This is a genomic window from Acinetobacter sp. IK23 (genome assembly GCF_035615275.1).
GTDB lineage: Bacteria > Pseudomonadota > Gammaproteobacteria > Pseudomonadales > Moraxellaceae > Acinetobacter > Acinetobacter seifertii.
In genome coordinates this window covers 1-81,387 of record NZ_JANBNX010000015.1, presented here as the reverse complement: position 1 = coordinate 81,387, position 81,387 = coordinate 1, and the positions used below count along the sequence as shown (strand labels likewise).

The following is an 81,387-nucleotide window of genomic DNA, read 5'->3' as shown; positions in this document are numbered from 1 at the left end:
TCATTTTGCACCTTATTTAAAGACAAGGTGCCAATTCTGGCTCATCAATTACTGACTTAAATTTCGCTCAAATAAACTTCGAGTAATTTAAACCAATCAATCAATGAAAATTATTTCGATTAATCAACCAGTAAAAATCCACACAAGTTGTTCTTCAATTCTCTTAATGATCCTCTTCCTGGTTCGTCACCAGCAAGCTAGGTCGGCTATATTACTCTTAATCTCTTAAAAGTCAACAGGTAATTTCGATATTTTTTAAAACTTATTTTTCAAACCACCTTATCATCAAATTCATCACTTAAAGCAACCAACTTAATCACAAGTAACTGTTTTTCAACAAGTTTCTATCTGCATCACCGCCGATGGATGTGCATTATAGACCATTAAATTCCCTTTGCAATACCTTTCTCATATTTTATTATTCAAGCGGTCACTTTTTAGTCTTTTTCGCCATATTTCTATATTATTTGACCAATTTTACATTGATAATAGGTTATCGCTTCTGTATTAAAATATATCTCTATCCAACTGCATATTATAGATAGCCTGGCTAGCGGTTAAGGAATTATATGAATTATTCTAATTTACTATTATCGAGCTTATTAACTGTTGGTATTTATACATCAGCACACGCTCAAGAAAATCTTACTGAAGGATCTACCGCGAGTTCGGAAGATGTTGCTTCGACAGAGGCTCAGCAGAGTCGCCCCCGCTCACAAATTATTAAAGACTTAAAAGGTCTAAAAGCTAAAGATTTAAAAATCAATGCAAACGCTGCTCAACCTGACACAGTAAAAGATCCATTACAGTCATTAAACCGCCCTATTTATTCTTTTAATGACATGCTAGATCGCAACTTTTTGCGTCCCGTTGCAGTTCAATATAATGAAAAAACACCAGAAGATGTTCGCGGTTCCTATCGCCAGTTCCGCAAAAACCTGGGTGAGCCATGGAATGCTGTTAACCAACTCATTCAAGGTCGTCCTGTTCGCGCAGTAAAAACACTTGGCCGATTTACTGTGAACACCTTAACGACTTTAGGTTTAGCTGACCCCGCTAGTCGCTTAGGGCTTCCACCTGAAGATGAAAGTTTTGGCGTAACTCTCGGTTACTATGGTGTTCCTTCTGGACCATTCCTAATGCTACCTTTCTTTGGCCCAAGTACTTTACGTGATGGTTTAGGCTTAGCTGTAGACTCTCAAGCTCGTCCACAAAAGTATATTATGGATAACCAAGATGGTTTGTATTGGTCAACTAACGTCTTACAAGCTGTTGATACACGTGCCCAGTATTTAGATTTGGATCAAACGATACAAGGCGATCAATATGCGATGATTCGCGATTTGTATCTTCAACGTAAGGCGTTCCAAATTGCCGAGAAAAAAGGTAATTCAGCAGACGTATCTTTCATTGATGATGACGAATCTGAAGATGTTCCAGATGATAGCCAACCTAAAAGCAAGAAATAATTAAAGAGGAAACCAAGGTATTGTATCTACTATATAGAAAGGCAATACCTTGATTTTGATTATACATCCTCTATGATGGATAAAATGATCTTGAAAAAGGACAATCATATCTTCTATGTATTTCATTAAACCGACACGCTCTATCCCTTTCTTAGAGCAAGCTCTGGATTCACTTCCAGACTTACAAGTCATTCACATAGATGATCTCGATTTATACGATCCAACAATTATCGCAATTGCTGATGTACAAGATTTCCTGACTTATAAATGGCGTTTACCTACCATTGTGATTGCTTTCGAACATGAAGGTAGTGCATTAGCTCAGGCATGGGAGGCAGGTGCTCTTGCTGGATGGGTATGGAATCAGTTACCTCAAGATCTGAATAAAGCATTAACAAGAATTGATGCTCAATATAAACGCAATCAAGATAGTCGCGACTTACCTTCGGCGGCAGAATTACAAAAACGTTTACTACCGAATCCTATTGATTTACCAAATTATGAAGTTGAAACTTTTTTCCAACCTTCCGCATATCTATCAGGTGACTGGTATGACTATTGGAAATTAAACGATAAAGAAGTTTTATTTTATCTTGCAGATGTATCAGGACACGGTGTAACAAGCAGTTTATTAACTTCTTGGATGGCTGCTTTTCATGGCAGATCAAAAACTCCAAGACAGTTGATTAAAAAATTAAATGGAATGCTCGTTCAAGAAAATATTGAAAAACATATTACGATTGTGGTCGGTATTTTAAATCTGGAAACGCATAGTCTTCGCTGGTCTAGTGCAGGCCACTACCCTCCTCCAATTATTTTTGAACCAAATCAACCTCCAAAAATTTTAACGACTAGTAGTTTCCCTTTGGGTTTAACAGATGAATTGGAAGTTGAAGAACATGTTTGTACATTAAATCGTCATGCACGTTTTATTGTTTGCTCAGATGGAGCACTAGAACCATTTGATGGCGGATTGAATGATCAGTTTCAACAATTGGTCCAACATTTGCAAAATCAATCATTCCAAGCCCCTGATCATGTTGCTGATGACATCGCAATTTTTAGTCTTTGTCGAATGAATTAATTTAAAAATCAATCAATTAAAAAATATACGACTTAAGGACTCTTGAGTCTGAGATGGCACTATGTGATAATTTTTCTATCCTTCTCTGAAAATGGCATTTATATGTCAACAGGTCATGTTGAATATGCAAGCTTAAATGGAACGCATATTTTCAAACTTATTGGTGAAGTGCGAGCCCATTCTTGTATAAGTCTAGACAAACTTTTAAACAGAATTGAACAGCAAGAGAATGTTGTTGGTGCAATCGTTGATTTAACCCAAACAACATTTATTGATAGTACTGTATTAGGCATCTTAGCTAAGCTAGGCTTAAAACTGAAACAGACTCATCATATTCAAGCTGTGATGCTATCTACCAATCCAGATATCACAACCTTAGCCAATAGCATGGGGCTAGGGCAGGTTTTTGTCATTTTGAATTATTGTGGCGATCCTAACGTTTGTACTTTGACGCTAACGGATGAACACATTACTCATAATGCAATGCTAAGAACCGTGCTGGATGCACACAAGACATTGATGAAACTTAATGCAAACAATCAGAATATGTTTGAGCCACTTGTTAAGCAATTGCAGAAAGAACAAGACACGCTTGAACAAGTATCTGATAAGCAAAATGCCTAAATTTTATTGCTAATCTGGATTTGTATATGACTCTTGTTTCAGTTGTTCAAATGAATTCTCAAGATGACATTGAAAGCAACTTTCAAATAATCGAGTCATTGATTCAGCAAAGCAAAGCTCAAAATGCCAGCTTAATTGTTTTTCCAGAAAACTTTGTATGTTTCGCTGCTGGTAAACAGCGTGAAACAGCTGAGCAATTTGAATCAATTCAGCAAAGACTTGAGAAACTCGCGCATCAATATCAAATTTGGATTGTTGCTGGCACTTTACCGTGCCCATTTCGTCAAGATGGTTCTATCATACAAGATGGCCGTGTGCGCACAGTAAGCTTATGTATTAGTCCAGAAAGGACAGAAGCACGTTACGACAAAATACATTTATTTGATGTTCAAGTTGGCGATGCTGTCGGTGGATATCAAGAATCCCGCTTCTTTGAACCTGGAACAGACGTTGTAGTCACATCTACCCCTTTTGGCAATATCGGGCTAATGGTATGTTATGACTTGCGTTTTCCTGAGTTAGCTTTAACCTTGAGACAACAAGGTGCTCATCTATTGACTGCACCAGCAGCATTTACCTATACAACAGGGCAAATGCACTGGCAGCTTTTATTACAAGCACGTGCAATGGATAGTCAATGTTATGTTTTAGGGGCAGCACAGCAAGGTTGGCATGGAGAAAAACGTCAAACTTGGGGACATGCAGGAGCAACTGATAGCCGTGGACAAGTTTTAAGTATGATTGAGCATGAAGGTAGTGGTTTAATTACTGTACCTTTTGATTTAGCTGCTCAAGAGCTTGTTCGTACATCAATGCCTTTAATGACGCATCGTAAATTAATTCACTATTAAAAGCTTAATTATTCATGTGGAAATATTTAATTAGCATTTTTTGCTTAGGGGCAAATATTCACTGTTATGCAGCTGAATTTGGTGCAACAAATCATTTTGTTTCCCCAAACTTACAACTTAAACAAGATGTCCTTCCACCTACTCCTAAAAATATCCCTCTCCCTGCTTTTGGACAACGGATTATTGGTTGGGGAACCGGTGCAGAAGGTGCGAGACAACGTTTAGAGAATATTCAACCTGCTGATGTTTCTATGATTAAAAAACAAGGAACAACTTTAGAAATGATTACAGCTTGGCAAGATTTCTACGAACAAGAGCAACAACGTAATGAAAATAATCCAACTGCTAAATACCGTGCTCGTTTAATGAAAAAAATTGCCGATCTCTGGTAACTGTTCCAAATTCATATTTTCAAGTCATAGGGTAATTTTTCGATTACTCTTTTTTTTGCGTTATCTTATTTTTATCAATAACTCAAAATTATGAGCATTTAAGAAGTTAAACATAAAGCGATATACTACAAAAGCATCTATTAGTTTTCTGAGAAATATATGGACCAAGACTGTCAAAATTTAAAGCTTGAGAATCAGTTATGTTTCCTCATTTATTCAACAAATTTAGCTCTTAATCAGCTTTATAGAAAACTTTTGACTCCATTAGGCATTACTTATCCTCAATATTTGGTAATGTTGGTTCTATGGGAAAAAGATGAGATTACCGTTTCAGAGATTGGCAACAAACTATTTTTAGAATCATCGACCTTAACCCCTATTTTAAAAAAGTTAGAAGCAATTCAACTCGTAAATCGCACTCGTTCAAAAGAAGATGAACGTCAAGTAATTATTACACTAAGTGAAAAAGGTATAGAACTTAAGGAACAAGCCGTGAATATTCCAGCTCATATTTTGGAAGCAAGTTCTTGTGACATGACCACTCTACTTGGTTTGAAAGATCAACTGACACAACTTCGTACAAATATAGCCAAATAATCATCATTTTTTTTACAAATTTGGCTTGTCAAAATAATTAAGTCGTGTACGATATATTTGTATTCAATTTAAATTAGGAATAATAAGATGTCTTTAGAAAAAGTTGTGTATCTTGCAAAAGCTAAAGCAACTGGTGGCCGTGATGGTCGTGCAACTTCATCAGACGGCGTATTAGACGTACAACTCGGTGTACCTAAAGAAATGGGCGGCGCTGGTGGTGCTGTAACTAACCCAGAACAATTATTTGCAGCTGGTTACTCAGCGTGCTTTTTGGGTGCTTTAAAATTCGTTGCAAACCGCGATAAATTTAATATTAGCAAAGATGCTTATGTTGAAGGTGAAGTTGGTATTGGTCCAATTCCTACAGGTTTTAGTATTGAAGTAACGTTAAATGTTTACTTAATCGGCATGGACCGTGAAGAAGCTGAAAAATTAGTGGCAGCAGCTCATATTGTTTGTCCATATTCAAATGCGACTCGCAATAATATTGATGTGACTTTTAATATTGTGACTGAATAAGTTTTGATATTTCAAAAATGCCCGAATCAAATCGGGCATTTTTTATATCTTCCAAATTATGCTTCACTTGCCTCATTGGTTACTCGAAGCACTTCTTCAAGTGTAGTTTTACCCGAAAGCACTTTACGCAAACCATCATCACGAATTGAACCTGAATACTGACGAGCATGGTTTTCTAGTTCATATTCAGCGGCATTGCCATGAATAAGGCGACGCATAGGTTCATCAACAGGTACAATTTCATAAATCGCTGTACGACCATTAAATCCTAAATGTGAGCAATGATCACACCCTTTGGCTTCAGGTAACTTTAAAGCTGGCTCATCCGAGATATGCTGAAAAACCAGCTTTTCAAAAGTATCGGCTTCACGCAATGTCATACAATGTGGACATAAGGTACGAACCAAACGTTGAGCAACCACCCCAATTAAAGAGCTTGATAATAAGAAGGGTTCAATCCCCATATCTTTAAGACGAGTAACCGCTCCAATAGCAGTGTTGGTATGTAGTGTAGATAAAACTAAATGGCCTGTTAACGAGGCTTGTACTGCAATTTCAGCAGTTTCTAAGTCACGAATTTCGCCCACCATCACTACATCAGGATCTTGACGTAACATTGCTTTTAAAGCACGAGCAAATGTCATATCTACTTTGGTATTCACTTGGGTTTGACCAATACCTTCGAGTTGATATTCGATAGGATCTTCGGCAGTTAAGATATTTCGGGTATTGTCATTTAGATCAGATAGAGCTGCATATAAAGTTGTTGTTTTACCCGAACCCGTAGGCCCTGTGACTAAAATAATGCCGTGTGGACGATGTACCAATTGCGTTAAACGTTCATAGTCATTTGCCATTAAACCCAAGTGAGTCATATTGAGTCGACCCGCTTGTTTATCGAGTAAACGCATAACAACCCTTTCACCATGTGACGATGGCAAAGTTGAAACACGGACATCAACTTCACGGCCAGCAAGACGTAAAGAAATACGTCCATCTTGCGGTACACGCTTTTCGGCAATATCGAGTTTCGCCATAACTTTAATACGTGAAACAAGTAACGGAGCTAGTTCACGGCGTGGCTGTACAATTTCACGCAATTGACCATCTACCCGTAAACGAACAGATAGTTTTTTTTCGAAAGCTTCAATATGAATATCTGAAGCCCCTACCCGAATTGCCTCTGAAAGTAATGCATTAATAAGACGAACAATAGGTGCATCATCTTCTTGGTCCATTAAGTCTTCTGTTTCAGGAACTTGATCGGCAAGACTCAATAAATCTGGATGATCTTCTAAACCAGCCGCAACTTGTTGCGACTCCCCAGTGTCGCCTGCGTAACTCGTACTTAATAGGCTATTAAACTCTTGTTCAGTACATAACTGATAATGTGCAGGCTTCCCCAAAATTCGTCTTGCTTCCTGCAATGCAATTTTTTCTGTATTTTGACGTCTAACAATAAAAACTTGATCACCGTCATAACGAAATAAAACACCATGACGCTTGGCAAAACTATATGGAACTTGTATTTGTTTCAATATTTGCATCACAATTTATAATGATGAGTAAGATGATTTTGAGTGTACTCTAAGCAGATTACAGCGTGAAGTCTGTTTAACAACTCGGTAGAGGAATTTTACGTCTTGTTTGAAAATAATGAATATCAGCCTCGCCCCCAAAATTCTTTAAAATGGTGGGGTGAACAGCACTTTGAAATTAACCAATCCAAAGCATGGCAATTTGGTTCAATGCTCTTTCGTTTAACGCGTGGCATAAAAGAATGGCGTATCGAATATTATCGTCCTTCTCTTCAAGATGATAATGAGCAAGATTGGCATCCAGTTGCCGACCCACATTTTGCTTTTCCACATAATGTTCAAGTCGAACGTTATATGTTTCGAAAGACCAATTCAGAATTTTTACTTATGCCACGTCTGGCAGATCGTTCTGTGGTTATTAAACCTGTTGATCCGATTTATATTCCAGCAGGTCAGCGAGGAACACTTTATATTAGTACGCCTCTCTGGATTGCTGGTTTAGTTGAAAGTCAGCATGAGCCTTTATTTGAAATTCCTGTAATTCAGCCTAAAGATACATGGTTTGGGCCTAATGCGCAGCAAGGTGAAATTTGCTATGCAACCTCTGTTGATGGACGTACTGATTTAAACTTGTTAACACCACGTGCGTTTCGTGCAGTTACACCCATTGATTTTCACAATACCAGTAACCATCAATTACGCTTTGATCGTATGAATGTACCAGTAACTGCACTACCTCTTTTTTATAGTGAAAGTACTGGTCGTTTATGGACTTCTCAAATTAAAGTTTATTATGAGGGCTCTGACCGTCCTGCCCGTATTCGTATTGAAAACCGTACACCACCTCTTGCTGGTGAAGTGACTTATGTTCATCCCCCGCGGTCACCTGGTGGTGCACTATTTAATATGTTTGATTCATTCTTTTAAGGGGGTTATATGGCTGATACAAGTATTCCGAAAGAAATCGCTTATAGTCTCAAAAGTATATTTACCAATATTAATACCGAACGTATTAGTGAAATTTTAGTCGGTGTTGTGCTTTGTTTTATTGGTTTTGTTCTTGCACGCATTATTTCAAATACATTTATTAGAACTATTGGCTCACGCTTTAATGCTCATCAACGTTTAGTGTGGCGTCGTGGTATTTTTTATTTTATTTTCTTACTCTTCATTATGACGAGTTTGAAAGAGGCGGGATTTAAACTTAGTGTATTTCTTGGAGCGGCAGGGATTTTAACAGTAGCACTTGGTTTTGCTTCTCAAACATCAGCCAGTAACTTAATTAGTGGTCTATTTTTGATTGGGGAAGGTTCATTTGAAGTCGGTGATACCATTCAAATTACCCTCATTCGTGGCAATACCATCGAAGGTGAAGTCATTTCAATTGACCTACTCTCGGTTAAGCTACTCACCCTCGACAATGTTTATATTCGTTTGCCGAATGAACAACTTATTCGTGCGCCTGTACACAACTTATCTAAATATCCGATACGGCGTATTCCAATTACACTCGCCATTAACTTTCACGAAGACATTATTAAAGTTCGCGAAGTGTTGCTAAATGTGGCAGCAAATTATCCACTCGTATTAGATGACCCAAAACCTGCGGTAACTGTAACTGCATTTAGAGAGTCATCGATTGAGCTTTTATTTGCAATGTGGTGCCGCCAAGAAAATTCTTTAAAAGTTCGAGATGAAATGCAAGAACGTATCCGAAATGGTTTTTTAGATAACCAAATTGAAATTCCTGTTCCTAAAATGGGATTAATTGATCGTCCATCTACTGTTTTTGCTGAAGATGATATCGATCAATACAGCAACCAGAAAGAGTTAAAACGAGAGCCTAAAGCTTAGGCTCTTGATTCTTCTGCACAGAGGATGATGGTGGTAATGGTGCAAGATAAGCAATTATCAACATTACCCCACCTGCTCCAATAAATGAAATAACTCGAGTTAATGTTGCACTTTGCGATAGATCAAGCAAAATCAGCTTTAATACAACAATCCCTAAAAGTGCAGCACCTACAAACCAGAGTTGACGAATCATTTTCCGACTAGAGTATGTGGTCAATACAAATGCCAAAATAACCCAAAGTAGTGTCAGGCTTAATTGGACTATTCCATTTGTCCAAATTGCCACGCTCCATAGTGGTGTCGCCCAGTAGTGGTGCAAGCCCCGAACGACCACACTACTGAAAACCAACAATCCCACTAAAATTGTTGTAATTTTAAAAGTCCACTCCAGTGACCTATCCTGATCAAAATCATGTTGATAAATAATAAAGAGTAGACCTGCAAATCCCACAATTGAAAGTAAGTCAGTTAAGTTAAATAAGGGAACAAAATATAGGTACTCGGCAGAATGAATATCAACACTCACCGCAAGCAACCACAATAAGCTTAAACACCACACCGGAATTTGATGCAACAACGTCGTTTTATGAGCTTTATATGCCCAAAGTGAATACCCCCCTGAAACAAAAGCCAAAGCCACAATTGGCATTTGCGGAAAAATAGCCACACCCACTATCGCTAATGCTAACCAGCATAAACCAGCCCAGACTTTTAAGTAGCTAGACTCACCCGACTGCGGTTGAGCGATAATAAATAAACCACTAAGAAGAATAGTACTAACAAGGAAAGTAATTTGCTGTAATGAATCTCCCCATTTAAACAACGTAAAAACTTGACTTGTAAAGGCTTCACCCAAAATTAGTAACAGTAACAGACTAATTAAAAGTAACTGTAAACTTTCCCATTGGACACGAAGCTTATAATGAATAACTGCACTAAATACTGCTATTAAGGCTATGGCAAACATCAAATATGGGCTTAAGGCATGATGATGCCATGCCATTATTTCTACACCTGCTACAGCACCCGCATACATACCTAGACATAAGAAAATGCCACTAAACATGCTTGCACTGAAATAACGTTGTTCTTTACTGTTGTATTGCAGTAAATAAAAAGCTGAAATGAATTGAGCAATTGCATAAATGCTAGTGCTTAGCGTTGGGAACTCTTCATTTGCCCAAACCTGATAAAACAGTGCAAGTGAGCTAAGTAAAACTAAAATCACCCCAATATATCGGCTTAAACGGTAGCGTTCAGTTACTCCCCATACAATGAGGGCCGTACCTTGAGCAACCCAACCAATAGCAGTCCAATGTGCCCCTTTCGCGAGTGGAAAAATTAAGGCAAAAAAAGCAACGGAAAGAATGAAAAAGCTTTTGGCAAGAACTGAAAGTTCTGGATGGGATTTTTTAATCCAATAAGTTAATACCGCATAAGTACCCGCCAAGACAGCAGCACCAATCGTCAACGCTTGCGTAGATTCATGAACTAAATAGGCATGAAGCGTAAAGCCTAATACAGGAACACTAAAAATAAGACCAACATCTAACAGTGGAGGTAAGCGAATACCCACTTGTTTATCATGTTCTGAAACCCGCGATATATTTTGGCTATAACGAACACTTAACCAAATAAACAAAGCAATATGACACCATAAGATCCAGTCTAATGTGTCAAATTTTGCTGGCTCAGCATAAAATGCGATTGCACTACCACCAATAAACATTGTGGCAAAGAAAGCAATCTGATTTAGGATTTTCCAAGGCTGAATAAAATTAACAGCAGCCACTGCAAGATTAATGACGAAGTAATAACTAAATAGGAAAATCACATCTGGGCGATATTGCGGAATAACTAAAGGTGCCGCATAAGCCATACCGAGTGCTAATATTGCTAAATAAATTGCTTGTTGTTTTAAGCTCAGGAATACCGTAATTGCTAATAAAATAGCAAATAAAATACTCGCTGTAGTGATATTGGCAATTACACCAAAATGATGTGAGAACACAAGCGTCAGGAATACAACCGCAAGTCCTACACCCTGCAATGCCACAGCAAAAAGCTGGTTTTTCTTTTGCAAGGTATACCCAAATGCTGTTAACACACCTCCAGCAAGAGCAATAAAACCAAGTTTTACACCTAAGCTTAACTGCCAGTGCTCGCTTGCAAAACGTAATAACAACACTACTCCAACCATCAGTACAGCGACAGCAACTCTTAAAATTGGATTGCCATGGACCATCCAGTCGACTGCTGCTTGCCACCATGCGCTTTGTACATGAGCTATTTGTTGTTCTTGATTTAAAGCTATTGTTTCAGGTAGAGCTGGCTTGACTGGCTCAACGATATTTTTTGGATCAACTTGCTCTATCGCTGGAGTTATAGCTTCTGTTTGTAGAGTATCGTTTACACGAACAGTTTGTTTTGCTGACTCAAGGAACAATAGACGAGTATGAAATGCACTAATGATTTGAATCAAACATAATAATAAAACCAGTAATACCCCACCAGCAATCCACATCCAATGATTAATATAAGCAACTAATGCAACCAAGGCGGCTGCATAAATTACTGTTCTTTGTATGTGTATAGAATAAAGTGGCGTTTTCTGCTGAGAAAACTGTTGTTCTAAATGAATTAAACGCTGATGCAAATTTGATAAAAATTGAACTAATATGACAGTGAGCGCAATAGATAAAGCAACAACGGCGCTTTGAAATTTAAAACCAATTGAAATGGCTAAAAACAAAGTCAAAGCGATCAAAACGACGATCATTCCCTGTTTGTCTTTTTTATACATGGGCTTAGCAATATAACAGCTTCATTACATGTCATATTACTTCAAGCCAATACAAGCGTATATTTATTCATACAAAATACTGCAAAAATCATAATCCTGCATTCATAGCCATTTTCACGTAAAATACCCCTAATTCAAATTAAGGAATTGTTCAATGCCACCATTTGTCTTGGTTGATGGGTCCTATTTTTTATTTCGTGCATATCATGCATTACCACCATTGACGACCTCTACAGGGTTACATACCAATGCAATACGTGGGGCAATTTCTGCCATTCAAAAATTAATGCGCCGTATGCAGCCAACACATATGGCTGTCATTTTTGATACGCCTGAGCCAACTTTCCGTCATAAGCTTTCACCTATTTATAAAGGTGATCGCCCAACCATGCCTGAAGAGTTATCTCAACAGATTCCATATTTGCATGCATTGATTAAAGCTCAAGGGATTCCTTTATATAGCCTTCCGGGTGCTGAAGCTGATGACATTATCGGTACACTTGCTAAACGTGCCGTACTCGAGGGCCATCATGTCCTTATCTCAACCGGAGATAAAGACATGGCTCAGCTCGTCAATGACCATGTAAAATTAGAAGATAGCTTTAAAGACCGTGTAATGGACACCAACGGCGTATTTGAGAAGTTTGGTGTTTGGCCAAATCAGATTATCGACTACTTGACTCTAATGGGTGATGCATCTGACGGTATTATGGGCGTGCCTGGCGTGGGTGCAAAAACAGCAGCCAAGTTACTGACCGAATACGGCACTTTAGACAATATCATTGCTAATGTAGACCAGCTTAAAGGCAAACTGAGCCAAAATATTAAAGACAATTTAGACAATATTAAGCTTGATCACCAATTAGCTAGTATTGTGTGTGATCTTCCTTTAGAACTTGATTGGCATGAATTAAAGCTTATCGATCCAAACGTAGAAGCTTTACGTAATCTTTATACTGAGCTTGAGTTTAGAAACCAATTACAGTCGCTTGATCATCCAAACAACCCAAATAGTTCAAGCTACAAACAGCAAGCTTCACAGACAGTAGTTCAAAATGAAGTTAAACCTGCTGAAACGATAGAAACCGAAGATCAAGCCAGCTTAACTAGTCAAGATGATCAGCTTGGGACTGCAAATTATCATACTGTTTTAACTCAAGAAGCTTGGGATCAACTCTGGCAACGCATGCAAAATGCCGATCATTTTGCTATTGATACAGAGACCACAAGTCTTGATTACCGTATTGCAGAAATGGTCGGTTTTTCAATCGCCTTTGATGCACAAGATGCCTACTATGTGCCTTTAGCACATAATTATGAAAATGCACCACAACAACTGAACCGTGAACAAATTCTAGCTCAAATTAAGCCTGTGCTAGAAAATGAAGCAGTTAAAAAAATCGGTCATCATCTTAAATATGACGCCCATATTTTTGCAAACCACGGTATAGAGCTTAAAGGCTGGTATTTCGATAGCATGCTGGCATCTTATGTATTAAATGCAGCTGCTACTCGTCATGGTATGGATGATGTTGCTCGTGTCTACTTAAGCCACTTAACCACCACTTTTGAACAAATTGCTGGTAAGGGTGCTAAACAAAAGACTTTTAATCAAATTGAGATTGAAGTTGCTGCTCATTATGCAGCCGAAGATGCACATGTGACCTATCGTTTATATGAAGTTCTTTCAAGTAAGCTCAAAGCACACCCTGAATTAGAAAATATTTTATATAACATTGAAATGCCAGTTGCCCGAATTTTGTCAGGCATGGAAGAAGATGGTATTCGCCTAGATCATGCATTCTTAGATAAATTAAGTGTTGAATTTGCAAAAACAATGGAAGGGCTTGAAAATCAAGCGCTGGAAATTGCAGATGAAACTTTTAATATTGCTTCACCTAAACAAGTCGGCGAAATCCTATTTGATAAATTAGGAATTAAAGGCGGTAAAAAAACTGCAACAGGGCAATACAGCACTAGTGAAAGTGTTTTAGAAAAAATTGAACATCCTTTAGCGGAAATTATTCTAGAACATCGTGGTTTGGCAAAGCTAAAAAGCACCTATACGGACCGTCTAGTAGAGCAATCTCATAACGACACGCATCGCGTACATACGAGTTATCATCAAGCACTCACAGCGACAGGCCGTCTCTCCTCTTCTGATCCTAACTTACAGAATATTCCAATTCGTAGACAAATTGGCCGTCAAATTCGTAAAGCATTCATTGCACCAGAAGGGCGAGTTTTACTAGCGGCCGATTACTCGCAAATTGAACTTCGTTTAATGGCTCATTTTTCCCAAGATGAAGCATTGGTACACGCGTTCCAACATGGTCAAGACGTTCACCGTCGTACGGCAGCAGAAGTATTGGGTATTGCAATTGAAGATGTGACCAATGATCAACGTCGTCAAGCGAAAGCCGTTAACTTTGGCCTACTTTATGGTATGTCTGAGTTTGGTTTGATTCGTCAGTTAGGTTTCACACGCCAAGAGTCTCAAAACTATATTAAGCAATATTTCCAACGCTATCCTGGCATCTATGAATATATGCAACGTACCCGCCAAGTAGCATCGGAACAAGGCTTTGTTGAAACTATTTTAGGTCGTCGTCTTTATACACCTGATATTGATGCACGAAATGTAATGGTGCGTAAGGCTGCCGAACGTGCCGCGATCAATGCCCCTTTACAAGGTAGTGCGGCTGATATTATTAAACTTGCAATGATTGAAGTTGATAAAATCTTGCCAAAAGATCAAGCCAAATTACTACTTCAAGTACACGATGAATTAGTATTTGAAGCTAATCAAAATATTGCTGAGGAACTTTCAAAACAAATCGCAAAAGTCATGGAATCTGTTGTAGAAATTTCCGTACCGTTAGTGGTTGAAGTTGGGCAAGGACAAAACTGGGATGACGCACACTAAGTCATCAATAAACCAATAAAAAAAGGGCTGTGAAATACAGCCCTTTTTTATTGTCTAAACTTAAAGTCCAGTTAAAAGAACTTTAGCGACTTCATTCATTAAGATCTCGGCAATATACAGTGCCAAGAATGCCAAAATTGGAGATAAATCAATCATTCCCATATTAGGCAACAAACGACGGAATGGTGCCAGTAATGGTTCAGCTAAATCTTGGATCACCTCAATATAAGGTGAACGAGATTGAGTGAACATAACCACCCAACTCAAAATGATTGTCGCAAAAATCAAATAACGGCAGAAACGAATCAAATCTTGAATCATGGTCACAAATGTCAGAATCACTAAATGAATCGGACTATTTGGCATTGAGCCAGAAAGATACATTACACCGAAAATTTTCAGTAAATATAAAATAATTAAAAGAACTAACGCGGCTAAATTGAATCGGCCTTTTGCGACCGTTGGAAAAATTCGGCCAAAAATATCAACAATTTTCGTCGCTTTTACTGTCGATAAAACCACAGGATTATAAGGACTTACTGCCGCCAATTGCATTAAAAAACGGAAAAAGACCAATAAAATCGCGACATTAATTAAAATTCCAAAAATTAGCGCAGAATTTGCACCCATAGTTGTCTTATCCTATTTAAGCTATTTTGCACTGTCACTCAGTTCTTGAGCCAACTCTTGACTACGCTTCTGTGCAGCAGCCAATGCAGATTGAATATTTTGGGAGATTTGTGCACGGTCAAAAACTTCAAGTGCAGCTTGTGTCGTACCATTTGGTGATGTCACATTCTTACGAAGTTCAGACGGAGTATTTGAACTCGTAATTGCCATTTGAGCTGCACCTAATGCCGTTTGAAGAGTTAAAGCAGTGGCAATTTTTTCATCAAGTCCTAAATTTTTACCAGCACGGATCATACTTTCCATGAGATAGAAAAAATATGCAGGACCTGAGCCAGAAACCGCCGTTACCGCATCAATTTGAGCTTCGGAGTTTACCCAAATTGTTAAGCCTGTGGCTGCTAAAATTTGACTCGTTAATTCACGATCCGCAGAGCCCACCACATCATTTGCATAGATACCATGCGCACCAGTTTGAACGAGGGCTGGCGTATTTGGCATAACTCGAACAATTCGGTTGCTATCAATTAAGTTTGATATCGTTTGAATTTCAGCACCAGCGATAATTGATATAACCAATTTATCTGATAAAAGTCCTTTTAGAGGACGCAAAACAGTTGCCAAAACTTGTGGTTTTACTGCCAATACAACGACATCAGCATTTTTAATTGCAGCCACATTATCTTGTGTTACATGAACTTCTTTTTCTTGTAATAAATGGCGGATTTGTTCAACTGGATCTGAAACGGTAATACGTGTTGGCGGTAAACCTCTTGAAATCAGGCCACCAATCAACGCTTGGGCCATATTACCACCACCAATAAAACAGATATTACTATTTACTGCACTTGTCATAACCATATTCGCCATTTACCAGATCACAAGAATGAGAAATTAAATCTGGTTGCCATCCTCCTTGCTCACAATACGGAGACTGAGCCAACCAAAATCCTTTCGGTGTAAAAACCCCAAGCATAACATTATCTATGACTAATATTTGAATTGTATGACGAAGCCAAGGCAAAATATGTGCTTCTTGAATTGCTTTTTTTAATGGCCATTGCCCAACACGACCATATAAATGGACTTTTTCACCGCCTTGACGTCGAATTATTGTCAATTTTTTATTTAATAAAGATGGACTCAAACCGATATTTTTTTGTGTGATCTGAAAATTTCCTGAAGCGTAATACACTATTTCCCCCATTTGGAAATGATGCTCCGACTCTACTTCAACTGGATTTAATGTTTCAGCAAGAAAAACTTGCTTACTTAATCTATAAAGGTAATTTTGATAACGGACATAGTAAAACTGATTCCAGTGCAAAGCGGCTTGCGCATCAGACTTTGAATTAATTACTTCACTCTTTAACCGCTCAACCATTTCAAATGCAGGCCGATATTGTCCATCACCTTTCATCCAAACAGAAAGTAATTGACGCTGACGTGCAGATGTCAACTCTAGTAATTTAGTTAAATCTAAACACTCAGCCGTGCCACAATGCTCTAAATCAACTTTTAAAACTTCTTCTAAAATTTCAGAAGCGTCTTGCATCAGGTAACTGGTTCGGCTTAAAGCCTGCTGCATTTTTGGAAATCGGCTTTGTAAGAATGGCCAAAGCTCTTCACGTGACCATGCCCGATCATAATGAATATCATAATTTGTAGGATCATTTACATACTCAATTTCAAGTTGAGCGGTCCAAGCAGCAATTTGTTCACGAGTTAAATCTAAAAAAGGACGCCAAATCGCCATATCTACACGATAATCAATAGACTGCATAGCAGCAAGTCCATCAACACCAGCTCCCGACAACAATCTTAATATAACTGTTTCGGCCTGATCTTGTTGATGGTGTGCAAGCACTAAAGTTTCATTAGGTTGTAAATGCTGTAGATAAGCTTGATAACGTGCCTGACGTGCTTGAGCTTCCAAATTACCATCAGTAACTTGGACTTTTTGAATAATATAAGGGATATTTAAACTTATTGCTTGATTAGCAACTAGTATCGACCATTCTGCACTTTGTTCTTGCAGTTGATGATCAATGTGAATTACTCGGATCTTTTGAGGGAAAATTTGAGACATCAAATGTAGCAGCAGCATTGAATCCATGCCGCCACTACATCCAATAAGAAAAGAGCTATTCTCTGAAAACTCTTGAGACTGCTTTAAGACGCTATGCCTAAATTTTCGCTGCCAAACTTCATTAAACGTTGATAACGTGCTTCGCATCGTTCATTTGCATCCATTGGTAGCAATTCATCTAAAGCTTGCTTCAAAACTACTTTTAGATTTTGCATGACACGCTCAGGGTCTAAATGAGCCCCTTCGCCTTCATCTACTACATATTCAACAATACCTAAAGATTGCAGCTTATCTGCTGTCAAACCTAAAGCTTCACTTGCTTGAGCCGCTTTTTCAGCAGTCTTCCACAAAATAGATGCACAGCCTTCTGGTGAAATAACAGAATAAATACTATGAGATAGCATAATTACTCGGTCAGCAACACCAATACCTAAAGCCCCCCCAGAACCGCCTTCACCGAGTACTGTTGCAACCACAGGAACTTTCAAACTTGAAAGTTGAGCAAGACTCGTTGCAATTGCTTCAGCTTGTCCACGCTCTTCAGCACCAACACCTGGGTAAGCGCCCATAGTATCAATAAATGTAAAGACTGGAAGATTAAAACGCTCAGCCATATCTAATAAACGCTGAGATTTACGGTAACCTTCTGGGTTCGCCATACCAAAGTTGTGCTTTAATTTTTCACGGGTACTACGACCACGGTGTTGTCCAATGACCATCACAGGTTGACCGTCAAAACGAGCAAGACCACCTACCATCGCACCATCGTCACCAAACAAACGATCACCATGCAAGGCATCAAACTCTGTAAAGATTTCACCGACATAATCTAGAAATTGCGGACGATCAGGATGACGTGCAATTTGAACCGTTGTCCACGCTTTGGACTGAGTAGCTTTTTTCATAGGTCGAATATTATCCCTTTAATCGATAAATTTTTCCGACTGAATATTCAATTCAATGTCCCAATGCTTAAACTGCTCTTGCTCATCATGCAAGTCGGCAACTAACAATGGCCATTGTTTGGCATCACCAGAAACACTAAGCTGCCATTGTTGATCATTTATGATGGTTAATTCAATGGCAGGAAGCATCTGATCACTGCGACTATGATTGAGTAAAACTGCAAGACGAAGTAATAAACTTAGGTAAAGTAATTTATTACCGCCAGCCTTCAAAACTTCATTTTTTACATCATTACGTAATTTACGTCGATGGTGAGCAACTAAATGTGAAAGATGATTTTGATCAATTTGTGAGAAACCAGGAATATCAGAATGCTGTAATAAATAAGCACCATGACGATGATATCCACCGTGACTAATTGCTAAACCAATTTCATGCAAATAGGCTGCTCTACGTAGTAAGTCACTGTCTTCACTAGTTAAATTAAGTGATTTTGCAACACCATCAAATAAATGTTGGGCTGTATTTACGACACGCTCTGCTTGTTTAGGATCGGCGTTATAGCGCCCCATTAAGGCCTGTACACTACGATCCCGAATATCTTCATGCTTAAAACGACCTAACAGGTCATACATGACTCCTTCACGTAATGCACCATCAGAATATGCCAAACGTTCAATTTCTAAAACTTCAAAAACTGCGTACAAAATTGCCAATCCGGCTGGCAAAACTGCTCGTCGATCTTCTCGTAAACCTTCAAAATCAATTTCAGAAATATTTTTGAACTTAAGTAGTTTATCTTTGAGTTTATATAGGCCTTCTCGAGTGACATTTTCTTGTTCGTCACTTAACCCCATATTCACCACAATTTGACGGCAAGCTTTAATCGTTCCACTTGAGCCAACAACAGTATCCCAACCTTCCATCTTATAAGTCGTTGCGATTGCTGAAAGTTCTTTACGGGCAGCAACTACAGCTTTATCAAAGGCTTTTTGCGTGATTTCGCCATCAGCGAAATAAGCTTTTGTATATGCCACACATCCCATTTGTAATGATTCTGTATAAATTGGCTCAAACTCTTCGCCAATAATAAACTCGGTAGATCCCCCACCAATATCTACAACTAAACGACGTCCGCCATTAGCCATCGTGTGAGATACACCAAGATAAATCAAACGAGCTTCTTCACGACCCGCAATAATTTCAATAGGTTTAGGTAAAATTTCGGCCGCTTTTTGAATAAATTCATGACCATTTTTAGCCTGACGCAAAGCGTTGGTTGCCACAATTCTTAAACGATTGGGTTGAACCGAACTTAAACGTCCAACGAAACGAGCTAAACATGCTAATCCACGTTGTTGCGCTGCTTCTGTTAGGTTTTTATTTTCATCCAGACCAGCTGCAAGCTGTACTTTCTCTGACATTGAAGCCACTTTTTTAACTTCACCATGATCTACCCGTGCAATCGCAAGGTGAAAACTGTTCGACCCCATATCTATGGCAGCAAGTAATTCTTCATCAATCAGAAAGTCAGACATTATTGAACTAAACCCATAACAATTCACGCCTAGAGTAATTCACAAGAATGCAATTGAAAAGCCATTTTCATCAACATTTATTAGCCATCGATATTTTTCTATTTGTTAAACGATTGTACAAGCCGATGATGAATATCGTGAGCATCCATTAGACAAATTTAGTTAAGCCTTGAATAATAGCATCAAACCCTTACATTGAACTAAGTAGCTATGTAATACTGATAGAGATTATATCCTCACACAGTGATAGCACTTTTTTCTAAAAATTGGAGCCGTACCATGTCTGCGACTATTGTAAATACAACTGATGATAACTTCCAAGCAGATGTTCTTGATGCTGAAACACCTGTACTTGTTGACTTCTGGGCAGGTTGGTGTGCACCTTGTAAAGCCATTGCACCTGTTCTTGAAGATTTATCAAGTGAATATGCTGGTAAAGTAAAAATCGTTAAAGTTGACGTGACTTCTTGTGAAGATACTGCAGTAAAATACAATATCCGTAATATTCCTGCTCTATTACTTTTCAAAAATGGTGAAGTAGTAGCTCAACAAATCGGTGCTGTACCTCGTTCTAAACTCGTTAGCTTTATTGACGAAAACGTTTAAAACGAAACGTTATAGATGAAAATACGCTATACCTATATAGCGTATTTTTTTCGGCTATAAATTGACAAATTAGCTGATCTCACTTATATTGCATGCTCAAGAGGCACTGAAGGGAATCGTCTTCTGTCCGGCTTCTTACAAGACACAAACATAAAGATCGCCACTCGGCAACAGAAATTGTTTTTTCACATTTCTCTTCGAAACAGTTAATCAGACTTCTGAATTGTTATTGTGTAAATACAATTGCGATACTCTTTTTTGTATGCGAGCGATTTTTCTTCTTTTAAACCACACTCTACTCTTTCCTAATTCTGACCCTTATGAATTTAACTGAACTCAAGAAAAAACCAATCGGCGAACTAATTAAAATTGCTGAATTTATGGGCCTTGAAGGTATGGCTCGTAACCGAAAGCAAGATATTATCTTTGCCATCTTGAAACGCCATGCAATGAATGGCGAAGAAATTTTTGGTGACGGCGTTCTTGAAATTCTCTCTGATGGTTTTGGTTTTTTGCGCTCTGCCGCAGGTTCGTATTTAGCAGGTCCGGATGATATTTATGTGAGTCCTTCACAAATCCGACGCTTTAACTTGCGTACAGGTGATACCATCACAGGTACTATTCGCCCTCCAAAAGAAGGTGAGCGTTATTTTGCGTTGCTCAAAGTTAATCAAATTAACTATGACACGCCAGAAAATTCTCGAAATAAAATTTTATTTGAAAACTTAACTCCTCTTTTCCCAACCGAACAATTGGTTATGGAACTAGGTAATGGTACGACAGAAGACTTAACTGCTCGTGTTGTCGACTTAGTTGCCCCAATTGGTAAAGGTCAACGTTCAATTATTGTTGCACCGCCAAAAGCGGGTAAAACAATGTTACTTCAAAACATTGCGCAATCTATTGTTAGAAACAATCCGGAAGTGTTCCTTATTGTTTTACTTATTGATGAGCGTCCAGAAGAAGTAACTGAAATGGAGCGTACTGTACGCGGTGAAGTTGTTGCCTCAACATTTGATGAAGCACCTGCCCGTCACGTACAAGTTGCAGAAATGGTGATTGAAAAAGCAAAACGTCTTGTTGAACATAAAAAAGATGTTGTGATTTTACTTGACTCTATTACACGTTTAGCTCGTGCATACAACACTGTAATTCCTTCATCTGGCAAGGTACTAACAGGTGGTGTAGATGCTCACGCATTAGAACGTCCTAAACGTTTCTTTGGTGCTGCACGTAACATCGAAGAAGGTGGTTCTTTAACGATCATTTCTACTGCCCTTATTGAAACTGGCAGTAAAATGGACGATGTAATTTACGAAGAATTCAAAGGTACTGGTAACCAAGAAATTACACTTGATCGCCGTATTGCTGAAAAGCGTGTCTTCCCTGCCATGAATATCAAAAAGTCTGGCACACGTCGCGAAGAACGCTTAATGGATGAAGATAAATTACGTAAAGTCTGGATTCTCCGCAAACTTCTTCACCCTATGGATGAGTTGGCTGCTATGGAATTCTTACTTGATCGTATGAAAGAAACCAAAACAAATGATGATTTCTTTGATCAAATGAAACGTAAAGCTTCAACTTAATCAATTTTATTATCATCGAGAAAAGCTACTCTATTGAGTAGCTTTTTTATTTGGTTGACAAGCTTTACACAAAAATACATTTTGTTGTTTTCTATGTAAGAATATATTTAAGTTTTTGAAAACAAATATTTTTAGTATAAAAAAATTAGGTTTTTTAGTAGCTTACTTATACCTTTTCCAATATGTTTAATCTAATTGATTGTTTTTTTCTGTTAAAAAACAGCCTATTTTTTCGTTTTTTCTGCGCTTTTTTGACAGGTGACAGTAGTATTTCAACATTCGCAGTGATAGCATAGCGGCAGACCAGTTAGACTGCTCCATGCGTTGTTACCTAGCTACGTTTAGGAATAATAAAAGCAAAACAGCCTAACTTAGGTTTTTTTAATCTCAAATTTTTTTTGTGAGAGTGATGCCATGTTATTCAAAAAATTCGCTGTTGCTGCTGCTGTTGCCGCTACTTTAGCTTTCGTTGGTTGTTCTAAGAAAGAAGAAGCTCCAGCTGCTGCTGCTGCATCTGAAGCTGTAGCTGCTGCTTCTGAAGCTACTGCTGCTGCTTCTGAAGCTGCTGTTGCTGTTGACGCTGCTGCTTCTGAAACTGCTGCTGCTGCTTCTGACGCTGCTGCTTCTGCTTCTGACGCTGCTGCTGCTGCTACTGACGCTGCTGCTTCTGCTGCACACTAATCTATACTCTAGATTAGATAAAAAAGAGGACTTTATGTCCTCTTTTTTTATGCTTAAATTTTATAATTTAAACAATAGCTACGTTATATACTATTTAAATAATATTTTTCACCTATAGAATATATCTTATTTTAACCCCTTAAAAATTATAAATAAAAAAAAGCAGATCAATCGATCTGCTCATTTCCAACGCGTTGTCTAAATTTCTGACCTGCTCTAAAGGTCACTACTCGGCGAGCAGAAATTGGAATTTCTTCACCTGTTTTAGGATTGCGTCCTGGACGCTCGCGTTTATCTCTAAGTTCGAAATTACCAAAACCAGAAAGCTTAACCTGCTCACCCGCAATCAGCGCTTGGCTAATTTCGTCAAAGAACAACTCGACCATTTGTTTTGCTTCACGGCGATTTAAGCTGGTTAACTCACTTAAATGATCAGCCATGTCTGCTTTAGTTAGTGCTGTCATGAGGCCCTCAATGTCGCTTGATAAGTGTTTTCCAACACTTGGATTATATTGTCCATACCAGATTTAATTTCAGCATCTTCAAGCGTACGTGAAGGATGTTGCCATAGTAGTGCAAACGCTAATGAGCGTTTACCTTCTTCGACACCCTGCCCCGTATACACATCGAATAACCAAGTAGAGTCTAAAAGCTCTCCACCAGTTTTTTCGATTAACTGCTGAATATCTCTAACATTTATATTATCAGAGATTAAAAGCGCAATATCACGTCTAACCGAAGGAAAACGTGATAATTCTGTAAAATTAGATACATAAGATTGCAAAACTGCTGCCTGATCAAGCTCAGCAACCCAAGTTGTGCTCAAATCGAGCTCATTTTCTAAAGATGGGTGCAAACGGCCTAGGTAACCAATTGATTTACCATCAACTAAAATTTCAGCTGATTGTCCCGGATGTAACCAAGCACGCTCTGAGCGTACATATTCAACTTTGACACGTCCAGCAGCTAAAACTTCTTCTACTTCACCTTTGAAGTCGAAGAAATCCATTGGCTGTGGCTTAACATGCCATGACTCTGGTTCACGAGAACCTACAGCAATTAAAGCTAATGTCGGGATTTGCTTTAAATCTTGAATAGAAGCGGCATTTTGATAATCAAAACGTAAGCCCAACTCAAAGAAACGCACACGGCTTTGCTGACGGTTTAAATTATATTGTACACAAGGAATTAAGCTAGAAAGCAAAGTGCTACGCATTGCTGCCAAATCACTTGAGATTGGATTTGCAAGCATTAATGGATTTACTTGTGGGTTCAATTGCTTTTCAAGTTTTGCATCAGCAAAGCTAAAACTAATTGCTTCTTGGTAGCCCAAAGTAACTACTGTTTGCCGTAACTGTGCAATTTCAAAACGATCTTGGTACTTAGCAAGCTGAACATCCATGCTTGGTAGACTAATTTGGATATTGTCATACCCATCAATACGTGCAACTTCCTCAATCAAATCTTGATAAATTGCCATATCGTAACGATGTGATGGAGGAACAACGCTCCACTCACCTTCAGCTTTAACAGTTACGCTACACCCTAGTCGAGTTAAAGCCTCTGTAATGAAATCAGCAGCAACTTGATATCCCAATAATTGGTCTACTTGAGCTTGCTTAAGTTCAATAGCTTCACGTTTTGGAAGTAAATCCGTTTTTTCAGCTACAGTGATAGGACCAAACTCACCACCCGCTAATTCTTTAATGAGCTGAGAAGCACGATTCATCGCAATTAATGGCAATTCAAAATCTACACCGCGTTCATAACGTTGCGAAGAATCTGTATGTAAACCAAAACGGCGAGCACGCCCAGCAATCGCAAGTGGAGCGAAGAATGCGCTCTCCAAGAAGATATCAGCTGTATCATCAGTTACACTTGATGCTAGACCGCCCATAATACCAGCGATTGCTAATGCTTTCTGATCATCTGCAATCACCATTATATCTTCTTGCAACTCAACTTCTTGATCATTCAAAAGTTGTAACTTTTCTTGTGGCTTAGCATGGCAAACGTGCACAGTTCCTTCGATTTTAGATAAATCGAAAGCATGCATTGGCTGACCCAATTCCATAAGGACGTAGTTCGTTACATCAACCAGAATACTGTGAGTACGAATTCCTGAACGTGCTAAAGCTTGTTCCATCCACTCGGGGGTCGCAGCTTTTACATTTACGTTTTTAACTACACGTCCTAAGTAGCGTGGAGCACCATCCGTGCTGATCACTACTTTTTTCTCATCAGTGATTGTCGCATCAACTGACTTGATTTCAGGTTCATTCATTTGCAGTTGATTAATTACCGCAATCTCACGTGCGATACCACGGATACTGAAACAGTCACCACGGTTTGGTGTAATACTGATATCAATGACGTTATCATCAAGTTTCAAATATTCACGAATGTTTACCCCTACTGGAGCATCGGCAGGTAGCTCAAGTAAACCATCGATTTTATCTTCAAGGTCAATTTCAGAAGCACCGCACAACATACCTTGTGACTCAACACCACGAAGCTTACCTTTTTTGATTTTAAAATCGCCTGGTAATACTGCACCAATAGTTGCTACAGGTGCTTTCATTCCAGCACGAACATTAGGAGCACCACATACAATTTGTAAAGGCTCACCTGAACCAATATTCACTGTTGTGACACGTAGACGGTCTGCATCTGGATGTTGTTCAACTGTTAGAACTTCACCAACCACAACCCCAGTAAATGGCTTAGCAACAGGTGCTAGTTCATCTACCTCAAGACCAAGCATAGTCAACTGATCAGATAATGTATCACTATCAATTGCTGGGTTAACCCATATGCGTAACCAATTTTCGCTAATCTTCATCTTTATAAACCTTATTTAATCCTGAAAAAATGTTAGGCAAATTGGCGTAAGAAACGCACATCATTTTGATAGAACATACGCAAGTCATTAATGCCATAACGCAACATTGCAAAACGCTCTACCCCTAAACCAAAAGCAAAGCCTTTGTATTTATCAGGATCAATACCTGCAGCACGTAATACATTTGGATGTACCATGCCACAGCCTAATACTTCTAACCAACGTCCACGCTCATCCATGATATCTACTTCTGCACTAGGCTCTGTAAATGGGAAATATGATGGGCGGAAACGTACTTTTAAATCTTTCTCAAAAAATTCATTCAGTAGGTTAATTAATAAACCTTTTAATTCAGCAAAGCTGGTGTTCTCAGCAACGTACAAACCTTCGATTTGATGGAACATTGGCGAATGCGTTTGGTCTGAGTCACAGCGATATACACGGCCCGGACATACAATACGAATTGGCGGCTGGCTTGTTTCCATGGTACGAATTTGCACACCAGAAGTATGCGTACGCAACAAATGGTTTGCATCGAAATAGAAAGTATCGTGCATAGCACGTGCAGGATGGTGCCCAGGAATATTTAATGCTTCAAAGTTATGATAGTCATCTTCAACTTCCGGTCCTGTTGCAACTGTAAAACCAGCTTTAGTAAAGAACTGGCAAATACGTTCTTGTACTTGAGTAACAGGATGAACTGTACCAATGCGCTGTCCACGACCTGGTAAAGTAATATCAATGGTCTCATTTGCTAGTTTTTGCGCTAGCGCAGCTTGTTGTAATGCCGTTTGACGCTCAGTTAAAGCGCTATTAATTGTTTCTCGAACAGCATGAATCGCAGCACCTTGTACTTTGCGTTCTTCAGGGTCCATTTTCCCTAATGCTTTCGATTGTTCTGCAAGCTGGCTTTTTTTCCCTGTAAATTGCACACGCACCTGATCAAGTGCAACAAGGTCTTGAGCTGCTGCAATGGCAGCAAGCGCTTCTGTGGTCAGGGCTTCCAGTGACATATTAACTCTCAAAGCAACAAATTTAAAAATATAATAAAACACTGCATTCTAACAGTTTTTCACCGTATTGATGAAGTTTATCCATCATGAAAAATGTATTAGGCAACAAAAAGATAAAACGTATAAAATAATACTATCGTCAATGAGATCAATTATTATGGCGCTCAATCAGATTTGGAAACAACAACTTACACTTGTGACCTACGGTAATGAATACCTTCGCCAGAATTTAAGCTTCAACCAATGGCGACAACATCATATTTTTGACCAACATAGTTTTCAGTTTCGTGACTTAATTTCACAGCATTTACTTGCTCAACATTTCCAAGTTTGGCTAGAAGCACTCAAAAAACAGGGAACAACCCAAATCTCTCTTCACTTATCAACCATCTTAAATGAAGAGCAGAATCCAAATAATAATGTAGAACTTTTACCCTATACCCATTTTATTGTGAGCCATCAAAACAATAAAAAAATCGCATGGATTTTTGGCCATGAGCTTGCCGAATGGTACAGCAGCGATAATGAATTTGAGCCACCTTTAAATCAGCGTAGTGATTTACGTTTAGAAACTTTCTGGCGTTTTGAACTAAATGAAAAATTATCTAAGAAAGTTGATGCTGACTTAAAAGCACCTCAATGGGATGAAATTGCTGACTTTATGGAATCTGAGTTATTTCGAAGTAAGTATGCAGCAGGTTTTGCAGAACCAGAATTTCAGAAAAAATATTTTGATGGATCAAATGATGAAATCTCTATAGATAAACAACCAACTCTTGCCCTTATTCCTGAAAACTACCCAGCAGATTGTGCACACCAACTCCTCTACCGCACCCAAGCTTTATCAGATTATTTGGAGCAAAAGAAACGCGCCGCAAATGATCCTTTAGGGGAAGACTTAGACCAAGAACAAATTATTAACTTAAGAAATTTTACCCATAAAACTGATGATCTATTCGCAAAGCTGATTGTTAAAGCTGCCAATCATTATCAAACTGCTCAATTAAAACCTGTTGAGAAACCCTCTCCTTTTGATGCAACAAATGAGTCCGTAACTCATTTAAAAGCACCTCATCATAAAACTGGTGGAACAGGTGTAATCAAGCTCATTATTTTAACCGTTATTATTTGTGCCTTAGCTTATTATTTTGGGCTTTAATCTTGATTAAAGTTCCCATTGATAAAGCAACTCTGTTATTCCGAAGCCGAACTCTGGTAGTTCGGCTTCACCAATTAACTTTGCTCCTATTTTTTCATAGAAGAAGCGACTCGGATTTTTATTAAAAACATCTAAACGAATAAAAGCATAACCTTGATTTAAAGCGCATTGATAGAACTTTTGGAATAACTCACGGCCTATGCCTTGCTTTTGAACTTCTTTTAAAAGATAAAAAGCAAGAATTTCAGCAATATTACTTTCTGGGTTTAAATAACCATCAAGAAAGCCTTTTACTACTCCATTTTCAGTATAGATAAATAACTTATGATCAGAACTTCTGCTTATCTCTTTCCATAACTGTTCTTTATCTAGTGCGTTAAGCTCATCTAATATTTCTTGCTTAACCATACCGGTATAGGTTTCTTTCCAAGCTTGCACATGTACTTCTGCAATAGATAATGCATCCTTAAATGAGGCTATACGAATATCTGTGTCATTTAATGGTTTCAATTCACTCCCCTCACGTCACTACTTTTTAGAATGAAGTATTGATTAGTCTCACACGTACCTACTCAGTTAAAAACTGCTCTCGAACATGCATTAAAGCAAATCCCAACAAATTTAGACCTTGCCATAGAGATGGATCTTCGATATCTGGATGGTCTTGAGCCATACCAATACCCCAAATTTTATCGACAGGAGATGCTTCAACCAAAATACGGTCTTTCGTTGCCAATAAGAATTTTTTCAATTCAGAATGCTGTGAAAATTTAGCAAAATTCGCCTGCACCACGATGTCAAAACGATTTTCTTGCCATATCTGTTCATCATAATTACGCACTTTACGGCCGAGTTGCTTCGCTTCATTCGGATGTTTAACCTGCAAAATTCGTGCAAAAATTTCTTCATCATTAAATAATTTTGCTTTTTGCGCCATCATATAGTGCTCAGCAGTAAAGTACTCAACACCTTCTACCTTAAATTGCGCTGGGAACCACTGGCTAAAACAGCTTTTATCAACAAGATCAGCTTGTTTAGGAGTATGTCCCCAGAAATATAAGTATTTATACTGGTGACCTTGCTGCACTTTTTGAATTAAATCATTTAGAAATTTTTCGTCTTTCATCATTTATCTCTGATTATTTTCTCTTTTTAAAATAGAACTGCTAAAAATAAAAAAGACCGCTAAAAAGCGGTCTTTCTTTGAATCTCTAAGCTTATGCAGCTAATGCGCCTTTAGCTTTTTCAGCTAAAGCAGCAAATGCTACTGCATCATGCATAGCGATGTCAGCTAATACGCGACGGTCGATGATCACTTGAGCTTTTTTCAAGCCATCGATCATACGGCTGTAAGACAAACCATTTTGACGAGCACCAGCATTGATACGCGCAATCCATAGAGCACGGAATTGACGTTTCTTTTGACGGCGGTCACGGTAAGCGTATTGACCAGCTTTGATTACCGCTTGGAACGCTACGCGGTAAACGCGTGAACGAGCACCATAGTAACCTTTAGCGCGAGCAAGAATTTTTTTGTGACGACGATGAGCCACTACACCACGTTTTACACGAGCCATTTATAATCTCCTTAGATGTATGGGCACATACGACGAACTGAATTCATGTCAGAAACATGAACCATTACACAGCCGCGTAATTGACGGATACGTTTAGCAGATTTTTTGGTCAAGATGTGGCGCTTGAACGCTTGTTTACGCTTAAAACCGTTTGCAGTCGCTTTGAAGCGTTTAGCTGCACCACGGCGAGTTTTTAACTTAGCCATAGTAACCTCTTTTAGGCACCTGTTCGGCGCGATCGCACCATTGCAAAATCGACCTGCAGGTAAGGAAGCGCGTATTTTATAGCATGCTGACTAAAATTAAAACTACTGTTAGCATTTTTTTGGATTACCAACTTAACAAACTAAAAAATTCATATCATTTTTCAGAAGGTAGTGATTGCTAATAAATTCAGCATCGTGGCTTATTTCACTCTATAATATGTTCAAATTATCAACATACGATATTTCAAATGCAGAAACATGATGCATTCGCTGCACTGCGCTATAGAGATTTCTCTATTGTTACCATTAATCAATTTTGCTTAACGTTAGCAATTTTGATTCAAGAAATTATTGTTGCTTATTCACTTTATCAAATTACCAAAGACCCTCTAACTTTAGGCTTAATTGGATTAGCAGAAGCCATTCCATTTATTGCCCTATCGCTTTGGGGTGGCTATTTTGCTGATAAATTTAATAAACAGGTCATTATGAAAATCTGTTTATTTTTCTCAGTGCCTCTACCTTTAGTTTTGTGGCTGTTGTTTCATTTACATGGTTTAGGCCATATCAGCGTAAATTTCCTTTCTTGGGGTATTTATGCAGTGATTTTTGGCTTAGGTACCATACGTGGGTTTTACAATCCCTCTGCCACATCATTGAAACCATTCTTAATTCCACGCGAACTTTATGCCAATGGCGCAACATGGACAACGATTGGTTGGCAAAGTGGCGTGATTATTGGGCCTATGCTAGGTGGGTTTATGCTTGCTTACTTAGGCAGAGAAACCAGTCTTTTTAGTGTTGCAGCCCTACTTAGCATCTGTTTTATTCTCATTAATTTATTACAAAAAAGAAGCTTTCCTAAAATTGAAACTACCAATGTATTAGAAAGCTTAGGTGATGGTTTCCGCTTTATTTGGAAAACCAAAATCGTTCTCTGGGCTATTTCTCTAGACCTTGCCTCTGTTTTATTTGGAGGTGTGATTGCCCTATTGCCTATCTTTGCAGAAGATATTTTAAAAGTGGGGCCAGAAGGCTTAGGTTATCTGCGTGCAGCACCATCTATTGGTGCCCTCATTACCATGATTGCTTTGACTCGTTTTCCTCCAACTCAACACGCATGGCGTAACATGCTACTCGCAGTTGCTGGGTTTGGTGTATTTACGATTCTTTTCGCTTTCTCAAACAATATGTGGTTATCCCTATTTGCACTGGCGATGACAGGTGCTTGTGACAGTATTTCAGTTGTGGTTAGACAGACCATTTTGCAAATTTTCCCGCCAGAAAATATGCGTGGTCGCGTTGCGGCGGTAAATGGAATGTTCGTTTCATCTAGTAATGAGCTAGGTGCATTTGAATCAGGCCTAGCAGCTAAATATTTGGGAACGATTGCCGCGACTATTTTTGGTGGTTGTATGACACTTGCAGTGGTCACGTTCTGTTGGTTAAAAACCAACGACCTATTTAAAGTCGACATTACCAAAAGCTCAGAAGACTAATTAAATCCTTTTAATAAAAGCATCTTCGGATGCTTTTACTTTAAATAAAGTCTGTAATTACCCAATAAATGAAAATATAACGCCCAGCCTTAGCAATAAGAACCATAAATAAAAAGCGCCAAAAATTTTCTTTGAATAAGCCAGCAACCAGAGTAATAGGGTCACCAATCACAGGTGTCCAACTTAAAAGCAGCGAATAAAAGCCATACTTATGATAAAAACGTTGAGCTTGTTCTAAACGTTTTTCAGAAACTGGGAACCATTTTTTATGTTTAAACTGTTCTATTTTTAAACCTAACCACCAGTTCACACATGAACCAAGTACATTTCCGAAAGTAGCAATCGAAATGAGAAGAAAAGCGGAATGTTGATTTTTTAATAATAAAGCAGCTAGTACAGCTTCTGATTGTAGCGGTAATAATGTAGCAGCCCCAAAAGCACTCAAAAAAAGTAAAAAGTAACTTAGCATATTAAATTAAAACCAAATCACCTTTCACTTTATTCATTACCTATCAAGTAAAATTAGATAACTTTAATTGATAATGCTTTTTGTACCGCAGGACGTGCTGTTAAGCGAATAATGTATTCTTGTACATATGGGTAGTCCTCTAATTGAATACCCTGCCATTCATAGCGCAAAATCCAAGGTAAAATTGCCATATCCGCAATTGAGTATTCGCCTGCAACAAACTTTTGTCCTATAAGCTGTTTGTTTAATACACCATATAGACGTTTAGTTTCATTCAAATAACGTTCTATGGCGTAAGGAATTTTTTCTGGTGCAAAACGATTGAAGTGATGATTTTGTCCTAACATCGGGCCTAAACCACCCATTTGCCACATAAGCCATTGTTCTACTTCAACTCGCTCTTGCTCGTCGGTTGGATAGAACAAGCCAGTTTTTCGACCTAAATATTGTAAGATTGCGCCTGATTCAAATACTGAAATTGGCTCACCACGTGGACCATCCTGATCAACAATTGCAGGAATTTTATTATTTGGAGAGATTCTTAGGAAGTCGGGTTGAAATTGATCATTTTCTAAAATATTAATTGGATAAAGAGTGTAATCCAGTCCCATTTCTTCTAAGGCAATTGTGATTTTATGTCCATTGGGTGTGCCCCAATAATATAGATCAATCATTCTATTTTCCTATTCATCGTTATCATGACTGCGTCTTGCGTTATATCATGTTTTGGGTAATACAATAATATTTCCAACACCAAAAAACACATAAAATTTGAGAATAACTTTGGTTCAAAAAGTTATTAAATCGCACTTTAAAGGAACTAAACCACAAAATGACAAGCAAAAAAAAGCACTGCTTTTGCAGTGCTTTTTTTGAGTATTACTTTTTCTTTTTAGGTCCAAGTAACATACCCATTTGTCGACCTTCCATTTTCGGAGCTTGCTCTACAACCCCAAACTCAGCTACATCTGCTTCAATTTTTTGTAATTGAGCTAAACCAAGTTGTTGGTGAGCCATTTCACGACCACGGAAACGTAAGGTGATTTTGACTTTGTTGCCTTCTTCAAGGAACTTCAAAATAGCACGAAGCTTAACTTGATAATCACCTACATCAGTTGCTGGGCGTAGTTTGATTTCCTTCACTTGCACTTGATGCTGTTTTTTCTTGGCATCTTTTTGCTTCTGTTTCAGGTCAAACAAGTGTTTGTTGTAATCCATGATTTTACAAACAGGCGGCTCAGCGTTTGCGACAATCTCAACAAGGTCAAGATCTGCATCCTCAGCAGCACGCAGTGCTTCATTTAATGAAACAATTCCTTTTTGCTCACCATCAGCAGCGACGAGGCGTACTTCTTTTGCACGGATCTCATCGTTAATTGCTGGACGGTTACTCTTTGCACCTTGTTGTTGGTTACGGTCAGGCTGTTTAATCTTTCTTACTCCACAATATACCGGCCACGTTCGGCGACGGCAGATTTCACTAAGTCAATGAAAGCATCCACTGACATAGTACCTAAATTTTTTCCTGAGCGAGTACGTACATTCACTGTACCTTCTTCAACTTCTCGATCACCAAGAACTAACAGGTAAGGAATGCGCTCTAGAGTACGCTCACGAATCTTAAATCCGATTTTTTCATTTCTCAAGTCAGAAATAGCGCGAAGGCCATTTTCCTTGAGTTTTGCCACAACTTGCTCACTTGCTTCAGCTTGAGCGTCGGTAATGTTCATGACACATGCTTGTACAGGTGACAACCAAGGCGGCATAAAACCAGCGTAGTGTTCAATTAGTATACCAATAAAACGCTCAAAACTACCAAGAATTGCACGGTGCAACATTACAGGCTGATCACGTTCGTTTTCTTCAGTTACATAAGAAGCATCTAAACGAACGGGCAAGTTGAAGTCACACTGAATGGTACCACATTGCCATACACGACCAAGACAGTCTTTTAAAGAGAACTCAATCTTTGGACCATAGAATGCGCCTTCACCCGGCTGCAATTCCCATTTAAGACCAGCTTCATCTAAAGCATCTGCTAAAGATTTTTCAGCTAAATCCCAAAGTGCGTCATCACCTACACGCTTTTCCGGACGAGTAGACAACTTCATTTGAACTTCTTCAAAGCCAAAGTCTTTATAAACATCTAAAGTGAGTTTAATAAAGTCTGCAACCTCTTTTCCGATCTGTTCTTTAGTACAGAAGATATGTGCATCATCTTGGGTAAAGCCACGAACACGCATAATACCGTGTAAAGAACCAGATGGTTCATTACGGTGACAAGAACCAAACTCAGCTAAACGAATTGGTAAATCACGGTAAGATTTTAATCCTTGGTTGAACACTTGAACGTGACAAGGACAGTTCATTGGTTTTACAGCATAGTTACGACTTTCTGAATGAGTCGTAAACATGTTTTCTGCATAGTTTGCTGCGTGACCAGATTTCTCCCAAAGCGTAAAGTCTACGATTTGTGGAGTTTTAATTTCTTGGTAACCATTATCTTGCTGAACTTTACGCATGTACTGCTCTAGTACTTGATAAATAGTCCAACCGTTTGCATGCCAGAACACCATACCCGGTGCTTCTTCTTGCATATGGAACAAGTCTAACGCTTTACCAATTTTACGATGGTCACGCTTTTCAGCTTCTTCAATACGCTTGATATAAGCTGCTAACTGTTTTTTATCAGCCCAAGCAGTACCATAAATACGTTGAAGCTGTTCATTCTTCGCATCACCACGCCAGTAAGCGCCAGAGATTTTTGTAAGTTTGAATGATTTTAAAAATTTAGTATTTGGTACGTGCGGACCACGACACATATCTAAATAATCTTGATGGTAGTACAAGCCCATTTGTGTTTCTTCAGGCATGTCTGCAATCAAGCGTAATTTATATTCTTCACCGCGTGCAGTAAATTCAGCAATGACTTCATCACGTGGCGTCATTTTTTTAACAACATCGTAATCTTGGTCGATGAGCTTTTTCATACGCTCTTCGATCGCTGCCATGTCATCTAATGTGAAAGGACGTGGCATCCAGATATCGTAATAAAAACCTTCTTCGATGACTGGACCAATCACCATTTTAGCTTCAGGGAAAAGCTGCTTTACAGCATGCCCTACAAGGTGTGCACAAGAATGGCGAATGATCTCAAGACCTTCTTCATCTTTTGGAGTGATAATTTGTAAGGTCGAGTCTTCGGTAATTAAGTCACATGCATCAACTAGGCGATCATTTACTCGTCCAGCAACGGTGTTTTTTGCTAAACCAGGCCCAATACTTTGAGCGACTTCCATAACAGATACAGGGTGATCAAAACTTTTTTGATCGCCATTTGGCAATGTGATAATTGGCATAAAAAAATCCTTAAGGAGTGATGCCCTATACGAAGGAGCATTTCACCGCGAGATTATGATCGAGGCGAACCTCAAAATATAAAAACGGTGTAAATCAAAATTAAAAACCAGAAAGATTTTACACTTGTTCACGCCAAGTGAAAACCTTTGTGCCCATAAAATCATAAATAGATGTTGGTTATACGGTAAACAGCAATAAGTGACTTTCGTAAGTGTTTCTCATAAATTTTAAGAAATACATAAATAGGATAATTATTCATCAGAACTGATTTAACATGATGGAAATAGCATTTGTGCTCATTTTCTGACTGAGGGGTATTTCTGTTTAAGACTAAAGCATTAATGCTTTGATTAATATTAAGTCATATTTTCAAAGAATGAATTAAAAAATAGAACATGGAGTTGTTTCACATGGTTAGTGCATACGATGAATTACCACGTACACCCGCAAACTTTGTTGCGTTATCCCCTTTGCGGTATTTAGAACGGGCAGCTTATATATATCCGGATCAGGCTTCGATTATTCATGGCAATCGCTATATTTCGTGGAAAGAAACTTACCAGCGTTGTCGGCAATTTGCCTGTCAGCTTCAACAATTAGGTATTACTAAAAATGATACTGTTTCTGTATTATTGCCCAATATACCCGCAATGATTGAAGCCCATTTTGCTGTACCTATGGCTGGTGCTGTTCTTAATACATTAAATACTCGTTTAGATGCTAAAACCATCGCCTTTATGCTAGAGCATGCTGAAACTAAAGTACTTTTAGTTGACCCAGAGTTTGTTAATTTAGCCAGAGAAGCTCTCTCACTGATTCCTAACCAACGTATTATTGTGATTGATGTGGCTGATGAAGAATATGAGGGTGAAAATCAATTTCTTGGTTCATTTGAATATGAAGAATGGATTGCTCAAGGTGATGCCAATTTCGAATGGCATTTACCGCAAGATGAGTGGGATGCAATTAGTTTAAATTACACATCAGGAACAACGGGTAATCCTAAGGGCGTGGTTTATCACCACCGAGGTGCTTATTTAAATGCAGCTAGTAATATTTTAGCTTGCGGTATGAAACCTCGAGCTGTTTATTTATGGACACTTCCTCTTTTTCACTGTAATGGTTGGTGCTTTGCGTGGAGTATTGCAGCAAGTGGCGGAACCAATATTTGTTTACGCAAAGTTGACCCCGAACTGGCTATGCAGCTCATTGCAAGACATAAGGTGGATTATTTCTGCGGTGCTCCAATTGTGCTGTCCATGATTATTAACCTACCTAAAGAAAAACAGCCGAACTTAGAACATCATGTAGAAGTTATGGTTGCGGGAGCAGCACCTCCTGTCGCTGTGATTGAAGGTATGCGAAATATTGGAATTAATGTAAACCACGTTTATGGTTTAACTGAAACTTATGGACCATCCGCGCTTTGTGCCTCTCAAGCAGGATGGAGCGATCTTTCTATTACAGAGCAAGCACAACTACATTCACGTCAGGGCGTGCCTTACCCACTTCAGGACAGTATGCGAGTGCTAGACCCTGAAACGATGCAACCTGTACCAAATGACGGTGAAACCATGGGAGAAATTATGTTCCGTGGCAATATTGTGATGAAGGGATATTTAAAAAATCCAAAAGCAACTGAAGAGGCATTTGCAGGTGGTTGGTTCCACACTGGAGATTTGGCAGTTTGTCATCCAGATGGTTATGCAAAAATTACGGATCGTTCAAAAGATATTATTATTTCCGGTGGAGAGAATATTTCATCTTTAGAAGTTGAGGACGTCTTATATAAGCATCCCGCAGTTTTAACAGCTGCTGTTGTGGCAAAACCCGATGAACGTTGGCAAGAAGTACCATGTGCATTTATTGAATTAAAAACAGGTGCTACAGCAACTCCTGAAGAAATTATTGCACACTGCCAAAAAGAGCTTGCTCGCTTTAAAGTTCCTAAGGATGTTGTCATTACTGAAATACCAAAAACCTCAACAGGCAAATTACAAAAATTTATCTTGCGTGAATGGGCAAAGGAGCGCGTTTAAATATTTTCAAATAAAAAAGCGACGTATTGAACGTCGCTTTTTTATTTGAAAGGTATTAGCCTTGATCTGACAATAAAGCAATTTGTTGCACGTAGTTAATAAACTTCTTTTTAGATGCTTCAAGATCTGCTTCTGCAACTTGCTGAGTTTTATCACGGTTAATTCTTAACACATGTTGACGCAAAGTATGACGCTCTGATGCATTATAAATTTTGCTAAACTCATTGATTGCAGGATCACCCTGTTCAATCATACGATCTACCCAACGCATAAGTTGAGCTTGCTTTTTCGCACCTTGTTGAGGTGTCAAATAAGACAAAATGACTGTCTCATCTTCATTACGCAAGAGTTTACCAACACGCTGAAACTGGCGACGGCGTGCTTCAAACGAACTAATATTCTGGACTTCTAAAAGAGCATCAATTAAACGCTCATCAACCGGAAGTTTTTGAATCTGTTTGATAGAAAGTTGTGCTAACTGCTCGCCTAAAGCAGCCATACGTTGAACTGCTTTTTTCTGTTCGGTTTTACTTGCACGTCCTTCTAAAGAATCAAAATCTTCTTCAGTATAACGCTGGGGACGACGTGCCACGATTAATCTGCCTCATAAAATTTTGCGGCGAATAACGCCTGTACTTCGTTTAATGCCTGTTCTTCGTCAGCGCCATCAATGACCAAACGTAAAGTGGTCCCTTTACCTGCACCTAACATCAGTAACGACATAATATTTTTTGCATCTACCAAATGATCGCCCTTACCAATCTGAATTGACGAACGAAACTTCGTAGTGACCTCTATCAGTTTTCCTGATGCACGTGCATGTAAACCGAGTTTATTAATTACATCAACAGTTGTGTCTATCATGACCAGTGCTTCATTTCTCTGTGTAAGACCTGAACAGTCCATTCTGCCTCAAGTGCTTGTTTTAGTCTATCTACCATATAAACTGAACGATGCTGGCCGCCTGTGCAACCTATTGAAATCGTCATATAGTGACGATGCCCTTCAGCAAATGCCGGCAACCATTTTTTTAAGAAGTGGTGTATGTCCTCAAACATTTCATTTGCTTGCGGACTTGCTTCTAGAAACTGTCTTACTGGCTCATCTAAACCAGAAAAACGGCGTAATTCTAAATCCCAATGTGGATTTGGTAAATGCCGTACGTCAAAAACATAGTCAGCATCTAAAGGAATGCCATGTTTATAACCGAATGACTGCAATATAACAATCAGGTTATCGGACTGCCCTAATTTTGACAGCAAGATATGTTTTAAATCATGAACACTTTTATCTGTGGTATCAATATGAACAGTGGCACGGAACTGAATTGGAATCAGCAACTGCTTTTCTTCATGAATACACTGTAAAAGGCTTTTGAAACGGTTCGCCAGCGGATGCGGGCGACGTGAAGCACTAAATCGAGCAATTAAATCTTGATCTTGTGTCGTCAGGTAAATCACATCAACCGTACCATGCTTTTGTAGTTGCTCAAAAACATGATCGAACTCCTGCATATCTGCCCGTGTACTTCGGACATCTACACCTAAAGCGAGTTGTTCAAGATTATTTTCATGATCTAGCTTTGCCACAATTTCAGGCAGCAATGCCAAAGGTAAATTATCAATACAGTAATAGCCCAAATCTTCCAACACTTGAAGAGCTGAAGATTTTCCTGAACCAGACTGTCCTGTCACGATAAGTATACGCTTCATGGCATGGTTGTCCTTTTATGTATTATTGAGATGTAAAGGCAACTTGTAAATTATCAATTAAACGTGTCCCACCCAACTTAGCCGCAACAAACAACACAATATTACGATCAAATTGAGTAACAGGTAACAGATTTGACTGACGAGCTTCCACATAATCCACAACAAAACCATTGTCTGTCAACAACGTTTTTAAATCTGCCAAGACTTGTTGCAAATCCTTACCTTGGCGCAATTGTTCTTCAGCTTGCTTTAGACCTTGATAGATGACTGGTGCCGTTTGACGCTGTTCAGGTGTCAAATAACCATTCCGCGAACTCAATGCCAAACCATCTGCGGCACGAACAATTGGCACACCAATAACTTCTAACGGAATGTTTAAGTCTTGAACAAACTGGCGAATTACAGCTAACTGTTGATAATCTTTTTGACCAAAGAAAGCATAGTTTGGCTGCACAATATTAAAGAGTTTTGTGACAACGAGCGCTACACCGTCAAAATGTCCTGGGCGTGAACTACCACACAAGTCATCCGTAATTTGACTAACACTAATGTTAGTTAAACGAGGTTGTGTACCGTACATTTGCTCGACTGAAGGTGCGAAAACGATGTCACAGCCAACATCTGCAAGTAGACGGCTATCTTGCTCCAAAGTACGTGGATAGTTATCAAAATCTTCACCCGGACCAAATTGGGTCGGATTCACAAAGATACTTACAACCACAACATCACATAACTTCTTTGCTTCACGAACAAGTGTGAGATGGCCTTCATGTAGATTTCCCATAGTTGGGACAAAACCAATGATTTTACGTGCAGCTCTAGCAGGATTTAAAGAAGCAGCTAAGCCTTGTATAGTGGTTTCTGTTTTCATGAATTACAGCTCAACATTGAAAGTATGTTCTTTGGCAGGGAACGACTGATCTTGTACAGCAGCATGAAAAGATTTAAAAGCATCTAAAATAGCTGTTTCACCAGACTGTTCTTTCATGAAGTTACGCACAAAACGTGCAACCTTGCCAAACGTCAAACCTAACATGTCTTGTACGACCAATACCTGACCGTCAGTCGCATTACCTGCCCCAATACCAATCACTGGAGTATTTGGGAATAGCTCAGCAATTTCTTGGCCTAGTTGCGCAGGAACACATTCAAGCAATAGTACCGCTGCTCCAGCTTCAACCACAGCCGTACAGTCAGCAATCAGTTGATCCGCAGCTTCACGTGTTCTAGCTTGCAACTTATAACCACCAAACACATGCACAGATTGAGGTGTTAAACCTAAATGAACACATACAGGTACACCATTACGCGTTAGCACTTGTACCGTTTCACTTAACCATGCACCTCCTTCGATTTTGATCATCTGGGCACCAGCTTGCATAACTGTTTTCGCATTCTGCAAAGCATCGTTTAAAGTGGCATAACTCATAAATGGTAAATCAGTCATAATCAATGCATGCTGGTTACCACGGCGCACCGCCGCCGTATGATAAGCCATGTCTTCAACAGTTACAGGTAACGTTGAATCACGACCTTGAATTGCCATTCCAAGAGAATCACCAATTAAGATAGTATCAATTTCAGCAAGTTCCATTGCTTTTGCCATACTTGCATCGTAACAAGTTAGACAAGAGAACTTACGTCCTTCGGCTTTAAATTTTCTTAAGTCACTAAGACTAATCATGATGGTATCCTCTACAGGAGTTTGCAGAACGTATAAGTCAGGCTTAAGCCCAAGACTCATCAGCAAGTACAGTCAGCGTCGGCTGCTGTAAGAGTTCTAAATTTTTAAGTGGCTGATCATTAATATGTAAATCAGCATCTAAATCTAATAAAGGAATCACAACAAAATCTCTTTGCAGTATTCCTACGTGCGGCACAGTTAAGCGCTCATTTTGTATTTTTTCATTGCCATAAATCAGTAGATCAAGATCTAAAGTTCGCTCACCCCAATGACGTAGTCTCACACGCCCAGCTTCCTGTTCAAAGCGCTGGAGCTGGTCAAGTAAGTCAAGCGGAAGTAACTCGGTTTTTAGCTGAGCGACTGCATTTAGATAGTTAGGTTGATCTTGAGGACCCATGGGTGGGCTTTGATACAGTTTGGAGACCTTCACTTCACCAATAGATTTAAGCTTAGCTATTGCTTCAGACAAAATCTGGCGTGAGTCACCTAGGTTACTTCCTAAGCCAATATACGTGGTTACTGTCATTGTGTAGGCCCAAAAATAACTTGGCTCAAATCACGTTGTACCCGCTTACGCTTTAAAATTGGGTGATCACTCGTCATGTTAGCTTGTGATGCAGAAGATTTTTCCATAAAACGATCAACAGACTGCTCTTGTCGTGAGCGTTCTTTCTTACCACGACGGCTTCGAGGTTCTGGAACGTCTACCAAAGGCTCAATTTCTACATCAACTCTGTTGCTTTCAATCGGTTCAGCAGCAACCTTACGACGACTTTTCGCTTTTTGACGATTATATTGGCTAATCGCAGCTTCTTTTTCGTCATTTGACATTTCTTGGTAAGCATCCCACCAACTTCCCATTCCTTGCGTTGAGTCATCACCTGACTTTTCACGAAGTAATAAGAAGTCAAAACCTGCACGGAAACGCGCATGGCTTGCCAATGCTTCAATTTGCTGTGGCTTTGGATTCAGCAATCGGGTTTGCATTTCCCAAACTTCACGAATAAAAGTTTCAGCAAAACGAGGAATGACTGTACGTGTGGCTTGACGTTTTAAAACATCTAAACCAGCCTGCGCACGAGCTTCTGCTGGAACCACACCTTTTGTTAAATAAAAATCACAGCGTTCTAAAAATGGCTGCCACAATAAAACCGCATAGAAAAATGCTGGGTTAATGGTTTTACCAATTTGAATACGTTGATCTGTATTTTTTGCAGCACGTTGAATAAATGGCGTCAGATCTGGACGAATATCAGCAAAAAGCTGCTTCCACACGCCAAATTCAATTAGCATTGGTAATACACGTGCCAAATGCCCCATTGTGAAAAGCTTCTGAGACTCATCGTATAAACGGTGCGGAGAAACATCACGCAGCAATTGTGTCATCTCAACATCAAAAATATCGAGAATATTTGAATCAATCTTGAAATTTAGCTTCGCTGCAAAACGTAATGTCCGTAGCATACGCACCGGATCTTCTTCAAAACGTTGTGCAGGATCACCCAATAAACGTAAAGTCTTATTTTTGACATCATCAATTGCTTTACAAAAATCGAGCACAATACCCTTACGTGGTTGGTAGTAAAGCGTATTGATAGAAAAATCGCGTCGAGCAAAGTCCTGCTCTATTGTTCCCCAGTTATTGTCACGCAAAATCATGCCAGAAGCGTTGGTGACTGCTTTTTTAGGAGGGGCACGGAAAGTCGCAACTTCAATTAGCTCACGCCCTGAATAGACATGTGCCAATTCAAATCGACGGCCAATAATTCGGCATCGACGACCAAAAACTTCTTTAATTTGAGAAGGTGTTGCATTGGTGACTGCATCGAAATCTTTAGGATTGAGTCCTAGCATTAAATCACGGACACCACCCCCAACAATATAAGCCTCATAGCCTGCTTTGTTCAGACTATCGATCACATCTAAAATCGAAGAAGGAAGTTGGGCTGTGGACAAACCACATTTTGACGCTCGCAAGGTTTGCAAAAGACGCTGTCTCCTACGTCAGGACGTAAATAACAAGTTGTCGCTAATCATAGCTCTAACACACACAAAGGGCAATTTGATTCTCTTTAGATTGCGCAGGAAATGATAATTGACGAACAGAACTTTTATAAGGCTAAACGCGATTTATTTTTTTCAAAAATAGCGGGGCCGATTCCTTTGACGTTTTTAATTTCGTCAATATTTTTAAAACTTCCGTTCTTCTGTCTATATTCTACAATCGCTTGCGCCTTTTTCTCACCTACGCCTTTTAACTGCTGAAACTCATTTACAGTGGCCTGATTCAAGTGAATTTGCCCTGTAGAGTCATTAGAACTCTTGGTATAAGAATTTTTAGAACCATATGAATGAGAAGGCTTAGAGACCTTTAACTTTTGGTCGTACATCTGCTGTTTAGCCTTCCATTCCTGAAAGTTTTGATCAAAAGATTGAGCAAAAACCGAAGGTGAAATTACGCCTAAGCACAACATCATTAAAATAAAACAATTATTTTTCCAAATTCTCATGCTGTATCGCATGTCGTTTTTCCCCTGAATGTAATTGTCGTTTTGCTTGGTTCCACAATTCATCCATCTCGGACAAAGTCATGTCTTCTAATGTTCTTTGCTGTTTTATGGCTTGCTCTTCAATAAAAGCAAAACGACTTCTAAATTTATGTATGGTTGATAAAAGTGAATTTTCACTTGAAATATTAAGTTTACGTCCTACATTGACTAATGAAAACAGACAATCTCCAAATTCGTCTTGAATTTCATCAATATTTTGACTTTTGAGCGCCTCTTTGAACTCACCGAGTTCTTCTTCTAGTTTTGCATAAGCATTTTCTACTGTTTCGAAATCAAAACCGACTTTTGCAACATTTTTTTGAATTTCCTGTGCTTGAGACAGTGCAGGACCATGTTTAATTTCATCTAATCTTGATTGCGGCTTGCCTTGCTTTTCTTGTTGTTTAATTTGTTTCCATAGCTCACTGACTTGTTCGGGTGTTAAGTTATTAAATTGATCAGCTTGAAACACATGTGGATGACGTCTTATCAATTTTTCACTAATTGCCTCAACTACATCTTGAAAATTGAACGCCCCTTGTTCGCTAAACATTTGCGATTGAAATACAACTTGTAGTAACAAATCACCTAACTCATTTCGAATCTCATCAATATCGCCCTGACGAATGGCAGCTTCGACTTCATATGCTTCTTCAATCGCATATTTAGTCAATGACATTGGGGTTTGCTGTTGATCCCACGGACATTTTTCACGTAGCTCTTGCATAATTTTAAGCAATTTATCCATGGTAACCCTCAAGTTAAAAAAGTCGGTCAGTAAATTTAAAATCTTAATTTGCTATGATCAAAATTAAAGCGGCAAATCATTCGTCATATTGTAACGATAAAGAGAAAAAAAGATGAAAAATAGCATCCTGATTAGTGGCGCAGCTCAAGGTATTGGCGCAGAAATTGCGCGAGTATTTTATAAACAAGGATATAAAGTAGGCATTTATGATATTAACGAATCACTTGCTCAAAGCTTAGCAACAGAGTTAGGACCTAATGCATGCGCTGGCTATTTAGATGTTAGTGATTACAGCCAGTGGCAACTTATATTAAAAGAATTTACCGACTGGGCTGGCGAGCTTAATATTTTGGTGAATAACGCAGGCATATTATATTCTGGGGCCTTTGAACACATCGATATCAATTCACATCAAAGAACAATCAATATTAATGTAAATGGCGTAATCAACGGCTGCCATGCTGCACTGCCCTATTTAAAGCAAGCTTCTTTTGCACGAGTCATCAACCTCTCATCAGCTTCTGCAATTTACGGACAAGCTGATCTCATTTCATATTCGGCCAGTAAGTTTGCAGTTCGCGGAATTACCGAAGGTTTAGATGTGGAATGGAAAAAATATGGTATTCGTGTTTTAGATGTGATGCCGTTATTTGTACAAACTGCAATGGTCAATAATATGGATGCAGGTAGTATTCAAAACATGGGAGTCGATTTAACACCCAACGATATTGCTCAAAAGGTGCTTTCACTTGTCGAGAAAAAAGCTCGTTTCTGGACACCTACGCACACTCCAGTTGGTATAAAAACCAAATTACTTTATCAACTTTCAACAATAAGCCCACAGTTTTTAAATCGGTTAACTAATATTTATTTATCGAGAAAGTAGCTGATAAAAAAGGCCGTCAATTGACGGCCTTTTTACTTAGTTTTAAACACCTTGAATCATGCGTCGTGCGCTGATAATCCCCGGTTGCTGCTCTAAACGAGCCAACAAACGTGAAAGCTGAGCCAAACCCTTCACCTCAATGAGCAACTTCATATTGGCAATACCATCAGCCTCAGAAATTGTATTCACCTGACGGATATTAATTTGGTCAGAGAAAATCACTTGAGTTAAATCTTTGAGTAAACCACGACGATCATAAGCTTCAACTACAATTTGAACACTTTGACCACGAGTTGGCTGCATTTCCCAATCAGCTTCAACAGCACGTTCTGGCTCTTGCTTAATCATACGCTGATAATCAGGACACAAGACTTTGTGAATACTTACGCCACGATTCAACGTGATATATCCCGCAATTGATTCGCCATGGACTGGTTGGCAACACTGTGCAATATGTAGCTCTACGTTGTCTAAACCATCAATCAAAATACCATGTGCAGACAAAGTATGGCTGGCACGTGGGTTTAATGTTGGTTTAAGTACCAGTTCAGGCTCATCCTGATCAAGATGCATTTGGCGATTAATTTGGTTAATCAAGGCATGTAGGCTTATATCGCCGCTAACCAGATTAACCAAAATATCATCGCCTGTTTTCACATTAAAATGTGATGAATAGTCGTTGAGATCGATACTCTTCGGGTGAATCGCCAATCGAGACAATTCTTTGTTCAGCAACTCACGACCGACTTCAAGATTCTTGCTACGATCTTGCTGCCTGAACCAGTGACGTAGCTTGTCACGTGCACGAGATGTCTTGATATAACCTAGAGAGTTCACCAACCAGTCACGGTTTGGTTCACGATCTTTTTTAGTTAAAATCTCAACCTGCTCACCTGTTTTCAGCGTATAGGTTAATGGCACGTAGCGCTGGTTAACACGCGCTGCATAACATTTATTCCCTACTTCTGTATGTACATGATAAGCAAAGTCTAAAACAGTCGAACCACGTGGTAATTCTTTAATATCACCATCACGACTGAAGACATAAATCTTTTCAAAACCCTCAAAGTCTTGAAGTTGATCAAAGCCTTCTGTCTCGTCTTCATTTTGATGTACTGTGGTTTCATTACGTTCTTGGTAATGTTCCAAAACAGCACGAAGCGAATGTAAACGATGGTTAAAAGAATGGTCGGTATTCTTTGAGCCTTCTTTATAGTTAAAGTGTGAACACACGCCTAATTCTGCTTCATCATGCATCTCATGAGTACGGATTTGTACTTCTAAAGATTTATTTTCAGCAATTACAGCAGTATGTAATGAGCGATAACCATTTGCTTTCGGGTTGGTAATATAGTCATCAAACTGGTGTGGAATATGACGCCAAATTTGATGAACAATACCTAATGAGTGATAACACTCGGGTACGCTATTGACCAACACACGTAAGGCACGAATATCATAAAGCTGATCGAAACTCAGGTTTTTACTTTTCATTTTTCGATAAATCGAATAAATGTGCTTTGCTCGACCTGTAATTTCAGCTTCAATACCGTAAGACGCCAACTCATTCTTTAAGCGATCAATCACGAACTGAATATAATGTTCACGTTCTAAACGTTTTTCATTGAGTAAAGAAGCAATCTCTTTATAACGGTCTGGTGCCAAATAGCGGAAAGCTAAATCTTCGAGTTCCCACTTAAGCTGTGCAATACCTAAACGGTGCGCTAATGGAGAATAAATAGTTAGAATTTCACGTGCGACACGCTCTTGACGCTCACGTGATGAGTTTGCAAGCTCTCGTAAAGAATAAGTACGCTCGGCTAACTTAATTAAAACAACACGAACATCTTCGGTCACAGAAATCAGCATTTTATAAATGCCGCTTAAATGTTCCCGCTGGTTATTATTAAAATGGTCTTCTAATCGTTTATTTTTTTCAATGAGCTCCGAAAGCTTACCCATTGCCAAAGTGCCTTTGACAAGGTTATAGACTTGCTCACCAAATTTGCGCCTCACTTCTTCTATATCAGTAATGTCCTCACGAACACTACGATAAAGCATCGCAGCAGATAAAGTATCTTCATCTACATGTAAATGCGCCAGAATATCAGCCATTCCAACACCAGTAGCAAATGTATTGGAACGATGATTAACCGTTGAATCTAACTCTTTTTGCAGGGTTAAATGCGCAACCTCTTCGAGTTGTTTAAGCTCTGCCCCATCTAATATTTCACGAACCCGATCCAACCATGAGGCTAAACCGACTTGTGTTTCGGCGGCATGCTCTACAGTCGTTTCCTCTGACAACTCAGTTAGTTGTTCAGGTAACTGTTCACGTACTGTGACCATACCATTCTCCTAGATATGTAACTCATGTTTTTAATCGTTTATCTCTTGAATTTTTTCAAATAAAGCAATTGATTCAACATGTTCTGTATGCGTAAACATGTCCATAACCGCTGCTTTTTTTAACTGGTACCCATGTTGAACCAAAACACCTGCATCCCTTGCTAGTGTTGCTGGATTACATGATACATAAACGATTCTTTTTGCTCCAAAGTTTGGTACATACTGCATAATTTCATATGCACCGGCACGAGGAGGATCAATCAATAATGCATCAAATCCTTGATTTGCCCAAGAATGATGCGAAAAATCTTTTGTTAAATCTTGTGAAAAGAAGGTTGCTTGCACCAAATTATTGCATTTTGCATTGTCTGCTGCTCGCTGCACCATTTCTTCACTAGCTTCCACACCAACAACCTGACCATTTGCACCAACACATCGTGCAAGTGGAAGCGAAAAATTACCTAATCCACAAAACAGATCGAGTACCCTTTCACCGTCTTGTAATTGAAGCAATTCACATGCCAATTGTACCATTTGTTCATTTACTGTCGCATTGACCTGCGTAAAATCCAATGGCGAAAAAGCAAAATTTACCTCAAATGCATTTAAAGCATAATGTAAACGCATAGCACCTTGCTCTTCATCAATACGACGAAGACTTTCAGGGCCTTTGGGTTGTAAATACAATTGCCAGCCTTTGTGTAACGCAAATTGTCTTAATTGGTTGACATCAGAATTATTTAATTTTTCTACATGACGAACCAATAAAGACGTTTCATTATCACCTTTTGCTAATTCTACATGACCAATATGTGCTTTGCCCTTTAGACTTTGGAGTAAATTACGCAACTCTGGAAGACTATCTGATAACTTTTTATCCAAAACACTACAAGTATGGATAGAAGTTAAGCGATTACTATGATGCTCACGGAAACCTAGAATCAAACGATCCGGTTTTGGCAAATAACGCACACCTATACGCGCTCGACGACGATAATCACTTTGTAAAGATCGAATTGGCTCTAACCACTGTTCAGGTTGAATACCTGCAAAGTGTTGTAAATGTGACTGGAGTACATTTTGCTTTAAGCGAATTTGCTCATCTGGATGGATATGCTGCATGCTACAACCACCACAAATACCATAATGAGGGCAAACTGCCTCTACACGATTTGGTGAAGGTTCAGCTAAAAGCTCAATCATTTCAGCTTCTTCAAGACGTTTAGCTTCATGCGTGATTTGAGCCTTTACCATTTCTCCAGGCAACGCATAACGAATAAACACTTTTTTACCATGCTTATCTGCCGGATGATCTGGATGAGAACCATAGTGCGCAATTCCTCGCCCCTCATGAGAAAGAGTTTCAACCTGAAAAATATATTCTGGTTGTTGAGCTTTGCGAGATTTGGCTTGCTGTTTCAAAGAATGAACCTAAAAATCTAAAGGATTAAAATAGTGGGACGTAAATTCGGTGTATTTCGAAGTACGTTGCCACACTTCAAGAAAATCTGCCTGTTGAGGCATAGTTTGTAAATATTCAATACTCGAACTAATCCAGTGATTATGTTCATCTGCATTTAATTGGCCTTTTAGTACTAGCCAACGCAAATAAATTAACCATGTATTGAGTACATCACCTTCACAATAACTGGTTAATTTTAACCACTGTTGATTACGAACATATTCAGGAACATGATAACCCGATTCACCACGCTTACCCGGCAAACCTAAAATACAGGCGATATCGTCAAGCTTTTGGAAATTACGACCATTAAACATTGCCATAACATCCATTAAATCAATATGACGATGGTGATAACGGTTTTGGTAATTATTAAAACGTTTTTGACTATCAAGCTCACCTTGATCAAACAAGCCCGGCGCAGAAAGACCATGATACATGGCACGGAACAAAATAACCGGCAAATCAAATTGTGAACCATTCCAACTTACTAAAGTCGGGTGGCGCTTATCAAAAATAGATAAAAACTTCTGTAAAATTTCAGCTTCTGAATAGTGCTCTCGACTAAATGAAAATAATCGAAAGCCCGATTCATCAATCCATAGTCCAGAAATACAAACAATTTCGTGCAATGGCAAACGCTGAAAATCCATGCCTGATTCTTGACGGCGGATTTTTGTGAGTGCCTGTTCAACATCTGCCTCTGGCAAATCAAGATGATATAAATGCGCTCCCGCTTTTAAATCAGTTAAAGTTTCAATGTCAAAAACTAAAGTTGGGAAACGCATTCTTTCTCTCAATTATGAGTTATCGTCCTGTACTGAGAACAGACCTGTAGACAAGTAGCGATCGCCACGGTCACAGATAATGCAAACAATAACAGCATCCGGATTTTCTTCTGCAATCTTAATTGATGCCCAAACCGCACCACCTGAAGATGTGCCAGCACTAATACCTTCCATACGTGCCAATTTACGCATGGTTTTTTCAGCTTCAATTTGAGGAATATCAATAATTCGGTCTACACGACTGCTATCAAAAATTGTAGGTAAATATTCTTTTGGCCAACGACGAATACCCGCAATACTTGATCCGTCTGCTGGCTGTAAACCCACAATCTGAATGTCCGGATTTTGTTCTTTTAAATACTTAGAAACACCCATAATGGTACCTGTTGTACCCATTGAGCTTACAAAGTGAGTAATTTTACCACCAGTTTGTTTCCAGATTTCAGGGCCTGTCGTAAGGTAATGAGCCTCGACATTATCAGGATTACCAAACTGATTTAGAACATGACCTTTGCCGTCTTTTTCCATTTGCAAAGCTAAATCGCGTGCGCCTTCCATACCTTGTTGGGGAGTCACTTCAATCAGTTCTGCACCATAGGCCAACATCGCATCTTTCCGTTCTTGGCTCATGTTATTTGGCATAATAAGTTTCATTTTATAGCCACGCATTGCAGCAACCATAGCCAGCGCAATACCTGTATTACCGCTAGTTGCCTCAATTAACGTATCGCCCGGTTTAATTTGACCACGCTTTTCTGCCTGCATAATCATGTTGTAGGCGGGACGATCTTTTACAGAACCTGCTGGATTATTACCTTCCAATTTTGCTAAAACCGTTGCTTGCGTATGACAAGCCAAGCGCTGCAAACGGACTAGAGGTGTTTTACCTACATAGTGATCTAACAAAAATTCGTCGGCTAAAAAATCAGGTTGTGTATTACTCATGATCAACACCTAAATCGGGGTGGCACTATTGTATGAAAAAATGATCGGTACTGCACCCATTTCACTATGCTTTTTAATAAAAGTGATTAAAGCACGGTCAGTTATAAAATGCCGTCTGTTTTAAAATAAAGCGTGATAATATGCCCTACAGAGAGATCAATCTGATGTAGCCATGTCTAATTTCAATAAAACCTTATCGAAACGCTTACGTCTGAATCATGCATATGGGCAATTGATTGCTCTTATTTTTGTGCCCATGATGATTTTAACAGGGGTTGGCGCATTTCTGGTTTTAACTGAAACATCTCATTCGGCCAAACAACAGCAGCTCCATCACGCTTCGGCTATTTTGGCTCGTTATAATGAAATCGCCAAAAACCTCTACACATTGGTAGAGCTAAAACCTGATGAATATGATCATGCACAAAACATTATGCAAAGCATGTTCAGTGAAAAAGATTTAAAGCGTGCTGCTTTAATTGATAGTAATGGTCAAACATACTTAAGTGTGGGTTATCGAGATAATCGTTACTGGCCCAACTTTACCCAAAGCAGTAGTTTCTTCGGCCCTATTTCTTACAACCATAACAATATCTATGGTATTCGAGTCACTAATACCACAGGGAAAACTCCTGTTTGGCTCGTGATTGAAATGGACAATCAACCATTAGAGCTAGCACGCTATCGTATTCTGATCGCTTTAGTTATTACCAGCCTAATGACACTACTCTTGCTTTTGCTCTGCCTAAATTTCTTCTCTCGCCGCTGGGTTGCACCGATGTACGAAATTCGAATGCAATTACAACGACTTAATGCAGACACTTTAGATCAGCACATGATCATTAACAGTACAGGCGAATTACGATTACTCCAACGTGATATTGCAAACGTAGTAAAACGCTTACATTTTAGTTTTTTAGAGCTTAAAGAACATACAGAACAAACCGAAGAAGACTTACGCAGAACATTAGACACTTTAGAAGTTCAAAACATTACTTACCGTCAGGCACGTGACCAAGCCATTTCATCAAATCAGGCAAAATCCGTTTTCCTTGCCAATATTAGTCATGAACTTCGTACCCCGCTTAACAGTATTGATGGCTTTATTCATTTATTGCTTCGCCAACAAAACCTGAGTAACGAACAAAATCTCTATCTACAAACTATTCGAAAATCTTCTGCCCACTTATTAGCATTAATTAATGATGTATTAGATTTCTCAAAAATTGATGCAGGTAAACTAGAACTTGAAACAGCACCGTTTGATTTAGAAGAAGCTATTTTCGATGTCATGGACATGTTGTCACCTTTGGCTGCCCAAAAGCATATTGCCATGGCATTTTATTATGCAGACAACATTCCTCAAGAAGTCATTGGGGATGCTTTACGCTTTAAACAAATTTTGACCAACCTAATTTCAAATGCAATCAAGTTCACGCCAGATGGCGAAATTATTGTTCGTGTACGTATGGAACATGACGATATTGGTCAATGCTTACTTCATTTTAGCGTTCAAGATAGTGGTATTGGTTTAAGCGGCACAGACCGTAAAAAATTATTTGAGTCGTTTTCGCAAGGCGATGCATCTGTTACACGTCAATTTGGTGGTACAGGCTTAGGTCTGGCGATCTCCAAACAACTGGTTCACCTCATGCATGGTCAAATTGGTTTTGAAGATAACCAAGAGCGTGCGCCAACAGAAAAAGGTTCAACATTCTGGTTTACTGCACAGTTTACTGTAGATGAAGAACATGAGATAGAACACCCTCACTTCCAACATTTACAAGTCGTGTCTTATTTAGCACATCCAGCAACGGCAAGTGTTTTACGCTACTATCTTGAAAACTATCAAGTTCCACATATCGAAACTCAATCGATTTTGGACTTATTTAGCCGCTTAAAACACCTCGACCAGAAAGACAATACATGGCTTGTTGTTGATCATAGCGGTGACACAGAAGCTCTACTTAAAGAAATTCGTAGCCGTTATCAAGGTAACCTAGCAGTTTATGGCTACCAAATGACACTTGAGCCAAACATGCTCACCGAATATCGTGCTCGCCCACTTTATCAACCGTTAAGCCGCAGTGGACTTATTCAACTATTAAGTGACCAACCTATCTTTGAAGAGGAACAACAAGACTTTAATGGTCAGGGATTACATATTTTAGCGGTCGATGACCATTTACCGAACTTAATTGTTTTAGAAGCACTATTAGGTGAGTTAAATGTGAAAACCACTAAAGCCTTAAGTGGACAAGAAGCGCTGAATATCATCCAAGAACGCATTGATCAAAAGCTCAAACCGTTTGATTTGGTGTTTATGGACATTCAAATGCCGGTTATGTCAGGCATTGATACTACTCGTGCGATCCGCTCGCTAGAGTCAACGCTAGATGGAGAAATGCAGCTTCCAATTATTGCATTAACCGCTCACGCACTTGCTGATGAAAAACAAAAGCTTCTGAAAGTTGGTATGAATGACTATGTCACCAAGCCAATTCAAATGGAGCAGATCATTCAGATTTTAACGCAATGGACTAAAAACAATTTCACTGCACAAGCCTTAGATAAAGATCATCATGTTGTTGCCGAGGCACTAGACCCAGAAATATTAAACTGGCAGCAAAGTCTGCAATTGGCAGCAAACAAAGAAGATCTTGCCCAAGACTTACTTAAAATGTTGGTGGACAGTTTCCCAACCGAGCTAGATGAAATGCAGCAGCTCATTGAACTTGAAGACTTCCCTCAACTTGAGCATGTATTACACCGCCTCTATGGTGCAACTCGCTATGTTGGCACACCAAAACTTCAACAAGTTACAGGTGACTTTGAACAGTTTGTTTCTAAGTTACGCAAAGAGCGCCGTAGAGCTGACGATGGATTTATTGAAGAAGTTACACAGCGCTTCAATGAATTAGGACTTGTCATTAAAGAAGTAGAGAGTGCAGCTCACCAAATTTTAGTGATACCAGACTAAAAAGAACCTATAAAAAAGGCATGACTGACCTGTCATGTTTCCAATTTCAAGCCATGTTATGCTCCGCTTATCGATAAAAAAATAAGCGGGAATTTCATGGCACTTTTACGTATTGAAAAGAATAATGGCATTGCGACAGTTTATCTAAACCGTCCGGATAAACGTAATGCCATGAGTTTCGCTCTCCTCAAAGAACTTGTTTCAACGGCTAAAGCCATACAAAAAGACCGAGAGATCCGCTGTGTAATTTTGACTGGCGAAGCACAAGTATTTAGTGCCGGAATTGATTTATCTGACCTCAACAATCCTAAAAATTCTGCATTTGCGATTTGGGAGCTTGTAAAACCAGGACAAAGCCTTTTCCAAAAAGCATTTTTGATTTGGCAAAACTTGCCTGTACCTGTGATTGCAGCGATTGAAGGTTATTGCTTTGGCGCGGGAATGCAACTTGCGTTGGCTGCCGATATCCGTATTGCCCATCCAGAAACCAAAATGTCGATTATGGAAAGCCGCTGGGGATTAGTACCCGACATGGGGCTTACCCGCTCACTTAAAGGTTTGATTGGTGTAGACCTTGCAAAAGAACTAACCTTAACTGCGCGTGTGTTTGACGGAAATTATGCAAAAGATATTGGCCTTGTAACGCACTTAAACGAAAATCCATTACAAAAAGCGAATGCGATTGCCTCAGAAATGCTACAACGCTCACCAGATGCATTGACTGCTGCAAAACGCGTATTAGATGCAATGGAACATCAACCAGAAAAATCATTGCGTTTAGAAAAAATCTGGCAACTTAAACTATTACTTGGTAAAAATAGCAAACTCGCTCGTAAAAAAGATAAACATCCGGAAGTTAAATTTTTACCACGCCAATATAGATAAGCGCTTTGAAGATGAATTTTGATCGTAATACACCGATTGCCTTTTTAGGCATAGGGCTTATGGGAAGCCGTATGGCTAGCCGTCTTATTCAAGCAGGTTTTCAAGTTGCTGTCTGGAACAGAACAGCATCTGCATGTGAAGAACTTATCGATATCGGCGCACACGCTCTCGATCTTTCAAACATCGGACAATACCCTGTAGTTTTAACTTGTTTAGCTGACGATAAAGCTGTGCAAGCTGTATTTGAACAAATTCAACCTCACTTAAAAGCTGGTCAAGTTATTGTGGACTTCTCAAGTCTGTCTGTTGGTGCAACAAAAGCACTCGCTCAAGCTACTGCTTCACAACAGGTGACATGGATTGACTCTCCTGTTTCGGGCGGTACAGCTGGTGCTGAACAAGGCACACTTGTCATTTTTGCAGGTGGAGATGCTCAAACTATTGAAGCTTTAAGCCCTGTTTATAATGTACTTTCCCAACGTGTAACACGAATGGGGGATACTGGTACCGGCCAAGCCACTAAAATTTGCAATCAACTCATTGTGGCAGCAAATAGCGCTCTTATCGCTGAAGCTGTAGCACTAGCAGACCGCGCAGGTGTAGACACGACATTACTCGCTCCCGCGCTAGCTGGTGGATTTGCCGACTCAAAACCTTTTCAAATACTTGCGCCACGCATGGCAACTCATACATTCGAGCCTATTCAGTGGAAAGTTCAAACATTATCTAAAGATCTTAACAACGCGGTAACATTAGCTAAAAATGTTAATTTAGACATCCCTGTTGCACAAAAAGCTCTATTACAGCTACAAACTCACCAAAAAAATGGCTTTGCCGAGAAAGATTTAGCTACTATGATTCAAGTAGTAGAGCAATAATAAACGGAGTTTGTATATGGGTCGTCTTGCCGTTAACTTATCCATGATTTTTACCGAAGTTTCTTTAATTGAACGCTTTGCATTAGCCCATGCAGAGGGCTTTGAACACGTAGAAATCCAATTCCCATATGAACTTACCATTTCCGATATTCAAGACCAACTTGAACGCTATAACCTCAGTTTATGCTTAATTAATGTTCCTGCTGGCGACCTTATGCAAGGTGGAAATGGTTTGGCTGGTGTACCAGGCCAAGAAAAAGCATTTCGCGAAGCATTAGAATTAGCTATTCGTTATGCCACCGCTTTAAAAGTACCACGTGTCAATATTTTGGCAGGTAAGCAACCTCAAGATTCAGATTTACTTCCTTGCCTTAAAACTCTTGCAAGCAACTTAAAGCTGGCCTGTGACTTACTCACAGAACACGATATTGAACCTGTATTTGAGATGATTAATGGCACAGATATGCCACGTTTTTTAGTACAGAACATTGCTCAAGCTCAAGAAATGCTAGAAGCAGTCAATCACCCTGCTTTAAAAATGCAATATGACTGTTACCACATGGCGATGATGGGTGAAGATGTACTTGAAGGGTTACAAGAAAATATTCACCAAATTGGTCACATTCAGTTCGCAGATTGTCCAGGACGCCATGAACCCGATACAGCCCAGATTCCTTACGAACAAATATTTTCTTGGATCAAACAAAGTGCTTATATGGGCTACATTGCGGCAGAATACAAACCTAAAAACGGGTCAAATCAGTCATTTACATGGAAAAACAAATATTTTTCCGATGATGTAAATATATAAACTGTTACTAGTTTCGTTTGAAATTCTGAGTGAAAACCACTATATTAGATAGTGAGTAATTGTCAGGAAAATATACCCTATATGAATTTAGAACCATCGCCCAGCGTGTCTAATTCTCACGATTTCGCAATGAACACCTCAAATAAAGACGTACAAGCTTGTCTCAAAGTCGTCCATGACGCTTTAGTTGATGTAAAAGCAAAAGATATTCTACAGTTAGATGTTAGCACTATTAGCAACGTTGCTGATGCTATTGTTATTGCGAGTGGTACTTCTACTCGTCACGTCAAAGCACTTGCTGATAATGTTGCAGAAGAAGCTCGAAAAGCTGGTTTCCGCCCGATTGGCGTTGAAGGCGAACGAGATGCCGAATGGATCTTAATTGATCTTGGCTTTGTTGTAGTACACGTGATGCTACCGACAGCCCGCAAATTCTATGATTTAGAAAGCTTATGGCGTACTGCCCCAGAGTCAGTCGCATAAAATTTTTGCTTTTAAAAAAAGCGGCTCTTTTGAGCCGCTTTTTTTATTTACTAAACAAAGATTTTAACCATTTTCAAATATCCCATCATCTTTCCAGCCCCCCCACAAATACCAATCATCATTTACAACCAAATTTGACATGACAAATTGTCAAAATTACAGCACTATAACCATTCTTAAAGTCTCATCAATAAATAGCATAACTGGAGCACTAAAAAGTGAAGATACTCATTACAGGCGCCAACACAGGAATTGGCTTTGCCACAGCAGAACAACTTGTAAAACAAGGGCAACATGTCATTTTGGCATGTCGAAATCCTCAAAAAGCTCAAGAAGCACAAAACAAACTGCGCTCACTTGACCAAGGGCAAGTCGATATCGTTTCTCTTGATTTGAATAGCCTTGAGTTAACCAAAAAAGCTGCAGATGAAATTGCAGATAAATATAGCAATCTTGATGTACTCATTAATAATGCTGGGTTATTTGCAAAAACAAAACAGCTCACAGCAGATGGTTTTGAGCAACAATTTGGCGTTAATTATTTAGGCCATTTCTTACTTACTCAAAAGTTACTCCCAGTTTTACAACAATCTCCTCAAGCACGTATTATTCATCTTGCATCTATTGCTCATTGGGTTGGTTCAATTAAACCTAATAAATTTCGTGCAGAAGGTTTTTACAACCCCCTGTTCTATTATGGACAATCTAAGCTCGCAAACTTACTCTTCAGCAATGCACTAGCTGAACAACTTACTGGTAGTACAATTACAAATAATGCATTACACCCTGGTGGTGTCGCTTCTGATATTTATCGCGATTTACCAAAACCAGTTTATGCGGCCATGAAATTAGGCTTAGTGCCAACTTCAGTTCCTGCAAAACTTATTACAGAAATGGCAATTGGAGACTCATGGCAAAACCGCAACGGCGAATATGTCAGCGCTCATATGCCTGACTGGAAATCGCCACATGCAAAAAACCAACAACTGGCACGTGACCTCTATCAACAATCAATGGATCTGGTCGAAAAGTTTCTTTAAATCCTAAAAAGCAAAAAAACCACCCGAAGGTGGTTTTTTATTTCAAAGTAACTTAGTGACCTGTACCATTAATTGATTTAGTCATATCTTCAACAACTTTCTTAGCATCACCAAAGATCATCATTGTTTTTTCGTTATAGAACAAGTCATTATCAAGACCTGCATAACCTGTTGCCATAGAACGCTTAATCACCATGATTGTACGTGCTTTATGCGCTTCAAGAATCGGCATACCATAAATCGGTGAGCTAGGATCATCTTTTGCAGCTGGGTTTACAACGTCGTTTGCACCAATTACAAGTACTACGTCAGTTGCTGGGAAGTCTGAGTTGATCTCATCCATTTCCAAGATGTCTTCGTATGCTACGTCTGCCTCAGCAAGCAATACGTTCATATGACCAGGCATACGGCCTGCAACTGGGTGAATTGCGAAACGAACACGAACACCCTGTTCTTTCAGAATTTCACACAACTCTTTTACAGCATTTTGTGCACGACCTTGCGCCATACCATAACCCGGTACAATCACAACGCTGTCTGCATTTGACATTAAGAAGCCAGCATCATCAGCAGAACCTGAACGGTAGTTACGTTGAACTTGTTCACCTTTAGCAGCGGTAGAAACTGCCGCACCGCCCATCGCACCACCAAACAATACGTTGATGATTGAACGATTCATTGCTTTACACATAATGTAAGACAGAATCGCACCAGATGAACCTACAAGCGAACCCGCAACGATCAACATGTTGTTTTCAAGGGTAAAACCAATACCTGCTGCTGCCCAACCAGAGAACGAGTTAAGAAGCGATACAACTACAGGCATATCACCACCACCTACTGGTGCAATCCATACCCAGCCAAATGCAAGTGCAAGAGCTGTCATTGCCCAGAAAGCAGTCATGTTGCCAGTTGTGAAGAAGTAGAAACCACAAGCCAACATCGCAATAAAGATAAGTGCTTGAACAGGTTTAACCCATGCACCAGAAATTGTTTTAGCCCATTTTTTCGCAGCCAATTTGCCGTATGCGAACACAGATGCAGTAAAGGTAATCGCACCAACGAAACACCCCACAAACAATTCAAATAGATGAACCTTGCTCATGTGTGCATGTTGTACGCCAGCTGCAGTCAAAGCCGCCTCATTTTGAGCAAACAGTGCAGTTAATTGGTTGTTATGTAAAATTGCAGCTATTGCAATAAGGACAGCAGCCAAACCAACCAAAGAGTGCATAAGCGCAACAGTTTCAGGCATTTGTGTCATTGGCACTGTACGTGCACGTGCAATACCCACGATTGCGCCTAACACCATCGCCCCAACGATCATCCAGATGACTGGGTTGTTGGCAACAAAGAAGGTCGTTATAACGGCAATCGCCATTGCGATCATACCGTAACGGTTACCTTGAATTGCTGTTTTAGGGCCAGACAAGCCACGAAGCGTCAAGATAAAGAGGATTGCGCCTACAAGGTACAACCAGTTTGCATTCGCTTGAATAAATTCCATGTCAAAGCCCTCTTATTTCTTTTGCTTAGGCTTGAACATTTCCAGCATGCGCGCAGTTACTGCGAAGCCACCGAAAATATTAATGCTTGCTAAAAATACTGCAATTGCACCGAGTACACTCACCACATTCACACTTTGAAATGCAACATTCGCATCTACACCTAAAACAGGTAGACCTACAGTTTGCAACATCGCACCAACAACAATAATTGATGACAATGCATTAGTTACTGCCATAAGTGGCGTATGCAAAGCTGGTGTAACACCCCAAACAACGTAATAACCTACGAAGATGGCAAGGACGAAAATTGTAATAGTTTCAACCATGAGAAATCTCCTTAACCACGCTTAAGCAGCACTTGACCGCCATGAGTGACCAATAGGGCTTTTTGGATTTCGTCTTCTTGATTAATCGCAAAGTTTTTCTCTTTGTCGAATAAAGTTTCTACGAAATTAAAAACGTTACGTGCATATAAAGCAGAAGCTTCTGTTGCTACAGTTGCTGGAATATTTGGAACACCCAAAATTTTCACGCCATTTTCTGTAAAAACAGTCTCGCCAACTTTAGAACCTTCAACATTACCGCCAGTTTCAACTGCCATATCCAAAATGACAGAACCTGGTTTCATCTTGGCAACAGTTTCAGCTTTGATCAGACGCGGCGCATCACGACCTGGCAACAATGCGGTTGTAATCACGATATCGGCATTAGAAACAGCTTTATCTACAATCGCAGCTTGGTCTTTAATGTATTGCTCACCCGGCATCCAGCCATAACCATTTTTTGCTGCATCTGCCGCACGTTGTTGCTCTTCTTCAGACATTGGTACGTCTAACCATTTACCACCTAAAGACTCAACTTGATCTTTAGCTGTAGGACGTAAGTCTGTTGCTTCAACAACTGCACCCAAACGTTTTGCAGTAGCAATCGCCTGAAGGCCTGCAACCCCAACTCCCATAATCACAACACGTGCAGGTTTCACAGTACCAGCAGCAGTCATAAGCATTGGGAACATGCGTTGATATTCGGCAGCAGCAAGCAAAACTGATTTATAACCAGCCAAGTTTGCCTGAGAAGACAACACATCCATGTTCTGTGCACGAGAAAGCGTACGAGGAAGCAATTCCAGAGCAAAAGCAGATACTTGCTGATTAGCAAATTGATCTAGCTCGGTATTACGATAAGGATCAAACATTGCTACAACAGCTGTATTTGCTGCAAGTTTTTGAATTTCCCCGCCTTGTGGCGCACGAACTTTCAAAATAATTTGACTACCTGTATAGGCATCATCCGTAATGGTTGCACCGACCTGTTCATAAGCACTGTCAATGTACGCAGCCTTTACACCAGCACCACGTTCAATCACAACGCTATGACCAGCGCTAATCAACTTCTTTACTGTCTCTGGCGTAGCAGCTACACGATTTTCACCGACGACAGTTTCGGTTGGGATTCCGATCTGCATGAGCGTTCCTCAAGCTAATTTCTCATTGTCAAAAACATTGCAAACTGCAATGTTTCCCCCATGTGTATTCTTTGTACAGAATTTGGATTCTAATTGAACTTTTTGAAAATACCACCCACTATTTATTTAATAAATACCCATATTTTGAACTGATGATTCACGATATTTGACTTGGAGTGTAGTATAGGAAGATTTTTCTTTTTTTGCAGACAATAGTCTCTCTTATACAGTCCTGTATATGAAAATTTCTTTATCTTCGTTTCAAATTGGGTCTTTTTTTGCGCTTTGTTCTGCTTTTCTATTCAGCACAAAAGCAATCTTTATTAAACAGACTTATGCCCTTTCTCCATTAGTAGACGGTACAGTCCTGATGGCTTTACGCATGTTAAGCGCTTTACCGTTCTTTCTACTCATTTGCTGGTTCAATAGGCATCATAATCAGGGCATAAAAAAGAAGGATTGGCTAATTTTAATTTTTGCTGGTCTATTAGGCTACTACTTCGCTAGTTGGCTCGATTTCATGGGTCTCATGTTTATTAGCGCCTCTTTAGAGCGGATTATCTTATTTTTATATCCAACACTTACCGTGATCGCATCAAGCCTGCTCTATAAACAAAAATTAGATGTAAAAAGTTTATTCGCCATTTTTCTTAGTTATGGTGGAACCGTATTGGTGATGCTTCAAGAGCATAACAATGCACCAATTCAGGGCAACTTTTGGTTAGGAACAAGTTTTGTATTTGCAAGTGCTGTAGCCTTTGCTGGTTATTTACTGCTAACTCCACCATTAATTAAAAAATTTGGTTCTTGGAATTTCACAGGCTTAGCGCTCACTATCGCCTGTATTGGTGCATTAACGCATTACGCTTTGAGTACGACTCACCCTATTCAGCTTATATTACAACTTCCTTCAAGCGTCATTTGGTATGGGGTCGGCTTAGGCTTTTTAGTCACCGTATTACCCACCGTTATGCTCATACAAAGCATTGAACGTCTGGGCGCATCACAATCTGCAATGATCGCTTCGATTGGACCGGTTTTAACAATTTTACTTGCCGTTCTTTTCTTAAATGAACATCTTAATATGTGGCAATGGGTCGGCTGCCTACTCAATATTGTAGGTGTCATGATGATTACGCTTAGAAAGAAAAGACTAAAATACTAAATCTGCTTGACCTCAACTTAAGTTGAGGTTGGATACTCATCTAAATTTTACTGAACGGTTGAGTTCCAATGAATAAAGAAACTTTTAAAATCATAAATCCCTCTACTTTATATAACCCAACACCAAATGCTTACAGTCATGTTGCCGTAGTCCAAAATTTTAACAATATTATTCATGTTGCCGGTCAAGGTGGTGAAGATTCAAAAGGTGAGCTGAGCTCAAATTTTCAAGAACAAGCCACTCAAGTTTTTAATAACATTCAACATGCTTTAACTACGGCAGATGCAAAAATTTCTGATATTGCTGTTTTAAGAGTTTTAATTGTTGACCACTCGGATGAAAAACACCAAATTTTAATTAAAATCATGCAAAATCTATGGAAAAATCATCCTTTTCCAGCCTGCACGCTCATTCCTGTGCCACGCCTTGCATTAGAACGCATGCTTATTGAAGTTGAAGCAACGGCATATACTTAATAAAACTGAGAGAACATCATGTCTACCCCTGAAGATATCAGTCAAAATAAACCTTTGCTTTGGTTGATGGCAGCAGCATGTGGCTTATGTGCAGGTGTGAATTATTACTGTCAGCCACTAATTCACTCTATTCAGCAAGAGTTTGCAGTAACTCAAGCACAAGCCGCTTTAACAGTAACATTTGCTCAGGTGTCTTATGCCCTCGGTTTGCTCTTTATTGTTCCGATGGGTGACATCGTCAATAAAGCTAAGGCTATTCCATTTTTAATGGTGCTTTGCGCAGTTGGCTTATTTACTTCTGCGTTTGCTGTTAACTTACCTATGCTCTGGATCGGTACAATTTTGGCAGGCTTGTTTTCTGTTGCTGCCCAAGTTCTTATCCCACTTGCAACCATGACGGTCAAACCTGAAAAAACGGGTGAGATTATTGGCTTTTTAATGAGCGGCTTATTGGTCGGGATTTTACTCTCTACTAGTCTGGCTGGCTTATTTTCCAATCTTTTCCATTGGAAAGTAGTGTATGTCGTCAGCGGTATATTAATGCTTTTATTGGCATTTACTTTAAAAAGTCGCCTACCTTATGTATTGCGTATGAAAATGAACTATGGACAAATCTTTGTTTCAATGGCTCAGCTTTTAAAGCAAGAGAAGCGACTATTATTAAGAGCGCTTACTGGTGCCTTCGCATTTGCAGCAGTCAGTATTTTGTATTCCACTATCGCACTACTTCTCACCTCAGCACACCATTTGCCAGATCTATTTATCGGACTCGTTCCTCTAGTTGGTATTTTTGGGGCATTATCAACGCGTTATATTGGTAAATACGCCGACCAAGGCTATACAAAGTTACTTACTTGGATGGGTTGTGGGCTGTTCTTGGTAAGCTGGGTTTGTTTCTATTTTGGACAAACTCTACTCTTCGCTTATGTTATTGGATTTGCTTTAATTCAATTAGCACTCGCACTTGTTCACACCAGTAATCAAAGTATTATTTTCCGCTTACGCCCAAATGCTAAATCTCGTATTAATGCTATTTATATGACCACTTACTTTATTGGTGGTGCAGCCGGTTCAGCATTAGGAATTTTTGCTTGGAATCATGGTGGGTGGAGCATGACATGCCTTGCTGGTGTGGGACTCGTTGTATTTTGCATTTTGTTTAGTGTGATTGATGCTTTCTTACAAAAAAAGCAGCTGGCTCAGTCATAAGCTAACTTTTTAAAAATCATCTTTCTATCCCCAACTCAAGGTCGGTTATAAATTATACGGCTAAAAGCCTCTGTCGATTCAAGGCTAAACCCCGTATAATGCTGCCCTTTCTTTAATTTAGCGACTTTTGGGTCTATTGATTATGCAATCACTTCAATCGTTACAACCTCATATTTCTGTCGCACCTATGATGGATTGGACATAAAAATAAAAAAATACATTAAATATCAATCCAATAGATAAATCAGAAATTATTATGGTGCAAAATTGGTGTAATTGTAGAAGATTTAGAGAGTGTTTTTATTTGTTGTTGATATGTCTTAAGTTATCCGCATTCCAACAAGCTACTTAAGCTATATCAAATTACCCCTATATTGTCTCATTGTGGAAGAATAGCCAACCTAGAGCAACTCTCTCATCAAATGATATATCCTCTTAGCTAATGACCGCCTTTGAACTCAACATTGTTTATCTATGCTTTTCTTTTGAGCGACAAGCTATATTGCACAAAACCAAATAAATTTTTAGACTCAAGTACCCTCCCTATTTCAACAAAGAAAAAATGAAAGAAAAAATTTTAGCCTTTGTAAAAAAAATGAACGGTCATGTTTCATTTGTAGAGTTACAAAATCAGTTTCCTGAAATAAAGGGAAATGAACATTTCGGACAAGAAAGTTTTAACTTATTGTTCTGGCCGAATGTAACGATGGAATTTATTGAGTCAATCAATACCCTAATAAAAGAAAATAAACTGAAGTTTGCGCCTTGCGAACCATTACTCTATACAGGAGATGGCGTAATTTTTGACTTTCCTGTCGCAAAAGAGTTCAAGAAATATGCCACTCTACGTTGGTATCCAATGGTTTTTAGTGCTGTTTGAACCTATCTTAGGTCAGTTTAAGTACTGACCTTTGTACTTCATATAGAATAATTTTTAATATTAAAACATAAAATACATACATCATACGAAAAAAATATGATACATTTTGACAAAATCATTCGAGTCTTAAACTTATGGATATTAATGAGCTCCGTCCACACATTCAAAGCCGAATCGCTCATGAATTTGGTAATATTTTTTTAGACAACCTAGAGTTTTCTATAAAAAATAAACTATTAGAAAAAGATTTTTTTATTCAAGAAATTTTTGACTCTCCAGAACTTGCGAAACAAGAAAGTCCAAAATATGAACCAGGTTTGATAATGGATGCTCTTAACTCTACAGCAATAGATGCTGGTCACAGAGCTTCGGTTGAAGATACAAAACCCAAAGGTCATCAATTTGTGCAGATGACAACCAACTCTTGTCATGTCGTTATATCTAGAAGAGATTCAAAAAATACTAGAAATGCTCATTTTTATATAGAACAAGCTCGGTCAAATATTGGTCTTGTAAAAGATCATCAAAGTGATCTTTTAATTAAAGCTCTTCTTAGTGAAGAAGCAGAGCTTGATGACTTACTATTTGTTTGTGTAACCACTTATTGGAATTCAGATTTTGAATTACTCGATCTAGATTTCATAATTCCACATCCAATTGAAAACAGACCTATTCTACATTTTAGTTTAACAGAACTTAAAAAATCTGCCTTAGAACCAATGACTGATGTCGCAGAAGAACCTATACTCGCGATCAAGAAGCGCCTTGAACAAGCTGATGATGATTCTCGCGCTTCAAGTGAGTAAATATTGGAGGTACAGACGATGTTGGGTATAGATAAGTTCGAGCCAGAAAGGTTGAAACTTGCCCGTCAAATGTACGATGACTTAAGTAAGACTGCTTTGGCTACAATGATTGATGTAGCACCATCTACTGTTACAAAGTGGGAAGATGGTACTCATAGCCCTCAGCCAGAGGTACTAAATAATCTAGCTGAGGCTTTAGGCATTCCTTTACATTGGTTTATTCGTAAAATTCCAAATTACGGTAACCCTTTATTTCTAAATCGTGCAAAAAAACGTGTGCTTAAAGCACCTTGTTTTAGATCTAATGCAATGCTAATGAATTTAGCAGAAGTACATGCTATCGCAGATGAATGGATCTCTTTTCCTAAAGTTGATTTGATTACAGCTCTATCTAGAGAAGAGGCTCTATCATTGGATGATGGAAAAATTCAGTTACTGGCGGAGCAATTACGTACTCATTGGGGATTAGGCTCTTCCCCTATCCCAAATTTAATGAAACGTATGGAACGTGCTGGTCTTGTAGTTGCTAGATTTGAGATTGGTTATGAAGAGATGGATGGTACATCCGCTTGGATTAATGATAAGCCTTATATTTTTATTGCTGCCGATAAACATAACTACTTTAGGAGTAGGTTTGATTTAGCACATGAGTTAGGCCATATCGTAATGCATAGATATCTCACTGAGGAAGATAAGAAAAATTGGTTCGATAAGCTTGAAAAACAAGCTCACTATTTCGCCAACTGTTTTTTATTTCCAACGAAAGCCTTCATTGCGGAAACGAGAAGTCGTATTTCATTAGAGTCCCTGATGCTACTTAAAAAGCGTTGGGGGATTTCTTTAGCTGCAATGATATATAAAGCTAAGGATTTAAATATTATTTCTGAAGATCAGTATTCCAAGCTTTGGAGAAGTTACCGTTATCGTGGTTATACAAAGTCAGAACCTTACGATACTGAAACTACTCCTGAAGAGCCTAATCTACTTAAAAATACGATCAAGATGTTGCTTGAACAAGGAGGATTCGATAAAGCTAATATTATTGATAAATTCGGCCTAAAAAAACATTTAGAACTGTTAGCGGGATTACCCAAAGGCTTTCTAGATGATGATTTTGGTCAAATAATTAATATGAAGCCCACAACCATCAAATCGAATCAACTTGAAAGTTTAACGCAATCAAGCAAATCTGCGGAGATCATTAAATTCTCACGAAACTAAAAATCCCCCCTGTTAAATCAGGGGGGTATTTTATCCATAAAAGGTAGCGAGAATTTTTATATATTTCCCATATAAACAACTGATAAATTAGAAATTTTAAGCTATTGATATATCATGTTAAATACTCCCTCCAACCCCTTTAAACTTTTCAACCAGCGCTGCTATTTTTTGAAAAATGCTCTGCTTTTTGGTTAAGTATTGTGGGTTTAATGGACTCATTTTAGGCAGAATAGCATTGAGCTCAGTGCCATTATCACTGGCAAATTCCCGTTTCAGCGAGGTCGCAATATAACGTCTCGCTGCATCTTCATTCAACTTCTCATCATCGATCAACTCTTTTACTTCACGCTGTTGCTCTACTTGAGCAAAAGTAAAAAAAGCATCTATCACACTGGCCTTATCACCAATCTGATCTAAATCAGTTTGATTAATAAAATCGACCAACAAACTTTCTTTGGCACGATTGCCAATGCTGGCACGAATCACGCGACGTACATCTTCAACCAGTGAGGCTTTATCCTTCACTTTTTTATTGTTCTCAAAAATTAGCTCTAGAATGTAATCTAAATTGATTTCTTGTGATTTGAGCAAGTCCACTTCAAAAACCACATCATTCCAATCAATGCTTGATTTTTCTTTTTGTTCTGCCGACTTCTCCCGACGTATCCAGTCACGGATATCGTTATAAGTAGATCGGTAATCTTGAATTTTCCGCTCAGCAGGCATTTGGATGCTTTGTAGCGCAGTCAGGCTCTCATCACTTAAGTAATACTTATTCTTGAATGCTTCCACTGCCTCAGAGTCATTCATATCCACGGTTTGTAGTTCTTTTAAACTGGCATATTCATCATAGTTTTGCAGCACATTTTCGACACGCAAATATTCACCAAAGAGTTTCGCAAAAGCTTTCTTGTCTGATTCTTTGAAAATTGCATCAGGATTTGGAAAGCGCTGCTCTAATTCTGTTACTACATCTACAAAGCCCCGACGTGCTTCACCTGTAACAACATCTGTAAAGCCTTGCATGTATTCCGTGTAACTTTTTTCGAGCACCACGTTTTTAGTATTTGTATCACCAAACAAGGTAATCGCATCAATGGTTGCTTGCTCTAAATCACGGAAGGTAACGATATTGCCAAAGGTTTTAGTCGCATTATAAATACGGTTGGTACGTGAATAAGCCTGCATCAAACCGTGATAACGTAAGTTTTTATCAACAAACAATGTATTCAATGTTGGTGCATCAAAACCAGTTAAAAACATACCGACCACAATGAGCAAGTCTATTTCTTTAGCTTTTACTTGTTTGGCTAGGTCACGATAATAATTTTGAAAACCCTTACTATCCACACTAAAGTTAGTTTTAAACAAACTGTTATAGTCAACAATTGCCGCATTTAAAAACTCTTTTGCGCTGCTGTTCATGGCTGAGACATCAAAACTTTCATCTTGAATATCACCTACAGCATCTTGTTCTTCATTGGCTGCAAAGGAAAATATCGTGGCAATTTTTAACGGTTTATCATTATTTTTCTGTAAGTCATTCAACGATTCATAATACAGCTTTGCTGCCTCTACACTGCTAACGGCAAACATCGCATTAAAACCTTTACTGCTTGCTTGCAGGCGGTGAGTTTTCTGGCGGAAATTATTCAGGATGTACTGGCTAATCTGACGAATACGATCAGGATGTAATAAGGCTTGTTTGTTTTCCGCTGCTGTGAGCTTTTTCTCATCCTGTTCAGTTTCAATCGCTTTAAATTGTGGACGTACATCGTTGTAATCCACTTTAAACTTCAGCACTTTTTCATCACGGATTGCATCAGTGATAACATAAGCATGTAGTTCACGACCAAACACGCTCGCCGTGGTTTCAGCACTCAGCGCATTTTGCGGAAAAATGGGCGTGCCTGTAAAACCAAACTGATAGTACTTTTTAAACTTCTTTTTCAGATTCTTCTGCGCTTCACCAAACTGGCTACGGTGACATTCATCAAAAATAAATACCACTTGCTTATTATAAATTGGCAAGTCAGCTTCACTTTTCATCAGATTGTTTAGCTTTTGGATAGTAGTGACAATAATTTTATTATCATCTTTATCCAGATTTGCTTTTAAACCTGCGGTACTGTCCGAACCATTGACGCTATCAGGCGAAAAACGTTGGTATTCTTTCATGGTCTGATAATCGAGATCTTTACGATCCACCACAAAAAAAACCTTCTCAATAAAATCTAGCTCAGTGGCCAAACGTGCGGCTTTGAAGCTTGTTAAAGTTTTACCTGAGCCTGTGGTATGCCAAATAAAACCGCCACTTTCCGTTTTGCTCCAGTTTTTCGCCTGATACGAACTTTTGACTTTCCACAAAATGCGTTCAGTCGCAGCAATTTGGTAAGGGCGCATCACCAATAAAGTATCACTGACATCAAACACTGAGTAATGCAACAGCACATTCAGTAAAGTATTTTTTTGAAAGAAAGTCGCAGTAAAATCTTTTAAATCTTTAATCAAACTGTTATCTGCTTTCGCCCAGTTCATGGTGAAATCAAATGTGTTTTTATTACGTGCTGTAGTATTGGCAAAATAACGGCTATCGGTGCCATTGGAAATCACAAACAACTGTAGGTACTTATACAAGGAGTTTTCACTATTAAAGCTTTCCTTACTATAACGGTGTACCTGATTAAAGGCTTCACGAATGGCAATGCCCCGTTTTTTGAGTTCGATCTGTACCAATGGTAAGCCATTGACCAAAATGGTGACATCGTAACGGTTTGCATGACTGCCTTTTTGTTCAAACTGTTTAATCACCTGCACTTTATTACGAGCTATGTTCTTTTTATCTAGCAGATAAATGTTTTGAATACGTCCATCGTCAAAGACAAAATCATGAATATAATCATCATGAATTTTGCGGGTTTTATCTATAATACTGTCGCTTGGTCTATCCAAATAAGTTTCAACAAAACGCAACCATTCACCATCTAAAAACTGTACGCCATTCAATACTTGCAGTTGCTCACGTACATTGACTAGCATTGCTTGAGCATTGTTTAAAGCAGGTAGATATTCATAACCTTGATTAACCAAGTCTTGAATCAGCTCTCGCTCTAAATCCCCTTCGCTTTGGTAGCTGTCCACCGCTTGCCATTCTTTGCAATATTTGTCTAAGACAATAAAATTATTGGTTTCAGCAATCGGTTTATAGTTGGTCATGGTTTTGATTCCACAGATTTTTTATCAAGTAAAATAGTTCAAAGTAATTGTTAGTTTTTAGATAAAGTTGCGTTTAAATTTTTCATGATTTTCAATATTGCTTTGAATATCATCGTGATTCCAGATTTGCAATTCCCAAGGAAAATAAAAATTACTTCTGTTTTTAAAGTAAATATGTAAACCTCGATAGCCTTCTTTGTCCCGCAAATACCAGTTTTTAAGGTTTAGTTCATCTTGCCAGTCATCTAGCAAATCCATCACGCTGTTGATTTCTTCAGTCGTTAAAATAATACGTGCACCAAAAATATCATTCAGCCAATTGTTTACAGGGTATTGGTCTTCACGAGCAGAATAGCGCTGGATTTTGTCATCAATACTTTCACGGGTTTTGACACGATAAAAATATTTGATGTCTATATCCGCGGTCATCAGATAATCATTGATGCTCTCATGCAAAGTTAAGCGATATTTATAAATATGCGAAACAGGCACATGTCGAATGGTTTTAGACAAGTTAATTTTCTCAATTTTTCCTTGTTCAAAATAATCCTTGGAAAAATGATGATGTAAGCGATTAATTTCACCGATGAGTTGTTTAACTTGACTAATTTTATCCATGTTTTACTCCGCAGATGTCAATGCACTTAGGCTGATGATTGAGGAAAACTTAACAGTAAATCACGATAATACTCGTACTGCTTTTGACGCAGTTCAATTTCACGCGGTAAACCTTCGGTAAGAGAGTTAGCCAAAGCATCAAAATTATCAAGAATAGATACTATACGCTGTTGCTCGGCTAAAGATTTATTAGCATCGTCAGGATGTGGAATAGGTAATTTAACTTGTTTAAGGGCATTGGCATTAAATTGTGGCTGCCCTCCGCCTGAAACTAATTTATTAGCTTGATCCCAAAATAAGTCACTTTGTGCAAAATGCCAATAATATTTTGGATTAACGATTTTCTCATCAAAGCTTAATTTAATTAAAAATCCTGCATAAATTGCAGGATACTCCTCCTCAAAAATCATTGTTTTGCCGAAAGTTGCACCTGTTCTAGCCATGAGTAAATCATTTTTCTTTAGAAAATATTTTTCATTTTCGTCAGAAATATTCACATACTTTGGTTCTTCTTGTATCAGTTTACCATTTGCATTTATGTCTGTAATTCTCACGAAGCGGGCATCTCCAGAATCTTGAGCCTTCGCTGCATAGCCGTAGGTAAATTCACCAATATTCCCCAATGTCTTCCACTCAACCTCTATCCGCCGTCCGATCTCGTCCGATCTCGTCCGATCTCGTCCGATCTCGTCCGATCTCGTCCGAAGACGATTGTGCTTCGCCCATATCAAATGTCAACAACTTATCTCTAAAATATTGATATTGTTGATTTCTTAGTTTAAGCTCCGCAGTCAGCTCCGCAGTCATAGCGGTAAATGCATCCAAGATTCGTACAATTTCAGCTTGAATTTCAAGGGATTTTTTTGGGTTATCTGGGCATGGGATGGGGATTTGAAATTTTCTAAAACCATCCATATCTACAGAGGCAAAACTTGACATCGTTGTATTTTTTTTACACCATTCTGCCAATAAAAAACAGTAGTAAAAAATAAACTTCATATCAAAAACTTTTACATAACTATCTTTCAAACTTAAATTGGTAAACCTTTGATTTGCTAAATATGGAACAGTAATTAATGCGTGTTCGCCAATCGTAGCCGATGTTGAAATTATGATGGAATTAGCGGGAAATAATTTCCCTCCTTTTACGGCTGTTTCCGAAATTTTTTGTAATGAGTCTCCAAGGATTTGACCATTCTCACGGATGTCATCCATCCTAAACCACGGAACAGAACCGTTTTCCCAAAATTCTTTTTTTGATGTCGATGGTGTATAGCCATTTTTCAAATGAAATATTTCTGAAACTGCTTTCCATTCAACCTGTGCTCCATTAAGTAGCTTTTGCATAAAATCTGTATTGTTCATGCCATGTCCTCACCTTCAATCTCCGCCACTATCGCATCAATCTCTTTACGAAGTTGGTCAATTTTAGCCACCGTCGTTTTTAGCTCAGCATTCAGTTGGACAATATCCACCTTTTCACGGGTGTCTTTAGCTTCCACATAACTACTAACAGATAGATTGTAGTCGTTAGATTGAATCGCATCGAATGAGACAGATTGAGCAAAATATTCGATATTGGCTTTGCTATCGAATACCTGCATAATCTGTTCAATGTGTGCATCAGTCAAAATATTGTTATTGGTTTCTTTTTTAAATAAGCCACTGGCATCAATAAACTGAGTTGTATTTTCGGTTTTATGCTTAGACAGCACCAAAATATTTACAGCAATGGTCGTGCCGTAAAATAAGTTCGATGCAAGTGAAATGACCGTTTCAACATAGTTGTTATCGACCAAATATTGACGAATTTTCTGCTCAGCACCACCACGGTAAAAAATCCCTGGGAAGCACACAATCGCCGCACGACCTTTAGCAGACAAATAACTTAACGCATGCAACACAAAAGCAAAATCAGCTTTAGACTTGGGTGCAAGTACGCCTGCGGGAGCAAAGCGTTCATCATTGATTAAAGTGGGGTCATCCAAACCAATCCATTTCACCGAATACGGTGGATTAGACACAATCGCATCAAATGGCTTGTCATCACCAAAGTGTGGTTCTCTTAATGTGTCACCTAACTGGATATTAAACTTGTCGTAGTTAATGTTATGCAAAAACATGTTCATACGTGCAAGGTTGTAGGTGGTATGATTCAGCTCTTGTCCCCAAAAACCATCTTCAATAGTATGGGCATCAAAGTGTTTTTTGGCTTGTAAAAGCAAAGAACCTGAACCGCAAGCAGGGTCATAAATTTTATTGACCGTTTTTTGTTTATGCATAGCTAACTGAGCAATTAATTTAGATACATGCTGTGGCGTAAAGAACTCACCGCCTGATTTACCTGCATTGGCAGCATAGTTAGAAATTAGAAACTCATACGCATCACCAAACAGGTCAATATGACTGGTATTAAAGTCACCAAAATCTAGCCCAGCTACGCCCTTGAGCACAGCAGCCAAACGGATATTTTTATCTTTAACGGTATTGCCCAAACGGTTGCTGGTGGTGTCAAAGTCAGCAAATAACCCTTTTATATCCTGCTCCGACGGATAGCCATTGGCTGAACTTTCAATACTAGCGAAAATGGCAGCTAAATCGGTATTCAGACTTTCGTTCGTATTAGCACCTTTGGCAATATTGCTAAATAATTGACTTGGGTAGATGAAATACCCCTTAGTTTTAATCCCATCATCTTTGATCTCTGCCGTAATGACTTGATCAGAAAGTTCAGCATATTGAATGCTGTCGTCACCGCCTTCTATATAACTGGAAAAGTTTTCACTAATAAAGCGATAAAACAGCGTACCCAATACATATTGTTTAAAGTCCCAACCATCCACTGCGCCACGGACATCGTTGGCAATCTGCCAAATTTGGCGTTGCAGTGCTGCGCGCTGTTGGGTACTGGTCATGGAAACATCCTAAAAAATCGTTGTTAAGAAAGTCTAGCTCGTGGTTTTTAAAACTTTACAGCTCAGCTTAATCCCCTAATCCACTTTCCTAAGTAAAACAACTTAAAAGAGTATGAGAGATTGTTCATATGTTAAATAGCTGTAGATTCGAGCTGCATATGCGTTATTCAATCTCTTTCGTGTTGCGCATAAACAATGCAATAAAGTCTAAAATCGATAAGCAGAAGGAGTTTAGCAAAAAATCAAGTTTTTTAGCGAACTTCGGTGTTAAAAAGTCATGAACTGTCGCACTAATATATGGCTGGATTCTCTGCTATACTTATTTTAGTTGTTAAATTGATGGAGTCTCAAAATGCTTAAGACCACCGAACAGAAAAAAAAATATATTCAAGAGACGCGTTTGCAAAACTACCAAGCTAGTCTCAAACTTGAAGGGATGACCACACTAGGGAACCCAACCCAGCTTAGCAAAGCACAAATTTTGCAAAAATATAAAAAGTATTCGCAAACTGAAAGCTAATCGGATAGCATTATGGATAAATATGGGGAACTGGGGGACAGCCTATATTGCTACTCTGGTACAAGTATTTTAAAGAATAAACTCAATATCCGTGATGAGCACATCTTAGAGCAAGCCGAACTTGAACTATCTGGTTTATCTAGTAGTTTAATTGACTATGCAGAACCACCATATAACCTACAATACTTACAAGCCATCCATACCCAGCTTTTTGGTGACTTGTATGAATGGGCAGGACAACTTCGACAAATTGATATTTCTAAAGGTGATACTCGCTTTTGTACATTTTCCCGTATTGGAATTGAAACAAACAAACTGCTCAATTCACTTCAACAGCAAAATTACTTTCAAGATCTAGAGTCGAAATATTTTATACCTAAACTTGCTGATTTGTATTGCGAACTCAATGTCATCCATCCGTTTCGTGAGGGTAATGGACGTACCCAACGTATCTTCTTTGAACACCTAATTGCCTACTGTGGCTATGGCATTGATTGGTCGAAAATCAACTCTAAAGAACAATGGGTACAAGCAAATATTGAAGGCTTTTATGGTAATTTGCAGCTATTAATTCAAATATTTGAATCATGTCTTACCCTACCAGACTAAAAAATAAGGGAGCCAAAGCTCCCATCAATTAGTGGCTAGCCAACTTGTTCGCAATCTATTAATTGACTTACCAAGCTGACTAGATAATTCAACTGTGTTCAATTCACAGCTCTAACACTCTGCTGCAACCCCTGCTGAATCTCCTGCACATAGCTCAATTGCGCTGAATGCTCTGTATCTACAGCACTGTGACTATGTGGATAAAACTCTTCTAGCAATTCCATCCCCTCCTCTGCATACACTTCAAACTTGGCATTGGCAAAACCCTGCCGCGCAATCTGATCTAATGCCGCCTGATCAAACCCCGCCTGCTTCCCCTGTTGGTCAATCTCCTTGGCTGTCTGAATCGCGGTTTGCAAATCCACGCCTTCCCGTAACGTTAAATCTACGTAATACACGGGCTGACGATAGCTTTGTGTAGTGGACTTGCCTCTCAGCGTGAGTTGTAAAGGTAGGCATGAAAGTAAGCCATTTGATGCTGCATGGTAATAACTGAGTCGTGCCGCCAAAGTCCGAATACTATTAAAGCCCGTGGTTCTAAAGATGAATGTCCCGAGTTCATCCGACTCATCTAAATTGACATACAAACGCCCATAAGGTTTACAGTTACCTCCTTGTGCCAATGGACATAAATCAGGGGATGGGCATGGATGTTGTTCTACCCCTTGATTAGTCAGTCGTTGGCAGGTTTCTCCATTCCCAACACATACAGGCCTACCCGTTTGACGGTCAAATAAACTGTATTCCGCCCGTAGATTCAGTTCAGGATCATTAAAGATCATACGAACTGGAATAGCCCGTAGTTTTTGATTGGGTGCTTTAGCACGTAGTTGCTCATCGAGTGGATGTTTCACCCAACCACTATCCTTGTTTTGGATTTGGCTGGTAATGGTGAATTGGTCATCCTTTTCAGGGATGCGCTTGCCGTTCTTTTCGACAACCTTGCCGATACTGATCCGCCCAAGAATTGGCGGTGTAATGGCTAGACCTTTAATCATGGTGTTTTCCTCTTCTGCTTAAATGTGTTGCTTGGTTAAAATAAAATTTGCATAAAAAAATCCCATGCGCTGAGGCATGGGATTCTCGGATATTGGTTGAGTGTTTTGCTTATGAATTGAACTTAGGCTAAATCTATTTCAGTCAGCATCGCTATAGATGTTAAAACGCCGTGTGCCCTGCTTGCTTTGTGGAAATTGATTGAGATATTCAGGATGCTGTTTGAGTAATGCCTTACTATCTAAGCTGATTGAGTCTTTCGATTTCTTCCACGTCACTGAACCCGCTTTGAAGGTGGCACGTTCAGCCTGCTGCATCTTGGCTTGAAGTTGGTGCTTCAGCAGATCAAACTGCTCCTGATGCTTGTCAATTTGGCTCCGAGCTTGAAGCAGTTGCTCAAACTGTTGATTGGCTTGCTCATCCTCAGATAGATCCGTGGTGCTGAGCGGTACATGTTCAGGATAGAGTAGCTGTAAGGCTTTAGCTGCGGATTCACTGGCATCGGCTTCAGGTGGCGTATCCTTTTCCACACAGTCCCAGAAGTAACGCTCTGCATTCACAATATGCTGAATCACCGATTCGCTACGCGTTACTTTAAAGATGCGAGTTTCATGTCCACAAATCAGTACGCAGATATGAGCTGCTTTCTTGCCTGTGACTGCCAATTGATGTTGTACCTGACAGAGTACGTATAACGGTACACCATCTCGCCACAGCTTGGCCCCATATTCCCCTGCGGTTTTACATTCCAGAATTTGTACATCTGCATCCCCAACTACGGAGTAATCCAGATTCGCCAGCATGAAGTGCTTGTCTGGATCAGGATGTTGTAATACCGCATTGACTCGACGTACTTTGTAGTTGGTATGCATGCTGTAGTATTCTGCCACTAAAGGCTCAAGCCTTTTCCCCCAGTACAAGGGTGCATGGCCTTCACTTTCATCTTCTATATTTTGTAGAATACGTCCAGTCTTAATCATCCATAGTTCGAGCATCGACATATAGGGATTGAGGCCACACGCCGCGGCACAGTCACTACTGCCAATGCCCTTGCGTCTTACTTCTAGCCATTCGGCCTGACTTAGGTTTTTGGTCTCCACAAAGCGTTTTGCATGGAGGAGTTTAGGGCGATGAATATGGATATTTGCTCGAGTGGGATGAGGTTGAATTAAAACTGAGTTCATATAGATGTCCTCTGATTATTAAATTTTAGGCATAAAAAAGCCACATCTGGAGATGTGGCAAAGAGGTATTTGGATTCAAGGAGATTTTCAGGATCATGTTGATCTGATGTGATTATTTTAAATTCCGAATCTGAATCTAAACTTAAACAATCAAGCGTAATGCTTGTTCCAGTCCACGTTGTTTTAAGCCTGCCCCTGCACCGAACCATGCTGAATCTAAACGATGATCCTGACTCATCGCTCGACGTTCGTGATCGGCAAATTCGGTGATACTGCAAAGTAAGCCATACGCCGTATCTTTGGCTGAGCTGAGTTCTGCCCCACGGCCATGTCCATTAAACATAGTCATGACCTTAGACATTGCTCGGCCATTTGGTTCCGTCTTGTTGTCAGCTTTATTGGATTGGCTCCCTTGCGTTGCTACATTGCGATAGAACTGAATAATACTGTCATCCTGCTCGGTTGGACTCAGACTGCTATTGTTAAACACCGCATCGAAATACGCTGCTGCTTCAGTCTGTGTGACTTTACGCTGACTGAGCTGTTTCATTTCATACATGTGCTCGTTCCATGCTCGCACTGAAATACCCAATTGCTGTTTGATCTTCTGGGCATCGAACTTGGTACTGTGTGGCACTTTGACCACACCTGCACTCGCGCTCTGACCTTTGAGGGCAATGGCTAGAGTATTGTTACACACCACGCGAATACTGGTGAATTGCGCTGTAGTTGCCAGTGTACCGTCACACGCCGTAGCCAAGAGAATATAACCATTGCTGACATCTTTGCCTTTTAAAGCAGAAGTCTGCCCTGTTTTGGCTAAAGCCCAGAATTTCTTACCACCTTTCAGTACGCCTGCGGTTTCCAGTTCAAAGCCTGATTGTTCAGTCAAGTCTCGATAGAATTCTAGAATCTCTCGGGGTTGGACTTCCTGATAACGCTGACTGACCACCGATAAAGGCGCATGCGTATCGGAACGGTACAAAACCCGCTGTTCATCATGCGGTAGGATTAAGCTTTGTCCTTTATGGTTTTCCGCCATATAACTGACATTCGAGCTTTCGATCTGCCAGTCCATGCCTGCTTGCTTGGCCCAGACTTCGATCGGTTGGTTCGGTGTGAGTTGATTGCCCAAACCATGCCAAGGGGTTTGACCTACATAAGCCATTTGTTCAATTTGATGTGCCATTGTGAATATTCCTAAAATGAAAATGTAAAGATGTGGTGTAAGGTTTTAAAGAATGAAGAATGCGTGCATGTAAATGTATATATCGATGTAACTATTGCTTCACCCATGCAAAGGGTTGTTGGCAATCCAAGCAGACATACTGCTCGGCATTGCTGTAATACTTTTCAAAGTAGTACTGACTAACCACCACCAGTACGCCGCCGATCACCACCCCGACGGCTGCACCGAAGAGCGGTGAAAAGCCTGACTTGCGAGCGACCTGCATGCCAAACATCGCTATCTGTGTTGGTGAAATACAGCGTTGTAACTGTTCGAAGTAGTTGGCGTGGGCGTTGCCTGAATCGGTCTGTCTGACATGGCTAGACTGACAGTAGGGACATTGAATAAAGGACATTGATATTCCTTGTTAGATGAATTCAGTGCGAAGAGCTGAATTAAGGGCATAAAAAAACCGTGCCCATTGAGGACACGGTTTGATTTAGATTTTGATTTGTCGTGGAGAGTCGAAGGCCGTTATTGAAAGCTATATCTTGCAGTGCCTTTTTCCGTTTCAACATCAACACGCACTACGTTGTCATAGCCACAGCCTGTTAATTTCAGTCTTAAACGCAGACCCATTTTAAAATGCTGTGGATATTCCAACGATCGACGATAGCCTTCATAACTGCATTCACCGTTGTTGATCAGCACATTGGTGACATCAATCGGATCTGCACTGTTAGAACGGATCGTCAATACTGTAGCGGATTGATTTTGTGCATACCAGTTACTGGTATCTTTGACATCGAGTTCTACCGTAAATGTATTTGGATCAAGGCCAGAATTACAGCCACCCATTAACATTCCTGTCGTTGCAGTCAATGCGAGTAGGATCGGTTTAAAAAATTGCGTCATAAAATTCATCCCTAGCAGTAGTTATAGCTCACGCCATAATCGCCCGTGTTTAAATCAATACTGACCAGATGAATTTCACAGTCTGTGCCATTATCAAATTTATAAACGTAGTAACGATTACCCGCCTGCTCCGATTCCAGTGCTCCGTGTTCCTGCAAGCTGAAGTCTTTCACTGATTTGCCTGTATCTTTTGCGGCTTTAGCGAATACATAGCGTTGATACTTGTCTATGTTGTCCTGCTCAAACTGAGGCAGTTCGTCATAAGGCAGCATCGACAGTAAGGTATCGACAGACTTTAGGTTTTTATCAAACTCAAAGCTGAGTAATTCAGGTTCATGACCTGATGGACTCAGACTTTTGCTTCCCGTGGTCAATTCTTTGACATCAATCCCATCCACTTCTGCCGCTGCAATCTCGGTTGAAGCTGGCTCTGAACTGGCAGATTCTAGAGGCTGTGCAGAGCTGGCCTCCAAAGTACTAGCTGCTTGAACAGTTTTTTCAGTTGCATGTTTGGGGCTAAAGAAATAGAAACCTGCAATGCTGATCAAGGTCAGGGCTAAGATTGCCGCCAAGCCCAATATGGTTTTTTGGTTCATCTCAAATGCTCCCCCGTCTTTAGTTGGGTACAGTGACTTGACCATTCTGAGCATTAAAGTGAACGAAGCGTGGACAACCACCCTGAAAGTTCACCGTGAAATTACGCCAACCACGGTTGCCCGGATTGGTTTTATACATGCACTGATACACTCCACCACCCAAATTGCGGGCCTTAACAAAATAGGCTTCGCTGGCTTGTGCAAACCAGCCTGCCTGCGTCAATGATGCGCCTGTAAGCAGTGATGAAATAAGGGCCGTTTTTAGGAATGTTTTAAACATAATCATTTTCTCTTTTTATAGGCATCACTGGTCTTAGTCTTAATCAGAGACAGTGTTCCTAATGTCATAAATGTTGGAATGAATATCTATGTTTTTTTTGAAGTGTTATAGACGATAAAGCACACAAATCTATGCCCCTCAAACAGCATGAGAGATTCATCTTCATATCGGTAATATGTACTTGAAAAAGTTTTATTCTTAGAAAGTCATGGACACAGCTATGCATTGACTGCACAGCATCAGGTCTAATCACCCAACGGCACAAACATGAAAAAAGAGAAATATAAAAGACGGTCTTGATGTAAGCGCATGGCGTACTCCTAGATGGTTTAGAAGTTCTACCAAGTCACTGTCAAATGATGGTGGCAGAACGAGAAAGGGTTGACAGACCAGTCATCTAGGAACCGGCACGCACAAGGCGTCCCTCCCTCGCCCTACCGCAACGAAGGGGGACGAACGAGTTCGCCACCAAAAAATTACTTTTTTGATGTGCTAGATGATAACGGTCTGTCAAAACCGACTGACGATGTAGGTCAGCAGGCTAAGGATAATCTGCGGATTGTAGAGCGTCAAGCAATCAGCTAATACGTAAAAAATTAATGTTATATTGCATCATTTGTAGTATTGAAACCTTAGCTCTTTTTCTGCATATTAATCCAACTAAAATTTTTAATTAAGGGGGATTAAACATGAAACAAGATCTAAATCTTGAACAGCAAGAAGAAGATTACAAAGAAGCTCGCGAAAATGAGATTCGAAAAATTGCTGAATCGGACAATGTTTCATATGAAGTTGCTGCTCAAACTTGGGAAGACCTTCATAGCTCAGGTGAATAAAAATCAAAAATAGCCCTATCATCTAGGGCTTTTTTAGGCCTTCAACTTTAGAAAAGACACGGCGTTAACGCTTTTTTAGTTATAAGTGTCTTACACTCAATTTAATGACTTTTAAGCTAAAATAGTTAAGTATGTACAACTATTGAAGCCAGATTATGCGTATTAAAAATAAACAAAAGAAGCCAGACAACATAACAGATCAATTTGAAAAATTAGAAAGACCAGATCCAACTGAAGCCGATCTAAAATTAGCTGAAAAAAATTTTAGAGCTTTTCTAAAAGAGATGTCATTACAACAAAGTCCCTGTATCTCTGAACTGCACCAGATCAAGACCACTTATAAAGATATAAAAGAAACAAAAATACTTACCCAAATTGAAATTGTGTATTCAGGTAAAAGCTACCCCTACAATTTTCTAAATATTAGAGGTACATTAATCCCAGACTACTTGCATAAAGAAATTTTCCAATGCAACTTTCTCGATGTAGAGATAATGCGTGCAGGTACATACAATTCCAAAAATAGCATTATCCAATTATTTACCGGCATAGTTATAATTTTTTCGACTTGTATCAAATCAATTTTAGTAGAAGTGGTTGATCCGACAATTACCATAGAAGCGAGCTTACAACGCTGCCAAGAAATTATTGATACATATGAGGAAGACCGTCATAAGTCAATACTTTCTATTTTCGAGTATCTAGCAAAAGCCATAGACATATACGAAAAACTTGATTTGCTTGATTCCTTTATCGAAGATCCAGAGGGTGCTAAAAAGCAATACAAAAATGAGCCTTGTTTTATAGATAAATTAAAGTCTTATCGCGAATCAATGTATATAAATTCAGGCATTCACTTAGAACAAGCTATAAATGAATGTATTGCGCTTGGTCTTTTTAAACAATACCAAAGATCTTCGACATCAAATAAAAAAATAGAGAATATACCAGTTATATGTGAAGGACATACTTTGTTAAACAATACAAAGTTACTTAAAAAACTAAATGGCTCATCATTAAATATTGAGGGTAATTTAAAAAAGAAACACAATTTTGAAGCTATTGATCACAAAATTTTAGAACTTCTCAAGCAAGACAAATTCAAGAATAAATATAAAAGCAAGAATGCAGCTGCTGAGAAAATAGCAGATGAGATTGCAAAGGAAATTGAGGTTTTCATGAATAATGACCGAAACAACAATAACCACAATCAGTACATTAAGCTAGAGAACTTACCAACCAGAATACTTAAACTCATCAACAAAAACCCTGCCCTTTACGAACAAATAATCCATAAGTAACTGATTTTAATGTTGAATAAGTTTTTTTAAATTACTTGGACGGCTCATTATTAATTTTTCAATCAAGTGTAAATTTACTGTCATTGGATAGTGTCCTTTCTGCTTCAAGGTAGCTATTCAATTTAATGGGCTTTTCCCATAACTAATCCAACATTTAGGACAGTAAGTATGTACACCGCAATATTTAAAAAACCTTCGGGTTCATCACAAGGTCAAAGTATAAAACCTCGATCAGGCCGAACCTCTGAATTAAGGATAATATTACTATTAAGTATCTATTATCCCAATAGGTGTACTACTTATCATCTGGGTAGTTTGTCTGATCCTAGCCAAAATAATGGACAGTACTTCCCTCTAAAGATAACGTAACGTTAACTTTGGAGATCCAAGAAATGGCCAAACGTTTTAGTGCTGAATTTAAACAGCAAGCAATTGATTATGCACTT

The 81,387-nt window shown here is 39.1% G+C and carries 80 protein-coding genes and 1 pseudogene; 33 read left to right on the top strand and 48 right to left on the bottom strand.

Going from position 1 to position 81,387, the window contains the following annotated elements:
• Positions 1-569: 569 nt before the first annotated feature.
• From MSG95_RS11815 to MSG95_RS11785, 7 genes are all read left to right on the top strand, one after another.
• Positions 570-1,469 (top strand): VacJ family lipoprotein, encoded by a 900-nt coding sequence (locus MSG95_RS11815; RefSeq protein ID WP_228144397.1) that lies wholly within the window; start codon positions 570-572, stop codon positions 1,467-1,469.
• Between the two features lie 115 nt (positions 1,470-1,584).
• Positions 1,585-2,553, top strand: coding sequence for an RsbU family protein phosphatase GigA (gene gigA / locus MSG95_RS11810; RefSeq protein WP_077164737.1), 969 nt, complete (start codon positions 1,585-1,587; stop codon positions 2,551-2,553).
• A 102-nt stretch (positions 2,554-2,655) separates the two neighbouring features.
• On the top strand, positions 2,656-3,177 hold the full coding sequence (gigB, locus tag MSG95_RS11805; protein ID WP_000103065.1) for an anti-anti-sigma factor GigB: 522 nt from the start codon (positions 2,656-2,658) through the stop codon (positions 3,175-3,177).
• 26 nt (positions 3,178-3,203) lie between these two features.
• Positions 3,204-4,028: a carbon-nitrogen hydrolase family protein gene (locus MSG95_RS11800; protein WP_324624791.1), complete on the top strand. Its 825-nt coding sequence runs from the start codon at positions 3,204-3,206 to the stop codon at positions 4,026-4,028.
• Between the two features lie 14 nt (positions 4,029-4,042).
• Entirely contained in the window at positions 4,043-4,420 is a 378-nt protein-coding gene (locus MSG95_RS11795; protein WP_004698537.1) for a DUF4951 domain-containing protein, read from the top strand.
• A gap of 159 nt (positions 4,421-4,579) precedes the next feature.
• Complete coding sequence (locus tag MSG95_RS11790; protein WP_077164735.1) at positions 4,580-5,017, top strand: MarR family winged helix-turn-helix transcriptional regulator; 438 nt, start codon at positions 4,580-4,582, stop codon at positions 5,015-5,017.
• 87 nt (positions 5,018-5,104) lie between these two features.
• Complete coding sequence (locus MSG95_RS11785; RefSeq protein ID WP_077164734.1) at positions 5,105-5,536, top strand: organic hydroperoxide resistance protein; 432 nt, start codon at positions 5,105-5,107, stop codon at positions 5,534-5,536.
• A 56-nt stretch (positions 5,537-5,592) separates the two neighbouring features.
• Here MSG95_RS11785 and gspE read toward each other — a convergent pair whose 3' ends face one another.
• On the bottom strand, positions 5,593-7,083 hold the full coding sequence (gene gspE, locus MSG95_RS11780) for a type II secretion system ATPase GspE (protein ID WP_077164739.1): 1,491 nt from the start codon (positions 7,081-7,083) through the stop codon (positions 5,593-5,595).
• 96 nt (positions 7,084-7,179) lie between these two features.
• On the opposite strand from gspE, the gene MSG95_RS11775 reads away from it, so the two are divergent.
• On the top strand, positions 7,180-8,001 hold the full coding sequence (locus tag MSG95_RS11775) for a hypothetical protein (RefSeq protein ID WP_077162697.1): 822 nt from the start codon (positions 7,180-7,182) through the stop codon (positions 7,999-8,001).
• A gap of 9 nt (positions 8,002-8,010) precedes the next feature.
• Positions 8,011-8,928, top strand: coding sequence for a mechanosensitive ion channel family protein (locus MSG95_RS11770; RefSeq protein WP_039251156.1), 918 nt, complete (start codon positions 8,011-8,013; stop codon positions 8,926-8,928).
• Here MSG95_RS11770 and MSG95_RS11765 read toward each other — a convergent pair.
• Complete coding sequence (locus tag MSG95_RS11765; RefSeq protein WP_077164733.1) at positions 8,918-11,731, bottom strand: DUF2339 domain-containing protein; 2,814 nt, start codon at positions 11,729-11,731, stop codon at positions 8,918-8,920. The genes MSG95_RS11770 and MSG95_RS11765 overlap by 11 nt on opposite strands.
• A 154-nt stretch (positions 11,732-11,885) precedes the next feature.
• Between MSG95_RS11765 and polA the strand changes: the two genes are divergently transcribed.
• Positions 11,886-14,657: a DNA polymerase I gene (gene polA, locus MSG95_RS11760; RefSeq protein ID WP_324624790.1), complete on the top strand. Its 2,772-nt coding sequence runs from the start codon at positions 11,886-11,888 to the stop codon at positions 14,655-14,657.
• 60 nt (positions 14,658-14,717) lie between these two features.
• Here polA and MSG95_RS11755 read toward each other — a convergent pair whose 3' ends face one another.
• Genes MSG95_RS11755 through ppx form a run of 5 tightly spaced genes read right to left on the bottom strand, consistent with a single transcriptional unit; the run spans position 14,718 to position 19,817 of the window.
• Complete coding sequence (locus tag MSG95_RS11755; protein ID WP_002054582.1) at positions 14,718-15,287, bottom strand: YggT family protein; 570 nt, start codon at positions 15,285-15,287, stop codon at positions 14,718-14,720.
• Between the two features lie 21 nt (positions 15,288-15,308).
• Positions 15,309-16,145, bottom strand: coding sequence for a pyrroline-5-carboxylate reductase (proC, locus tag MSG95_RS11750; RefSeq protein WP_077164738.1), 837 nt, complete (start codon positions 16,143-16,145; stop codon positions 15,309-15,311).
• Complete coding sequence (gene tilS, locus MSG95_RS11745; RefSeq protein WP_077164731.1) at positions 16,120-17,520, bottom strand: tRNA lysidine(34) synthetase TilS; 1,401 nt, start codon at positions 17,518-17,520, stop codon at positions 16,120-16,122. Before tilS ends, proC begins: the two co-directional genes overlap by 26 nt.
• Positions 17,457-18,278: an acetyl-CoA carboxylase carboxyltransferase subunit alpha gene (locus tag MSG95_RS11740; protein WP_004698563.1), complete on the bottom strand. Its 822-nt coding sequence runs from the start codon at positions 18,276-18,278 to the stop codon at positions 17,457-17,459. The genes tilS and MSG95_RS11740 overlap by 64 nt, the downstream gene beginning before the upstream one ends.
• A gap of 18 nt (positions 18,279-18,296) precedes the next feature.
• Positions 18,297-19,817, bottom strand: coding sequence for an exopolyphosphatase (ppx, locus tag MSG95_RS11735; RefSeq protein ID WP_077164729.1), 1,521 nt, complete (start codon positions 19,815-19,817; stop codon positions 18,297-18,299).
• A gap of 279 nt (positions 19,818-20,096) precedes the next feature.
• Between ppx and trxA the strand changes: the two genes are divergently transcribed.
• Positions 20,097-20,423 (top strand): thioredoxin, encoded by a 327-nt coding sequence (trxA, locus tag MSG95_RS11730; RefSeq protein ID WP_002054512.1) that lies wholly within the window; start codon positions 20,097-20,099, stop codon positions 20,421-20,423.
• Between the two features lie 320 nt (positions 20,424-20,743).
• Positions 20,744-22,012 carry a transcription termination factor Rho gene (rho, locus tag MSG95_RS11725; RefSeq protein WP_001054522.1) on the top strand — a complete coding sequence of 423 codons (1,269 nt, stop codon included), beginning with the start codon at positions 20,744-20,746 and terminating at the stop codon, positions 22,010-22,012.
• 186 nt (positions 22,013-22,198) lie between these two features.
• Here rho and MSG95_RS11720 read toward each other — a convergent pair whose 3' ends face one another.
• On the bottom strand, positions 22,199-22,333 hold the full coding sequence (locus MSG95_RS11720; RefSeq protein WP_077164728.1) for a hypothetical protein: 135 nt from the start codon (positions 22,331-22,333) through the stop codon (positions 22,199-22,201).
• A gap of 93 nt (positions 22,334-22,426) precedes the next feature.
• On the opposite strand from MSG95_RS11720, the gene MSG95_RS11715 reads away from it, so the two are divergent.
• A complete protein-coding gene (locus MSG95_RS11715; protein ID WP_077164727.1) occupies positions 22,427-22,693 on the top strand; it encodes a hypothetical protein in 267 nt (88 codons plus the stop codon).
• Positions 22,694-22,860: 167 nt separating this feature from the next.
• Here the strand turns inward: MSG95_RS11715 and MSG95_RS11710 are convergent, their stop codons facing one another.
• The 3 genes from MSG95_RS11710 to pheS are packed head-to-tail and all read right to left on the bottom strand — an operon-like array spanning position 22,861 to position 26,548.
• Entirely contained in the window at positions 22,861-23,157 is a 297-nt protein-coding gene (locus MSG95_RS11710; RefSeq protein WP_000126166.1) for an integration host factor subunit alpha, read from the bottom strand.
• Entirely contained in the window at positions 23,154-25,535 is a 2,382-nt protein-coding gene (gene pheT, locus MSG95_RS11705) for a phenylalanine--tRNA ligase subunit beta (RefSeq protein WP_324624789.1), read from the bottom strand. The genes MSG95_RS11710 and pheT overlap by 4 nt, the downstream gene beginning before the upstream one ends.
• Before the next feature lie 32 nt (positions 25,536-25,567).
• The gene (gene pheS / locus MSG95_RS11700) at positions 25,568-26,548 is read right to left on the bottom strand and encodes a phenylalanine--tRNA ligase subunit alpha (RefSeq protein WP_002054514.1); all 981 of its coding nucleotides are present in this window, start codon (positions 26,546-26,548) and stop codon (positions 25,568-25,570) included.
• Positions 26,549-26,705: 157 nt separating this feature from the next.
• Here pheS and MSG95_RS11695 point away from each other — a divergent pair, with 157 nt between their 5' ends.
• Complete coding sequence (locus tag MSG95_RS11695; RefSeq protein ID WP_077164725.1) at positions 26,706-27,707, top strand: hypothetical protein; 1,002 nt, start codon at positions 26,706-26,708, stop codon at positions 27,705-27,707.
• A gap of 6 nt (positions 27,708-27,713) precedes the next feature.
• Here the strand turns inward: MSG95_RS11695 and MSG95_RS11690 are convergent, their stop codons facing one another.
• The 5 genes and pseudogenes from MSG95_RS11690 to MSG95_RS11670 form a co-directional block, all read right to left on the bottom strand.
• Complete coding sequence (locus MSG95_RS11690) at positions 27,714-28,217, bottom strand: GNAT family N-acetyltransferase (protein WP_077162704.1); 504 nt, start codon at positions 28,215-28,217, stop codon at positions 27,714-27,716.
• 58 nt (positions 28,218-28,275) lie between these two features.
• Positions 28,276-28,833 carry an NADAR family protein gene (locus tag MSG95_RS11685; RefSeq protein ID WP_077164724.1) on the bottom strand — a complete coding sequence of 186 codons (558 nt, stop codon included), beginning with the start codon at positions 28,831-28,833 and terminating at the stop codon, positions 28,276-28,278.
• Positions 28,834-28,924: 91 nt separating this feature from the next.
• Positions 28,925-29,284, bottom strand: a complete 360-nt coding sequence (gene rplT, locus MSG95_RS11680; RefSeq protein ID WP_000124858.1) for a 50S ribosomal protein L20 — start codon at positions 29,282-29,284, stop codon at positions 28,925-28,927.
• An 11-nt stretch (positions 29,285-29,295) separates the two neighbouring features.
• Complete coding sequence (gene rpmI / locus MSG95_RS11675; RefSeq protein WP_002054552.1) at positions 29,296-29,490, bottom strand: 50S ribosomal protein L35; 195 nt, start codon at positions 29,488-29,490, stop codon at positions 29,296-29,298.
• Positions 29,491-29,501: 11 nt separating this feature from the next.
• Positions 29,502-29,600: pseudogene (locus MSG95_RS11670) on the bottom strand (hypothetical protein); the annotation flags it as partial.
• A 138-nt stretch (positions 29,601-29,738) separates the two neighbouring features.
• Here MSG95_RS11670 and nreB point away from each other — a divergent pair.
• A complete protein-coding gene (gene nreB / locus MSG95_RS11665) occupies positions 29,739-30,989 on the top strand; it encodes a nickel resistance MFS transporter NreB (protein ID WP_019456644.1) in 1,251 nt (416 codons plus the stop codon).
• A gap of 40 nt (positions 30,990-31,029) precedes the next feature.
• On the opposite strand, the gene MSG95_RS11660 is transcribed toward nreB, so the two are convergent.
• From MSG95_RS11660 to thrS, 4 genes are all read right to left on the bottom strand, one after another.
• The gene (locus MSG95_RS11660) at positions 31,030-31,458 is read right to left on the bottom strand and encodes a YqaA family protein (protein ID WP_004698584.1); all 429 of its coding nucleotides are present in this window, start codon (positions 31,456-31,458) and stop codon (positions 31,030-31,032) included.
• A 53-nt stretch (positions 31,459-31,511) separates the two neighbouring features.
• Complete coding sequence (locus tag MSG95_RS11655; protein ID WP_068934869.1) at positions 31,512-32,132, bottom strand: glutathione S-transferase N-terminal domain-containing protein; 621 nt, start codon at positions 32,130-32,132, stop codon at positions 31,512-31,514.
• Positions 32,133-32,337: 205 nt separating this feature from the next.
• Entirely contained in the window at positions 32,338-32,889 is a 552-nt protein-coding gene (infC, locus tag MSG95_RS11650) for a translation initiation factor IF-3 (protein WP_077162708.1), read from the bottom strand.
• A 5-nt stretch (positions 32,890-32,894) separates the two neighbouring features.
• Positions 32,895-34,817: a threonine--tRNA ligase gene (thrS, locus tag MSG95_RS11645; protein WP_019456642.1), complete on the bottom strand. Its 1,923-nt coding sequence runs from the start codon at positions 34,815-34,817 to the stop codon at positions 32,895-32,897.
• Between the two features lie 411 nt (positions 34,818-35,228).
• Between thrS and MSG95_RS11640 the strand changes: the two genes are divergently transcribed.
• The gene (locus MSG95_RS11640) at positions 35,229-36,857 is read left to right on the top strand and encodes an acyl-CoA synthetase (protein WP_077166047.1); all 1,629 of its coding nucleotides are present in this window, start codon (positions 35,229-35,231) and stop codon (positions 36,855-36,857) included.
• A gap of 55 nt (positions 36,858-36,912) precedes the next feature.
• On the opposite strand, the gene yjgA is transcribed toward MSG95_RS11640, so the two are convergent.
• From yjgA to mazG, 9 genes are all read right to left on the bottom strand, one after another.
• A complete protein-coding gene (gene yjgA, locus MSG95_RS11635; protein ID WP_004698595.1) occupies positions 36,913-37,449 on the bottom strand; it encodes a ribosome biogenesis factor YjgA in 537 nt (178 codons plus the stop codon).
• 2 nt (positions 37,450-37,451) lie between these two features.
• Positions 37,452-37,721 (bottom strand): HPr family phosphocarrier protein, encoded by a 270-nt coding sequence (locus tag MSG95_RS11630; protein ID WP_019458135.1) that lies wholly within the window; start codon positions 37,719-37,721, stop codon positions 37,452-37,454.
• Positions 37,718-38,569, bottom strand: coding sequence for an RNase adapter RapZ (rapZ, locus tag MSG95_RS11625; protein WP_019458134.1), 852 nt, complete (start codon positions 38,567-38,569; stop codon positions 37,718-37,720). Before rapZ ends, MSG95_RS11630 begins: the two co-directional genes overlap by 4 nt.
• Before the next feature lie 22 nt (positions 38,570-38,591).
• Positions 38,592-39,440 carry a pantoate--beta-alanine ligase gene (gene panC / locus MSG95_RS11620; protein ID WP_077166046.1) on the bottom strand — a complete coding sequence of 283 codons (849 nt, stop codon included), beginning with the start codon at positions 39,438-39,440 and terminating at the stop codon, positions 38,592-38,594.
• A gap of 3 nt (positions 39,441-39,443) precedes the next feature.
• Positions 39,444-40,253, bottom strand: coding sequence for a 3-methyl-2-oxobutanoate hydroxymethyltransferase (gene panB, locus MSG95_RS11615; RefSeq protein WP_004698602.1), 810 nt, complete (start codon positions 40,251-40,253; stop codon positions 39,444-39,446).
• A gap of 43 nt (positions 40,254-40,296) precedes the next feature.
• Positions 40,297-40,779: a 2-amino-4-hydroxy-6-hydroxymethyldihydropteridine diphosphokinase gene (folK, locus tag MSG95_RS11610; protein ID WP_004698604.1), complete on the bottom strand. Its 483-nt coding sequence runs from the start codon at positions 40,777-40,779 to the stop codon at positions 40,297-40,299.
• Positions 40,776-42,239: a polynucleotide adenylyltransferase PcnB gene (gene pcnB, locus MSG95_RS11605; protein WP_077166045.1), complete on the bottom strand. Its 1,464-nt coding sequence runs from the start codon at positions 42,237-42,239 to the stop codon at positions 40,776-40,778. The genes folK and pcnB overlap by 4 nt, the downstream gene beginning before the upstream one ends.
• Positions 42,240-42,364: 125 nt before the next feature.
• Positions 42,365-42,775, bottom strand: coding sequence for a ComEA family DNA-binding protein (locus MSG95_RS11600; RefSeq protein WP_077166044.1), 411 nt, complete (start codon positions 42,773-42,775; stop codon positions 42,365-42,367).
• On the bottom strand, positions 42,744-43,550 hold the full coding sequence (gene mazG, locus MSG95_RS11595) for a nucleoside triphosphate pyrophosphohydrolase (protein WP_077166043.1): 807 nt from the start codon (positions 43,548-43,550) through the stop codon (positions 42,744-42,746). The genes MSG95_RS11600 and mazG overlap by 32 nt, the downstream gene beginning before the upstream one ends.
• Positions 43,551-43,662: 112 nt before the next feature.
• Between mazG and MSG95_RS11590 the strand changes: the two genes are divergently transcribed.
• Entirely contained in the window at positions 43,663-44,436 is a 774-nt protein-coding gene (locus MSG95_RS11590; protein ID WP_016804451.1) for an SDR family oxidoreductase, read from the top strand.
• A 42-nt stretch (positions 44,437-44,478) separates the two neighbouring features.
• Here the strand turns inward: MSG95_RS11590 and MSG95_RS11585 are convergent, their stop codons facing one another.
• From MSG95_RS11585 to cysM, 4 genes are read right to left on the bottom strand one after another with little or no spacing between them, the layout of a single operon-like run.
• Positions 44,479-46,785 (bottom strand): RelA/SpoT family protein, encoded by a 2,307-nt coding sequence (locus MSG95_RS11585; RefSeq protein ID WP_077166042.1) that lies wholly within the window; start codon positions 46,783-46,785, stop codon positions 44,479-44,481.
• Positions 46,786-46,815: 30 nt separating this feature from the next.
• Complete coding sequence (rlmD, locus tag MSG95_RS11580; protein ID WP_077166041.1) at positions 46,816-48,207, bottom strand: 23S rRNA (uracil(1939)-C(5))-methyltransferase RlmD; 1,392 nt, start codon at positions 48,205-48,207, stop codon at positions 46,816-46,818.
• Positions 48,208-48,216: 9 nt separating this feature from the next.
• Positions 48,217-49,035 carry a 3'-5' exonuclease gene (locus tag MSG95_RS11575; RefSeq protein ID WP_077166040.1) on the bottom strand — a complete coding sequence of 273 codons (819 nt, stop codon included), beginning with the start codon at positions 49,033-49,035 and terminating at the stop codon, positions 48,217-48,219.
• Positions 49,036-49,047: 12 nt separating this feature from the next.
• Positions 49,048-49,980: a cysteine synthase CysM gene (gene cysM, locus MSG95_RS11570; protein ID WP_016803785.1), complete on the bottom strand. Its 933-nt coding sequence runs from the start codon at positions 49,978-49,980 to the stop codon at positions 49,048-49,050.
• A 172-nt stretch (positions 49,981-50,152) separates the two neighbouring features.
• Here cysM and MSG95_RS11565 point away from each other — a divergent pair, with 172 nt between their 5' ends.
• The 6 genes from MSG95_RS11565 to MSG95_RS11540 all read left to right on the top strand — a co-directional run bounded on the left by MSG95_RS11565 (position 50,153) and on the right by MSG95_RS11540 (position 57,057).
• Entirely contained in the window at positions 50,153-52,960 is a 2,808-nt protein-coding gene (locus MSG95_RS11565; RefSeq protein ID WP_077166039.1) for an ATP-binding protein, read from the top strand.
• 96 nt (positions 52,961-53,056) lie between these two features.
• Positions 53,057-53,845, top strand: a complete 789-nt coding sequence (locus MSG95_RS11560) for a crotonase/enoyl-CoA hydratase family protein (protein ID WP_004698630.1) — start codon at positions 53,057-53,059, stop codon at positions 53,843-53,845.
• Positions 53,846-53,856: 11 nt separating this feature from the next.
• Positions 53,857-54,723, top strand: a complete 867-nt coding sequence (locus MSG95_RS11555; RefSeq protein ID WP_077166038.1) for an NAD(P)-dependent oxidoreductase — start codon at positions 53,857-53,859, stop codon at positions 54,721-54,723.
• 16 nt (positions 54,724-54,739) lie between these two features.
• Positions 54,740-55,534: a hydroxypyruvate isomerase family protein gene (locus tag MSG95_RS11550; protein ID WP_019458119.1), complete on the top strand. Its 795-nt coding sequence runs from the start codon at positions 54,740-54,742 to the stop codon at positions 55,532-55,534.
• A gap of 81 nt (positions 55,535-55,615) precedes the next feature.
• Entirely contained in the window at positions 55,616-56,017 is a 402-nt protein-coding gene (gene rsfS / locus MSG95_RS11545; protein WP_019458118.1) for a ribosome silencing factor, read from the top strand.
• 218 nt (positions 56,018-56,235) lie between these two features.
• Complete coding sequence (locus tag MSG95_RS11540; protein WP_077166036.1) at positions 56,236-57,057, top strand: SDR family NAD(P)-dependent oxidoreductase; 822 nt, start codon at positions 56,236-56,238, stop codon at positions 57,055-57,057.
• A 52-nt stretch (positions 57,058-57,109) separates the two neighbouring features.
• On the opposite strand, the gene MSG95_RS11535 is transcribed toward MSG95_RS11540, so the two are convergent.
• Genes MSG95_RS11535 through MSG95_RS11525 form a run of 3 tightly spaced genes read right to left on the bottom strand, consistent with a single transcriptional unit; the run spans position 57,110 to position 60,030 of the window.
• On the bottom strand, positions 57,110-58,564 hold the full coding sequence (locus tag MSG95_RS11535; protein ID WP_004698634.1) for an NAD(P)(+) transhydrogenase (Re/Si-specific) subunit beta: 1,455 nt from the start codon (positions 58,562-58,564) through the stop codon (positions 57,110-57,112).
• Positions 58,565-58,576: 12 nt separating this feature from the next.
• Complete coding sequence (locus tag MSG95_RS11530) at positions 58,577-58,891, bottom strand: proton-translocating transhydrogenase family protein (protein WP_000230434.1); 315 nt, start codon at positions 58,889-58,891, stop codon at positions 58,577-58,579.
• 11 nt (positions 58,892-58,902) lie between these two features.
• On the bottom strand, positions 58,903-60,030 hold the full coding sequence (locus MSG95_RS11525; protein ID WP_004698636.1) for a Re/Si-specific NAD(P)(+) transhydrogenase subunit alpha: 1,128 nt from the start codon (positions 60,028-60,030) through the stop codon (positions 58,903-58,905).
• Positions 60,031-60,268: 238 nt separating this feature from the next.
• Here MSG95_RS11525 and MSG95_RS11520 point away from each other — a divergent pair, with 238 nt between their 5' ends.
• The 6 genes from MSG95_RS11520 to MSG95_RS11495 all read left to right on the top strand — a co-directional run bounded on the left by MSG95_RS11520 (position 60,269) and on the right by MSG95_RS11495 (position 65,787).
• Positions 60,269-61,195, top strand: coding sequence for a DMT family transporter (locus tag MSG95_RS11520; RefSeq protein WP_077166035.1), 927 nt, complete (start codon positions 60,269-60,271; stop codon positions 61,193-61,195).
• A 68-nt stretch (positions 61,196-61,263) separates the two neighbouring features.
• Complete coding sequence (locus MSG95_RS11515; RefSeq protein ID WP_077166034.1) at positions 61,264-61,671, top strand: RidA family protein; 408 nt, start codon at positions 61,264-61,266, stop codon at positions 61,669-61,671.
• 18 nt (positions 61,672-61,689) lie between these two features.
• The gene (locus tag MSG95_RS11510) at positions 61,690-62,880 is read left to right on the top strand and encodes an MFS transporter (RefSeq protein WP_077166033.1); all 1,191 of its coding nucleotides are present in this window, start codon (positions 61,690-61,692) and stop codon (positions 62,878-62,880) included.
• A 595-nt stretch (positions 62,881-63,475) separates the two neighbouring features.
• Positions 63,476-63,760, top strand: a complete 285-nt coding sequence (locus tag MSG95_RS11505; RefSeq protein WP_324624788.1) for a hypothetical protein — start codon at positions 63,476-63,478, stop codon at positions 63,758-63,760.
• Positions 63,761-63,894: 134 nt separating this feature from the next.
• Positions 63,895-64,566: a hypothetical protein gene (locus MSG95_RS11500; protein WP_309171758.1), complete on the top strand. Its 672-nt coding sequence runs from the start codon at positions 63,895-63,897 to the stop codon at positions 64,564-64,566.
• Between the two features lie 18 nt (positions 64,567-64,584).
• Entirely contained in the window at positions 64,585-65,787 is a 1,203-nt protein-coding gene (locus MSG95_RS11495; protein ID WP_161416856.1) for a helix-turn-helix domain-containing protein, read from the top strand.
• Between the two features lie 117 nt (positions 65,788-65,904).
• On the opposite strand, the gene MSG95_RS11490 is transcribed toward MSG95_RS11495, so the two are convergent.
• Genes MSG95_RS11490 through MSG95_RS11470 form a run of 5 tightly spaced genes read right to left on the bottom strand, consistent with a single transcriptional unit; the run spans position 65,905 to position 72,536 of the window.
• Positions 65,905-69,003 (bottom strand): type I restriction endonuclease subunit R, encoded by a 3,099-nt coding sequence (locus tag MSG95_RS11490; protein ID WP_309171759.1) that lies wholly within the window; start codon positions 69,001-69,003, stop codon positions 65,905-65,907.
• Between the two features lie 57 nt (positions 69,004-69,060).
• A complete protein-coding gene (locus MSG95_RS11485; RefSeq protein WP_004863605.1) occupies positions 69,061-69,621 on the bottom strand; it encodes a hypothetical protein in 561 nt (186 codons plus the stop codon).
• A gap of 26 nt (positions 69,622-69,647) precedes the next feature.
• On the bottom strand, positions 69,648-70,244 hold the full coding sequence (locus tag MSG95_RS11480; RefSeq protein WP_212750100.1) for a restriction endonuclease subunit S: 597 nt from the start codon (positions 70,242-70,244) through the stop codon (positions 69,648-69,650).
• Between the two features lie 10 nt (positions 70,245-70,254).
• Entirely contained in the window at positions 70,255-70,986 is a 732-nt protein-coding gene (locus MSG95_RS11475; protein WP_324645068.1) for a restriction endonuclease subunit S, read from the bottom strand.
• Positions 70,983-72,536 (bottom strand): type I restriction-modification system subunit M, encoded by a 1,554-nt coding sequence (locus tag MSG95_RS11470; protein ID WP_324645067.1) that lies wholly within the window; start codon positions 72,534-72,536, stop codon positions 70,983-70,985. The genes MSG95_RS11475 and MSG95_RS11470 overlap by 4 nt, the downstream gene beginning before the upstream one ends.
• Positions 72,537-72,888: 352 nt before the next feature.
• Between MSG95_RS11470 and MSG95_RS11465 the strand changes: the two genes are divergently transcribed.
• Positions 72,889-73,056 (top strand): YhfG family protein, encoded by a 168-nt coding sequence (locus MSG95_RS11465; RefSeq protein WP_005032665.1) that lies wholly within the window; start codon positions 72,889-72,891, stop codon positions 73,054-73,056.
• Positions 73,057-73,068: 12 nt separating this feature from the next.
• Positions 73,069-73,665 (top strand): putative adenosine monophosphate-protein transferase Fic, encoded by a 597-nt coding sequence (locus MSG95_RS11460; protein ID WP_309171536.1) that lies wholly within the window; start codon positions 73,069-73,071, stop codon positions 73,663-73,665.
• Between the two features lie 98 nt (positions 73,666-73,763).
• Here MSG95_RS11460 and MSG95_RS11455 read toward each other — a convergent pair whose 3' ends face one another.
• From MSG95_RS11455 to MSG95_RS11425, 7 genes are all read right to left on the bottom strand, one after another.
• On the bottom strand, positions 73,764-74,663 hold the full coding sequence (locus MSG95_RS11455; RefSeq protein ID WP_309171537.1) for a hydrolase or metal-binding protein: 900 nt from the start codon (positions 74,661-74,663) through the stop codon (positions 73,764-73,766).
• Positions 74,664-74,801: 138 nt separating this feature from the next.
• A complete protein-coding gene (locus MSG95_RS11450; protein ID WP_309171538.1) occupies positions 74,802-75,845 on the bottom strand; it encodes a lambda-exonuclease family protein in 1,044 nt (347 codons plus the stop codon).
• A 142-nt stretch (positions 75,846-75,987) separates the two neighbouring features.
• Positions 75,988-77,034, bottom strand: a complete 1,047-nt coding sequence (locus MSG95_RS11445) for a DUF932 domain-containing protein (RefSeq protein WP_309171539.1) — start codon at positions 77,032-77,034, stop codon at positions 75,988-75,990.
• 91 nt (positions 77,035-77,125) lie between these two features.
• Entirely contained in the window at positions 77,126-77,428 is a 303-nt protein-coding gene (locus tag MSG95_RS11440; RefSeq protein WP_309171540.1) for a hypothetical protein, read from the bottom strand.
• 119 nt (positions 77,429-77,547) lie between these two features.
• A complete protein-coding gene (locus MSG95_RS11435; protein WP_002116664.1) occupies positions 77,548-77,928 on the bottom strand; it encodes a hypothetical protein in 381 nt (126 codons plus the stop codon).
• Between the two features lie 11 nt (positions 77,929-77,939).
• Positions 77,940-78,524: a hypothetical protein gene (locus MSG95_RS11430; protein WP_106985858.1), complete on the bottom strand. Its 585-nt coding sequence runs from the start codon at positions 78,522-78,524 to the stop codon at positions 77,940-77,942.
• 19 nt (positions 78,525-78,543) lie between these two features.
• Entirely contained in the window at positions 78,544-78,804 is a 261-nt protein-coding gene (locus tag MSG95_RS11425) for a hypothetical protein (RefSeq protein WP_087540846.1), read from the bottom strand.
• A gap of 689 nt (positions 78,805-79,493) precedes the next feature.
• On the opposite strand from MSG95_RS11425, the gene MSG95_RS11420 reads away from it, so the two are divergent.
• Entirely contained in the window at positions 79,494-79,640 is a 147-nt protein-coding gene (locus MSG95_RS11420) for a hypothetical protein (RefSeq protein ID WP_309171541.1), read from the top strand.
• Between the two features lie 155 nt (positions 79,641-79,795).
• Positions 79,796-80,941, top strand: coding sequence for a hypothetical protein (locus tag MSG95_RS11415; RefSeq protein WP_309171542.1), 1,146 nt, complete (start codon positions 79,796-79,798; stop codon positions 80,939-80,941).
• Positions 80,942-81,387 lie beyond the last annotated feature (446 nt).

Coding starts and splice junctions, on each gene's coding strand:
- MSG95_RS11520 (WP_077166035.1), top strand. CDS start 60,269: ATGAAAATTTCTTTATCTTCGTTTCAAATTGGGTCTTTTTTTGCGCTT.
- MSG95_RS11455 (WP_309171537.1), bottom strand. CDS start 74,663: ATGATTAAAGGTCTAGCCATTACACCGCCAATTCTTGGGCGGATCAGT.
- folK (WP_004698604.1), bottom strand. CDS start 40,779: ATGACAGTAACCACGTATATTGGCTTAGGAAGTAACCTAGGTGACTCA.
- nreB (WP_019456644.1), top strand. CDS start 29,739: ATGCAGAAACATGATGCATTCGCTGCACTGCGCTATAGAGATTTCTCT.
- MSG95_RS11795 (WP_004698537.1), top strand. CDS start 4,043: ATGTGGAAATATTTAATTAGCATTTTTTGCTTAGGGGCAAATATTCAC.
- MSG95_RS11755 (WP_002054582.1), bottom strand. CDS start 15,287: ATGGGTGCAAATTCTGCGCTAATTTTTGGAATTTTAATTAATGTCGCG.
- MSG95_RS11525 (WP_004698636.1), bottom strand. CDS start 60,030: ATGCAGATCGGAATCCCAACCGAAACTGTCGTCGGTGAAAATCGTGTA.
- MSG95_RS11800 (WP_324624791.1), top strand. CDS start 3,204: ATGACTCTTGTTTCAGTTGTTCAAATGAATTCTCAAGATGACATTGAA.
- MSG95_RS11555 (WP_077166038.1), top strand. CDS start 53,857: ATGAATTTTGATCGTAATACACCGATTGCCTTTTTAGGCATAGGGCTT.
- ppx (WP_077164729.1), bottom strand. CDS start 19,817: ATGTCTGACTTTCTGATTGATGAAGAATTACTTGCTGCCATAGATATG.
- MSG95_RS11790 (WP_077164735.1), top strand. CDS start 4,580: ATGGACCAAGACTGTCAAAATTTAAAGCTTGAGAATCAGTTATGTTTC.
- MSG95_RS11770 (WP_039251156.1), top strand. CDS start 8,011: ATGGCTGATACAAGTATTCCGAAAGAAATCGCTTATAGTCTCAAAAGT.
- MSG95_RS11685 (WP_077164724.1), bottom strand. CDS start 28,833: ATGAAAGACGAAAAATTTCTAAATGATTTAATTCAAAAAGTGCAGCAA.
- MSG95_RS11785 (WP_077164734.1), top strand. CDS start 5,105: ATGTCTTTAGAAAAAGTTGTGTATCTTGCAAAAGCTAAAGCAACTGGT.
- pheT (WP_324624789.1), bottom strand. CDS start 25,535: ATGAAGATTAGCGAAAATTGGTTACGCATATGGGTTAACCCAGCAATT.
- gigA (WP_077164737.1), top strand. CDS start 1,585: ATGTATTTCATTAAACCGACACGCTCTATCCCTTTCTTAGAGCAAGCT.
- tilS (WP_077164731.1), bottom strand. CDS start 17,520: ATGCGAAGCACGTTATCAACGTTTAATGAAGTTTGGCAGCGAAAATTT.
- MSG95_RS11590 (WP_016804451.1), top strand. CDS start 43,663: ATGAAAAATAGCATCCTGATTAGTGGCGCAGCTCAAGGTATTGGCGCA.
- panB (WP_004698602.1), bottom strand. CDS start 40,253: ATGATTAGTCTTAGTGACTTAAGAAAATTTAAAGCCGAAGGACGTAAG.
- MSG95_RS11425 (WP_087540846.1), bottom strand. CDS start 78,804: ATGTTTAAAACATTCCTAAAAACGGCCCTTATTTCATCACTGCTTACA.
- cysM (WP_016803785.1), bottom strand. CDS start 49,980: ATGAGTAATACACAACCTGATTTTTTAGCCGACGAATTTTTGTTAGAT.
- MSG95_RS11740 (WP_004698563.1), bottom strand. CDS start 18,278: ATGAAAAAAGCTACTCAGTCCAAAGCGTGGACAACGGTTCAAATTGCA.
- MSG95_RS11450 (WP_309171538.1), bottom strand. CDS start 75,845: ATGAACTCAGTTTTAATTCAACCTCATCCCACTCGAGCAAATATCCAT.
- MSG95_RS11660 (WP_004698584.1), bottom strand. CDS start 31,458: ATGCTAAGTTACTTTTTACTTTTTTTGAGTGCTTTTGGGGCTGCTACA.
- MSG95_RS11585 (WP_077166042.1), bottom strand. CDS start 46,785: ATGGTCACAGTACGTGAACAGTTACCTGAACAACTAACTGAGTTGTCA.
- MSG95_RS11765 (WP_077164733.1), bottom strand. CDS start 11,731: ATGTATAAAAAAGACAAACAGGGAATGATCGTCGTTTTGATCGCTTTG.
- MSG95_RS11505 (WP_324624788.1), top strand. CDS start 63,476: ATGAACGGTCATGTTTCATTTGTAGAGTTACAAAATCAGTTTCCTGAA.
- MSG95_RS11440 (WP_309171540.1), bottom strand. CDS start 77,428: ATGTCCTTTATTCAATGTCCCTACTGTCAGTCTAGCCATGTCAGACAG.
- pheS (WP_002054514.1), bottom strand. CDS start 26,548: ATGTCACTGGAAGCCCTGACCACAGAAGCGCTTGCTGCCATTGCAGCA.
- proC (WP_077164738.1), bottom strand. CDS start 16,145: ATGGTTATGACAAGTGCAGTAAATAGTAATATCTGTTTTATTGGTGGT.
- panC (WP_077166046.1), bottom strand. CDS start 39,440: ATGAAAACAGAAACCACTATACAAGGCTTAGCTGCTTCTTTAAATCCT.
- MSG95_RS11655 (WP_068934869.1), bottom strand. CDS start 32,132: ATGATTGATCTATATTATTGGGGCACACCCAATGGACATAAAATCACA.
- rsfS (WP_019458118.1), top strand. CDS start 55,616: ATGAATTTAGAACCATCGCCCAGCGTGTCTAATTCTCACGATTTCGCA.
- MSG95_RS11470 (WP_324645067.1), bottom strand. CDS start 72,536: ATGACCAGTACCCAACAGCGCGCAGCACTGCAACGCCAAATTTGGCAG.
- MSG95_RS11415 (WP_309171542.1), top strand. CDS start 79,796: ATGCGTATTAAAAATAAACAAAAGAAGCCAGACAACATAACAGATCAA.
- trxA (WP_002054512.1), top strand. CDS start 20,097: ATGTCTGCGACTATTGTAAATACAACTGATGATAACTTCCAAGCAGAT.
- MSG95_RS11550 (WP_019458119.1), top strand. CDS start 54,740: ATGGGTCGTCTTGCCGTTAACTTATCCATGATTTTTACCGAAGTTTCT.
- MSG95_RS11510 (WP_077166033.1), top strand. CDS start 61,690: ATGTCTACCCCTGAAGATATCAGTCAAAATAAACCTTTGCTTTGGTTG.
- MSG95_RS11445 (WP_309171539.1), bottom strand. CDS start 77,034: ATGGCACATCAAATTGAACAAATGGCTTATGTAGGTCAAACCCCTTGG.
- MSG95_RS11575 (WP_077166040.1), bottom strand. CDS start 49,035: ATGCGTTTCCCAACTTTAGTTTTTGACATTGAAACTTTAACTGATTTA.
- rpmI (WP_002054552.1), bottom strand. CDS start 29,490: ATGGCTAAGTTAAAAACTCGCCGTGGTGCAGCTAAACGCTTCAAAGCG.
- rho (WP_001054522.1), top strand. CDS start 20,744: ATGAATTTAACTGAACTCAAGAAAAAACCAATCGGCGAACTAATTAAA.
- MSG95_RS11435 (WP_002116664.1), bottom strand. CDS start 77,928: ATGACGCAATTTTTTAAACCGATCCTACTCGCATTGACTGCAACGACA.
- MSG95_RS11495 (WP_161416856.1), top strand. CDS start 64,585: ATGTTGGGTATAGATAAGTTCGAGCCAGAAAGGTTGAAACTTGCCCGT.
- MSG95_RS11465 (WP_005032665.1), top strand. CDS start 72,889: ATGCTTAAGACCACCGAACAGAAAAAAAAATATATTCAAGAGACGCGT.
- mazG (WP_077166043.1), bottom strand. CDS start 43,550: ATGGATAAATTGCTTAAAATTATGCAAGAGCTACGTGAAAAATGTCCG.
- gspE (WP_077164739.1), bottom strand. CDS start 7,083: ATGCAAATATTGAAACAAATACAAGTTCCATATAGTTTTGCCAAGCGT.
- rplT (WP_000124858.1), bottom strand. CDS start 29,284: ATGGCTCGTGTAAAACGTGGTGTAGTGGCTCATCGTCGTCACAAAAAA.
- MSG95_RS11815 (WP_228144397.1), top strand. CDS start 570: ATGAATTATTCTAATTTACTATTATCGAGCTTATTAACTGTTGGTATT.
- MSG95_RS11460 (WP_309171536.1), top strand. CDS start 73,069: ATGGATAAATATGGGGAACTGGGGGACAGCCTATATTGCTACTCTGGT.
- rapZ (WP_019458134.1), bottom strand. CDS start 38,569: ATGAAGCGTATACTTATCGTGACAGGACAGTCTGGTTCAGGAAAATCT.
- MSG95_RS11560 (WP_004698630.1), top strand. CDS start 53,057: ATGGCACTTTTACGTATTGAAAAGAATAATGGCATTGCGACAGTTTAT.
- MSG95_RS11500 (WP_309171758.1), top strand. CDS start 63,895: ATGGATATTAATGAGCTCCGTCCACACATTCAAAGCCGAATCGCTCAT.
- MSG95_RS11490 (WP_309171759.1), bottom strand. CDS start 69,003: ATGACCAACTATAAACCGATTGCTGAAACCAATAATTTTATTGTCTTA.
- MSG95_RS11535 (WP_004698634.1), bottom strand. CDS start 58,564: ATGGAATTTATTCAAGCGAATGCAAACTGGTTGTACCTTGTAGGCGCA.
- MSG95_RS11515 (WP_077166034.1), top strand. CDS start 61,264: ATGAATAAAGAAACTTTTAAAATCATAAATCCCTCTACTTTATATAAC.
- MSG95_RS11710 (WP_000126166.1), bottom strand. CDS start 23,157: ATGACAGCACTAACTAAAGCAGACATGGCTGATCATTTAAGTGAGTTA.
- MSG95_RS11475 (WP_324645068.1), bottom strand. CDS start 70,986: ATGAACAATACAGATTTTATGCAAAAGCTACTTAATGGAGCACAGGTT.
- MSG95_RS11640 (WP_077166047.1), top strand. CDS start 35,229: ATGGTTAGTGCATACGATGAATTACCACGTACACCCGCAAACTTTGTT.
- MSG95_RS11695 (WP_077164725.1), top strand. CDS start 26,706: ATGGCGCTCAATCAGATTTGGAAACAACAACTTACACTTGTGACCTAC.
- MSG95_RS11630 (WP_019458135.1), bottom strand. CDS start 37,721: ATGATAGACACAACTGTTGATGTAATTAATAAACTCGGTTTACATGCA.
- MSG95_RS11420 (WP_309171541.1), top strand. CDS start 79,494: ATGAAACAAGATCTAAATCTTGAACAGCAAGAAGAAGATTACAAAGAA.
- MSG95_RS11715 (WP_077164727.1), top strand. CDS start 22,427: ATGTTATTCAAAAAATTCGCTGTTGCTGCTGCTGTTGCCGCTACTTTA.
- MSG95_RS11600 (WP_077166044.1), bottom strand. CDS start 42,775: ATGCGATACAGCATGAGAATTTGGAAAAATAATTGTTTTATTTTAATG.
- MSG95_RS11565 (WP_077166039.1), top strand. CDS start 50,153: ATGTCTAATTTCAATAAAACCTTATCGAAACGCTTACGTCTGAATCAT.
- MSG95_RS11530 (WP_000230434.1), bottom strand. CDS start 58,891: ATGGTTGAAACTATTACAATTTTCGTCCTTGCCATCTTCGTAGGTTAT.
- MSG95_RS11485 (WP_004863605.1), bottom strand. CDS start 69,621: ATGGATAAAATTAGTCAAGTTAAACAACTCATCGGTGAAATTAATCGC.
- thrS (WP_019456642.1), bottom strand. CDS start 34,817: ATGCCAATTATCACATTGCCAAATGGCGATCAAAAAAGTTTTGATCAC.
- MSG95_RS11430 (WP_106985858.1), bottom strand. CDS start 78,524: ATGAACCAAAAAACCATATTGGGCTTGGCGGCAATCTTAGCCCTGACC.
- MSG95_RS11720 (WP_077164728.1), bottom strand. CDS start 22,333: ATGGAGCAGTCTAACTGGTCTGCCGCTATGCTATCACTGCGAATGTTG.
- gigB (WP_000103065.1), top strand. CDS start 2,656: ATGTCAACAGGTCATGTTGAATATGCAAGCTTAAATGGAACGCATATT.
- polA (WP_324624790.1), top strand. CDS start 11,886: ATGCCACCATTTGTCTTGGTTGATGGGTCCTATTTTTTATTTCGTGCA.